This is a genomic window from Sphingomonas rhamnosi, assembly GCF_036663615.1.
Classification (GTDB): domain Bacteria; phylum Pseudomonadota; class Alphaproteobacteria; order Sphingomonadales; family Sphingomonadaceae; genus Sphingomonas.
Genome location: NZ_JAXOJJ010000001.1, coordinates 677,731 through 786,425, shown reverse-complemented (window position 1 = coordinate 786,425; position 108,695 = coordinate 677,731). Strand labels below are relative to the sequence as shown.

The following is a 108,695-nucleotide window of genomic DNA, read 5'->3' as shown; positions in this document are numbered from 1 at the left end:
CCCGGGCTTATCCCGGAATCCAGGGTTCCGGGAAAGGCGTATCGATCGAAAAGCGCCGCGGCAACGCCGCGTCGTCGGCCGGAGCGTCACTCCGCCGGCCGAACCTGTGCGTCCCTGCCGCAGCATGCGGCATGGACGCACTCGGTTACTGATTCATGCTGTCGAAGAAATCCTCGTTGGTCTTCGAATCCTTCATCTTGTCGAGCAGGAACTCCATCGAATCGATCGTGCCCATCTGCATGAGGATCCGGCGCAGCACCCACATCTTGCTGAGCTTGGCCTTGTCGACCAGCAGCTCTTCCTTGCGTGTGCCGGACTTGCCGACGTCGAGCGCCGGGAAGATGCGCTTGTCCGCGACCTTGCGGTCGAGCACGATTTCCGAGTTGCCCGTGCCCTTGAACTCCTCGAAGATCACCTCGTCCATGCGGCTGCCGGTGTCGATCAGCGCGGTGGCGATGATCGAGAGCGAACCGCCCTCCTCGATGTTGCGCGCGGCACCGAAGAAGCGCTTCGGCCGCTGCAGCGCGTTGGCATCGACGCCGCCGGTCAGGACCTTGCCCGACGACGGCACGACCGTGTTGTAGGCACGGCCCAGACGCGTGATCGAGTCGAGCAGGATCACGACGTCCTTCTTGTGCTCGACGAGCCGCTTGGCCTTCTCGATCACCATCTCGGCGACCTGAACATGGCGCTGCGCGGGTTCGTCGAAGGTCGAGCTGACCACCTCGCCCTTCACGCTGCGCTGCATGTCGGTGACTTCCTCGGGGCGCTCGTCGATCAGCAGGACGATCAGGAACACCTCGGGGTGATTGTCGGTGATCGCCTTGGCCATGTTCTGCAGCATCACCGTCTTGCCGACGCGCGGCGGCGCGACGATCAGCGTGCGCTGGCCCTTGCCCTGCGGGCTGACGATGTCGATGACGCGCGCCGACTTGTCCTTGATCGTCGGATCCGCGGGATCGAGCGTCAGCTTGCTCTCGGGATAGAGCGGCGTGAGGTTGTCGAAATTGACGCGGTGGCGAACGACGTCGGGGTCATCGAAATTGACGGCGGTAAGCTTCACGAGCGAGAAATAGCGTTCGCCGTCCTTCGGCCCACGGATTTCGCCCTCGACGGTGTCCCCGGTGCGCAGACCGAACTTCCGCACCTGGTTGGGCGAAATGTAGATGTCGTCGGGACCGGCGAGATAATTCGATTCCGGCGAACGCAGGAAGCCGAAGCCGTCGGGCAGCACTTCGATCGTGCCGAGGCCCATGATCTGGTCGCCATTCTCCGCCTGGACCTTGAGGATCGCGAACAGCAGATCCTGCTTGCGCAACGTCGAGGCGCTCTCGACCCCCAGTTCCTCGGCCAACTGAACCAGTTCGGCGGGCTTTTTCTTCTTCAGGTCTTTGAGATGCATGGGGATTTCCGGATAGCGATCAACGGGAGGCGTGTTCGGCGGAGCGCGCTTGAAAAGCGAAACTGGGCGAAACGAACTTAGCTAATGCCACGACCGGGCAGGACGCCAGGAGGCCGTGTCTACGATATGCGGTAGGTTTCGGGAGGGGGCAAGTCAAGCTGCCGCGTAGTGCCGCCGTCCCGATCGTCCTCCCGCGAACGCGGGAGTCCATGGTTCCGATCGCTCTTGCCTAAAAATCCTGGCCCCCGCGGCGGAACCGCTATCGAGCGATCAGAACGGCTTCACGATCGCCAGCACGACGATCAGCGTCACCGCGAGCGCCGGCACCTCGTTGAGCATCCGCAACTGCTTACCGGTCAACGTCGGCGTGCCACGAGCGAGCTTTTTCGCATAGCCGACCATCCAGCCGTGATACCCCGTCAGCAGGAATACGATCAGCAGCTTGACGTGCAGCCACCCGAGCCCCGGCGCCCCATCCGCCAGCCCCAGGTTCAGCGCCAGCGCGATCCCCAGCACCCAAACGACGATCATCGCCGGGGTCAGGATGATTGAGCGGATCTTGCCTTCACGCTCGACCCAGTTCGCCGCTTCCGCTGCATTGCCGGCCGCGAGCGCTTCCTGGTGATAGACCAGATACCGCGGCAGCATGAACAGCCCGGCCATCCAGAAGATCACGAAGATCAGATGCGCGGCCTTCACCCAATCATATGCCGCGCCGAGAAAACCGCTCATGTCGTGCTCCGTACGCGGGCGATCAGCTGCTCGACATGCGCGACCGGCGTGTCGGGCAGGATGCCGTGGCCAAGGTTGAAGATGTGTGGCCGATCCACGAACGCCGCAAGGATCCGGTCGATCGCGCTATCGAGATCGGCACCGCCGGCGATGAGCGCGAGCGGATCGAGATTGCCCTGCACCGGCATGGTCGCCGGCAGTTCGGCGTGCGCCCAGACCGGATCGACCGTCTCGTCGAGCCCGATCGCATCGACCCCGGTCTCGCGTGCATAGGCTGGCAGCTTGCCGCCCGCTCCCTTGGGGAAGCCAATCACGGGCACCCCGGGGCAGCGCGCATGCAGCGCCGCGACGATCCGCGCGGTCGGCGCGATCACCCAGCGTTCGAACTGCGCGGGGCTCAGGCTGCCCGACCAGCTGTCGAACAGCTGGACCGCATCCACGCCCGCCTCGATCTGCTTCACCAGATATTCGACGGTGCTGTCGGCGATCGCATCGATGATCGCCCCGAACCCTGCGGGATCCGAATAGGCGAAACGCCGCGTCTCGCCCTGATCCTTGCTGCCACGGCCCGCGACCATATAGGTCGCGACCGTCCAGGGAGACCCCGCAAAGCCCAGGAACGTCGTCTCGGGCGGCAAAGCCTCGGCAACGCGCGCAACGGTGCCGTAGACCGGCTCTAGCCGGGCGGGTTCGGCCCGCAACCGATCGAGCGCGTGATGGATCAGCGCGGGCTCAAGCCGCGGGCCTTCGCCGACACCGAAGCTCAGATCCTGCCCGAGCGCCCATGGCACCATCAGGATGTCGGAAAACAGGATCGACCCGTCGAACCCGAACCGGCGGATCGGCTGCAACGTCACCTCGGCAGCGGCTTCCGGGTCGGTCGCCAGCGCCAGGAAACCACCCTTTTCAGCCCGCAACGCGCGATACTCGGGCAGATACCGCCCGGCCTGACGCATCAGCCACAATGGCGGAACCGTCTGTCGCTCTCCCTGCAGCGTCGCGAGCAGCGGCTTAAATGGTGCCATATCGGTCAACGGACGTCCCCCCTTCTTCAATAAAGAAGATTCTAAAAAGGATTGTTGTAGTGGTTGGCAGGTGGATGTCGGGGCTTATGCGGTCATCCCCGAATTGCCAACAGCTTGACCGCAGCGGCACGGCGCATACGCGCTGATTCGAACGATACGTCCCCGTTATCCACAGGCTGTTGAGCAAACCATGCCCTGTGTGCGGGCCTGTGGATATCTAGGGCGTTATCCACCGCGGTCGGGTCGCTTGGCCCAGGCGGCGAGTTACGCTAGCCCTTCTCCTCATGTTATCCACAGAACCGCCCCGGCCCGGCCAATGATGCGTCTGCATCTCCACCTCCTGTCCGATTCCACCGGCGAGACGCTCGAGAACATCGCGAAGGCGGCGCTCGCGCAATATGACGATGTCGAAACCGTCCGGCATTTCTGGCCGATGGTCCGCACCGAAGCGCATCTCGAACGCATTCTGCAGGAAGTCGCGCAGAATCCCGGGCTCGTCGTCTTTACGCTGGTGAACCCCGCGACGCGCCGCATCCTCGAACAACGCTGCCTCGCGCTCGGCCTCCCAGCGGTTGCGCCGCTCGACCCGGTGAACGACGCGCTGTCGGGTCTCTTGGGTCAGCAGGCAAAGGCGAGGCCAGGTCGTCAACACGTCCTCGACGCCGCCTATTTCGCCCGCGTCGACGCCATCCAGTGGACGATTGCACACGACGACGGCATCGCCTCCGAGGAATGGGAGGAAGCCGATGTCGTGCTGGCCGGCGTCAGCCGCTCCTCGAAGACCCCGACATCGATCTATCTCGCCAACCGCGGCTACAAGGCGGCGAACATCCCGATCGTCGTAGAAAGTCCGCCGCCCAACAATCTGTATGGGCTGAAACATCCGCTTGTCGTCGGCCTCACCACCAGCGCCGACCGCCTCATCCAGGTCCGTCGCAACCGGTTGCTGTCGCTGCACCAGGCCCCCGACACCAGCTATGTCGAGGAGGAAGCGGTGAAGCACGAACTCGCCTTCGCGCGGCGGATGTTCGCGGACAATGGCTGGCCGGTCATCGACGTCACGCGCCGATCGATCGAAGAAACCGCGGCGGCGATCATCGCGCTGTGCAACGATCGCAAGGGCGTCGGGTCATGACGCTGATCCTGGCGTCGCAAAGCGCATCCCGGCGCGCGATGCTCGACGCCGCTGGCGTAGCGTTCGAGGCGACCTATGCCGGCGTCGACGAAGACGCCGCCAAGTCGGCACTCGACCATCTGTCGCCGCGCGATCTCGCCGACGCGCTGGCCGAGCTCAAGGCGCTCAAAGTCTCCGCGCGGATGCCGGGTCGTCTCGTCCTCGGCAGCGACTCGCTCGTCGCGCTGGAGGATGGCACCATCCTCGACAAGCCGGTCGACCGCGCCGACGCCGCCGACCATTTGCGTCGCATGTCCGGCGCGCGCCACGATCTGTGGAGCGCGGCGGTGATTGCCGAAAACGGCCAGCCCGTCTGGCGCCATGTCGAACGTGCCAAGGTGTTCGTTCGACCGCTGTCCGACGCATTTATCGAGACCTATCTGGATGCCGAATGGCCCGCGATCGCCAGCTGCGTCGGTTGCTACCGCGTCGAGGGGCCAGGCGTGCAGCTCTTTTCGAAGATCGAAGGCAGCCAGTTCACCGTGCTGGGCATGCCGTTGCTCAACGTCCTCGAGTATCTGCGGATACGCGGTGAGCTACCGTCATAATCCCCGTCGTCCCGGACTTGATCCGGGATCCTTCGCACGGCGTACCCTACGCGTCGTTGGATGTACGCAATTACCGATGTCGGACCAAGTCCGAGCATAACGGAGCTAGACCATGACAAAACCGTATGCCGAAGTGATCGGTGATCCGATTGCCCAGTCCAAGTCGCCGATCATCCACGGCTTCTGGCTCGATGCTCTCGGTCTCGATGCCGAATATCGCAGGGCACATGTGACCGCCGACGCCCTGCCTGCCTATTTCGAAAGCCGGAAGGCCGACCCCGCCTGGCAGGGGTGCAACATCACCATGCCGCACAAGCTGGCGGCGCTCGATCACGTCACCGACCCCGGGGATGTCCGCGGATCGATCGGCGCGATCAACACCGTGTTCCGCGGCGCTGATGGTGCAATGATCGGCACCAACACCGACGCCGCGGGATTTTGGGCGCCGATCGACGATCTCGATATCGCTGGGCAGCCGGTCACCGTCATCGGTGCAGGCGGCGCGGCGCGCGCGGTGCTGTTCGCGCTGTCGCGGATGGATGTCGGTCCGGTCACGATCCTCAATCGCAATCCGCTAAAAGGCGCCGCCCTGCTAGCGCTGTTCAAGCTCAAGGGTCAGGCGCTGCCGATCCATCCAGCCGCCCCGCCCTCGCGGTTGCTGGTCAACGCCAGCGTGCTCGGGATGGTCGGCCAGCCTCCGCTCGACATCGATCTGACCGCGCTCGACGATGACAGCCTGGTCTATGACGTGGTCTACACGCCGCTCGAGACCGGACTGCTCAAGGCGGCGCGGAAGCGCGGGCTCGAAACGGTGGACGGTCTCGAGATGCTGATCGCGCAAGCTGCTGTCGCGTTCGAGATATTGTTCCACGTGGAACCTCCGCGCGATGACGATGCCGCATTGCGCGCGTTGCTGACGGCATGATCCTAGGCCTCACCGGATCGATCGGCATGGGCAAGTCGGCGGTAGCAGCGATGTTTGCAGAGCTTGGCGTGCCGGTGTTTGATGCCGACGCGGCGGTGCACCGGTTACAAGGACCGGGTGGTAAGCTGGTCGCCGCGATTGAAGCCGCCTTTCCTGGCTCGACAGTCGATAGCGCGGTCGATCGTCCGCGGCTCGGGGCGATGGTGTTCGGCGACGATGCTGCGATCAAGCGGCTCGAAGCGATCGTCCACCCGGCGGTCGCCGCCGAACGTGCCGCCTTCCTGGCGCGCCACGGCGATGCGCTCGTAGTATTCGATATCCCGCTGCTGTTCGAAACCGGCGGCGACGCGGTCGTCGACATGATCGTCGTCGTATCCGCGCCTGCCGACGTCCAGCGCGCGCGGGTGCTCCTGCGGCCAGGCATGACGGTCGCCAAGTTCGAGGCGATCCTCGCCCGCCAGACCCCCGATGCCGTGAAGCGCGCGCGCGCGGATTTCGTCATCGCCACCGATACTGGCTTTGAGGAAACTCGCGCGCAGGTCCGCGCTGTGATCGCTTGCGTGCGGGGCAGCGAAGGAGGATAACCTCCTGATGCGTGAAATCGTCTTCGACACCGAAACCACCGGACTCAGCTTTCCGGGGGGCGACCGGATGGTCGAGATCGGCTGCGTCGAAATGGTCAACCGCGTCGAGACCGGGCGCACCTTCCACGCTTATTATCATCCCGAACGCGACATGCCGGTCGAGGCGTTCAACGTTCACGGGCTCAGCGAAGCGTTCCTGTCCGACAAGCCCCGCTTCGCCGATGCGGTGCACGAGCTGATCGACTTCATCGGCGACGCGCCGATGATCGCACACAATGCCAGCTTCGACTTCGCGTTCCTTAACGGCGAACTGCAACGCTGCAGCCATCCGATCGTGCACATGAGCCGGATGGTCGACACGCTGCAGATCGCGCGCAGCCGTCATCCCGGCGCCAAACATTCGCTCGACGCGCTCTGCTCGCGCTTCGGTATCGACCGCAGCCACCGCGTGCTTCATGGCGCCCTGCTCGACGCGCAGCTCCTCGCGCAGGTCTATGTCGAGTTGATGGGCGGGCGGCAAATCGGCCTCGGGCTGCTCACCGAGTCTCCTATGTCGCGCGGCGCACCGATCGTCGCGCAGGTGCCCCGGATCGCCCGACCGCCGCGGGTTTTCGCGGTCAGCGAAGGAGACCTTGCGGCGCATGCAGCGTTCATGAGCAGGATCAAGGATCCGTTATGGGGGGCCGCGGCGTCCGGATGACGCTGAGCGGGCGGAGCCAACAGGACCGTCCGGCATACAAGGAGACGAAAATGGATATCCGGATTTCTGGTCATCAGGTCGCCACTGGCGATGCGCTCAACAGCCATGTGCAGGACCGACTCCAGGGTATCGCCGACAAATATTTCTCGCGCGCCATCTCGGCGGAAGTCACCTTCGGTAAGGGGCCGCACGACGCGGGGTTCAAGTGCGACATCGTCGCGCACGTCATGAAGGGCCTGGTGCTCAAGGGGCATGCCGACGCCTATGACGCGCGCGCGGCTTTCGACGGCGCTGCGGCCAAGATCGAGACGCAGTTGCGCCGCTACATGCGTCGCCTCAAGGATCGCAATGCGGGCGAGGCGGTCGCGATCGCCGAGAGCAACGGCTATGACAATGCCGGCTACACGCTCTTCCAGGAAAGCGCGCCGGAAGAAGAGGTTGCGGACGCTCCGCTGATCATCGCCGAAACCCGCGTTGACATTCCCGTCGCCAGCGTATCCGATGCGGTGATGATGCTCGACCTGCGCAACACCACCGCGCTGCTGTTCGAAAACGCGGGCACCGGCGCGCATAACATGGTCTATCGTCGCGGCGACGGCACGATCGGCTGGGTCGAACCGCAACGCGCGGCATTGGCGCCCATAGCCTAGGCGCTCACGCCACTTAGGCTTTACGCCCCTGCGCGAGCCGCTAAGGCGCCACGCGGGGGCATTTTTCGGATCCATAGTACGACGATGAACGATTTCAGCGATATGCTGCGGAACGACGCCGTGCTCACGGGAGTCGTCGCCGCCACCAAAAAGGCTGTGCTGCAGCAGCTGGCGGCGGTCGCGGCAACCGCGATCGGCGGCGATGCCAAGGCCATCGCCGATCGTCTCATCGCGCGCGAGAAATTGGGGTCGACCGGGTTCGGTGGCGGTGTCGCGATCCCGCACGCGAAGATCGAGGGGCTCGCCCAGGTCACCGCGGTGTTTGCGCGGCTCGCTCAGCCGGTCGAGTTCCAAGCGGTCGACGAGATTCCGGTCGACCTCGTGTTCCTGCTCTTGTCGCCTACCGATGCGGGTGCCGTCCATCTGAAGGCGCTGGCACGCGTCTCCCGCCGGCTCCGCGACGCTGCGTTCCTTGCCAAGCTGCGCGGCACCGCATCGCGTGACACGCTCTATGCGCTGTTCGCCACGGACGACGCGCGTGATGCCGCCTGAGCCGTTGCGCACCGATACCGGCGCCGAAGCGCATTTCCGCGCGCTCGAATCGCTGTACGCGCAGGCGCCGATCAACCGGTTCTTCGAATCGTCGCTCGAAATCCCTGAAAGCGGTGTCGCGCGAATCCGCTTCACGATCGACGAGCGCCATTATCACGCCGGCGGAGCGGCGCATGGGACCAGCTATTTCAAGATGCTCGACGACGCCGCGTTCTACGCGGCGAACAGCCTCGTCACCGATCGTTTCCTGCTGACCACCGCGTTCAACCTGCTGCTCACCCGCCCCCTGAAGGCCGGTCCGGTGATCGCCGAGGGCCGCTGGATCAGCGGCAAGCGCCGCGTGTTCGTCGCCGACGCCCGCCTGATCGATTCGGACGGCGAGGAAGCGGCGCGCGGCACCGGCACGTTCATGCGTTCGCGGATCCCACTCGCGGGGCTGCCCGGATACCGGACGGCATGAGCGGGCGCCTGCCCGCCAATATGCTCGCTACCGCTTTGCTGCGGCGCGTGAACGATTCGGGGGGCTTCGGCATGGTGCTTGCCAAGGGCACGACGGACGGTTCGATACTCGTCATAGCGCTCGAGCGGGGTACTGCCCCCAAGCTGTTGGAACGCGGACTCGGGCCGGACGGGCGCACCGTCCTGATCGACTCGACTCCGGCAGACGACCCTGACGGCTATTGGCGCCGGCGTCGTGCGCGCGACCCGGATTTGTGGGTGATCGAGGTGGATATCGCAGACGCGGAACGGTTCGCCGCTGAAACGATCCTCGGCGATTGACTTGAACGCCCCCCGAAACGAGGGGGATTGCAGTGAAATGGCGTTGTGTCGGTGCGGGTGCGATCCGGGTCGATTACGCAGTCGGGGGGATGCCCGGACGATCGGCCTACGCCGATCGGGTCCGTGGTCCAACCGCATATGAACCTGAGTGAATGACGATACTGCAGCGGGCCGCGACGATCGCAGCCATGACTTTCTCGCTAGCCGGCCTGTTGGGAAACAGCGCACCGGGCAAAGCAACGGAACTCGACCGCGCAGCGATCACGACTCCCGTTCTTGCAAGTATCAACACCCTTTCCCCGGCAAATGTTCCGCAGATCGTGCCCGCCATGACCCCGGCTTTCGAGCCCGCTGTCGCCCCCGCACCGATCGCCACTGCCGAAACCGAAGCAGAAGAATTTGATTCGCTCGCCGAGGCCGTCGCCGCGCAGGACGCTGCGGCGTCGAGCGACGCGCTGCAGTGCCTGGCTGGCGCCGTCTATTTCGAATCGAAAGGCGAACCGCTCGCCGGCCAGCTCGCCGTCGCCGAAGTCATCATCAACCGCGCCAAGTCCGGCCGGTTCGCCACCGACGTTTGCGGCGTGGTCACGCAGCGTGGCCAGTTCAGCTTCGTACGCGGCGGTCGGATCCCGCCGATCAATGCCAACAAGGCCTATCGCACCGCGATCGCCGTCGCCAAGGTCGCGCTCGCCAGCGCATGGGACAGCCCCGCCCCCAAGGCATTGTTCTTCAACACACCGAACCGCTCACCCGGCGGCCGTCTGACCAAGATCGCCGCGATCGGTCACCACATCTTCTACCGCTGAGTTTCTCGCGCCGGCAAATACGCTCGCCGAACGGCCTTGCTCCGTTCGCGAATTGTTCTATTTCGGGCCGATGCTCGATCTGCCCCCCGACTCCTGCCGCGACTCACCAGAATCGCCTTTGTGCGCGCGTGACGTCGCGCGCGGCGTGGTCCGCATGTTGCTCCGCCATGATCTGACCGCGATGGCCGAGGTCCCGCTCGATGGCGGACGGCGGGCCGACCTGATGGCGCTCGACTCGCGCGGTCAGATCGTCATCGTCGAGATCAAGGTGTCGCGCGCCGACCTGCTCGGCGACGGCAAATGGCCCGATTATCTGCTGCACTGCGATCGCTATTACTGGGCGGTGCCCGCGGGGTTCGACACTGCGCCGCTCGACGGTGCCGCGTTTCTACCCGAACGCACCGGGATCATCGTTGCCGACCGCTACGACGCCGCGATCGTCCGCGAGGCGCATTCCGCCCCCCTCCCCGCGCATATTCGCAAACGCGGCACGTTGGCATTCGGCCGGCGCGCGGCGCGGCGGCTGATCGGGTTCACCGATCCCGACGCCGACGGGCTGGCGTTCTGATCCGCGCCGCGCGCAGGATTAGAATTTCGGTCCCGATACGGCCTTCTGCGTCCGCTTCGGCGCGTCGGCGAGCAGTTTGGTCACCACCGGGTTGCGGCCGTCCTGCTTGGCATAGGCGCGCGCCGACATGCCGGCGATGATGTCGGCCTGGTCCGGATCGGCGCCCTCGGCCAGCAACAGCCGGATCATGCCGATATCGCGGCGCTGAACCGCGCGGATCAGCGGAGTCTCGCCGGCGGAATTGCCCAGATTGGGGTTGGCCTTGGCCGCGGTGAGGATCGGGATCATCCCCGTCTGCCCCATCGTCACCGCCAACAGCAGCGGGGTGTTGCCCTTGCCGTCGCGCAGATTCGCGTCTGCGCCCTTCTGCAGCAGGAACCGCAGATAGGTCTCGTCGCCGCGCTTGATGACGATGTGCAGCGCGCCCTCGCCGGTCGTGATGTCGCGCGCGTTCACGATGCTGCTGCCCGGCCGGCCGAGCATTTCGAGCACGTCGTTGTTCTTGGCGTCGCGCACCGCGGACAGGAACTTATACCCTTGCGACTGCTGCTGCGCGATGGCGGGCCCGCCGGCGGTGAGAAGCAGGGCGGCGACGAGCAGGCGGGTTGGCGACATATGCGATGATCCTTGAAGCCGGGCTTTTGGCGACGCTTGCGCTTCTACGGCTAACGGATCAAGGCTGGCGAGATCATGAACATCCTTCGACACGTCCTGTTCGGCGCGCTTGCGCTGGCCGCCTGCAGCCCGGCGCCCGTGGCCCCTGCCCGCCCGCCTCTGGAGGGCGCCCGCATCGGTGGCCCGTTTACGCTGACTGACCAGACCGGCCGCACCGTCACCCAGCGCGATTTCGCCGGCAAATATCGGATCATGTATTTCGGCTACACCTTTTGCCCCGATGTCTGCCCGACCGACGTCCAGGCGATCGGCGCGGCGCTGAAGTCGCTCGAGGCGAGCGACCCGGCGATCGCGGCCGAGATCGTGCCGATCTTCGTCACGGTCGATCCGGTCCGCGACACCCCTGCGGTGCTGAAATCCTTCGTCTCGGCGTTCCACCCGCGGATGGTCGGCCTCACCGGCACGTCGCAGCAGATCGACGCAGTGAAGAAGGCCTATGCAATCTTTGCGGAAAAGGGCGCGGCGTCGCCGGGCGGCGGCTATCTCGTCAATCACAGCCGCCAGGCCTATCTGATGGACCCCGACGGCAAGCCGATCGCGCTGCTGCCGCAGGACCAGGGCCCGCAGGCGGTCGCCGACGAACTCAGGCGGTGGGTGCGGTGACGCGTTTCTGGGAAGATACACCGATCGAACGGCTCGATCGCGGCCAGTGGGAGGCTTTGTGCGACGGCTGCGGCAAATGCTGCATCCACAAGCTCGAGGACGAGGATACCGGCGAGCTCGTGCCGACCAATGTCGCCTGCCGCCTGCTCGACCGGCGCAGCGGGCAATGTTCGGACTATCGCCACCGCCACGCCTATGTCCCCGAATGCGTGCGACTGACCACCGGCAACGTCCACGGCATCGACTGGCTGCCGAGCACCTGCGCGTATCGCCTGCGCGCGGCCGGCGAGCCCCTCCCTGGCTGGCATTATCTCGTCTGCGGCGACCGCGAGGCGGTCCACCGCGCCAAACAATCGGTCCGCGGCTGGACCGTCAGCGAGGACGAGGCGGGGGAGCTCGAATACCACGTCACCGACCGCCAACTGTAATGGCGCGCACCGGCGCTGACGCTATGTTTGCTCATGCCGGACGTGTCTGAGGCCCTGCGATGATCGAAAACCTCGAAATCGTCCGCCACCCCCGCGCGCGCCGCGCACGGCTGTCGATCGACCCCGCCAGCGGCCGCGCCAAGCTCGTCCTCCCCAAACGCGCCGCGCTCAAACCCGCGCTGGCCTGGGTCGAGGAGAAGGCCGACTGGCTCGCCGAACAGCGTGCCCGCCTGCCGCAACCACGCCCCTTCGTTCCCGGCACCGTCGTCACCGTCGCCGACCAGCCGCTGACGATCGTCTGGGAGGACGGCCGCCGCCGTACCGTGCTGCACGATGGCGCTACGCTCTCGCTGTCCGGCCCGATCGAAACCGTCCCGCGCCGCGTCGAGGCGTGGATCAAGCGCCTCGCACTCGACATGCTGACACAGGAAACTGCCGAATTCGCCGCCAAGGCCGGGGTCACCGTCACCCGCGTCGCGATCGGCGACCCCAAGGGGCGCTGGGGCAGCTGCGCGTCGAGCGGTGCGATCCGTTACAGCTGGCGGCTGATCCTCGCGCCCGGCTGGGTCCGCCGCGCGACCGTCGCGCACGAAGTCGCACACCGCGTCCACATGAACCACGCCCCCGTGTTCCACGCGCTCGTCGCCGAACTGCTGGAAACAGACCCCCTTCCCGCCCGTGCGTGGCTCCGCACGCACGGTGCGGCGCTTCACTGGGTCGGGCGCTCGTCCGAATAGCGATCGCGCGGCACGTCGCGCTGTAGCGGCTGGCGCCCCGCGGGCACCTCGCGTCGCGGCGCGTCACGGCCGGTGACCCGGTCGATCCAGTCCTGGTTCAACTGTTGCGGCTGGGGCTGCGGCTGCACGGGCTGGTCGCTTTCGAGCCTGGACTGCTGCTCGTCGCCGGGCTCCTGGCGCGGCGCTGGCACTGCCGCAGGCCGTTCGATCGGGTTGCCGTCGCTGTCGACCATCTGACCGTCGACCGGAGTCTCGTCGGGCTGCCCGAAATAGCTCTCCTCGTCGGGTTCCAGCTGCCATTCGGGCAACGTCACCTGCGTGTCGAACTGCTCGATCGGCCGGCTTGCGGTGGCGGGCTTCATGAACGCCGCCCAGGCGCGTGCGGGTGCGGTACCGCCGTGCAGCCCTGCGACCGGCCGCGCGTCGTCGCGACCCATCCACACGCCCGTCGTGATCCCGCTCGAAAAGCCCAGGAACCAGCCGTCCTTCGACGCGGTGGTCGTCCCGGTCTTGCCCGCGACCGGTCGGCCGATCTGCGCCGCGCGACCTGTTCCGGTGTTGACCGCGGTTTGCAGCAGGTCGGTCATCTGGGCGGCGACATAGGGCGCGACCAGCACGTGGCTGCGATCGACCTCATGCGTGTAGATCGTCTGCCCGTTCGAACTGACGCGCGTGATTCCGTACGGGACCACCGCCACGCCCTTGCTCGCGACGCTGGCAAAGGCGCGCGTCATGTCGATCAGCCGCACCTCCGACGTGCCCAGCACCATCGACGGGTGCGTGTTAACCGGCGTCGTGATCCCGAACCGCCGCGCCATGTCGGCGACCGTCGCGAACCCGACTTCCTGGCCCAGCTTGGCGGCGACGGTGTTGAGCGAATAGGCAAAGGCGGTGCGCAGGCTGACCGCGCCGGAGTTGCGGCGCGAATCGTTGCGCGGGCTCCATCCGCCGATCGTCACCGGCTCGTCGGCGATCGAATCCTCGGGCTTGTGTCCGGCTTCCAGCGCGGCGAGATACACGAACAGCTTGAACGCGGACCCCGGCTGGCGGACCGCCTGCGTCGCGCGGTTGTAGATCGACGAGACGTAATCCTTGCCGCCGACCATCGCGCGCACGCCGCCATCGCGGTCGAGCGCGACCAGTGCGCCCTGCGCGCCGGCGGGGGCGTTCGCGCGGATCGCCGCATCGGCCTGGCGCTGCATCGACAGGTCGAGCGTCGTCCACACTTCCAGCGGCTCGCTGGTCTCGTCGATCAGCGTGTCGAGCTGCGGCAACGCCCAGTCGGTGAAATAGCGAACGCTGTTCTGCTTGGGCTCGGGGGCGAGCTTCAGCCCCTGGATGTCGACGTTCGCGGCCTGCTCGGGCGTGATCGCGCCGGTCTCTGCCATCGTCTTGACGACCACGCCGGCGCGGCCGACCGCGGCTTCGGCATCCGCGGTCGGCGAATAATTGGACGGGGCCTTCACCAGCCCGGCGATCACCGCTGCTTCGGCAAGGCTCAGATGGTCCGCGCCGTGCCCGAAGAACTTGCGGCTTGCCGCGTCGATCCCGTACGCTCCGCCGCCATAATAGACCTTGTTCAGGTACAGTTCGAGGATCTGGTCCTTGGTGAACTGACGCTCGATCGCCAACGCTAGGATCGCCTCCTGGAATTTGCGCGCGAACTTCTTCTGGTTGTTGAGGAACACGGTCCGCGCCAGCTGCTGCGTGATCGTCGAGCCGCCTTGGGTGAATCGACCGCGATCCCAGCGCACCTTGACCGAGCGCGCGACGCCGACCGGATCGATGCCAATATGCGAGCGGAACCGCCGATCCTCGACCGAGATCGTCGCGGCCCGCATCACCTGCGGGATTTCGCTATACGGCAGCCATTCGCCATAGCTCGGCCCGAGCGACACGATCACCGTACCGTCGGCAGCGTGGACGCGGATCATCTGGCCGTTGGGTGAGGATTTCAGGCTGTCGAAGCTCGGTAGCTGCGATTTCGCGATATAGACCGCGATCACCAGTCCGGCGAGCATGAGCACGCCGATACCGACGAGAAGCTGGATCAGGAGGACCAGTCGGCGGCGCCATCGGGGACGGGGAACGGGACGCGCACGAGCCATGAACGGCATCGAAATACGCGGTAACCGCGTAGCCTACAAGCGGAGATCAGCCGTCCTTGCGCGGCCGGAATTCGAGCGCGATCGCGTTGATGCAATAGCGTTGGCCGGACGGCGGCGGTCCGTCGGCAAAGACATGGCCGAGATGGCTGTCGCAGCGCGTGCAGCGGGTTTCGGTGCGCGTCATGCCGTGGCTGATATCGCTATGGTCGGTGACCGCCTCGGCTGCGGTCGGGCGGGCGAAGCTAGGCCAGCCCGTCCTGGACTCGAACTTGTCCGCGCTGTCGAACAGCGCGGCGCCGCACGCCGCGCAGCGGTAGAGCCCGTCTGCGCTAGTGTCGGTCAGCGCGCCTGCGAAGGCCGGTTCGGTGCCGGCTTCGCGAAGGACGTGATATTGTTCGGGGGTCAGGCGCTTGCGCCACTCGGTCTCAGACAGATCGATCCGGTCCATGGTCGGAACCTCGCGCCGCCGGCGGGGCACGTCAAGACGTCCTGACGCGCGTCGCGTCCGCCACGAGCCGGATTAGGGCCGGGTGCGCGAACGGCAGCAGCCAGCCGGCGCGAGGGCTCTCGACGACACGGCGGACCAGCCCCGCGACGCCGATCGGCCGCGCCAGCCGCTGGGCGAACTGCTGTTGCCAGCCGGCGGCACCGTCGGGGCCGTGGGCGACATACGCACGCACGGCAGACACGCCGCTCGCGAGCGCGATGCCCATGCCCTCGCCGGCGAGCGACGGGATTACGCCCGCCTGGTCGCCGAGCCGGAACAGCCCGGCTTCGCCGCTTCGCGCGCGCCATCCATAAGGGACGTTGGCGATGGCATCGATCGACGCATCCGCATCGATCCGCGCGACCCATTCACCGAGCGATGGCAGTTCCCGCCCCAGCGCCTCGAGCAACTGCCGCGGCGTTCCCGCCGCCTGGAGCCGTGAGCGGTGCACGGCGAGGCACAGGTTGGCCCTGCCATCCTCCTGCAGCGCCAGCCCGGCATAGCCGCGGTCGAACAGATGCAGGTCGATCTGCCCGGCAAGCGCGCGGGCCAGCGCCGGAGACGCGGTGATCCGCACGCGGATGCCCAGGGTCGGGTCGTCCCCGCGTGCCGCCTCGGGCCGCGCGCGCCCGCGGACGTCCTGTTTGCCGCTGGCAAGGAACAGCGCGTCGCCGGCGATCGCCGTGCCGTCCGCCGTCCGAACCTCGCGGCCGTCGATCTCGCGAACCGAGACCCCGCGCTCGACCGCTGCGCCACATCGCACCGCCTGCGCGAACAACAGCGTGTCGAGGTGGCGCCGTGACACGCCGATCGCCGGACGCGGCAGCGCGGCGTGCGCCTGGCGCGTACCGGCAAAGACCCGCACGTGGGTCAGGCGCGCCGGATTGAGCGTATCCGCGTCGAGTCCAAGCCCTGCCAGCGTGTCCAGCGTCCGCCAGCTCAGGAACCCGCCGCACAGCGCGTCGCCGGTCTCGCACGACCGTTCGAGCAGCAGATGCGGCCGCCCCGCGCGCGCCAGCCCGATCGCCGCCGCAGCGCCGGCCGGCCCACCGCCGACGATCAGCGCAGGCGTTCGACGCATAGCCGGAACGGAAAGGCGCGAAACACGCGCGCATCGGAAACGCCGGCTTCGGTCAGGATCGGTGGCCATTCGCCGGGGCGATAGCTTCGCGCGATCGACAGCGTCCCGTCATGCCGTACCATCGGATGCCAGCGCGCCAGGCGGGCGAGCAGCGGGAACCCGATATGCGCGAAGCGATGCCGGTGCAGGTCGTTGACGAACCAGCCGATCTCCGCCTGCGCCTCCATGAAGCGCAGGAACCCGATTAGCTGCGCGTGCGTCATGTGATGCGCGACCAGGCTGCTTATGATGACGTCCCAGGGCTCGTCCGCCAGATCGGCATAGTCGCCGGTGACATAGCGGATGTCGCCGCCCCGCGTGCGCGCGGCCTGTTCACTGCGGGGGTTCAGGTCGACCCCGGTCAGTTCGACCGCAAGCGATCGCTTCGCCGCCCAGCGCGCTATCCGCCGCAAGACGTCCCCGTCGCCGAACCCGACATCGAGGATCTTCAGACGGTTCGTGTGCGACGCCGCGCGCGCCAGGAAGGCGAGCGTCGGGTGGACCGCCAGCGTGACGACGTTCACCTTGGCCAGGTCCCCCACCACATCCGCATAGATGCCGGGATCCAAATCCTCGGCGTCCATCAGCTCGTCGGCCTGCGATCGGACGGCCAGAGTCACGGCGCGCTCCGAAATCCGAATCCTTCGGCGGCAAGCCCCGGTCCGAACGCCAGCGCCACCCCGCGCGCGACGCGCGGTCCCGTCAGCAGCCGTTCGAGCACGAACATCAACGTCGCCGACGACATATTGCCGTTCTCCGCCAGCACCGCCCGCGAGTCGGCCAGCGCGTCCGGCGCAAGATGGAGCGCATGCTCGACCGCGTCGAGGATCGATCGCCCACCGGCATGCACCGCCCACGCGTCGACGCTTTCGGGCGGGTGTCCGCCGCTCGCGATATCGCGAAACGCCGGATCGGCGATCGCCGCGGCAATCCGTCCAGGCACTTCGCCCGACAGATGCATCGCAAAGCCGCTGTCGGTAATGTCCCAGCGGATCAGGTGATCGCTGTCCGCCAGCGTCGCGGCGAACGGCCTTTCGAGCGCGAACCCGTTCGCGTCCCCCGTGACCAGCGCCGCTGCGGCGCCATCGCCGAACTGCAGCATCGCCAGCAACGGCTCGATTTCGCGAACAGCCTGCAGGTGCAGCGTCGACAATTCGACGGTCACCACCAGCACGCGCGCCTTGGGCTCCGACTTGACGATATGCCGCGCGGACCGCAGCGCCACGACCGCGGCGTAGCACCCCATGAACCCGATTAGGAGGCGTTCGACCGACGACGCCAGCCCGAGCCGCCGCGCGATGATCTGGTCGATTCCCGGCGCGACGAACCCGGTGCAACTCGCGACGACCAGATGGGTGATCCCCTCCAGCGCGATCCGGGCTCGCAACGCCTCGACCGCCGCGATCGCTAGCGTCGGGGCATGGTCGGCGTAGAGCGTCATCCGCGCCGCGGTGCCGGGCAGCGGCGCGACCGCATAAAACCCGCCATCGCCGACCGGCGATGCGCCCAGTTCGGTCGGAGGCAACACCGACCAGCGATGCGCGATCCCTGCGCGATCCGCCATCCGCCCGAACACGCGTGCAGCGCGCGCATCGACGCGGGTTCGTGCCCAGTCGACGAACGCCTGATGGATGTCGTGGCCGGGAACGGCAGTGCCGATGGCATTCAGGTAAGCGAGCACAGGAGCCTTTCGCCGGGATCAGTCGCTCTAACGCACGATCCCGGCAAACCGTACCGTGTCAGTCCTGATCGACCTGCGCCAGGTGATCATGGCCGACGCCGTATTTTGCCTCGATCAACGCCATGCCCAGTCCGACATAGGCGGCGATTGCATGGTCTCCGGCGTTGTCCAGCGTACAGCACGCCTCTTGCAGCAACGTATAGGTCCGCGATGCATCCATTGTGTCTCTCCGTGCAATAGCCCGTCTGGCGGCGAAATCGGTAGGTCGCTGCGCTGCAGTAGAAGCAGCGCGTTGATATTGGCCATAGTCTATCCGGGTCGTCTTTAAGCCCTAGGGCCAGTTTTGGGACGAATGAATTCAAATCCGATGAATATCATCGCCGAAATAGATCAATGTATTGCTGGAATTGCTGCGGATTGTCTTGCTCAATCGTGCGAACAGTTTCGTGTCTTTTCATGACGATGGTTTTCGCGGGCGGGGTGGCGGGGGAGCCCTGGCTGCGCGCCCGGCATACGTTTCGCTTGGTCTCCGCGCGCTGATATGCCTAATCTCGGGATCAAGCCGCGTCGATCCGGGTTGTCCTCAGGGCAATCGGATGATCAAGATGGGGCACTGGGGAGCCAGCAGTGACGAACGACACGGTGTTCGCGTTGATGAAAGAACTGACCACGAAGCTGTCGGCGGTCGCGGGAGAGTATGACGATCGTCTGGCCGAAATCGTCCGGCCCATCGAACAAGCCGAGGACAGCACACTCGGACCTGCCGAACTCAACGCGCGCGCGACCGCGTTACTCGCCGAACGCCGGCTGCGTCGCCAGCATCTGCCCCCCGAATTGTTTCACGAACCCGCCTGGGACATGCTGCTGGCGCTGTTCGTGGCGCGTGACGACGATATGCCGATGAACATCAAGGCGCTGGTCGCTATGGCCGACGCGCCGGTCACTACCTCCCAGCGTTGGATCGAGCATCTTTACAAGCTACGGCTGATCGATCGCGTGATCGATCCCACCGATCGCCGCCGCGTCGAAATCTCGCTCAGCGAAACCGGTTTGGATGCAGTCGCCAACTATTTGCGCGCGATCGCTCGCGCCGAATAGATGCGCCGGCGAGTTCTCGCCCGGTAAAACCGCGCTACTGCTGCTATGGGCATAGTTAAGCACGATAGGTATTACGCTAGAACCGAATTCGTGCGATACATCAAATGATGCTCGAAGATCCCGACCAACCCCTGATGGCGAACGGCACCGTGCCTGAACGTCGTTCTGGCAAGCGCCACGCGATTGTGCTGCTGATCGGGCGCGTCTGCCGCAATTCGCGCGAGTCGGTATGTCTGGTTCACGACATCTCGAAATTTGGCCTGATGGCGCGATTCACGGTCCCGCCGGTGGTCGGCGAGCATTTGCGGACCGAAGTCCGCGGCTTGCCGCTTGCGGGGGGCACGATCCGTTGGGTCAAGGGCTTGAAGGCCGGGTTCCAGTTCGACGAACCACAGGATGTCGATTCGGTCTTCACGGTAAAGCGTGCCGACGGGACCATCGCGCGCCCGCCGCGGTTCCCGATCTCGGCGCCTGTGCGCCTGCGATTCGGCGACGTGCCGTTCTCCGCGACGCTGATCGATATCTCCGCCGGTGGGGCGAAGCTGTCCAGCGACACGCCCGTCGAGCCCGGGCAGGCCGGACAGGTCATGCTCCCCGATACCGACACGTCGATCTATGGTGCGGTTTGCTGGACGCGCGACGATCGGTTCGGGTTTCGTTTCGCCGCGCCGCTGTCGCTGGCGACCCTGTCGCGCATCCTGGACTGCTGAACCCCCACCGCGCCATCTTGGCGCGCTGAACCGCCACGCGCCATCGTGGCACAAGGCTGTGCTACACCTCGTCGGTGGTCAGCTTGACCTTGTTGGGCAGCTTCTTGCCCTTGGTGCGGCGGGACGGCAGCTGAACGGGGTTCTTCTTCTTCCACTGCGCAAAGGTCATCGGACCATCGGGCGTGTCGATCATCGTATCGTCGATGGACATTGAAAACTTCCTCGTCGGACGGATCCGAACCCTGCCGCCGGCCAAGGCCGGAGACGGGGGAGAAATGGTGCGGCCGAGAAGACTCGAACTTCCACGGGCTTTCGCCCACAACGACCTCAACGTTGCGCGTCTACCAGTTCCGCCACGGCCGCACGTGATACAGGCCGGACTTGCACCCGGCAGCTGGTAGGCCGGTGCCACTAGCAAGGCTTTGCGAACGCTGCAACGGCTTTGCGCGCATTCCCAAACAAAGCTGCAGTCGGTACCGGGGGAAATGGCCAGCCTCCTCTCGCACACCACCCGGGCGGAGACGCGACGCGTGCTGACGCTCGCGTGGCCGGTCGCGCTCACCAGCCTCAACTGGACGATCCTCCACGTCACCGACGTCATCGTCGTCGGCCTGGTCGACGTGCATCAGGTCGCGGCACTGGGCGCCAGCCGATCGCTGACCTTCATCGCGATCGTCACCGGGCTCGCCTGGCTCTCCGGCGTGATCGTCCACACCGCGCGTGCCGACGGAGCAGGCGATCTGCCGCGCACCGGACAGGTGCTGCGCGAGGGGCTTGGGTTCGCGTTGCTGCTCGGGCTGGTCATGGCGGGGATCATGTTCGCCTTCGCGGCGCCGATGCTGGCAGCGATCGGCGTCGCGCCGAGCCTCGTCGCGCCCGCCGCGCGCGTGGTCCGAGTCATGGCGCTGACCTATCCACCGCAGCTCGTCATCGTCGCCGCCAGCTTCTTCCTCGAAGGGATCAGCAGGCCGCGGCGCGTGACGATCGTCAACCTGTCGATCCTGCCGATCAATGCGCTGCTCGCCTGGGCGATGTCGGGCGGGCATCTGGGGTTCCCGGCGATGGGCGCTGTCGGCGCGGCAACCGCGACCGTCATCGCCTCGTTGCTCGGCGCGTTCGGGATGGTGGCCGCCGCACTATCCTTACCGCGGGCGAAGGCGCGGGGAACGCGGCGAATCGACCGCGCGGCGTGGGTCGGTGTCCCGCGCGGGGTGATCGCGCTGGCGGTGTTCGGAATCGTTCCTGCGATTGCCTCGGGGCTCGAACTAGCGGGCTTCTCGATCCTGATCGCGCTCTCGACGCGGTTCGGCGACGGCGTCGCGCACGCGTTCCAGATCGTCTTTTCGGTGCACAACGTGACGTTCGCGGTGGCGCTTGGGCTGGGATCCGCAGCCGGCGTCCGCGTCGGCAACGCGGTGGGGGAGGGCGATCCGCTGGCCGGCATCTCGCGCGCGCTGATCGCTACGGCGCTGACGATGCTTGCGCTTGGCGTCTGCGCGCTCCTGCTGATCGTCGGGCGGGGGACCATCGTCGCGGCCTTCCCGGCCGCACCCGGCGTGCACGCCGTCGCGCTCGCGATGCTGCCGGTCTGGGCCCCGTTCATCCTGTTCGACGGCGCGCAGGTGGTGCTGGTCTATGCGCTACGCTCGCTTGGTGACCAGGTGGTCGCCGGGGTCAACAGCATCGCCGCTTATTTCGTCGTCACCGGCGGCGCGGGGTGGTGGATGGTCCATGCCGGTTTCGGACCGATGGCGCTGGTCTGGGCGTCGGGGGTGGGGATGCTGACCGCGGCGATCCTGCACGGCGCGCGCTTCTGGCAGGTTGCGCGGCGGCTTAGCCGTTCTCCCGCGAAGGCCGGAGTCCAAGAGCCCCAAGCGTAGCGTCCGTAACCCTGGACTCCGGCTTTCGCGGCAGAACGTGAGGTGAAGTTACCGCGCCGTATCGCCCGCGAAACTCAGCTCGAGCCGCTTCGAATTCGCCGGCACGTCCAGCTTTGCCGAGTTGAAATCGATCGCCCCGCCCGGCGGCAGCGTCCGCTGCTGCGGCGTGATCGTCCAGCTATAGACGATCCGTCCTTGCGCATCGCGCAGTTCGGCGCGGATGTCGGGAACACGCTGCCGTGAATCGGACGGATTGGTGACCTGCCCGCTCACCGCGAACAGCTCCGACCCGTTCTCCAGCTCGCGCCGCTCGATCGGATTGTCGCGCAGCCGCAGCGGAGTCTCGGCGGCACCGATCCCCAGCTTGGTGCCGATCCCCGGCGCGCCCAGATACAGGATCGCGACCACTGCGAGCAGCATCAGCACGCCCGCTGCGACCGCCGCGATCGTCCAGCGCTTGGCCATGTTGACGCGCGGCCGGCTCGGCGGCGCGCCGACGTCGAATCTGGCGACCGGTTCGACATAGCGCTCGGCGACGCGGTCGGGCGCTGGCGCTGGCGCTGGTGCCGGCACCGGCGGAACCAGGGGCGGCGCTGGGGTCGGTTCGGGCGCCGTTGCCAGGGGCGCCAGCGGCGCGAATGGGGCAGGGGTCTCCGCGATCGGCGCGGGCGCCGGCGCGACCAGTTCGAGCGGCGCCGCGTCCTGGAACCAGCTATGTTTGCAGTTCGCGCACCGTACGGTGCGGCCATCCGCGCCGATCGCGCTGTCGGGCACCAGATAGCGGGTGCTGCACTCGGGGCATTGCAGGATCATGGGTACGCTTCACCGCGCGGCCGCCGGACTTGGGCCTCATCACGGCGAATCTAAGCACGGCGCCGCAACCCGTGGCAACCCCTCGGGGTGCGCTTGAAGCGGCGCTCCGGCCATGCGAAAGCGGCACGGGGCATCGGTAGCAGAGCGGACGCGACCACACGCATGGCGAATATCGTCCAGTTCGAGAATATCGGCCTGCGCTACGGCACCGGGGCAGAGACGCTGACCGACGTCAGCTTCACGCTGCGCAGTGGGCATTTCTACTTCGTCACCGGCGCCAGCGGCGCGGGCAAGACCTCGCTACTCAAGCTCCTCTATCTCGCACAGCGCCCCAGCCGGGGCATCATCCGGCTGTTCGGCGAAGACGCGGTGCTGTTGCCGCGCGACCGGCTTCCCGGGTTTCGCCGGCGGATCGGCGTGGTGTTCCAGGATTTCCGCCTCGTCCCGCATCTGTCGGCATGGGACAATATCGCGCTGCCCTTGCGCGTCGCCGGCGTACCCGAAGGCGATGTCGAGCAACCGGTGCGCGAGATGCTCGCCTGGGTCGGGCTGTCCGAACGCGCGCATGCCCGCCCCGCGACGCTGTCGGGCGGCGAGCAGCAGCGCGTCGCGATCGCGCGTGCGGTGATCGGTCGCCCCGAAATCCTCGTCGCAGACGAACCCACCGGCAACGTCGATCCCGACATGGCGGAGCGGCTGCTGCACCTGTTCGATTCGCTCAACAAGCTCGGCACGACCGTGGTGGTCGCGACGCACGACTTCCACCTGCTCAACCGGATCCCCCACGCGCAGATGATGCGGCTCGATCGCGGGCGGCTGCTCGATCCGACCGGCGCGCTGCGCTATCCACCGCATCGGCCCGATTCATGAGCCGCCGTGCTACAGCCCCCCGTGCTTCCGATCGCCGCGTTCTCGACGAAGTCGGCGGCCTGCGCGCGATGACCTGGGTCATGGCGATCATGCTGTTCCTGACGATGCTCGCCGCGGCGCTGGGGCTCGGCACCGCGGGCGCCGCGCGGCTGCTCGATCGCCAGCTCGCCGGGCGGCTGACGGTGCAGATCGTCGACGGCGACCCGGTACGCCGCGATGCCGCCGCGGCGCGCGTTCTCACCGCGCTGCGCCGCCTGCCGCAGGTCGCACGCGCGACCCCGGTCGACCGCGCGGAACTGACCCGGCTGCTGCGACCCTGGCTCGGCAGCGACGGCGCCGACCCGCAACTTCCGGTGCCGGCGATGATCGACGTCGATCTCGCCGATCATGCCGCCGCCGACGCGCGGATTGCGCCCGCGGTCCGCGCGATCAGCCCCGCCGCGCGCGTCGACCGGCACGAAAGCTGGATGTCCCCGGTCAGTGGCTTCATGACGTCCCTCACCTGGCTGGCGCTGGCGCTGGTGCTGCTGATGGCGGGTGCGACCGCCGCGGTCGTCGTGCTCGCCGCGCGCGCCGGGCTTGAGGCGCACCGCCCGACGATCGAGGTGATGCACATGCTCGGCTCGACCGACCTGCAGGTCGCGCGACTGTTCCAGCGGCGCATCGCGCTCGACGCGATGGTTGGCGGCGTCGCGGGGGGCATCGCTGCATTGGGGGTGATCGCGATCATCGGCCTGCGCTTGCGGCTGCTCGGGTCCGAACTGCTGAGCGGGGCGATGCTGTCGGTCGTCGACTGGCTGCTGCTCGTGTGCCTGCCGATCGGCTTTGTCGTGCTCGCGACGGTCGCGGCGCGCGTGACGATCGTCGGCGCGCTCAGGCGGACGCTATGATCGTCCGCCTGTTCGGCCTCGTCGCACTCGCATGGACGCTCGGCTTTGCGGCGTTCATGCTGCTGCTGCCCCACCCGCTCGAAGACCGCACGACCGATGCGATCGTCGTGCCGACCGGCGGTGCTGGGCGGATCAACCGCGGGCTCGAACTGCTGCAGCGGCACCAGGCACGTCGGATGCTGGTCACCGGCGTTGCCCCGGGCGTCCGGCCGATCGACCTCGCGCGCGAATATCGCACCCCGCAGTCGGTGTTCGCCTGTTGCGTCGATCTCGGCGCCGATGCGGTCGACACGCGCTCGAACGCCGAGGAAACCGCCGCGTGGGTTCGCGTTCACAAGTATAGGACGGTCCGGCTCGTCACCTCCGACTGGCACGTCGCGCGCGCGAAGATGGAATTGGACGCCGCGCTCGACGGTGATGTCGTGGTGCTCGGCGATGGCGTGCGCGGCACCCCGCGGCTGGGCACCTTGGTCAATGAATACAACAAGCTGATCCTGCGACGGATCGCACTCTGGATCGGAATGGGAACATGATCGCCTGGCTGCGCACGGGCCTTTTCATGCTGGTGTTCTACACCATCTCGCTGCCGATCGTCGCCAGCGTGCCGATCTCGGCGTTGTTCGGCGACAAGGCGGTGATTCGCCACGCGACGGTGTGGACGCGCTTCCACCGCTGGGCGACGCGCGTCATCCTCGGCATCGAGATCCGGATCGAGGGTACGCGCCCGACCGAGCCCGCCTTCTACGCGTGCAAGCACCAGGCGATGTTCGAGACGCTCGAACTCCAGGCGCTGCTCGACGGGCCGGCGATGGTGCTGAAGCGCGAACTCGCCGACATTCCGCTATGGGGGTCGGCCGCGCGACGCTACGGCGCGATCGTCGTCGACCGCGAGGCATCGGCGGCCGCGATGCGCGGGATGATGCGCGAGGCGAGCGCGGCCAAGGCGACCGGCCGTTCGATCCTGATCTTCCCCGAAGGCACCCGCGTGCTGCCGGGCGAACAGCCGCCGCTGAAGCCCGGATTCGCCGGCCTTTATCGCGCGCTGAAAATGCCGACCGTGCCGATCGCCTGCGACAGCGGCGTGGTCTGGCCGAAGAACGGACCGAAAGGCCCGGGGGTCATCACCTTCCGCTTCGGCGAAGTGATCCCGCCAGGCCTGCCGCGCGAGGAAGCCGAGGCGCGCGTCCACGCCGCGATGAACGCGCTGGAGACCTCCGCCTAGACCTATTCGTGGGTCCGTCCGAAATCGGTCGCGTCGTCGTCCTGGCCCTGTTCGACGATACTGCGCCGCACCGCGCGGGTGCGGGTGAACAGGTCGAACAGCGCGTCGCCATCGCCCCAGCGGATCGCGCGCTGCAACTGGCTCAGATCCTCGGAGAAGCGCTGGAGCATTTCGAGCACCGCCTCGCGGTTGGTCAGGAACACGTCGCGCCACATCGTCGGGTCCGACGCCGCGATCCGCGTGAAGTCGCGGAAGCCGCCGGCGGAATATTTGATCACCTCGGACTGGGTCACTTCCTCCAGGTCGCTGGCGGTGCCGACGATCGTATAGGCGATCAGGTGCGGCAGGTGGCTGGTGATCGCCAGCACGCGGTCGTGATGCTCGGGCGCCATCGTCTCGACCTGCGCGCCCAGCCGCCGCCAGAATTCGGATACGCGTTCGACCGCGGCGGCGTCCGCACCCTCGGGCGGCGTCACGATGCACCAGCGATGGCGGAACAGCGTGGCGAACCCAGCCTCGGGGCCGCTGCGTTCGGTGCCGGCGACCGGGTGCGCGGGGATTATCGTCGCGCCCGGCAAGGCGGCGGACAGCGCGCGCGCGACCTCGGCCTTGCAGCTGCCGACGTCGCTGACGATCGCGTCGGAGGGCAGGTCGGCGGCGAACTCCGCCGCGACCGTGCCCATCGCGCCGACCGGCACGCACAGGATCACCAGATCGGCGTCGATCACGGCGGCGCCGGCGCTGTCGGCGACGTCGTGGCAGATCTGCAGGCCGTCCGCGGTCTCGCGCACGTTCGCATCCGAATCATAGCCGGTCACGCGCACCGTCGGCATCGCCTGCATCACGCCGCGCGCGATCGATGAGCCGATCAGGCCCAGGCCGATGATCGTGACGCGCGCGAAGGGCAGCATCAGCCTTCGACCAGCGCCCGCAACGCCGCGGTTACGCCGCGTGTCTCGTCCTCGGTGCCGATCGTGATACGCAGCGCGTTGGGCAGGCCTTGGCCCGGCAGCCAGCGGACGATGTACCCGGCGTCCATCAACCCGTGATACGCCGCGTCCGCGGTCAGCGTACCCTCGAACAGCACCAGCACGAAGTTCGCCTTGGAGGGCACGGCGCGCAGGCCAGCATTGCCCATCGACTCGATCTGTTCGACGAACCAGGCGCGCCACGTGTCGTTGTGCGCACGCGTCGCGTCAACGAAGGCGGTGTCGCCGATTGCCGCGACCGCCGCCGCCTGGCCGGCGGTCGTCACGTTGAACGGCGCGCGGATGCGGTGCATCGCGTCGATCACCGCGGGGCACGCATAGCCCCAGCCGATCCGCTCGGCGGCCAGGCCATGGATCTTCGAGAAAGTCCGCGTCACCAGCACGTTGGGCTCGGTCATCGCCAGCGCGAGTCCCGCATCGTCCTCTTCCGGCGACAGATATTCGGCATAAGCCTGGTCCAGCACCAGCAGCACGTCGCGCGGCAGCCCAGCGTGCAGCCGCGCGATTTCGCTACGCACCGTGAAGGTACCCGTCGGGTTGTTGGGGTTGGCGACGAACACCACGCGGGTCCGCTCGGTCACGGCCGCCAGGATCGCGTCGACATCGGTCGCATAGTCGCGGTCCGGCACCACCACCGGCTCGGCGCCGACGCGCCGCGTCGCGATCTCGTACACCGCAAAGCCATAGCGGACATGGATGATCTCGTCCCCCGGCCCCGCATAGGCACCCGCGACGAGGTGCAGGATCTCGTCCGATCCCGTGCCATAGATGATCCGCGCCGGATCGAGGTCGTACTTCGCCGCGATCGCCTCGCGCAGCCCCGCCGCGCTCGCATCGGGATAGCGTTCGAGCGTGCGGTCCGCGGCATCGAACGCCGCCTTGGCGGCGGCGCTGGTGCCGAGCGGGTTCTCGTTCGACGACAGCTTGATGACGGTGCGGCCATCGTCGGTCGTCGAGCGGCCGGGGGTGTAGGGCGCGATGCCCAGGATCCAGGGTTTGGGTGCGGGTACGGTCATGGCGGTGCTGTAGCGATGCGCCGCGCTATGAACCACCCCCATGCATGGTTATGAAGCGCCATGCTCGCGACCTCCACCCTTCAGGACCAGCGCTTCGGCCTTGCCCGCCACGTCACGCTGCCCGGGCCGCTCGCGCTCGACGGCGGTGCGCTGCTGTCGCCAGTCGATATTGCCTACGAAACCTATGGCACGCTCAACGCCGATGCCTCCAACGCGGTCTTGGTCTGCCACGCGCTGACCGGCGACCAGCATGTCGCCTCGGCGCATCCGCGCACCGGCAAGCCGGGCTGGTGGACGCGGATGGTCGGCCCCGGCTGTCCGATCGATCCCGAGCGCCATTTCATCGTCTGCGCCAACGTGTTGGGCAGTTGCATGGGCTCGTCGGGGCCCGCGACGATCAACCCCGCGACCGGCGAGCCCTGGGGCATGGCGTTTCCGGTCATCACGATCCGCGACATGGTCCGCGCGCAAGCGATGCTGCTCGATCATCTCGGCATCGGCGTGCTCGCCGCGGTGGTCGGGGGATCGATGGGCGGGATGCAGGCACTCAGCTGGCCCGCGACCTTCCCCGATCGCGTCCGCGCCACCGTCGTCATCGCCTCGACCGCGCGCCACACCGCACAGAATATCGCGTTCCACGAGGTCGGACGCCAGGCGGTGATGGCCGATCCCAATTGGCGCGGCGGCGACTATTACGACGCCGATCCCCCCGCCGCCGGCCTCGCGGTCGCGCGGATGGCGGCGCACATCACCTATCTGTCCGAGGCCGGACTCACCGAGAAGTTCGGGCGGCGACTGCAGGCGCGTGAAGCCAAGAGTTTCGGCTTCGACGCCGATTTCCAGGTCGAAAGCTATCTGCGCCACCAGGGGCTCGCCTTCACCGACCGGTTCGACGCCAACGCCTATCTCTACATCACCCGCGCGATGGATTATTTCGATCTGGCGGAGGAGCATGGCGGGCTGCTCGCCAATGCGTTTCGCGCGACCAGATCGCGTTTCTGCCTCGTCAGCTTCGACACCGACTGGCTCTATCCGACACCCGAATCGCGCAGCATCGTCCAGGCGCTCAATGCCGCCGGTGCTCCGGCCAGCTTCGTCGAGCTGTCGAGCCCCTACGGCCATGATGCGTTCCTGCTCGAATCGCCCGAACTCAACCGTGTCGTTGACGGGTTCTTGAGGGCAGGGGCATGATCGACCTGTCCGACGACAAGAGCCGGCTGCAGGTCGGGCGCGTGCATGGCTGGCTGGCGGGCAGCTATTGGTCGCCTGGCATCGAACGCTCGGTGGTCGAGCGCGCGATCGCCGGCTCGCACTGCCTCGGCGCCTATGACGGCGACGTACAGGTCGGTTTCGCACGCGCGATCACCGACCACGCGACCTTTGCCTGGATCGCCGATGTCTGGGTCGACGACGCCGTGCGAGGGCAGGGGCTAGGTCGCCGCATGGTCGGCTGGTTCGTCGACCACCCCGAATTCGCCGGCATTCGCCGGATCGGCCTGGTCACCGCCGACGCGCACGGCGTGTACGCTGCGTTGGGCTTCCACGCACCGCTGAGGCCGGACCGTTACATGGAACGGCTCGATCCCGCCGCCGCAGCGCTGCTCCGGGCCGCGTCATGAGCCTGCGCGCCGATCTCGCCGTGATCGCCGACCATGTCGCGCCCGGATCGCGCGTGCTCGATGTCGGATGCGGCGACGGCGCCCTCATGGCGGCGCTCCGCGACGCGCGCGACGTCGATGCGCGTGGGCTCGAAATCGACGCGGGCAACGTCGCCGCCGCGGTCGCGCGCGGGCTGTCGGTGATCCAGGGCGATGCGGACATCGACCTTGCCGGCTATCCCGACGCCAGCTTCGACTATGCGATCCTCAGCCAGACGCTGCAGACCGCGCGCGCACCCGACGTCGTTCTCGACGAATTGCTCCGCATCGGCCAGCGCGCGTTCGTCAGCTTCCCCAATTTCGCGCACTGGCGCGTGCGACTGTCGTTGCTCTGGGGTGGCCGCATGCCCGTCACCCGCCAGCTGCCCGAGCGCTGGTACGACACGCCCAACATCCATCACCTCACGATCGACGACTTCCGCGCATTCCTCAAGGATCGCGGCGTGACGGTGGAGGGCGCCTGGTTCCTGTCGGGTGACAAGCGCACCCGGTGGTCCGCGGCCAATCTGCTCGCCGAACACGCGATCTTCCTCCTGCGCCGTGCGTGACATTTTAAAACCACCCGAGTAATACTGATCAAGATCAATACGTTTATGGAACGCTAGCCACGATCACGGGTTTGAGCGCCATGACCAAGACCGCCCTCATCGTCGAAGACGAGATCTTCGTCGCCCTGGATCTCGAACGGATCCTGATCGACGCTGGCTATGCGGTTGCCGCGATCGCCGCGGATCGCGAGGGCGCGATCGCCGCCGCGCCGCAGTGTTCCTTTGCGTTCGTCGATATCAATCTGCGCGATGGAGCGACCGGTCCCGACATCGCGGAGCGGATCGCACGCGACCACAACGTGAAGGTGGTGTTCGTCACCGCCAACCCCAGCCAGATCGGCGAAGGCTCGCCAGCGCTCGGCTATATCCGCAAGCCGTTCAGCGAATCCGCGATTCTCGCCGCCGCCGCGCTGGCGTGCACGGGCGATTCCTGTGGTGCCAACGACGATGTCATCCGCCTCGCCGTCTGAAGTTTTGCGCTCCCGCCAGGGGAAGCGTTTCTAGGCCCGACTGAGCGCCCGCTCCGGGATCGTGATCGTCATCACCAGACCCTCGGGGCGCCAGTCGCGGGTTACGGCACCGCCCAGTTGCCGCACCGCGCTCATTTCGATCAGCTGGCTGCCGAACCCGCCACCCTCGGGTGCAACCACCACGGGTCCGCCGCGCTCGTGCCAGGTCAGGATGACCGATCCCGAATCCAGCGCGATCGCGACCTCTACCGATCCCGAATTGGTGTTGAGCGCACCGTATTTGGTCGCGTTCGTCGCGAGCTCGTGAAACAGCAGCGCGATCGGCGTCGCCGATCGATCGTCGACGCGCACATCGTCGCCGGTCACCGACAGGCGGATGCCGTCACCCTGCTGATAGGGCTCGAACAGTTCGCCGAGCAGCCCGTGCAGGCTGTCCTGCTGTGCCGCCGGTCGCGAATTGGCGCTGTGCGGCCGGACGAAATCATGCGCGCGGCCCAGCGCGGTGATGCGATGGCGCAGATCGCTGGCGATCGTCGCGAATTCGGGTTTGCCGCGCACCGCGAACGCGATCAGGCCCGAGATCACCGCGAAGATGTTCTTGATCCGGTGGCTCAGCTCCTGGCTGATGACCTCGCGCTCTTCATAGGCGAGCTTCTGTTCGTGGATGTCGGTACACGTCCCGAACCACCGTGCGATCGCCCCGCCCTCGTCATGCATCGGCAGCGCGCGCCCCAGCACCCAGCGATAGGTGCCGTCGAAATGCCGCAGCCGATATTCGATCGCATAGGGTTCGCCGGTCTCCAGCGACTGTCGCCACGCCGCCCACGCGCGATCCTGATCCTGGGGGTGGAACATGTCGTTCCAGCCTTCGCCATCGGTCGTGCCCGCGGGGGCGCCGGTGAATTCGTACCAGCGCGCGTTGAAATAATCGTGGAATCCGTCCGGCAGCGTCGACCACACCATTTGCGGCATGGTGTCGGCGAGCGTGCGAAATTTCCGGTCGCTCTCTTCCAGGACCCGACGCTGCTCGGCGTCCGCCTGGCTCTGCTCGCGGGCGACGCGACGGTCGTCGAGCCGCCCCATCGCCGCTTTGGCGAGGATCAGCAGCCCGCGGTGCTGCAACGGAGTCAGCGCGTTCCGCGGTTCCGCATCGATCACGCACAACGCACCCAGCGGCACGCCCTCGCTCGAGACCAGCGGTGCGCCGGCATAGAAGCGGATGAACGGCGCGCCGGTGACGAGCGGGTTGTCGGCGAACCGCGGGTCCTGAGTCGCGTCGGACACCTGCATCACGTCCGCGCCCAGCATCGCGTGCGCGCAGAACGACTGGCTGCGCGGCGTCGATTCGAGATCGGTCCCGGCGCGTGCGAGGAAGCGCTGATACTCCTCCTCGACCAGGCTGACGAGCGCGACCGGCGTCGCACATAGTTCCGCGGCGAACGCGACGATATCGTCGAGCTGACCGGACACGCGCGCGCCGGCGACGTCGTACGCAGCAATCACGCGCGTGCGGATCGCCTCGTCGGTCGTGGTGTCGCGGTCGGCGGTCACGTCGATCAGAACGGCACGTCGTCGTCGAGATCATCCGAAAAGCCGCCGCGCGAGGCCGGTGCACCACCACCGCCACCGCCACCGCCGCGGCTGCCACCACCGCCGCTGCTGCTACCATAGCCGCCGCCGCCCGACGCGCCGCCGCCGAAGTCGTTGCCGCCGCCACCGCCGGCCCAGTCGTCGCCGCCGCCGCGCGACCCACCGCCGCCGCCGCCGCCCTGGCCGCCGCCCGGACCGTCGAGCATCACCAGCACGCTGTTGAAGCCCTGCAGCACGATTTCGGTCGAATATTTATCCGCGCCCGACTGGTCCTGCCATTTGCGCGTCTGCAGCGCGCCTTCGATGTACACCTTGGACCCCTTGCGCAGATACTTCTCCGCGACGTTGGCAAGCCCCTCGTTGAAGATCGCGACCGAATGCCATTCGGTCTTTTCCTTGCGCTCGCCCGACATCTTGTCCTTCCAGGACTCCGACGTCGCGATGCGCAAATTGACGACCTTGCCGCCGTTCTGGAACGCCTTGCTCTCGGGGTCGCGCCCCAGATTGCCGACGATGATGACCTTGTTGACGCTGCCTGCCATGATGCCCCTCAGAGGCCGGCGAACACCGCCAGCCAATATGTGATTCCGGCCATGATGTAGGCCGCGCAGAACAAATAGCCAACCATGAACGCCGGCCATTTCCACCCGTTGGTCTCGCGGCGGGTGACCGCGATCGTCGAAATGCACTGCGGCGCGAACACGAACCACATCAGGAAGGCGAGTGCGGTCGGCAGGCTCCAGCGGCCGCGCAGGTTGTCGACCATCGCCTTTCCGCCCTGGTTGCTGTCGGGATCGTCAATCGCATAGACCGTCCCGATCGCCGCCACCGCGACCTCGCGCGCCGCCATTGCCGGGATCAGCGCGAGGACGATGTCGCGGTTGAACCCGATCGGCGCGAACGCCGGCGCGATGCCGTTGGCGATCCGCCCCGCCGCCGAATAATCGACCGGCGAGACCTTGCTGGCCCCAGGACCGGCGGGTGGCGGCTTGGGGAAGCTCAGCATCACCCACAGGATCACGGTCGAGATCAGGATGATCCCGCCGGCGCGCTTGAGAAAGATCTGCGCGCGGCTCCACAGCCCGATGGCGACGTCGCGCCACTGCGGCCATTGGTATTTGGGCATTTCCATCATGAAGCCCGACGACGCGCCCTTGGTCACGGTTCGCCGCAGGAACAGCGCGGCGACGAACGCCCCAACGATGCCCAGGACATACAGTCCGAGCATCACCAGGCCCTGCAGCCCGACGAACGGCAGTATTTGGGTGTTCGGAATGAACGCGCCGATGATCAGCGTGTAGACCGGCAACCGCGCCGAGCAGGTGATCAGCGGTGCGATCAGGATCGTGGTCAGCCTATCCTTCTCGTCGTCGATCGTCCGCGTCGCCATGATTCCCGGCACCGCGCAGGCAAAGCTCGACAGCAGCGGGATGAACGCGCGCCCCGACAGCCCGACGCTGGCCATCACCCGGTCCATCAGGAACGCCGCGCGGACCATGTAGCCGCTCGCCTCGAGCATCAGGATGAACAGGAACAGGATCAGGATCTGCGGCAGGAACACGACCACCGCACCGACCCCGGCGATCACCCCGTCGGCGATCAGCGACCGCAGCAGCGACGGCGCGAATTCGCTGGCGATCAGCGCCTGCAGCCAGACGAAGCCGCTGTCGATCAGGTCCATGAACGGCTGCGCCCAGCTGAACACCGCCTGGAACATCGTGAACATGATCAGCAGCAACAGGATCGGCCCCGCCACCGGATGCAACGCGACACCGTCGATCAGGTGCGTCCAGCGGCGCACCGTCGTCTCCGATACCGTCGCCGCGTTGGCGATCTCGCGCGCGCGGCGCTGCAGCGCGACGATATCGTCCTGAATCGCCCCCGTAGACGCGCGCAGCCGCATCGGTCCGCTGACGACGATCCCCGACAATTGCGCCCTTAGTTCGTCGAGCCCGCGCCGTCGCACCGCGACGGTCGGGATCACCGGCACGCCGAGCTCGCGCGCCAGCACCGCGGCGTCGAGCGTCAGCCCGTCGCGCTCGGCAAGATCGACCATGTTGAGCGCGACCACCACCGGCAACCCGAGCGCGATCAGCTGCAGCGCGAATCGCAAATGATTGTCGAGGTTGGAGGCATCGACCACCACGACCAGCGCGTCGGGCAGGCGTTCGCCGTCCTGCGTGCCGGTGACGACGTCGCGCGTCACGCGCTCGTCGGCGGAGGAGGGGTCCAGGCTGTACGCGCCGGGCAGGTCGACCAGCTCGACCGGCCGGCCATCGTCGAGCATCAGCCGTCCGGCTTTCCGCTCGACGGTGACTCCGGGATAATTGCCGACCTTCTGGCGGGCCCCGGTCAGCGCGTTGAACAGCGCGCTTTTGCCGGCATTGGGATTGCCGACCAATGCCACCAATGGTGCGGCGTTCATTCTATCGGGTGGCCCTTATTCGGCGGGGGCGTGCGCTGGCGAGACGTGGATCGCACCGGCGACGGCCCGGCGCAGCGCCACCGTCATCCGCCCGATCCGACATGCGATCGGCCCGCGGCCCAGGCCTGCGCGGTGCAGCACCTCGACATCGACACCCTCGTCGAAGCCGAGCTCGCGCAACCGTCGCGCCTCGGGGCCCGCCAGTTTGGCCCAATCGATCGCCGCCACTACCCCGTGCTGGCGATGCGGAAGCGTCTCGAGGCTGTGGCGGATGTCCATGATGCGACTGATTATCAGTAACGGGTGGAAAGGGAAAGCCCCGAGTGCGGTTTTGGCGCGCAGGATCGACATCCTGTCGCATTTGGTATCCACCACCCCGGCGAAGGCCGGGGCCCAATTGGGCGACAGAGGTAACGGTGGTAGCCCGTCATCACATTGACCTTCCCAATTGGGCCCCGGCCTCCGCCGGGGTGATGAATGGCGTGTGCTAGCCCATCCCGATCACCGAACCGGATACCGCAACCGTCCGACGAACCGCGACAGGCTCGGCCGATTCGTGGTGCGCGCGAGGACCCCCGTCTTGGCCTTTTCGAACGCCATGATCCCGTCGATCCGCCGGCTGAGGAACGCCCGCGTCTCGACCTGGCCCTCGCTGTCGTCGTCGAGCAACACGGTCATCGTCGCGCCGTAGACGCCGAGCAGGATCGTCCGCTTGGTGTAGTGATTATAGTCGGTCGCGACATCGCCCGCCGCGCGCCACATATGGTCGACGCTGCGCCAGCCGAGCTTCGCGCCGCGCGCGACATTCTGCGGCATCGCCAGGATCGCCAGCGCACGCCTGAGCGATTCGCGGTACGGCGCGACCGCATCGATCCGCGCCTCGACGAGCGCCGCGATCCGCGTGCGGATCTTCATCGTCGCCAGCGTCTCGGGGGGCAGCGCGACCGCCATCGTCGCATCGATCGCGGCGAACCAGGCATCGATCATGTCGACCGCGCCGCCCCGAAAGGCGAGCGCGGCGACGTCGCGGTCGATCCCCTCGGCATCGGCGGCCATGTCGCGCGCATCATCGCCCCAACCGTCGAACGCCGCATTGGCGGCGATGCCGGTCGCGAGTCGGTCGCGTATCTCGTCGAGCGTCAGGTCTTCGGTCATATCGTCTCCCGACCATTCAGATGGGCGCGAAGCCGGTCTGCGCAACGCCCCTAGTTATTCTTTCCGCCCGCGGGCGATGCGGCCTGACCCTTAGCGCCCTATCTTCCGCCCGTCAGGCACTAAGGAGCCCCCATGCCCAACCTCTTCGATCCGATCCAGCTCGGCGCGATCCACGCGCCCAACCGCATCCTCATGGCGCCGCTGACCCGCGGCCGCGCCGACAAGGCCGCGGTGCCGACCGACATGATGGTCGACTATTACACGCAGCGCGCCAGCGCCGGCCTGATCATCTCGGAAGCCACCGGGATCAGCCGCGAAGGCCTCGGCTGGCCGTTCGCGCCGGGTCTGTGGACCGACGAACAGGTCGCAGCATGGAAGCCCGTGACCGATTCGGTCCATGCCGCCGGCGGCCGGATCGTCGTCCAGCTGTGGCACATGGGTCGCCAGGTCCATTCGTCGGCGATCGGCGGCCAGCCGGTCTCGTCCTCCGCCACCGCGACCGCGGGCCAGGCGCATACCTATGAGGGCAAGAAGGACTTCGAGACCGCGCGCCCGCTCGACATCGACGAGATCCCGCGGCTGCTTGCCGATTACGAACTCGCGGCGAAGAACGCCAAGGCCGCCGGCTTCGACGGCGTCCAGGTGCACGGCGCGAACGGCTATCTGATCGACCAGTTCCTGCGCGACAACGCCAACTTCCGCGACGACCGCTATGGCGGGTCGATCGAGAACCGCATCCGCCTGATGCGCGAAGTGACCGAGCGCGTCGCGAGCGTCATCGGCGCCGACCGCACCTCGATCCGCCTGTCGCCCAACGGCGACTCGCAAGGGGTGGACGACAGCAACCCGGTTCCGCTGTTCACCGCTGCTGCCAAGGCGCTGTCGGAGATCGGCATCGGCTTCCTCGAACTGCGCGAGCCCGGCCCCGACGGCACCTTCGGTCGCACCGAGGTCCCCAAGATCAGCCCGCAGATCCGTGAGGTCTTTACCGGCCCGCTCGTGCTGAACTCGGACTACAAGACCGTCGAGGAGGCGCAGGCCGCGATCGATTCGGGTGTCGCGGACGCGATCTCGTTCGGCCGCACCTTCATCGCCAACCCCGATCTGCCCGAGCGCCTGCGCACCGACGCGCCGCTCGCGAAGGACGTTATGCAGACTTGGTACAGCCAGGGGCCCGAGGGCTATATCGACTATCCGGCGCTGGAAACCGCGACGGCCTAAACCCCAAACCAACCGTTCTCCCGCGAAAGCCGGGTCCAGGGGCCACGGACGCATCGTTCGCGACGTCTGGACCCCCGCCTGCGCGGGGGAACGGCGGGGCTGACGACGCATGCGCGACGTCTCGCGCGCCATGCCCGCATACCGTTCACTCCCGCCCTTTCTGCGCCAGCCAGATGGTGTGACGACCACAGTCCGCGTCTTCGACGATATGCGCGACGACGACAAAGCCCGCCGCCTCCAGCAGACCCCGATACTCCCTGGTATCCAGGCTGGCGTGGTAAAGCGGCTCGCCTTCCAGTTCGCCGATCGAATCGCCCTCGGCCGTCCCACTGGTGAACATCAGCGCCGCGCCCGGTGCGGCATGCGCCTGGAAGCGCGGGAACATGCTCCGTTGATCCCGGGGCGAGAGGTGAAACAGGCTGTCCCAGGCGATCAACCCGGCGAACCGCCGATGGAGATCGAGCTCCCGCATATCCGCGCACTGCACCGAAACGCCCGGCAAATTCCGTTCGAACAGCGCGACCATCGCCGGTGCGCCATCGATCCCCGTGACGTCGAAGCCCCGCCGGACCAACTCGCGCGCGATCGGAACGCCGCATCCGCAGCCGATGTCGAGGATCGCCGCCCCAGCGGGCAACAAGGTGCAGAAACAGTCGAGCCACCGACATTCCACCAGGCGATCGCTGCGCTGCCTGGCCCAAGCGGCACCGTGACGCTGATAGACGTCGAGCACCGAACCGTTGGGGCCGCCGACCATGTGCTTCTCCACGGCCAGCATAAATGGATTTCGAACGGGCCGCTACTGGCTCCTGTACGGGACGCCGCCGCTTTCGAAAGAATCGCTTCTGCGGCCCGCTATCGTGCGTGATCCACCATAACGAAGGCCGCTCTCGCCGCTGACGCGCGAATGTTTATCGCCGTGATGGCGCGTCCCCGGACAGCGTCGCATTTCTCCAAGGCGAGACGGAAGTCTTGGATCGCCTCCGGTTCCTCCGGCGCTCCTACGCGGGTACGAAGCATTGTTTTCAGCGCGGCCGGTGCTGCAGTGATCGCACACGCGAAAAGACGATTCGTCGGATTATCCAGGAACGCCTTCGGCATCGGTTTAGCGGTGCCGAGCGCGTCGATGCTGAAACCCCGTTCGGTCATGATCGATTCGGCAGCGGCGCCCATGACAACGTTGGGAAAAAGCATTTTGCCTGGCGAAGCGCACTTCCTTATGAGCACCATGAAGCGGTTCTGCACCCCAGTATTCGCACCAGCGCGCAACATCCGAGCGGCAAGATTCCAATCCTCGCGAACGACGCAGAGGCCGGTTTCGACGCTACGCCGTCGTTCCGCAGCCGTAGGATCAGGAACTGTGCCCACCTGTGCGGCGGCTGGTGCCGTCGTCATCGCCGCGAGGGCGCCTATTACCCATAGCTTCATGCCACCTCCGCTCGATGCATGTCATCCGCGGGTCATGGCATGCCAACATGTCAGAGATTGGACGTCACCCCTCCTACTCCGAAAACCGCTCCCTGAGCGCCAGCATCGCGAGCGCCGCCTGCGCCGCGCCGCCGCCCTTGTCGCCCTCGGTCGGCCGCGCCCGTGTCAACGCCTGCGCCTCGTTCTCGGTCGTCAGGATGCCGTTGCCGATGCACAGCCCTTCCATCGTCAGCATCATGATCCCGCGCGCGCTCTCGCCCGCGACGATTTCGAAATGATAGGTCTCGCCGCGGATCACGACGCCCAAGCCGACGAACGCGTCATAACCCCCGCTCTCTGCGGCCAAAGCGATCGCGCCCGGTACTTCAAGCGCGCCGGGCACCGTGATCGTCTCGTGCGTATGGCCCGCCGCCTCGATCGCGGCCTTCGCGCCTTGGACCAGCAGGTCGTTCAGATGGTCGTAGAAGCGCGCTTCGACGATCAGGATATGCGCCATCAGAGGTCCTCGATTCGACGCTCGCCGACGATCGACAGGCCGTAACCGTCGAGCGCCACCAGCGTGTGATGCGTGTTGGTGAGCAGGATCATGTCGTGCACGCCGAGCTCGGTCAGGATCATCGCGCCGACGCCGTAGTCGCGCAGCTCATCCATGTCGGCGATCGTCTCGCCGGCTCTGTGCCGCACCGCGGTGGCGAACACGTCGCTGCGCGGGGTGTTGATGACGACGATAACGCCTGCGCCCTCGTCCGCGATCATCTGCATCGACCGCGCCAGCAGCTGCGCGCGCGGACCGGTCTCGCCGAAGATGTCGGCGAACGCCGACAGCGCGTGCATCCGTACCAGCGTGGGCTTGTCGGGGTCGACCTTGCCCTTGACCAGCGCGACCTGCTCGGTGCCGGTCGCCTTGTTCCAGAAGGTCAGCGCGGTCCAGTCGCCGCCCCATCGGCTCGCGAACTTCGCCTCGCTACGCTTCTGGACCAGATGGTCGTGGCGGCGGCGATAGGCGATCAGGTCGCGGATCGTGCCGATCTTGACGTTGTGGAACTGCGCAAATTGCACGAGGTCGTCCATCCGCGCCATCGTGCCGTCCTCGTTCATGATCTCGCAGATCACGCCCGACGGGTTGAGCCCGGCAAGCCGCGACACGTCGACCGCCGCCTCGGTATGGCCGGCGCGCACCAGCACGCCGCCCTCGCGTGCCACCAGCGGGAAGACGTGGCCGGGCGTGACGATCTCATCGGTGCCCTTGCTCGCGTCGATCGCCACCGCGATCGTCCGCGCGCGGTCGGCCGCCGAGATGCCCGTCGTCACCCCGTCGCGCGCCTCGATCGATACGGTGAACGCGGTTTCGTGCCGCGTGCCGTTGTGTCGGCTCATCAGGTCGAGCCCGAGTTCGTCGACGCGCGGCTTGGTCAGCGCGAGGCAGATCAGCCCGCGGCCGTATTTGGCCATGAAGTTGATCGCATCGGGCGTCGCCATCTGCGCGGGGATGACCAGGTCGCCCTCATTCTCGCGATCCTCGTCGTCGACCAGGATGAACATCCGGCCGTTCTTGGCCTCGTCGATGATCTCTTCGGGCGACGACAGGAAGGCGTGGCGCAGACGCGCGAGTTCAGCCGGCTTTTGCACGATAATGCTCCATGCGTTGCAGGTAGCGCGCCAGCACGTCGATCTCGATATTGACCGATTGGCCCGCGACCAGCGCGCCGAGCGTGGTCGCGCCCTGCGTATGCGGAATGATGTTGACCGAAAAATGCGTCACGTTGCCAGCATCGGGGCCGTGGTCCTCCACCGCGTTGACGGTCAGCGACACGCCGTCGACGGTGATCGAGCCCTTGGGCGCCAGGAACGGTGCGAGTGCAGCGGGCACCTCGAACCCGATCCGCAGCGAATCGCCCTCGGGGCAGACGCCGATCACATTTGCGACGCCGTCGACATGCCCGGTGACGATATGCCCGCCGAGCTCGTCGCCCAGCTTCATCGCGCGTTCCAGGTTGAGCTTGCGACCCGCGGTCCATTGGTCGGTCGCGGTGCGGCGGATGGTCTCGCCCGACACGTCGACCGCGAACCAGTTGGGGCCCTTATCGACGACGGTCAGGCACACGCCCGAACAGGCGATCGACGCGCCCAGGTCGACGCCGGTCGTATCGTACGCGGTATCCACGACGATACGCGTGTCGCCGCGCGCTTCAACCCGCGCGATAGTGCCGATGTCGCTGACGATTCCGGTAAACATTAGTCGCTCCTCGCGCGCTCGTAGACTTCGAGTCGGTCGCTGCCAAGTTGCCGCGCATCCACCGCCGCCCAGCGCCCGTGCGCGGCGGACAGGTCGATGCCGATATCGCCCATCGCCGGCTTGCCCGCGCCGATCAGGATCGGCGCGCGGTACAGCAGCAGCCGGTCGACCAGGTCCGCGGCCAGGAACGCCGCCGCGGTCTGCGCGCCGCCCTCGACGAGCAGGTGGTCGACGCCGTCGAGCGTGGCGATGTCGGCGGGAGAGGGGATGACGGTCCAGCCGGCCAAACCTCCGTCACCCCAGCCTTCGCTGGGGTGACGAGGGGCGGCGGGCTGGGCGGCGGAGACGCCACGCGACGACAGCATCACACGTCGCGGCGCCCGGGCTTCCAACCCCGCCAACCGCACATCCAGCCGCGGCGCATCCGCCTCGTACGTGCCCCGACCGACCAGGATCGCTGCATGCCGGCTGCGCTCGAGATGAGCATGCGCCCGCGCTTCGGGACCCGTGATCCACCGGCTTTCCCCCGAGGCCATCGCGATGCACCCGTCGAGCGACGTCGCCAGCTTCAGCGTTACCTGCGGCCGCGCGTACCGCCGCCGCGTGAGGAACCCCGCCAGCGACCGCCGCGCATCCGCCGCCCGCAGACCTGTCGACACCGCGATCCCCGCCGCCGCCAGTCGCGCGAACCCCGCCCCCGCAGTCCGCGGATCGGGATCGCGCAGCGCCGCCACGACTCGCGCGACTCCCGCCGCGATCAGCAAATCCGAACACGCCGGCCCGCGCGTGGAGACATGCGCGCAAGGCTCCAGCGTCGTGAACACCGTGGCGCCGCGCGCCTCCGCGCCAGCCTCAGCGAGTGCGACCGCCTCGGCATGCGGACGCCCGCCCGCCTGCGTCCAGCCACGCCCGACGACGCGACCGTCCCGGACGATCACGCACCCGACATTGGGATTGGGCGCGCTGGCGCCGCGTGTCCTTTCGGACAGCGCGAGCGCAACGCCCATCCATCCTGTATCGACGTCGCTCAGAGCCCCATCGCCGTCATCTTGTCGTCCATGCGCTTCCACGCGGCACGATCGGCGTCTTCGCGCGCCTTCTGCGCGGCGAGCGCCTTGGCCTTGATCGGCGCGTCGATCTTCTGCTGCGCGATGATCTCGGCGTCGGTGCGATCGGCGGACCATTGTTCGACATAGACGATGTTGCGCTTGTACTCGGGCTCCGCCCCCGAATCCCGGGCGAACGCATAGACCAGGAAGCTGGTGACGCCGAGCGCCGCGATCAGGAACCACAGTTCGTGCGGCTGCCGCTGGCTCAGAAAGAGCCGCAGGTCCCGATAGGCCGCAATGGGCGAAAACCGACTGAAAAATCCCATGACCGGCAAGATAGGCACGCGGGGCGGAACAGACCAGCCCCGCGCACCCGGGGTTCAGCGCTCCAGAACGAACCGCAACGTCATCGTCCGCCAGGCCTCGACCGGAACGCCATCGCGTGTGCCGGGCGTGAACCGCCATTTGCCGAGCGCACGTTCCATCGTCGCGCGATAGAAGGCGTCGTTGGTCGCGCTGACGCGTTCGACCTGCTTCACGCGGCCATCGGCGCCGATCAGCACGCGGACGATGACTCGGCCCTCCTGTCCGGCGCGACGTTCGCCGGCGGGATAAGCCGGCTGGAAGTCGGCGGCATAGCGCGGGTCGATCCCTGGCTGGACGAGAACCGGCGCGGGTTTCGGCGGATCGAACGGCAGGGCGACGAGTCCCGTGCCCGTGCCGACCGACCCGTCGATCGTCGGCGCCACATAGGGCGTCGGATCCACGGTGACGCCTTGGTCGATCGTGGGAACGGCGATCAGCGGGGTCGGTGCGCGCAATCGTGGCGCCGGACTTGGCTCGGGAAGCGCTTGGGGTTCGAGAGGCGCCGGCTTGGGCAGATCGACCGCGTAGGTCACGAGCGGCGGATCGCCTTTGATCAGGGCGGGGACCATCCCGGGCGCCGCATAGAACAGCGCCCCGATCACCAGTCCGTTGACGCCCATCGCCACCGCGAAGCTTCCGGGGTTGAATCGCCCCGTCCGTTTGTCTGCGTACATGCTCGCGCTCCTTCGCATCTCCTCGAGGATGGCGGCGCAACGATGATACCGCCGACGGTGATGTTACGCCGATGTCAAGGGTGTGCAAGCGGGAAGTATCGAGCGATTGGAAGGCGTTGCGCTACCGCGCCAGCAACCGCGCGAGCGCCCGCTCGCGCCCGATCAACGGCAACAGCGCCGCCATCTCCGGACCATGATCCAGCCCGGTCAGCGCGCGGCGCAGCGGCAGGAACAGGGCCTTGCCCTTGCGCCCGGTCGCCTCCTTCAGCCCCCTGGTCAACGCATGCCAGGGGTCGCCCGCCCAGTCGATCGCGCTGGCGACGGCGGCGGCTTCGTCCAAATACGTCGCGTCCAGCTCGGGATCGACCGGCACCGGCCCCTCGATCACCCGCCACCAGTCCGCCGCATCCGCCAGCACGGTCAGGTTCGGCCGCACCGCCGCCCACTCCGCCTCGCCCATTCCCGCGGGCAGACGCGTGGCGACGCTGGGGAAAGCCAGTCCGTGCAGGATTCGCGCGTTCAACTGCGCCAGCTCGGTCTCGTCGAACCGCGCCGGCGCGCGCCCGAACCGCGCGAAGTCGAACCCCGCGATCAGCGGCGCGGCGTCGGCGATCGGCTCCACCGGATCGCTCGTCCCGATCCGCGCCAGCAGCGCGCGCACCGCCTGCGGCTCGATCCCCACTTCGCGGAAGTGATCGACGCCCAGCGACCCCAGCCGCTTCGACAATTTGCCTTCCGCGCCGGTCAGCAGCGCCTCGTGCGCGAACTGCGGGGCGGCCGCGCCCAGCGCATCGAACATCTGCAGCTGGAGCGCGGTGTTCGACACATGATCCTCGCCGCGCACGACATGGCTGACGTGCATCTCGGCATCGTCGATCGCCGATGGCAGCATGTACAGCCACGACCCATCCGCGCGGCGCACCACCGGATCGCTCATCGTCCGCGCCTCGAAATGCTGCGGTCCGCGGATCAGGTCGTCCCACGCGATCGGCGCCTCATGATCGAGCTTGAACCGCCAATGCGGCCGCACGCCGTCCGCCTCCAGCCGCGCGCGGTCGGCGTCCGACAACGCCAACGCCGCACGGTCGTAGATCGGCGGCAGGCCACGCCCAAGTTGGATCTTGCGCTTTAGGTCGAGCTCCTGTGCGGTCTCGTACGCCGGATACACCCGCCCCGCGGCCACCAGGTCCGCAAATCGCGCCTCGTACAGATCGCCGCGCGCCGACTGCCGTTCCTCGCCATCCGGCGTCATCCCCAGCCAGGCGAGATCGGCGCGGATCGCGTCGACGAACCGCTCCTCGCTGCGCTCCGCATCGGTATCGTCGATCCGCAGGACGAACTGCCCGCCATGTTTGCGCGCGAACATCCAGTTGTGGAGCGCGGTGCGGATGTTGCCGACGTGCAGCCGGCCGGTGGGGGAGGGCGCGAAACGGGTGAGGATGGTCATCCCCGTGCTTTAGGTCGCACGCGCGACAGCGGCAAACCTCTTCCACCCGCCCGAGTCGCGGACTAAGGCCGGCGCGTTAGCGGGAGCGCACCAATGAAACTGATGACCGGCAATTCGAACCTGCCTTTGGCGCAGGAGATCGCCGCCTATCTCGAAACCCCGCTGACCGACGTCAGCGTGCGGCGTTTCGCCGACGAAGAGGTGTTCGTCGAGATCAACGAGAACGTCCGCGGCGAGGACGTCTTCGTGATCCAGTCGACCGGCTACCCCGCCAACGACAACCTCATGGAATTGCTGATCATGATCGACGCGCTGCGCCGCGCTTCGGCCCGGCGGATCACCGCGGTGATCCCCTATATGGGCTATGCCCGGCAGGACCGGAAACCGGGTCCGCGCACGCCGATCTCGGCCAAGCTCGTCGCCAACCTGATCACCGTCGCCGGCGCCAACCGCGTGCTCTCGGTCGATCTCCACGCCGGGCAGATCCAGGGCTTTTTCGATATCCCGACCGACAATCTCTACGCCGCACCGGTGATGTCGGCGGACATCCAAGCGCGGTTCAAGGGCCGCAATCTGATGGTCGTCTCGCCCGACGTCGGCGGCGTGGTCCGCGCGCGGCAATTGGCCAAGCGACTCGACAACGCCCCGCTCGCCATCGTCGACAAGCGCCGCGAACGCGCCGGCGAATCCGAGGTGATGAACATCATCGGCGATGTCGAGGGCCGCTTCTGCATCCTGATCGACGACATCGTCGATTCGGCGGGTACGCTCGCCAACGCCGCCGCCGCGCTAAAGGAAGCCGGCGCGGAGGACGTCGTCGCCTATGTCACGCACGGCGTGCTGTCGGGCGGCGCGGTCGCGCGAGTCGAGGGGTCGGCGCTGCGCGAGCTCGTCATCACCGATTCGATCGGCAACCACGACATCATCAAGGGCGCCCACGGCAAGATCCGCCATCTGCAGATCGCGCCGCTGCTAGGCGAGGCGATCAAGCGGATCGCGGACGAGACAAGCGTTTCCAGTCTGTTTGACTGACCAATCGTCATGCCGGACTTGTTCCGGCATCCACCGTGCCGCAAACTCCCAGGGGACGAATACGCGGAACCGTGGACCCCGGAACACGTCCGGGGTGACGATGCCGCAACGCCGCCGGCCGGGTTCGGCGTGACGCCGCCCCGCCGTCCGATCTTGCGCTTGCGCAGCGTTACCGCTGCGAAAGCGCTACGATATGATCGAACACCGCCGGGTGCAGCGGTTTCGCGAACGCACAGCCATATTTGAATTTGTCGCGCCAGGCGACCACCGCCTCCAGCGCCGCGAGCCCCGGTAGTGTCAGCCACACCACCGTTCCCGGCCACAGCGTAAAGCTCGTCTCGGCGCGGAACCCCGACAGCGACAGGTCGGTCACTTCGATCTCGAACCGCGTCTGCCCGCGATCGCGCAGATGCGCGCGCATCTTGACCGATTTGCGGAGCGCCTGACGCAGCTCTTCGCCGCTCGGGTCTTCGGACGAATCAAAGGCGGGCTGGGTCATAACCGGCAACATGCCGCAAAAGGGTTACTTCTTTACAAACGCCCGCTGTGCCGGTGCGCGGATACGCCCCCGCGCGCGACGCTTCAGTTCGGCCTTCAAATCCTCGGGCTTGGGCGCGACCAGGAATCCGAAGCTAACGCTGCCTTCCTTGGTCTCGACGACATGATGCAGCCGGTGCGCCTGCACGATCCGCTTCATGTACGGTGACTTGGGCAGGTACCGCGTCGGGATCCGCTGGTGCACGATGACGTCGTGAAACCCGAAATAGATCGCGCCATAGGCCGCGATTCCCGCGCCGATCCAGATGAACCCCGGCCACCAGCCCAATTGCGCGCCGCCTAGCAGAAGCACGATCGACGGCACCGCGAAAATCGCGGCGTACAGGTCGTTCAGTTCCCACTTGCCGTGTCGCGCACGGTGGTGGCTCTCATGCAGGAACCAGCCGAACCCGTGCATCACCCAACGATGCGCGGCGTAAGCGAACGCTTCCATGCCGATCACGGTCGCTAGGAAGAGGAGGAGGCCGTTCCAGAACGTCATGGCCGTCATATAGGGGCGATGACGCGCGCGGCAAAGCCGATCACCGACGGCTCCGCGGCACACAGCGAAAATGGCCTTGTTGCGAACGCGAACCATTCGCAAAACCCTTAAGGGTGGATTTGAACGGTCGCCTGTGCTTTACGCGCCTCAATTCCCGATTTTCCAAATGCGTGGAGCCCTCCCGATGAACATCCATGAATATCAGGCCAAGGACTTGTTGGCCAAGTTCGGCGTGCCCGTGCCCGCGGGCTTCGCCGCACTGACCGTCGAGGAGGCCGTCGAGGCGTCCAAGAAGCTCCCCGGGCCGCTCTATGTGGTCAAGGCGCAGATCCACGCCGGCGGCCGCGGCAAGGGCAAGTTCGTCGAGCTGGGTCCCGATGCCAAGGGCGGCGTCCGCCTCGCCAAGACCGAGGACGAGGTCCGCGCCGCCGCGACCGACATGCTCGGCAACACGCTGGTGACGATCCAGACCGGCGACGCCGGCAAGCAGGTCAACCGCCTGTACGTCACCGACGGCGTCGACATCGCCAAGGAATTCTACCTGGCGCTGCTCGTCAACCGCGCCACCGGCCGCGTGTCGATGGTCGCGTCGACCGAGGGTGGCATGGACATCGAGGCCGTCGCGCACGACACGCCCGAGAGGATCCACAGCATCGATATCGACCAGGCGACCGGCTTCATGCCGCACCACGGCCGCGCCGTCGCTGCCGCGCTCGAACTGACCGGCGACCTCGCCAAGCAGGCCGCGAACACCGCGTCGAAGCTGTACGACGCGTTCATGGGCACCGATGCCGAGCAGATCGAGATCAACCCGCTCGCGGTCACCGATGACGGCAAGCTGATGGTGCTTGACGCGAAGGTCGCGTTCGACGGCAACGCGCTGTTCCGCCACAAGGACCTGCTCGAACTGCGCGACGAGACCGAGGAAGATCCCGCCGAGCTCGAAGCCTCGAAGTACGACCTCGCCTATATCAAGCTCGACGGCGACATCGGCTGCATGGTCAACGGCGCCGGCCTGGCGATGGCGACGATGGACATCATCAAGCTCAACGGCATGTTCCCGGCCAACTTCCTCGACGTCGGCGGCGGCGCCAACAAGGAGAAGGTCACCGCAGCGTTTAAGATCATCCTGAGCGATCCCGCGGTGAAGGGCATCCTGGTCAACATCTTCGGCGGCATCATGCGCTGCGACATCATCGCCGAGGGCATCGTCGCCGCGGCGAAGGAAGTAAACCTGTCGGTGCCGCTGGTCGTGCGTCTGGAAGGCACCAACGTCGAGAAGGGCAAGGAAATCCTCGCCAACTCGGGCCTCGCGATCGTTCCCGCCAACGACCTGGGCGACGCCGCGAAGAAGATCGTCGCGGAGGTCCAGAAAGCGGCGTAAAGGGAACGCATGACCGAGACTGTCGAGAACCTGATTCTTGAACATCTGAAGCGCTTCCAGGCTACCTTGGAGCGCATGGAACGTCGGATGGACGAGATGACCGCGCGGTTGACCGGCCTTGAGGGGGCAGGCGTCTCGATCATGCAACACCTGACGCATCAGGCAGGGACAAGTGCCGCGCAGCAGATTGCGGTAGACAACATCAGTCGCCGGCTCGACCGGATCGAGCATCGACTCGAACTAAGCGAGTAGCGGATCGTGCGAAAAGGGGCTCGGACGGAAACGTCCGGGCCCTTTTTCGTTGTTGGCTTGGAGCCTGCGAGTCCGGCCGCGCGGTGACGCTACGGCAAGGCCGCAAAACCGTACCGCACTTGCGAAAACGACGCAAAACGGCCATCTGACAGGCCGATGCCGCAAGGCAAAAGTGATTCACCTTGGAAGGGTCTGCAATGAAGGTGCTGGTGCCGGTCAAGCGTGTGCTTGACTACAACGTGAAGCCCCGCGTGAAAGCGGACGGGACGGGCGTCGATCTGGCGAACGTCAAGATGAGCATGAACCCGTTCGACGAGATCGCGGTCGAAGAGGCGATTCGCCTCAAGGACAAGGGCGTGACGGAAATCGTCGTCGTCTCGATCGGCGAGCAGAAATCGCAAGAAACGCTGCGCACCGCGCTCGCGATGGGCGCGGACCGCGCGATCCTGGTGGTCAGCGAGACCAAGGTCGAGCCGCTCGGCGTCGCCAAGATCCTTGCGAAGATCGTCGAGGAGGAAAAGCCCGATCTCGTCCTGCTCGGCAAGCAGGCGATCGACGACGACAACAACCAGACCGGGCAGATGCTCGCTGGCCTGCTCGGCTGGGGCCAGGGCACGTTCGCCTCCAAGGTCGAGATCGCCGACGGTTCGGTCCACGTCACGCGCGAAGTCGATGGCGGCGCCGAGACCGACACGCTCAAGCTCCCCGCGATCATCACCACCGACCTTCGCCTCAATGAGCCGCGCTACGCCTCGCTGCCCAACATCATGAAGGCCAAGTCGAAGCCGATGGCGAACAAGACGCCCGCCGATTTCGGCGTCGACGTCACCCCGCGGCTGACCACGCTCAAGGTCGTCGAGCCCGCCAAGCGCTCGGCGGGCATCAAGGTCGCCAGCGTCGACGAACTCGTCGGCAAACTGCAGGCTATGGGAGTTGCCAAGTGAAGACGCTCGTCTGGGTCGAACATGACGGCACCACCGTCAAGGATGCCACGCTCTCCGCGGTGACCGCGGCGTCGCAGTTGGGCGAGGTCCATCTGCTGGTGGCAGGGCAGGGCGTCGTCGCCGTCGCGACCGCGGCTGCGGGTATCGCCGGTGTCGGCAAGGTCCACGTCGCCGACGACGCCGCCTATGCGCATGCGCTCGCCGAGAATGTCGCGCCGCTGGTCGTCGCGTTGATGGACCATCACGACGCGTTCGTCGCGCCGTCGACCTCCAACGGCAAGAACATCGCGCCGCGCGTCGCTGCCCTGCTCGACGTCATGCAGATCAGCGACATTCTGTCGGTCGAGAGCGACGACACCTTCACCCGCCCGATCTATGCGGGCAACGCGATCGCCACCGTGCAGTCGTCGGATGCGAAGAAGGTCATCACCGTCCGCGGCACCGCATTCGACAAGGCCGCCGCAACTGGCGGTTCGGGCGAGATCGAGGCCGTCGCCAGCACCGGCGACCAGGGCCTGTCGACCTTCGCCGGCTCGGAAATCGCGGCGAACACGCGTCCCGAACTGACCAGCGCCAAGGTCATCGTCTCGGGCGGCCGCGCGCTCGCCTCGAGCGAGCAGTTCCACGCGCTGATCGATCCGCTCGCCGACAAGCTCGGCGCCGGCGTCGGCGCGAGCCGTGCGGCGGTGGACGCAGGCTATGCCCCCAACGACTATCAGGTCGGCCAGACCGGCAAGATCGTCGCTCCCGAAGTCTATGTCGCGATCGGCATTTCCGGCGCGATCCAGCATCTCGCCGGCATGAAGGACTCCAAGGTCATCGTCGCGATCAACAAGGACGAGGACGCACCGATTTTCCAGGTCGCGGACATCGGCCTGGTCGGCGACCTGTTTAAGGTCGTGCCCGAGTTGACGGCGAAGCTGTAGGCAAAGCCGCTGCGCAGGGCGAAGCCCTAGCGCAACAGCAAGCCCGGCCGGCGGCGCTCCAGCGCCGTCCGACGAAGACGCGGAATTCACTTCCGCGTCGCGCGCCAAGCAAAAGGGCGGCCCGACCAATGTCGTGCCGCCCTTCTTCGTTTGCAGAACCTTTACTATCCCACCCCGTCACCCCGGACCCGTTCCGGGGTCCACCGTCCCGCGAGACAAACGTAACGAGTTTGCGACACGGCGGATGCCGGAACAAGTCCGGCATGACGGACGTCTTAACCCTCTCCCTACGCCGTCACCGCCTCGGCTTTCGGATTGACCTTCGACGTCGCCATCGCGGTCAGCTTGTCGTCGGTGGCATATTCCTCGTCGAGCGTTTCCTTGAGGATCGCCGCGATCTCGGTCCGCTCCAGCTGGTTCGCCCACGCGATCATCGTGCCGTAACGGGCGATCTCGTAATGCTCGACCGCCTGTGCCGACGCGATCAGCCCGGCATCGAGTACCGCCTTGTCGGCGATCTCGCCCGCGACTTCGTTGGCTTCCTTGATGATCCCGTCGATGGCGGGGCAGGTCACCGCCTTCGCCTTCTCGCCAAGCAGTTCGAACACGCGCTCCAGCCGCGCGATCTGCCCTTCGGTCTCGCGCAGATGCGTCTCGAACGCCTTTTTCAGCGCCGGCGCGGTTGCCTTCTCCGCCATCTTGGGCAGCGCCTTGGCGATCTGGTTCTCGGCATAATAGACGTCCTGCAGCTGGTGCAGGAACAGGTCGTCGAACGTCGTGATGTCTTTGGAAAACAGGCCCATGATGGTTCCTCGCATAGCCACGCGAAGCCAATCGCTTCGGCTGTGAAACAACGTCTAGTGCGCGCGAAGTTTCCCGGTCGCCTCGTTGGCCAGCCGCTGGTCCAGCTTTGTCCGCGCCGCCGCGGCATAGCGCGCGCACCCGGTGCGATCGATCAAGGCCGCGCCGCCGCCGAGCCGCGCATACAAGTCGCTCGCCGCGGGGTGCGGCGTGATCACGACGTCGCAGCGCAGGCGCCCGACCTTGGCTATCGTGCTCCGCAACCGCGCCACATAGGCCGCATGGTCGGCGAACCGGTATCCGTCCCCGGAGATCGCGCTCAGGCTGTCCGCATAGACGATCGTCCGGCACGCGCCGCGGTCGCACGACCGCCACGTCCACGACGTCCCGCCCGGCGAATGCCCCGGCGTTGCGAGCGCAGTCAGCCTGATCGGCCCCAGCACCACGGTCTCGCCGTCGCGGACGATCCGCCCTACGCGCGCGCCGGCGAACTCGGCGATGCCGTTGCCCTGCGGATCGTCCGCCGCCGGCACGCCGCTTTCGAGTGCCCGCCGCGCTGCCGCCCTCGCCACCAGCGTCGCCCCGGTCGCGCGCTGCATCCCGCGGAAACCACCGGCGTGATCGCCATGCTCGTGGCTCGACAGCATCAGTTTCACGTCCGACGGTCGCAGTCCCAGTCGCCGGATGTTGGCGACGATCGACGGCACCGCCTCGGCGGTCGCGGCGTCGATCAGCACATGGCCGCTGGGCCCGGTCACCAGCAGCACGACGATCCCGCAGGTGCCTACGTCATAGACGTTGGCGAAGATCCGCACCGGTGGCGCGGGGTCGCTCCACCCATCCTTGCCCTGGCACTGGCGCTGATGCGCGGCGAAGCGTGCCGGGTGCGCCGCGGTCGGCACATCGGCAGCGACCGGGTGTGTGGAGAGCAGACCGATCGCCATGATTCCTACACGTAAGAAGCGCGCCACCTCGTCCTCCAATTCGTCATCCCGGACTTGATCCGGGATCCAGGGTATCGGGCAGCACCGTTCGTGGCTCTGGATCCCGGGTCAAGCCCGGGATGACGAGCGGGGTGGGCGAACGCTTGCCCTCCGCCCGCCGCCAACCCAAATACCGGCGATGTATGGCGTTCAGGCTCCCCGCGACCGGATCGCATCCGCGACCGCCGCGATCCTGCTCTGCGCGATCATCGGTTATGCGCTGATTCTGGGTCTCGGCGTGACGATGCCCGGCGTCGTGCCCGACGCGCTCAAACTCTTCGCGGTCGGCCCCAAGCCACCCCCGCCGCCGCCCGAACGCGTTATTCCCCGTCCCGCCAAGAGCCATCGCCCCGAAGGCGCGGCGTCGCCCGCCAATTTGCGCGCCAAGGCGACCGAGATCGTCGCGCCGAAACCGATCGTACCCCCGATCGTCCCGCCGCAGGTCATCGTCGCCCTCAAATCCGGCGTCGGTGCCGCGGCGAACACCGGCGCCGCGCCCGTGCCCGGTCCCGGCACCGGTGCCGGTGGAGTCGGCAACGGCACAGGCAGCGGCGGCGCGGGTGATGGCGACGGCGACGGCGGCGACGAAACCCCGCCGCGGTTGATCAAGAGCCGCTTCAGCCGCGGCGATTTCCGCGAGGCCGAGGCGCTGGTCGGCGAGAACAACGTCGTCGGCCGGTTGGGCGTGCGCTACACCGTCGGCACCGACGGCCGTGTCAGCCAATGCCGGATAACGCGCTCCAGCGGCAAGCCCGCGCTAGACGGCATCACCTGCCGCCTGATCGAGAAGCGCTATCGCTACCGCCCCTCGCTCGACGCGGCCGGGCGGCCGGTGGTGTCGACGGTGTTCCACAACCAGGACTGGTTCGAGACCGACGACGGTGGCGGATACGGCGATGAGAACGAATAGTCACCCACCGCGCTAGCTTCCCCCGGCGGAGGCCGGGGCCCAGTTGGGGGACAGTGGTACTGAAGGTCACCCGTCGTCGCAGAGGCCTTCCCACCTGGGCCCCGGCCTTCGCCGGGGCGGGTACGGGCACATTCCGAAACCGCTGTCCTACACATGCAATGCTGTGCCACCTTCGCAGACGTGACGAACACCGATCCCCGCAATATGTTCTGCCGCGCGGCAACAGCCCGCGCGCGTGACCTTTACGACCTTTCGCGGACCGCAACGCCATGATCGCCGTGCTCCTGCTTCTCGCCGCCGACCCCAGCGTCGCCACCCGCGTCGACCGTATCCTCACGCGCACGCCGGTCATCGACGGCCACAACGACCTCGCCTGGGAAATCCGCGAGCGGCATGCGGCCAACCCCGAATCCGTACCCCTCGCGCGCGACACCGCGGCACTCCCCTATCCGCTCCAGACCGACATCCCGCGCCTCCGCAAAGGCCGGGTCGGCGGTCAGTTCTGGTCGGTGTGGATTCCAACGGACCTGACCGGCCCTCGCGCGGTCGAGACGACGCTCGAACAGATCGACATCGTTCGCCGCTTCGTCGCCGCGCACCCGGGCGCGTTCGAACTGGCCAGCAGCGCAGCCGACATCCGCCGCATCGAGAAAGCGGGCCGGATCGCGTCGCTGATCGGCGTCGAGGGCGGGCACCAGATCGACGGCCGCCTGTCGGTCCTGCGGCAATATCGCGCGCTCGGCGTCGCCTATATGACGCTGACCCACGGCAAGAGCCTGGCCTGGGCCGATTCGTCGACCGATGCCCCGCGCGCAAACGGGCTCACCGATTTCGGGCGGCAGGTCGTCGCCGAGATGAACCGCATCGGCATGGTCGTCGACGTCAGCCATGTCTCCGACGCGACGATGCGCGCCGCACTCGCGGCCACCAAGGCGCCGGTGATCGCCTCGCATTCCAGCGCCCGCGCGCTCGCCGACGCACCACGCAACATCCCCGACGATCTGCTCGTAGCAATCGGCGCGAACGGTGGCGTCATCATGGTCAATTGCTACCCCGCCTTCCTCTCCGCCGACTGGCGCGCATGGGACCAGGCGCGCACCGCCTATGCCGCGTCGGTCGGCGTCCCCGCCGACGCCTATCGCGCCAAGGCCGCCGGACCGCTGATCGCCTGGGACGCCGTACACCGCGAACCGCGCGTGACCGCCGCGACGGTCGCCGACCATGTCGACTATGTCGCGCGCGTGGCGGGCCATGATCATGTCGGGCTCGGCGGCGACTATGACGGCATCCAGGGCACCAGCCCTGCCGACATGACCGGGGTCGACGGTTATCCGACTTTGTTCGCCGAACTCGCCCGCCGCGGCTGGAGCGACACCGATCTCGCCAAACTCTCCGGCGGCAACATCCTGCGTGTCATGGAGCGCGTCGAGGCGGTCGCGAAGAGCACGGCCTCCGTGCCACCGGGCGACGCGACCGACATCGCCGCGCGCTAACCCAGTCAGGTCACCTGTTCCGCCACGAGACGGCCCTCGGGCAACGGCCGGCACAGATCCGCGGCGGGTATCGCAGGGTCCAGCCACGCCGCCCAGTCGTCGCGCCCCAGCACGACCATCTGGCGGTCGTGATAGGGCGCTATATCAGGGCCGGGCGGGCACGTCAGCATCGTGAACGCCTCGCCCACCCCCGGGTCGGCGCGCCACAGCCCGGCGATGCAGAACCAGCGGTGATCGGTCAGCCGGAACGCCCAGCGCGTCTTGCGCTTCGGCTTGGGTCCGCCCGGCGGCGTCTCGGGCGTCGTGAATTCGTAGAAGGCGTCGACCGGGACCAGGCACCGGCCATGCCGGAATTCGCGCCCGTCGGAGCGGAAATTGTACACCGGCTTGCCGTGCGCGCCGGGCCAGCTCCACCGCCGCGTCACCAGCTCGGCGGCGTCGGCGGCCCCGTCCACCCCGCGGATGATCACTGTCGAATCGGTGATCCGGAACCCGTCGAGCGGCGCCATGTTGGGCAGCCCTTCGGGAAAATGCAGCGGGATCCGCGTCTGCGACCAGTCCTCGCGCAACTCGCCGAGGGCGATACGCCGGGCGGCCTCGTTGCACATCAGCCCAGCGCCTCGGCGATCAGCTTGCGCGAATTGGCGATCCCGTACAGCGCGATGAAGCTGCCCATCCGCGGCCCCTGTTCGGATCCGAGCAGCGTCTCGTACAGCGCCTTGAACCAGTCGCGCAGGGTGTGGAACCCGCCGGTCTTGCCGATCTCGTAGACGATGTTCTGGATGTCCTCCGCGCTCGCATCGGCGGGAAGTGCGGCGAGTTCGGCATCGAGCCGCTCCAGCGCCGCGATCTCGACACCCTCCGGCGCGCGCCGCTTCAACGTCGGCGCGACGAAATCGCGACCATAGGCCAGCGCGTGATCGATCAGCTTGTCGAGCTCGGGATATCGCTCCGCCGACGCGTCCACGACATAGTTGGAGAGATACCCCCAGACCTGCGCCTTGCTCGCATCGCCCATCACGCCGACCAGGTTGAGCAGCAGCCCGAACGTCACCGGCAGCTCGCCCGTCGGCAGCGTGCCGTCGTGGATGTGATGCACCGGATTGCCGAGCTTCTGCTTCAGGTCCTGCCCGGCATAATTGCCGCGGAACTGCCAATATTCGTCCACCGCACGCGGGATCACGCCCATGTGCAGCGACTTCGCCTTCTTCGGTTCGCGGTAGGCGTAGAAGGCCAGCGACTCCTGCGGCCCATAGGTCAGCCACTGGTCGAGGCTGAGCCCGTTGCCCTTCGACTTCGAGATCTTCTCGCCATTCTCGTCGAGGAACATCTCGTAGTTGAACCCCTCGGGCGGCCGCCCGCCGAGCACCCGCGCGATCTTCGACGACTGCGTCACCGAATCGATCAGATCCTTGCCCGCCATCTCGTAATCGACGCCGAGCGCGACCCAGCGCATCGCCCAGTCGACCTTCCACTGCAGCTTGGCCTTACCGCCGAGCACCGACTGCTCGATCCGCTGGCCCTCATCCTCGAACGCGATCAAACCCGCTTCGGCATCGATGACCTCGATCGGCACCTGCAGCACGATCCCGCTAGTCGGTGAGATCGGCAACACCGGCGAATAGGTCGCACGCCGCTCGGCGCGCAACGTCGGCAGCATCACGTCCTGGATACCCTGGAAGTGCCGCAGCACGCCCTTCAGCGCCTCGTCGAACCGGCCGCTGGTGTAATAGTCGGTCGACGACGCGAACTCATACTCGAAGCCGTAACGGTCGAGGAACTCGCGCAGCGTCGCATTGTTGTGCGCGGCGAAGCTGTCATGGCACCCGAACGGATCGGGCACCTGCGTCAGCGGCTTGCCGAGATGCTCCGCCAGCATTGCGCCGTTCGGCACATTGTCCGGCACTTTCCGCAACCCGTCCATATCGTCCGAAAACGCGATCAGCCGCGTCGGTGTGTCCGACAACGCATGATACGCGTTGCGCACCATCGTTGTGCGCAGCACCTCGTTGAACGTGCCGATATGCGGGAGCCCGGACGGCCCGTAGCCGGTCTCGAACAGGATCGGCGCACCGCCGGGTTTGCCCGCCGGATAGCGCTTCAGCAGTTTTCGCGCTTCCTCGTACGGCCAGGCTTTGGACTCGAGGGCGGCGGTGCGGAGATCGTCGGTCATGGCCGAAGCGACTAGCGCCTCGGCCGATATCCGTCACCCTGCTATCAGCGGCAGCGATCCTTCGCGGTGATCGACCGGTCGATCGCACGCCCGCCGAGCGCACCCGCCGCACCGCCGGCCACCGTGCCGAGCAGCCCGCCGCCCAGCGCATTGCCTGCCAAGGCGCCACCGACGCCGCCTGCAACCAGGCCCGTCGTCCCGCTCGAATGGCGGCAGCGCTTGGCACGATAGCGCTGGTTCTTGCCGCGATACTCCTTGCGCGCCTCGGCCTTGCTCGCCGGCACGACAACGGCGGCCGGAATTGCCAGCGACAAGGCGCTGAGCGCCATCAGAACGTTACGCATGCAGTATCTCCCTGGTGTTTGATCTCTGGCGCAACGCGTGCGGGCGGCGGCGGTTGCATGGCGAGCGGCGTCGCGATGGGTAAGCAGACCTCACACCCTTCATCATGCCGGACTTGTTCCGGCATCCATCGTGCGGCAAATTCTACGGCCAGTTGGCTTCGCGGCGCCATGGACCCCGGAACAAGTCCGGGGTGACGGAGTGTTTGGGTCGGGCGAACGGCAACCCCCTGTTGCCCTTTCGTTCCCCACACGCGATATCTGCCTCATGCCACTCCCCTATCCAGCCCTGCACGCCAGCCACGCCGGCATCTGGATAGCCACCGGCGACGAAACCCGCGCGGTTGGGCGGGGCGAAGCGATCCGGATCGCCGCCGACACCCCCGTGATCCTGCTCAACGCCCCCCTGATCGGCCAGCGTCTCGGCTATGCCGAGCTGACCGGGCTCGACCTGCTCGAACTCTACGCCTTTCTCCGCCCCGGCCAGTTCGCGGTGCCGACGCCGAAAGGGCTCGCACGCGTCGCGAACCTGCCGATGCCCGCCGACGATGCGCAGATCGCGCCGTTCCTGCTCCGTGCGGCGGATGCGCTGCTCGACATCACCGACGGCGACTGGCCAGAGCGCGAGGGCGCCTGGACCGCGGCGCAATCGCTGTTCCGGCTGCGCTGGCCCTGGGCCCCGGTCGTTGCCGATCGCCTCAAGAAGCCCGCGGTCAACGAACGCTGGCTGTTCAGCCGCCTGCCCGAATGGGAAGAGCACGCGCCGCGGCCGGCGCCGCGCACCGTCACGATCGAACCCGGCGATGCCGAGGCGCGGCTCGTCGACCTGACCGGCCACGGCGCCGAGGAACGCCCGGGCCAGCGCGCCTATGCCGGCGCCGCCACCGCCGCCTTCGCACCGCGCGCTGTCCGCGACACGCCCAACCTCGTCCTCGCCGAGGCTGGTACCGGGATCGGCAAGACGCTCGGCTATCTCGCCCCCGCCTCGCTCTGGGCGGAAAAGGCGGGCGGCGCGGTGTGGATCTCGACCTATACCAAGACGCTGCAACGCCAGCTCGGCCAGGAAACCGCGCGGCTCTATCCCGACGCGGCGACGCGCAAGGCCAAGGTCGTGACCCGGAAAGGTCGCGAGAACTACCTCTGCCTGCTCAACCTCGAGGATGCGCTGCAGGGCGGGTTCGCCGGTCGCGCGGCGATCCTCGCGCACCTGGTCGCGCGCTGGGCGGCGTATAGCGCCGACGGCGACATGGTCGGCGGCGATCTGCCCGGCTGGCTGCCGACCCTGTTCCGCCGCAACGGATCGACCGCGCTGACCGACCGCCGCGGCGAGTGCGTCTATGCCGGCTGCCCGCATTACAAGAAATGCTTCATCGAGCGCGCCGCGCGCGCCTCGTCCGAAGCCGACATCGTCATCGCCAACCATGCGCTGGTGATGGTCAACGCCGCACGCGGGCGCGAACTTGCGACGCGGCCGACGCGCTACGTGTTCGACGAGGGCCACCACATCTTCGACGCCGCCGATTCGATGTTCGCGACCGCGCTGACCGGCGCCGAGACGATCGAACTGCGCCGCTGGATCCTCGGCCCCGAATCGGGCGGTCGCGGCCGCCGTCGCGGGCTCGCCGCACGGCTGTCCGACGTTGCAAGCTATGACGAAGGCGGCGCGCGCGCGATCGCCGAGGCGGTCGCCGCCGCGGGCGCGCTCGCCAGCGACGGCTGGCTGCAGCGCGTGGGCGAGGGGGCGCCGTTCGGTCCGGTCGAAACGCTGCTCGCCGCCGTCCGCGGCCTCACCTACGCGCGCGCCGAACAGCCCGGCGATGCGGGCTACGGCCTTGAGACCGAACTGGCCGAACCCGACGCGACTTTGATCGAAGCGGCCGCGCCCGCCGCCGCCGCGCTCGACGCGCTGGTCCGCCCGCTGGTGACGCTCGGCCGGCGGCTGGAGGCGGTGCTCGCGGAAGCCCCCGACTGGCTCGACGGCCCCGCCCGCGCGCGCGTCGAGGGCGCGATCGCCTCGATCGGCTGGCGCGCGGAGACGGTGGCGGCTTGGCTGTCGCTGCTAGCGCGCATCGGCGGCCCGGCGGATCCCGACTTCGTCGACTGGCTCGCGGTCGACCGGATCGAGGGCCGCGAATTCGACATCGGGCTTCACCGCCATTGGCTCGATCCGACGCGCCCGTTCGCCGAAATCGTCCTCAAGCCCGCCCACGGTGCGCTCGTCACCTCCGCGACGCTGACCGGCGGCGGGGACTGGGAGGTCGCCGAAGCCCGCACCGGCGCGCCGCATCTCGCCCGCCCCGCCGCGCGGTTCCAGGCGGTCAGTCCGTTCGATTACGCCAAGCAGGCCGAGGTGCTGATCGTCACCGACGTCAAGCGCGGCGACGTTGCCGCGCTCGCCAACGCCTATGCGCGCCTGATCGTCGCCAGCCGCGGCGGTACGCTCGGGCTGTTCACCGCGATCCGGCGGCTGCGCGGCGTCCACGGCCGCATCGCCGACCGGCTGGCGCGCGAGGGCCTCCCGCTCCACGCGCAGCATGTCGACCCGATCGATACCGGTACCTTGGTCGACATCTTCCGCGACGATCCCGGCGCCAGCCTGCTCGGTACCGATGCGCTGCGCGACGGCGTCGACGTGCCCGGCCACTCGCTGCGCCTCGTCGTCATGGAGGGCGTGCCATGGCCCAAGCCCTCGGTCCTTCACGGTGCGCGGCGGCTGGCCGGCGGCGGTTCGGCCTATGACGACCGCATCGTCCGCGCGCGGCTGGCGCAGGCGTTCGGCCGTCTGATTCGCCGCGCCGACGATTCGGGCGCGTTCGTGATGCTGTCCGCGGCGATGCCGTCGCGTTTGCTCACCGCCTTCCCGCCGGGCGTGACGATCACACGAGTCACGCTCGACGAAGCGGTGACCCGAGTCGCGGCACGGCTTTCCTCCGGCGTCCGCCTGGGGCATGGATTGCACGAACCCGCCTGAGGACGCCCATGAAGACGCTGACGCTGCTGCGCCACGCCAAGTCCGGCTGGGACGATCCGGTCGCGCGCGACTATGACCGCCCGCTCAACGCCAAGGGTAGGCGCGCCGCGGCGATGGTCGGGCGCCACATCCGATCGCTCGGGCTCGATTTCGACCATGTCGTCGCCTCGCCCGCGGTGCGGGTCAGCGAAACGCTCGACGAGATCGTCGCCGGCTCCGGCCGCACGCTCGCGCCGGTTTGGGATCGGCGGGTCTACCTCGCCTCGGCGGGGACGTTGCTCGATGTCGTCCATGATCTGCCTGCCGACATCGAACGTGCCTTGCTCGTCGGCCACAATCCGGGGCTCGAGGATCTGGTGCTGATGCTCGTCCCCGACGCGCTCGATTCGCTCCGCGACGCGGTCGAGGAAAAATACCCGACCGCCAGCCTCGCCGAACTGCGGTTCGATACCGACACCTGGAGCGATGTCGCCGCGGGCGCCGCCACGCTAGTCCGCTTCATCCGCCCCCGCGATCTCGACCCGGATCTCGGCCCCGACGTCGACTGATCTTCCGTCATGCCGGGCTCGTCCCGGCATCCAGAGTACCACCCGCTACGGTCTGCAACCCTGGATTCCGGGACAAGCCCGGGATGACGGTCAGTCCGTGCCGCCCATCTTCGCCTTCAACCCGGCAAACGCGTTCACCGGCTGGAAATCCTCTTCCGCCACCACGCCCGCCGCCGTCAGCGCCGCCGCAGCACCTGGCCCGCGTGGGAACGGATCGAGCGCGAGCGCCAGCGTCTCCGCCGCCGCTTCGCCCAGATCGATCGCGCCGCTCTCGATCGGCATCGTGTCGAGCACGTCCTCCGACAGCTCGATCTCCTCGACGTCGCTCGCCAGTTCCTCGACGAAGCGCAACGACACCGGCTCGTCGATCGTCACCGACAACGGCGCGTCGGTGACCGAACAGGCCTGCACCACGTCGCCCGAGACGCGGCCATGCGCCAGCACGCTGCCCGCGTCGCGGCGGATCGCCAGCGTCGCCTCCAGCCGGCCGACCGACACCAGCCCGAAGCGCTTCGCGACCGCTTCGCGCTCGCCCGCATCCGCGGTGATCGTCACGCTGCGCTCGCGTTCGCCGATCGTGTCGAGCCGTTCGCGGCGGCTGAATTCGGGGGTCACGGCAACTCTCCTGCGAGCAAATGGGTGATCGGCGTCGCGGCGAGCGCCGCATGAAAGTTCATCAGGGTGAGCCGCACATGGCCAAGCGCGTCAGGCGTCGGCACGACGCCCCGGTACAGGTTGCGGATCATCGCGCCGTCGATGTCGCCTGCGGCCAGTCCGTCGCGATACGCGCCGAGGCGCCCGCCCAGCATCCCCATCATCCGGCCGATATGCTTGCCGACCACGATGTCGCCGATCCCGAATTCGCGCAGCTGCCCGTCCATGTCGTCGACGAATCGCTCGGCGAGTCGCGCGGCAGGCTCGCCGCCCGCCGGCTCGGCTTCCAGCCGCAGCATCACCAGTGCCAGGATCGTCGCGATCATATCGAACCGGCCGTCGACCGTGTCCGGCACGCCGCCTTCCAGATACCAATGTTCCGCGCGCGCGTGCATCACCACCGCGTTGTACAGCGGCAGCGCCTCGTCGCGCTTCTCTCCCAGCAATCGGCCGAACCACCCCAAAGCAACACGCCTTTCCGCGCCGCGGCTTGTCTGCCCGCGCATCCTCGCATATCGAGGCGATCGGCCGTCGATGCAATCGCGCACGCGCGCCTGTTCCGCGTACCCCGCCCTGGGAGTTGTTTATGAGCGTGTTTTCCGCCCGTACGGGTCTTGCCGCCGTGGCGTTGCTCGCGGCGGTCGCTACCGGCGGCTGTGCCCAGCTGCGCTCGCACCAGGGCTATGTCGTCGACGTCGACCTCGTCAATTCGGTCCAGCCCGGTGTCGACAACCGCCAGTCGGTGCTGGCGACTCTTGGCAAGCCGACGATCACCGGCCAATTCGACCAGGGCGACTGGTATTATCTCGCGCGCGACAGCCGCAACTACGCCTTCCGCAATCCGCGCCCCAACGCGCAGATCACGCTGCAGATCAGCTTCGACGCGCGGGGCACCGTGACTGCCATCCGGCGCAGCGGGATGGAACAGGTCGCGTCGATCAGCCCGTACGGCAAGACCACGCCGACGCTCGGTCGCCAGCGCGGCTTCTTCCAGGACCTGTTCGGCAACATCGGCACGGTTGGTGCGGCCGGCGCCGGCGGTGGCCAGGGCGCCGGTGGCAATCGCGATCGTCCCTGATCGGCGCGTTTAGAATGCGCGGTACGGAGAAGGTTTGGTCGCGCCACACTACGCAGTGGCGCGACCGGGCCTCGACCGGCACCGATCCCGAAAGGGGATAAAGGGATCGGTACTGCAACGTGCAACGCGCGTTTTGGTTCTCGGCCCGTCACACGCTCTGGCAGATAATGTCGCACGCGCTGACAGGTAAAAGCGCGCGAAACATCCGAATCGAACCTGACTTGCGCCAAAATGGAGCATCCGCCCGGTAACTTTCGCGCCGGGGGGCAAAAATGGGCGAGTCGGTCTGGGTCATCGATGCGATCGCGCGCGAGACGATGCTGTTCGCCGCGGTCGGTCTGCTGGTCGGCGGTATCGACGATCTTCTGGTCGATCTGGTCTATCTCGTCGCGCGGTTGCGACAGGGCAAACGCGCGCGGGCGACCGTCGCCGCGTTGCCGCCACCACAACGGCCGGGACGAATCGCCGTCTTCGTCGCGGCGTGGGACGAGGTCGCGGTGATCGGCGACATGCTGGCGACCGCGCTCGAGCGGTTCGACCATCACGACTATCGCATCTATGTCGGCGTCTATCCCAATGATCGCGGCACGATCAGGGCCGCCGCCGCGGTCGCCGAGCGCGATTCGCGGATCCGCTTGGTGGTTGGTCCACGCGACGGCCCGACGACCAAGGCAGACTGCCTCAACACGCTGTGGCGCGCGCTGCAACGCGACGATGCCCGCAGCCGGACCGCGACCAAGGCGATCGTGCTCCACGATGCCGAGGATGTCGTCCACGCCGACGAACTGCGCGTCTTCGACACGCTGATCGAGCACTATGACGTCGTCCAGCTGCCCGTACTGCCCCTCGTCAAGCGCGGCGCGCAGCTCGTGTCGGGGCATTACGCCGACGAATTCGCCGAAGCCCATGCCAAGCAATTGGTGGTTCGCGCGGCGCTGGGCGCGGGCATGCCGCTAGCCGGAACCGGGTGCGCGATCGCGCCCGATATCCTCGCGCTGATCGCCGCCGAGCGCGGCGGCGACCCGTTCGATGCGACCAGCCTGACCGAGGATTACGAACTCGGGTTGCGGATGGCCGAATGCGGCGCGCGCGCGACGCTCGCGCGGCTCGACGATGTCCGCGGCGCGATCGTCGCGGTTCGCGCCTTTTTTCCCCACCGGATCGAGTCCGCGGTGCGTCAGAAGGCGCGCTGGATGACCGGGATCGCGCTCGCCGGCTGGGACCGGACCGGCTGGTCGCGTCCGCTCGCGCTTGCCGACCACTGGATGCGGATGCGCGACCGGCGCGCGCCGCTGGCCGTCGTCGTGCTCGCGACGGCCTATTGCGCGCTGATCGCCTGGGCCTTTGCTGGGGGGCTCCACTGGTATGACGGTTCACGCCCGGCCGGCGGCGGTTGGCCGGGCATCTGGCTGTTGATCGCGAACACGCTGCTGCTCGGCTGGCGCTTGATGACGCGGATGATCTTCACCGCGCGCAGTTACGGCATGCGTGAGGCCTGCTGGTCGTTGCCGCGTTTCGTCGTCGGCAATTTCGTGGCGCTCAACGCGGCGCCGCGCGCGATGCTGCGCTATATCCGCATGCTCCGCGGCGGTGCGCCGGTGTGGGACAAGACCCGCCACGAGTTTCCCGACCTGGGGGCGGCGTTGCCGTGAAGGGCGGCCGACCGCTTCGCTTCCTATTGCTGACATTGGGCAGTTGGGTAGCGATCCGGACGGTGGCCTTATTGCCGACGGCAAACCCGCTTCCCGACGCGAAGACCACATGGGTAGCGCCCGCGGCGGCCCCACTCCGGCCGCGTCCGCCACCGACCCGCCCGGCGCCAGGCATCAGGGTAGAGGCAGCGATCGATCGCGTGCTGTCGCGACCGATGGTGCGCAGCGTAGCGGTGACGGCCCCGCATCCCGCCTCGTCGGTCCCGGCAGCGACAGTGACAGCCCCAGAACCCGCTATCGGGGCAGCGCAAGCGACGCTGCCGCCGCCGCTCGTCCCGACGCCGCGCGCAACCGGGCGCAACCGGCTTGCGGGCAGCGCTTGGCTGCTCGCGCGCGGCGGCCCCGCTGGATCGCTCGATGGCGGCCAGCTCGGCGCGTCGCAGGCCGGTGTGCGGTTCACCTATGCGCTCGGTGCGGCCCGGCGCGTCGCGCTCGCCGCGCGCGTCTCGGCGCCGATGAAGGGGCGCGGGCGCGAGGCAGCCTTCGGTCTCGACTGGCAGCCGACCCGGCTTCCCGTCCGGATCATCGCCGAACAGCGCGTGTCGCTCGATGGCGGGCGCGGCGGCCCGACGATCGGCGTCGTCGGCGGCTATGGCCCAGCCGACATCGCTACCGGCGTTCGATTGGAAGCCTATGGTCAGGCCGGCGCCATCGCGCGCGACGGCGTGGAGACCTTCATCGACACCGCCGCGCGAGTCACGCATCCCGTCGCGCACATCGCGGGCAAGCGGCTCGATCTGGGGCTCGGCGCCTGGGGCAGCGCGCAACGCGGCGCGAAGCGTTTCGACATCGGCCCCACGCTCGGTGTCGCGGTGCCGGTGGCGGGCACCGCGATCCGGTTCAACCTCGACTGGCGCCAGCGGATCGGTGGCACTGCGCGACCGGGATCGGGTCTGGCGCTGTCGATCGGCAGCGACTTCTAGCCGCGGCGGCATCAGCGGCTATAACGGCGGCGTGGATCTTTACCTCCCCATCGCCAATCTGTCGGTCAACGCGCTCGTGATCATCCTGCTGGGGGGCGGGGTCGGGCTGCTGTCGGGGATGTTCGGGGTCGGCGGCGGGTTCCTCACGACGCCGTTGCTGATCGTCTACGGCATCCCGCCGACTGTCGCCGCCGCCTCGGCCGCCAGCCAGGTGACGGGCGCCAGCGTGTCGGGCGTGTTCGCGCATTTCCGGCGCGGCGGCGTCGACACAAAAATGGGCGGGGTGCTGGTCGCAGGCGGCGTCATCGGTGCGTTCTTCGGCGCCTGGCTGTTCCGCCTGCTGCAGGCGAGCGGGCAGATCGATACGGTGATCGCGATCGTCTATGTGCTGATGCTCGGGTCGATCGGCGGGCTGATGGCGCGCGAATCGCTCGGCACGATCGGGTTGCAACGCCGCGGCCTGCCGCCACGCGCGAAGAAGCGCCGCCATCACCCGCTGGTCGCCGCACTACCGCTCCGGACACGCTTCTATGCGTCCGGTCTGTATATCTCGCCGCTCGCGCCGTTGCTGCTGGGCTTCGGCACCGGCATCCTGACGATGCTGCTCGGCATCGGCGGCGGCTTCATCCTCGTTCCGGCGATGATCTATCTGCTCGGCATGGCGACCAGCGTCGTCGTCGGTACCTCGCTGTTCCAGACTTTGTTCGTCACCGCGGTCGCGACGATGGTGCATGCGACGACGACCAAGGCGGTCGATATCGTGCTCGCGGCGCTGCTGCTGCTCGGCTCGGTGATCGGTGCGCAGGTCGGCGCGCGGCTCGCGACCAAGGTAAAGCCCGAATATCTCCGCCTGGCGCTTGCCGTCATCGTTCTGCTCGTCGGACTGCGCATCCTGCTGGGGCTCGTCTGGCGGCCCGAGGAGATCTTCTCGGTGACGCTGTCGTGAAACGCCTGCTGTTTCTCGCGCCGCTGCTGATGGCGCAGGCCAAGCCCGTGCTCGTCCCCGACGTTAGCCAGCGCAACATCGAGATCGCCTACAGCTTCACCGGTGCCGAGCTTCTGCTGTTCGGCGCGATTCTTTATCCCGGCGGGCGCGTTCCCGGCGCCAGTCGGCCGACCGATATCGTCGTCGTCGTGAAGGGGCCGACCCAGTCGGTGCTGATCCGCGAGAAGGAAAAGGTCGCCGGGATCTGGATCAATGCCGCACGGCTGCGCTATCGCTCGGCGCCCAGCTTCTACGCGATCGCTTCGTCGCGACCGATCGAGCGGATCGTCGATGATCGTACCCGCGCGATCTACGAACTCGGGCTCGACAGCCTTCAGCTATCGCCGGCGTCGAGCGCGCCTGCCGACATGCAGGACCGGTTTCAGCGCGGGCTGGTCGATCTCAAGCGCCGCGCCGGGCTCTATTACGCGGCCCCCGGTTCGGTCGAGATCACCGATGGTGTCCTCTACCGTGCCCGAGTCACGATTCCGGCGCGCGTCCCGGTCGGCCGATTCACCGCCGAGACCTTCCTGATTCGCGACGGCCGCGTGCTGGCGGCGGCGGTGCGCGATATCGATATCCGCAAATCGGGGTTCGAACGCTTCGTCGCGCGCGCGGCCGATCGCTCTGCCGTGGTCTACGGGCTGACCGCGGTCGCGCTCTCGATCCTGCTAGGGTGGGCGGCAGGCTGGATCGCCCGACGCGCATAACACGATCTTTACGCCTGATCGTTCATAGGGTTGGCCAGTATGACCAAGGGCGTAGCCACGATGACGCAGATGTTCGGAGCCGAGACATTTCAGCATGCGGTGGCGACGGGCGGTACGGCGGCGCCGTCGGGGGGCAGCCAAACCGTGGCGATCGGCTATGTCTTCGCGATCGCCGGGGCCAGCAGCCGGGTATTGCTCGACCGCGCGTCGATCGAGACTCTGATCGACGATCCCGATCCGGTGGTTGCGTCGGCGGGGTCGGTCGGCAGCCAGATCAAGATGCGCGTGGGTTCGACCTGGCTGGTCGCCAATGTCCGCTCGCTCAAGCTCGACGATTCGGCGGGGACGCGCGTCGTCGCCGAGATCGACTTTCTCGGCGAGGGCGATGAGGAGCGCCTGACCGGCAAGCTCTACCGCTTTCGCCGCGGCGTCACCCGCTATCCGATGCCGGGGTGCGAGGTGTTTCCGATCACCACGTCCGACCTCAAGCAGATCTACGCCGCCGAAGACCGCGCGAACATCGAGATCGGCACGGTCTATCCAACCACGGACATCCGGGCGGCGCTCTACGTCGATGCGATGCTCGGCAAGCATTTCGCGCTGGTCGGGTCGACCGGTACCGGCAAGTCGACCGGCGCTGCGCTCATCCTCCACCGGATCTGCGAACTGGCGCCGCAGGGCCATATCGTGATGATCGACCCGCACGGCGAATATGGCGCGGCGTTCAAGCGCAACGGCGCGATCTACGACGTCACGAACCTGCAGATGCCCTATTGGCTGATGAACTTCGAGGAGCATTGCGAGGTCTTCCTGACCAGCAGCGGCGCCGATCGCCAGTTCGACGCCGATATCCTCGCCAAGTGCCTTTTGATGGCCAAGGCCAAGAGCCGGCTCGGCCAGGAGATCGCCAAGCTCACCGTCGACGCGCCGATTCCCTATCTGCTAAGCGACCTGACCAACATCATCGGCCTCGAGATGGGCAAGATGGACCGCGCCGGCGACACCGCGCCCTATCTGCGGCTCAAGACCAAGATCGACGAGATCAAGTCCGATCCGCGCTACGGCTTCATGTTTTCGGGGATGCTGGTCGCCGATACGATGGCGACGTTCCTGCAGCGCATCTTCCGCATGCCCGGCGACGGCAAGCCGATCTCGATCATCGACGTGTCGGGCGTGCCGTCTGACATCACCGCCGTGGTGGTGGCGGTGCTGGCGCGGATGACGTTCGACTATGCGATCTGGTCGCGCAACGAAGAGCAGCGCCCGATCCTGCTCGTCTGCGAGGAAGCGCACCGCTACATCCCCGCGGGGCAGGAGGCGACCAACTCGGTCGGCCGCATTCTCGGCCGGATCGCCAAGGAAGGCCGCAAATACGGCGTCTCACTGGGCCTGATTACCCAGCGCCCGTCCGATCTCGCCGAGGGCGTGCTGTCGCAGTGCGGCACGATCATCGCGATGCGGCTCAACAACGATCGCGACCAGGCGTTCGTCCGCGCCGCGATGCCCGAGGGCGCGCGCGGCTTCCTCGATTCGATCCCCGCGCTGCGCAACCGTGAATGCATCATCTGCGGCGAAGGCGTGACCATTCCGGTGCGCGTCGCGTTCGACGGCCTCGAAGACGCCAAGTGCCCGGCATCCGGCGACCCGCTGTTCTCCAAACTCTGGCGCGACGTCGGCGGCGAAGATCAGATCATCGGCCGCACCATCCAGCGCTGGCGCGCGCAGGGGAAATAGAAGCCCGTCCCCTATCCTCCGTCACCCCGGACTTGTTCCGGGGTCCACCGTGCCGCGCACTCGATGGCTTGGGGCGTGCGGCGCCGTGGATGCCGGAACAAGTCCGGCATGACGGACGGGGTTTGGTTCAGCCCCGATCCAACCGCCGCCCCAACCGCACGAAGAAGGTGATCAGGAACGGCACCAGCACTATCGACAACACGACCTTGGTGAGCATCTGCCCCTCCATCAGCGCCAGGATGGGGCGTTCGCCGAGGAACGAGATGGTGATGAACAACACGGTGTCGATGATCTGCGAGATCACGCTGGCGATCATCCCGCGCAGCCATACCAGCCTGCCTTCGCCTCGCGACAGTTTCGCGAAGATCAGCACGTTGAGCGATTGCGAGATCCCGTAGCTGATCAGCCCGGCGATCATCATCCGCGCGCCCTGGCCGACCACGATCGGGAAGGCGTCGATCGCGGGCGGGTACATGCCGGGATCGTGCGGCAGCGCTAGCACCAGCTGGATCAGCACCGCGGACACCACCAGCGGGATGAACCCCAGCCGCACCAGCGACGTCGCGATCTTCTGCCCATGCAGCTCGGCGACCGCGCTGCTCAGCACCACGAGCAGGAGGAACGCGAAGATCCCGGCTTCGACCGCCAGCGGCCCCAGCGCCACCTGCTTCACGCCCAGCACGCCTGCGATGCAGACCATCCCGCCGTACAGAACCGAAAAAACGAACAGGGAACGCGAAATCGCAGGCGGTGTATGATCCATCGCGGCGACGCTACCGCGTTTCGGGCCGGCGTCAAATGACTAGCGAGCCCCGCGCGTGCGTGTCATGTCGGATCGTCGCGCCCGGGGGGCTGCGTCGGGACATTTTGGAAGAGCGCAAGCGCACGCATGAACAGACTTCTCATCGGCCTTTGCGGTATCGCCGTGATCCTGGGTATCGCCATCCTGCTCTCGACCGACCGCCGCGCGATCCGGCTGCGCGTCGTCGGCGCGGCATTCGCCCTCCAGGCCGGGATCGCGGTGCTGGTGCTCTATTCCAGCTTCGGCAAGGTCGTGCTCGGCGCGATGTCGGGCGGCGTCGCCAATCTGCTCGGCTATTCGCAAAAAGGCACCGAATTCCTGTTCGGCAAGATGGCGACCCCCGAGATCGGCGGACAGAGCTTCGCGATCGCCGCGTTGCCCGTCATCATCTTCTTCGCCAGCCTCGTCTCGATCCTCTATTATCTCGGCGTCATGCAGCTGATCGTGCGCTGGGTCGGCGGGGCGATCGAAAAGGTGATTGGCGTCTCGAAGGTCGAATCGCTGTGCGCGGCGGCGAACATCTTCGTCGGGCAGAGCGAATCCCCACTCGTCATCCGCCCCTATCTCGCCGGCCTGACGCCCGCGCAATTGTTCACCGTGATGACCAGCGGCATGGCCGGCGTCGCCGGCACCATCCTCGCGGCGTACGCGTCGATGGGAATCCGCATCGATTATCTGCTCGCGGCCAGCTTCATGGCGGCGCCGGGCGGCATCCTGATGGCCAAGATCATCATGCCCGATCGCGTCACCCCGCCCGAGGGCGAACTGGCGCTCGGCGATATCCCGGGCGAATCCACCGCAGGCGAGCCGCTGCCCGAAGCGACGCATGACGAGGAAAAGCCCGCCAATCTGATCATGGCGGCCGCCCAAGGCGCGCAGACCGGGGTTCGCCTCGCGGTTGCGGTCGGCGCGATGGTGCTCGCTTTCGTCGCATTGGTCGCGCTCGCCAACGGTCTGCTCGGCGGACTCGGCAACGTCATCGGACTGCCCGGGCTCAGCTTCCAGGGTCTGCTCGGCTATGTCTTCGCGCCGATCATGTTCCTGCTCAACGTGCCGTGGAACGAGGCGCAGGTCGCCGGTGGCCTGTTCGGGCAGAAGATCGTCCTCAACGAATTCGTCGCGTACATCTCGCTCGGCACGCAACAGGGCCTCAGCCCGCGCACCATCGCGGTGATCACCTTCTCGCTGTGCGGCTTCGCCAATTTCTCGTCGATTGCGATCCAGATGGCGGTGACCGGCAGCCTCGCCCCCAACCAGCGCCCGATGATCGCAAAGCTCGGCCTGCGTGCACTGGCGGCAGGCAGCCTCGCGAACCTGATGTCCGCGGCACTCGCCGGCTTGCTGATTTCCTAGTTCTCGCGCGAAAGCGGCAGCCCAGGAGCAACGGGCGACACCGCCCGTAACCCTGGACTCCCGCCCGCGTGGGGGAACAGCTTAGGGCATCATCACCGTATCGATGACATGGATCATGCCGTTCGACTGACGTACGTTGGCGATGGTGATCCGCCCCTTGTCGCCCTTGCCGTCCATGATCGCCCAGCCGCTGCCGGCCTTCATGAAGCTGAGCGTACCACCCTGGACGGTCGTGTAGGTCGCGGTGCCGCCATTGGCCTTGGCCTTCGCGGCGATGTCCGCTGCGCTAACCGCGCCGGGGACGACGTGATAGGTCAGGATGCTGGTCAGCTGCGCCTTGTTCTCGGGCTTCACGAGCGTGTCGACGGTGCCCGCGGGCAGCTTGGCGAACGCGGCGTTGGTGGGTGCGAACACCGTGAACGGACCCGGGCCCGACAGCGTCTCGACCAGCCCCGCGGCCTTGACCGCGGCGACCAGCGTGGTGTGATCCTTCGAAGCGACCACGTTCTCGACGATCGTCTTGGTCGCGTACATCGCGGCGCCGCCCACACGCGGGTTGGTTTGGGCAATCGCAGAACCACCGGCGACGAGCGCGGTCGCGACGATGGCGGTACGGACGATGGAATGCATGGCTCTCTCCTAGCGCATCCTGGTTCGGATGCCGCCGGAGATACGGGCGCGCTGGGCGGATTAACGCAAAGTGTCAGATCGCGGCCAACACCCCCGACCACGCGGTAATCTCATCCGAGAACCGCGTCTCGATCGTCAGCCCGGTCGCCACGCCGGTCTCCAGATCGACCTCGACGCTTCCGGTCCATTCCACCGTCGCGTTCCCCGACAGAGTCACCATGCCATCCGCGCTTGCCTCGGCACGGATTCGGCCGCCCTTGTTGAACACCGTCGTCGGCGTATCGAACGCGATCCGTCCCGTCAGGCACGCGGCATAGGTCGACGCCCCCATCGCGCTCCCGCAACTGTCGGTCAGCCCGACGCCGCGCTCGAACGTCCGCACGAACAGGTTCGCGCCCCGCAACTCGACGAAGCTGACATTGGCACGGTTCGGCAACCAGGCGGGGGCGGATTCGCACACCGTGCCGATGCGCACCAGTTCCGCCTCGTCGACCGTCTCGACGAACGCGACGAGATGCGGGTTCGGCATGGCCACCGCGGTGAACGCGCGCTCGCTCGATAGTCCGGCGATCGGCAAATCGATGTTCTCCGACCGCGCGAGCGCCATCGGCCAGGCGGTAATGTCGCGCGACGCAGGGCCGGCGGTCTCGCGCACGGTGAAGACGCCGGGCGCTAGATCGGGGTCATGCACGACGACGGCGTCGCTGGTCTTCAGCCGCACCCGCGCCTGCTCCAGCCCCAGCGCGGCAAACCCGGCGCGCGCGACGCAGCGCAGCCCGTTGAGGCACGTCTCCGATTCGCTGCCATCCGAATTGAACATCCGCATGCCGAAATCATGCGTGTCGTCGCCCGTGGTGAGCAGCAACAGGCCGTCGCCGCCCACGGGGCCCGCCCGATCGGCCAGCGCCCGCGCGACCACGGCCCAGTCCGCATCGCCGAGCGCCAGCGCACGCGCATCGATCAGGGGAAAGTCGTTGCCCGAACCGTGGCATTTGGTGATGTCGAACCGCATGGCAGCGATCTAGGCCGCACCTACCGCCGCGGCAATGCCGTCTCACCGCAGGCCGTAATGGTCCGCAAGGCGATCGAGCGCGAAGGTCAGCACCAACCGCCCCGCACGCGCCGGCCAGCCGAGCGCCTTCTCGGCCATGGGAACGCCTTCGCCGGCGCACACCACCCGCCACAGGATGTCTGAAAGCCCGGGCCCTGCGGCGGCCACCGCGGCATCGAACCGACGCTTTGCCGCGATCTGCGCGGTGGTCGGATCGAGCCCTTCGCCCGCACCGCCGTCGACGCGCGCAGCCCAGCGCATCGTTACGCAGGGCGCCAGCAATGCGCGCTCATAGTCCGCCCGCAGCCGCTCGCCCGCCTCGAACTGCCGCGCGTCGATCAACGCGCGCGACCGCAGCCACCCGAGCGGCGATTCCGCCAGATTGACGGTGACGGTGCGGCCACGCCCCACCCCCGCATCGATCGATCGTTCCACGAGTTCGCGCATATCGTCCTCCTTCGAGTCGCGACCGTCTTGCCATATCGTCCGCTTTGTAGGACAGGGGCGAACCTATCTGGTTTGGAGAAGGTCATGATCACTGCGATCCGCGAAGTCCGCCGTGCCAAGGGCATGACGCTCGACGACGTCGGCCGTGCCTGCGTACCGCCGACCACCGCGCAGACGATCGGCCGGCTCGAGACGGGGACGCGCACCGTCTCGGTCGGCTGGCTCAACCGCATCGCCGACGCGCTCGGGGTAACCGCGGCAGACCTCGTCAAGCTGCCCGGCCGTGCCGATCTGCCCGTCGCCGCGCTGCTCGACGCGAATGGAGCGCACGCGCCGCGCCGCGCCACCGTCGCCGCGCCGCCGCAACCGGCGCCCGGACAGGTCGCCGTCACCGTAACCGGCGGTATCGGCGACTATCGGACCGGCGACGAGATCTGGTGCGAGATGCTGGAACCCGACGCATTCGCCGGGGCGATGAACCGCGACGTGCTGGTGCCGCACGCCGCGGGGCGGTTCGTGTTCGGCCGGCTGATCGGGCTCGATGACAAGAGTGCGACGGTCGCACCGCTCGAGCGCGGTGCTGGGCCCCAGACGGTCGCGAACCCGGCCTGGATCGCCCGCGCGGTGCGTCTGCTTCGCGTGCTGTGAGGGTGTTCGATGTCCTTACCGCACATCGCACGCTCTAGTTGACGACGCCCCCTGCGGACCGTTTAATGTTTATCCAGCAGCGTGCCTGCGCTGGTCATCCGGTACACACTGCGGGTCTGATCGGCGCCGGCCGCAGTTTCGCCGTCGAACGCGCGCCAGGCTGCAGCGGTGTTGCATACGCGCGTCGCCATGAATGAGCCCGTTGGCGTCAACGAACGACAGATCTTCTTTTCCTTTGCGGGCTTCTCATCCGGTTTGGCGACGTCCTGCGCGCTGGCACAAGCAATCCCCGGACTTATGATCAACGCGATTGCCATCACCATCTTCATCATGCGGCTCCCTGTTCCTCGACACGATACCGGACTTGTGCTTGAGAACAATAGGTTGCGACGGATAACGACACATCTTGAGCGGCGATGGCGTGCTCGCACACAGGCAGATGCCGATCCAAAAACGCGATACTCCAGTTCCCGAATCGATACGCTCAACTGGCCCCGACATCGTTCGCGCTTTGACGCGATAGACTAATCGCGGATGAGAAGCCGAGTGACGGTTTTTCGCACCCGTTGGGCCATTGCTGCCCGCCGCGGGTGGCTAAACAAAGGAATGGTGGGCGATGACCCTACCACACTGATACTCGTAAAATGGCATGGTCGCTTCTAATAATGCCCCCGAGAATGCCCCCAAGTGATCGACGGGCAACGCCGAGGCTAAGCGCCAAACTAGGGTCCTTCCTCGCCCGGATAGAACGCATGCGGATCAAACACCGGCCGCGGCCCGGCGCGCATTGACCGCGGAGCCGGCGGCGCGCGCTGCGGATCGATTGGGACCGAGGGCAGGGTAGGAAGCCCGCCACCAAAGCGGATCCGGATGTAGGCCCCTGCGTGCACCAGTCCTTGGAACACCGCGGCGACCTCGTCGCCCTGCATCCGCGTCCCGATCAGCGGCGCTCGCTCGGCGCTGACATAGCCCATCTGGACCCCGCGTTCAGACCAGACCGCGATGGCGTTGTTGTCGTGCTCGTTCTTCGGCTCGCAGCGCAGCTCGACCGGATCGCCAGGCGCACAGAGCGTGATCTCCATGCGCCGTTTCGACTGGCTCTTGTCGGGGTTCGGGAAGTCGATCCCGACTATCGAAGTGGTGAGTTCGTTCCTGCATCCACTTCGCCGCGAAGTCGGCCTGCGACGCACCGTTCAGCCGGTGGGCGAGCCGATCGGCGCGGTCGGCATCTGTCGGCGCTGGCCACCCCGCATGACCCGAAGCCACAGCGGCCACATCGCGGCGCTCTTCCCCAACGTGCACCGCGCGCACGTCTGTGGTGAGGTCGAAGGAGCAATTCTATGCTGATGGACCATCTCGAGCAGAACTGCGCGACGGGTGTCTGGTAGGCGCGCACGGAGCCGAGGCTTGCCAACGCCAGTCGCGGTCCGTCGGCGCCGGCAGATACCGGAACATGCCAGGCGCGCGCGCCGATCGTCGTGCAGGGCAACTCCGCGTTCCCGGTCTCTATGTTCCCCACAACTCACGAGACCCGCTTCTGCGGTGACTGAGAAGGTCAGGCGCATCCGGGGCCGGACGGTGACGGCGGCGAGCGCGTCTTACCGTTCCCAAGCGCGCCGACGAGGATCGCGGCATGACGATTGACGGTCAGGCGCGCCGCGGTTGAAGAATCAACCGGGGATACCCCAGTTGGCCTCATCGTCAGCGGCCTTCGCCGTCCGGACCAGATGCTCGACGTAGTTCTTGAAGATCGGAACGGTGAAGGTGACCAGCGTCGGTTCCCCGTTGGGCTCCTTGAACGTCAGCACAACGAAGCGCCCGCCGTCCTCGTCGAGAACCAAGCCAGCCTCCATCGCGCCGGTGCCGCTAGGTGTGATTACGGTCGCTGCCACAGGGAAACCTCGTTGATCAATCTCCGGGCCCCATTAGCGGCAGGTACGTGTTTGGCTAGCGGCCACCACGCGATGTCAAAGCCGCCCGATCAGCTCGGTTGGGCTTCGCTCTCAGCTTCGCCGGGACCGTCTTCGGTCGGCGACATCGCGCGGGTGTATGCGGCGGATTCGTCGGCAATGCCCGCATCAAGAGAGGCGTCGGCGGCGGCGCCTTCCAACGTGGCCTTCATAAACGCGACCTGTTCGGCTTCCACGCCCGAGCCGGACGGCTGGTTGGCCAGATCGGCGAAGGTCTCAGGCTCAGGCTTGGTGTGTAGTTCGTCGGACACAGATTTCTCTCCCGTCACAAGTTCTTCGTCGCTCGCATCAACGCACTGGCATTCGGTTCGGAGCCGTCCTCCGACGCATGGAGTGCATTATGACCGATCGCAGCAAGGACCGCCTGATCCGCATCCCCGAGGTGCGCCACCGCACCGGCCTGTCGACCGCGACAATCTACCCGAAGATGGAAGAGGGCACCTTCCCGAAGCAGCGCAAGCTGAGCGTGCACGTCGTTGCGTGGTACGAGACCGATGTCGACGCCTGGGTGGCCGGCGGCGCTGGCGATGATTGATTTGGAATGGGCAAGTAGCCGCTGGGCGAGCGCACGGTAATGTTCGCTTCCCACCATAATGCGACGGTCAGGCAGCGATCGCCCAGATGACTTCTAGGAGCCCGGGATGACGATACGAGTTCGGTTCAAGTCCGATCACCGCTCTGAGATTGACGCGCTATTCGAGTGCGCGGGCGTCGTTCCGTTAGACCACGAGCTGCTGACGGACGGTGTTATCGCGTACCGGTTCGGCAAGGATCAAACTGCGACTCTCGCCAAAGCGAAGGTGCTTGAAAAAATACCATTGCAGTATTGGGCGGGCTACGGCGTCATGGGAGAGAGTCACCCCACGAACGTGCGGACGCCATAAGCACCTTTGCAGTCGTAGTAGACCTGATCGCCGAACGGGGTCTCGATCCGCCTGTTTCCGCTTTCTGATTCGGTACCCCAATCGACCCCTACATGTGTCGCTCTTGGACGATATGGACTGATAGCGGACGAGAAGCCGGAATGGCGCTTTTCGGCGCCTTTTGCGGACTTTTGCCGCCCTTTGCGGATGGCGGGATAGAGGGAATGGTGGGCGATGACGGGCTCGAACCGCCGACATTCTCGGTGTAAACGAGACGCTCTACCAACTGAGCTAATCGCCCTCTCTCAGCATGCTCTTAGCGCCGATTTCGTCGGCGGCAAGCCGGCTATCCCAGTTCGACCCGCCGGATCGCCGCCATATAGCCGTGCATCGCCTCGCTCGCCCGGTGCGACAGCGCCATATAGGCACGGCGGCGGTCGAATGGGTCGGGGCGGCGTTCGAACCAGCCGGCGTCGGACAGCCGGCCGATCCAGCGCAGCGCCGTCGTCGGCGCGACCGCGGCGGCGATGCACAGGCTCGATACCGACACCTGCGCCCCTTCCAGTTCGGCCGCATAGAGATCGAGGAGCATGTCCCAGCCGGGATCCTCGAAATAGCCCGAGCCGAAGAACTGGTCGCGCATCCGCCGCGCGCGGATCGTGCGGCGGACTTCGCCGGCGGTCGGCGGCGCCACGGCGGGCGGGGCACCGTAGCGGGTGGTGCGGTCGCCGACGATCGGCGGCTGGGCGTCGCGGTCGCGGTCGTGGTCGTTGCGGGTCAGGCGGGCGAGCGCATCGGCGATCCGCGCCACCTCCGCATTCAGGCGTTCGAACCGCGCGCTGTCGCTCTCGCGGCTGATATCGGACACGCCGGCCGGCGCGCGGGCGCGTTCGACCGCGATCGTCAGCGCGGCTGCGCACTCGGCGACGTCGGGATCGACCAGCAACGCGCTCGATCCGCCGAGCGTGATCGCGGCGACCAGGTCGATCTGGTCGGGTGTCATCGCCACGACCAGAGTCGCGCCGCAGTCTTCGGCCCAGTCGACGATCGTCGGCAGATGTGCGCGCAGCGTCGTGGCTTCGACCCCCGCAGCCTCGATCGCGACGACCCGCGGGGGCGCGAACGGTGCGCGTGGCGCGTCCCATCCGCATCGCGGCTCCGGGCGTGCGTTGATCACGTGGATCGCGACCGCCAGCCGGTCCGCGGCGTCGGGCGCGGCGATCAGGGCGATCGCCAGAACGCCCCCGCCAAGCATGTCGCCGTTCGTCTGACCGCCGATATTCACCCGATGCCCCCGCACCAGACTAGCGGTACAGTTGCAGCGACTTACACCCGAACTGGGTCGGTTTTCGTCCGATTCCGTCTAGCTCAGTCGAGCGACTTGATGATGTCCTCGACCATCTTCTTGGCGTCGGCGAGCAGCATCATCGTGTTGTCCATGTAGAACACGTCGTTGTCGACGCCGGCATAGCCGACCCCACCCATGCTGCGCTTGATGAACAGCACGGTCTTCGCCTTCTCGACGTCGAGCACGGGCATGCCATAGATCGGCGAGGTCTTGTCGGTCTTGGCGGCGGGGTTGGTGACGTCGTTGGCGCCGATCACGAACGCGACGTCGGTCTGCGCGAACTCGCCGTTGATGTCCTCGAGCTCGAACACCTCGTCATAGGGTACGTTCGCCTCGGCAAGCAGCACGTTCATGTGCCCCGGCATGCGGCCGGCGACCGGGTGGATCGCGTATTTCACGCGGACGCCATGCGCCTTCAGCTTGTCGCCCATCTCGCGCAGCGCGTGCTGCGCCTGCGCCACCGCCATGCCGTAGCCGGGGACGATGATGACCTGTTCGGCCTGGCTCATCAGGAACGCGGCGTCCTCCGCCGAGCCGCGCTTCCACGGGCGCTGTTCCTTGGCCTCGCCGCCGCTCGCATCCGCCACCGCGCCGAAGCCGCCGGCGATCACGCTGATGAAGCTGCGGTTCATCGCGCGGCACATGATGTAGCTGAGGATCGCGCCCGAGCTGCCGACCAGCGCGCCGGTGATGATCATCGCGCTGTTGTGGAGCGTGAACCCCATCGCCGCCGCCGCCCAGCCCGAATAGGAATTGAGCATCGACACGACGACGGGCATGTCGGCGCCGCCGATCGGCACGATCAGCAGGAAGCCGATCACGAAGCTCAGCACCGTGATCGTCCAGAATATCCAGGGGCTCTGGTCGGTCACGAAAAACGCGACCAGCCCGACGATCGCGGCCAGCACGGTCAGGTTGATGACATGCCGGCCGGGCAGCAGGATCGGCTTGCCGCCCATGTTGCCGTTGAGCTTCAGGAATGCGATCACCGAGCCCGAGAAGGTGATCGCGCCGATCGCGACGCCGAGCCCCAGCTCGATCCGGCTGACCGGGCGGATGATCGCCACCGGATCGCCGAGCAGCGGGATCATCAGGTCGGCGATTCCAAACGCTTCGGGGTTCAGATAGGCGGCGACACCGACCAGCACCGCGGCAAGGCCGACCAGGCTGTGGAACGCCGCGACGAGCTGCGGCATGTCGGTCATCGCGATCTTCCGCGCGGTGGTGAGCCCGATCGCGGCACCGATCCCGATTGCGACGACGATCTCCCAGATGCCGACGTTCAGATGCGTGACCAGAGTCGTCACGACCGCGATCGTCATCCCCACCATGCCGAAACGGTTGCCGCGCTGGCTCGTCGCCGGGCTCGACAGCCCGCGCAGCGCGAGGATAAAGCACACCCCCGCGACGAGATAGGCGAGCGCCACCCAGGGATTGACTGCGGTCGTGTGGTCCATCGTAATCCCGCCTCAAAATTCGTCATGCCAGCGCAGGCTGGCATCTCCCGTTGCTCTCGCGGGACAGCGCCGCGCGAGACCCCAGCCTGCGCTGGGGTGACGGATCGTTACTTCGGAACGGCCGCCGGCCGCTCCTTCTTCTTATACATCGCCAGCATCCGCGCGGTGACCGCGAAGCCGCCGAAGATGTTGACGCTCGCGAGCACCACCGCGAGCAGCCCGAGATATTTGGCGACCGCACTCCCCGCCGCGGCGCTCGCAATCAGCGCACCGACGATGATCACGCTCGAGATCGCGTTGGTCACCGCCATCAACGGCGTGTGCAGCGCCGGCGTCACCGACCAGACGACATAATAGCCGACGAAACACGCCATGACGAAGATCGACAGGATCGCGATGAAGTCCATCTCAGGCCCCTTGGTGCGCGCGAATGTTGAGAAAGTTGAGGCGCTGACGATGTTTCAACATTGAGTCCCCTTCGCCCTGACCGCGACGTCCGCACGAGAGCAGAAGAGCGGCGTGTAGGACAGCGGTATCGCGCATCGCGCTCACGCGGCGGCGCGACGGGGCTGGGGCACCGCGCGCCCCATTTCCTCCGCGCCTTCGATCCAGCAGAGGATCGCGTCGTAGATATTGTCGAGCGCTTCCTGCGGGGTGTCGCCGTCCGATCGGCACCCCGGCAGCTCCGGTGCGACGGCGCTGAAGCCGCCGCCGTCCGTCGCGGACAGTGGCACGATATCCACCTCGTAATCATGCGGATTCATGTCGAACTCCCTCGTACCGCATCCACGAACCGGACCAGCTCGCGGATGTAGATCGGCTTGATCGGCCGGTGCGCGGGGATGGTCAGGATCTCGGCCATGCCGTGATGTTTCACTTTGTAATGTGAGCCTTTGCGCGGTGGCGAGCAAGCGATCCCCGCGCTGAGGCAGACCGAAACCACGTCCTCGATCCGCCAGTCGCGCGGGTTGGTGCGCATCCGGTCCAACAGCTTGTCGGCCTGGACCATCCGGCGTCACGCGCTCAGCAACCGCACGTTCACGACCTTGCCGCCTTGGGTCAGCCGGATCGCGTCGCCGATCTCCGCGTCGAGTACCGGCTTGCCCGCCTCCTTGTCCCAGAACGCGCTGAGGAAGTTGAACAGGTTGCGGCTGAACAGCGCGCTGGTGTCCGCCGCCAACCGGCTCGGCACGTTGCGGTGGCCGACGATCTTGACGCCGTTCACCACCACGACCTCACCCGCGACCGCGCCCTCGACGTTACCGCCCTGTTCGACCGCGAGGTCGACGATGACGCTGCCCGGCCGCATGCTCGCGACCTGCGCCGCCGAAATGAGACGCGGGGCAGGGCGGCCGGGGATCAGCGCCGTCGTGATCACGATATCCTGCTTGGCGATATGCGCGGTCACCAGCTCGGCCTGTGCCTTCTGATATTCGGGGCTCATCTCGCCGGCATAGCCGCCCGAGCCTTCGCCCTCGATCCCGGCGACGTTCTCAACGAAGATCGGTTTCGCGCCGAGCGACTGGATCTGCTCCTTGGTCGCGCTGCGCACATCGGTCGCCGAGACCTGCGCGCCCAGCCGCCGCGCGGTCGCGATCGCCTGAAGCCCGGCAACGCCGACACCCATCACGAACGCCTTGGCGGCGCTCACCGTACCCGCCGCGGTCATCATCATCGGGAAGGCGCGGCCATATTCCGCCGCCGCGTCGAGCACCGCCTTGTAGCCCGCCAGGTTCGACTGCGACGACAGGATATCCATGCTCTGCGCGCGGGTGATCCGCGGCGTGAACTCCATCGCCAGCGCCTCGTACCCCGCGGCGGCATAGGCATCGACGCGCGCGCGCTCCCCGAACGGGTTGAGGCTGGCGACGATCCACGCCCCCGGCGCAACGCCCGACAGGCTATCGGGCGCGGGACCCTGCACGCCGAGCACGATATCCGCACCCGCCAGCGTTGCCGCCCGGTCCCCCACCGACGCGCCGGCGTCCGTATAGGCCGCATCCGCGATCGAGGCGGTATCGCCCGCGCTGCTTTCGACCGCGATCGTCGCACCCAGCGCGATGAACTTTTTCACGGTTTCGGGCGTGGCCGCGACGCGCTGTTCGCCGTCCGCATGCTCTTTCAGGACGGCGATCTTCATCAGTGCGCGATCAGCCAGATGACCAGTGCGGCGACGATCGCCACGGCGACGCTGCCCCATTTCATCATCGTGGTGACCTTGCCGTAGGTCGCCACATGCGCGTTCATGTTCCCGTCGCCGGCCATCGCCTCATCCCTTATCGTTCGGTTATCCCTATCCTGCCCCCCCGGCATCCTCAAGTCCATCACCGCGCCGGTCCATCACCGAGCAAGTCTCTCACTGGCAGGCTTAAGTCGCCCTTTACCCCCGCGCGCTAATCATGGCCCGATACGGGACGGGAATCGCCATGACGCGCAACGGGCAGCGCCTATTATTGCTGATCGACGACGAGCCCGCGCAGCGGCGGCTGGTGGCGGCGCTGGCCGCGCGCAACGGCTGGCGCGCGATCTTCGCCGCCGATGGCGAGATGGCGATCGCGACTCTCGGCACGCAGGACGGGATGCAGCTCGACGCGATCGTGTTCGATCACTGGGCGCCCACTGCCGACGCGGGCGGGGTCATTGCCGCGCTGCGCGAACGGCGTCCCGCGCTGCCGATCCTGATGCTGACCGCCAACGGGTCGGTCGCACACGCGGTTGCGGCGATGCGTGCGGGCGCGACCGACTTTCTGGTCAAGCCGCTCGCGCCCGAACGCTTCCTCGCCGCGCTCGACGCGGCGGTGGCGGGCACCGCGGCGGGCGAGCTGCGGCCGCTGACCGAGAAGATTCCGGCGTTGCTCGCGTTCGACGAGATCGTCGGGTCGTCGCCCGATTTCCGCGCCGCGCTGGCGATCGCGGCCAAGGCGGCACGCGCGCGCGTCGCGGTTCTGCTGGAGGGCGAAAGCGGGGTCGGCAAGGAGGTGATCGCCGAGGCGATCCACGCCGCATCCCCCCGCGCGAAGCGGCCGATCGTCACCGTCAATTGCGGCGCGATCCCCGCCAACCTCGTCGAATCCGAGCTGTTCGGGCACGAAAAGGGCGCCTTCACCGGTGCGTTCGAACGCAAGATCGGCCGGTTCCTCGACGCCGACGGCGGGACGCTGTTCCTGGACGAGATCGGCGAGATGCCGCTAGAGGCGCAGGTGAAGCTGCTGCGCGTGCTGCAGACCGGCGACGTGCAGGCGATCGGCGCGCGGCATCCGCGTCAGGTCGATGTCCGCGTGATCGCGGCGACCAACCGGCCGCTGCTCGACGAGGTCGAGGCGGGGCGGTTCCGCGAGGATCTCTATTACCGGCTGAACGTCGTCCAGGTCGCAATCCCGCCGTTACGCGAACGCACCGGCGACATCCCGGCGCTGGCGCGGCACCTGCTGGCGCGGATCGCGCAGCAACCCGGACTTCGGCCGCTCGGCATCACCGACGACGCGCTCGCGCTGCTCGTGCAATATGACTGGCCCGGCAATGTCCGCCAGCTCCAGAACGCGCTCTTCCGCGCCGCGGTGCTGTGCGAGGGCGCCGCGCTGACCAAGGCCGATTTCCCGCAGATCGCCGCGCTCGGCAACCGCCAGCGCGGCCCCGCGGCGGCGGCGGCGGGCGGCGGCGGCGTCACCCTGTTCCGCGCCGACGGAAACCTGCGCGCGCTGGAGGAGATCGAGGCCGACGTCATCCGCCTCGCGATAGGCCACTACCGCGGCCGCATGACCGAGGTCGCGCGGCGGCTGGGGATCGGGCGGTCGACGCTGTACCGCAAGCTCGGCGAACTGGGCATCGACAACGCGGCGTGAATGCGCCTGATGTTGGTGTAGAGGCGACGACATCTCACCCGTCGTCCTGGACACTAGAGCCAAGCGGGGCCGTTCGAGACCCTGGATCTGACCTCCGTCAGGATGACGAAAACTGGTGGTTAGCGGACTAAGGCCATCGGCAACCGCTCGGCACACAAGCTCCACTCGTGATCAGCCAGCGGCCATAGATTACACCTGCAGAGAACAGGCATATTGCTCCGGCGAACGCTATAGCGCCCCAAATCCACCTGCGGCGCTTCGTTGTCGGTTTCGAGTCCATACAGCTACCATCGGGTACCGCGCCAATGTCCGCAACTGGGCGTTAGCCGACATGACCACCTCAATCAGGGGCGTCAGACCGACAAGATTTGGACACTCTCACCAGAGCTGCGCCCTCCGCTGTCCCGCTATTTTCCGCTGTCCTACACGGGCCGGTAGTGCAATCGTCTGCTCAAGTCTTTGAAGCCGTCGATACCCAAGGCCATCCGAACGCGGAATCACATGCGCGCGTGACTTTTGTGACCTTTCGGCCGCCCGTGCCGCTACCACAACACCCCCTTGACCGGCGTCAGCGGCTCGGGCGCGGGGTCGCCGATCGCCTGGAGCAGGTCGATCTCGATCGTCCGGCACATCGCGGTCAGCGGCACGTCGTGGATCGTGTCCGCGAACGGATCGACCAGATCGTCGCCGATCTGCAGCACCGCCAGGAACATCAGCCCCGCGATCGTCGAGCCGACCGGGGTCGCGAAGCCCAGCGTCTCGACCAGCCCGATCGGCAGCAGGATGCAGAACAGGCGCGTGAACACGCTCGGGAAGAACCGGTACTGGTTGGGCAGCGGCGTGTTCTTGATCCGCTCCATGCCGCCCTGCGCATTGGCGATGTCGACCAGCACGCGTTCGAACTGCGTCTGCTGGATGGTGTCGATCCAGCCGTTGCGGCGGCAGATGTCGATACGGCGTCCGGTGCCGTCGAGCAGGCCGTTGGCGATGTTGGTGCGGGCCAGCGCGAACGATGCCTCGTCCTCCGACAGGAAGCGCAGCACCTCGGGCGGCGCGGGCTGACGCCGCAATTGGCAGCGTAGCGCGTTCACATAAGCGATCTGACGCAGCACGATCGTCCGTTTCATGTCGTGCCCCTCGGGTTCGGGCAGCATGTTGCGCGTCATCCGCGCCAGGCTGCGCGACGCGTTGATCATCAGCCCCCACAGCCCGCGGCTCTCCCACCAGCGCTGATAGGCCGAATTGTCGCGGAACCCCAGGAACAGCGCCAGCGCGGTGCCGAACAGCGTCAGCGGCAGCGACGGCGCGTGGAACGGCAGGACGTAATAGGTGACGGTGACGACCACGTCCCAGACGAACAGCCCGAGCAGCGGACGCCAGACCTCGCTGAGGATCTGGCTGAGACGCGGCGTGGCGGTGACGATCAAAAGGGCGGCTCCAGTTTCATGAAAAATCTGTCATGCCCGACGCGGCACTATGCTGCAACGCGGCGGAGACAGTCAGGTTGCGGAGAGCGCTTGATCGCGCAGGCCGCGCCAGACCTTCAGCGCCTGCACGGTCTCGGCGACGTCGTGGACGCGCAGCATCTGCACGCCCGCATCGGCGCCGCGCAGCGCCAACGCGATCGACCCGCCGAGCCGCTGGTCCGCGGGTGCCTCGTTCGACAGCGCACCGATCAGCCGCTTGCGGCTAGCGCCGAGCAGGATCGGGCAGCCGAGTCCGTGGAAGATCGCGAGACCGTTCAGCAGCGCGAGGTTCTCGGCGAGCGTCTTGCCGAAGCCGATGCCCGGATCAACGATGATCCGCGTGGGGTCGACGCCGCCTGCAACCACCGCGGCGATGCGCGCCTCGAGCCAGTTGAACACCTCGGTCAGCACGTTGCCATAGCCGCCGCTACCATGCCCGCCGGCCTTGGGGTCGGGCGAGTGCATCAGGATGACCGGGCAGCCGCTCCGCGCGACGACGCCCAGCGCGCGGTCGTCCCACAACAGCGCCGACACGTCGTTGACGATATGCGCACCCGCGGCGAGAGTCGCCTCCATCACCGCGGCTTTGCGCGTGTCGACCGAGACCAGCGCACCACTGGCGACGAGCCGTTCGGTGACGGGCAGCACGCGCGCGATCTCGTCGCCTTCCCACACCGCGGCGGCACCGGGGCGGGTCGATTCGCCGCCGAGATCGATCAGGGTCGCACCCGCCGCCGCCATGTCGACGCCGGCGGCCGCAGCGTCGGCGCCGTGCTTGCCGCCGTCGGAAAAGCTGTCGGGCGTGACGTTGAGGATCGCGGCCACCACCGGCTGGTCGAACCGCAGCGTCCGGCTGCCGAGCGTGAGGGGGGGGCGCGGCGCGATGATCGCCGCGTGGAGCCGCGCCGCGCGCTCGCCGAGCGCGATCGCCTCGGCAAGCGGCAGGGTACGGCGGGTGCGGCCCTCGATCACCTCATAGGCGGCGAACCACGTCATCCCGCCCGCAAGCCGCGCGACGCTGCCGTCGGGGTGAGTCGCCGGCGTGTCGACGAACTGGACGGGGCGGAGGTGGAGGCTGGTCATATCGTGTCCTGCTCCCCTCCCTGATAGGGAGGGGCCGGGGGGGGCGGCTCGAGACGGAACGGCGCGCCCGCCCAGAACCGACCCACCCCCTACCCCCTCCCTTTCAGGGAGGGGAAGACTCAGATCGTCGTCGCCAGCAGATAGGTCTGCCGAAGCGTATCGATCGGCTTCAGCCCCTCGGGCGTCTCGTGGTGCCAGAAGCTCCACCCGTTGCACGCCGGCGCGTTCTGCAGCGTCGAACCCAGTTTGTGGATCGACCCGATCGTCCCGCAATCGCTCAGCAACGAGCCGTCCGCGCGCACCGCTGCGCGCCACCGCCGCTTTGCGTCGGTCAGCACCGATCCGGGCGCCAGATAGCCATTCTCGACCAGCACGCCGAACGCCACCTTGGGCTGTGCGCGCGGGCTCATCATCGTCGACAGCGCCGATTCGTCGAGCGGCAGCGCGGCTTCGATCCGCTCCAGTGCCGCCTCGATATAATCGCCCTCGCGCTCGATCCCGATCCAGTGCCGCCTCAGCCGCTTGGCCACCGCGCCGGTCGTGCCGGTGCCGAAGAACGGGTCGAGCACGACGTCGCCGGGCTGCGTGCAGGCGAGCAGGATGCGGTACAGCAGCGCCTCGGGCTTCTGCGTGGGGTGCACCTTGGTGCCGTTCTTCTTGAGCCGTTCGGGACCGCCGCAGATCGGGAATTCCCAGTCGGAGCGCATCTGCAGCTCGTCGTTGAGCGTCTTCATCGACCGGTAGTTGAAGGTGTATTTCGCCTTCTCGCCCTTCGACGCCCAGATCAGCGTCTCGTGCGCGTTGGTGAAGCGCGTGCCGCGGAAGTTCGGCATCGGGTTGGCTTTGCGCCAGACGATGTCGTTGAGGATCCAGTAGCCGAGATCCTGCACCGCGGCGCCGACGCGGAAAATGTTGTGGTAGCTGCCGATCACCCAGATCGTGCCGTCGTCCTTGAGGATGCGGTACGCCTCCTTGAGCCAGGCGCGGGTGAAGCGGTCGTACGCGGCGAAGGTGTCGAACTTGTCCCAGTCGTCGGTGACCGCGTCGACATGGGTGCCATCGGGGCGGAACAGGTCGCCGCCGAGCTGGAGATTATAGGGGGGGTCCGCAAAGATCATGTCGACGGACTTCGCGGGGAGCGCCTTCATAGCCGCGATGCAATCGCCGCGCAGGATCTGATTCAGCGGCAGTGTCGCGGGGGCTGCCGAGGCGACCTGCGGCCGCGCGATTTCGATCACACCCATTCGTCTGCCCCCAAAGTCGTGCGCATACCGTCGGAATCGGACGACTCCGTCAAGCAGGTTTTGGTTAAGCCTTTGCTACGTCGCGCCGTCGCCCGGTTCGGTCGACCGCCGTTTCCGCCAGATATTGAGTCGCCGCGCGCATGCCGGCTCAAGCGGTAGCGGTGTTGCGCGAAAGACTCAGCTCGAGACTTGCGTAGGCGGCGGCGACCGGCGCGAAGCTGCGGCGGTGGAGCGGCGTCGGTCCGTGCTCGCGAAGTGCCTTCAGATGGTGCGGGCAGCCATAGCCTTTGTTCGAATGCCAGTTGTACATCGGATGCGTCTGCGCATGCGCGAGCATGATCGTGTCGCGGGTGTGCTTGGCAACGATCGACGCGGCCGCGATCGACCGCGACTTGGCATCGCCGCCGACCAGCGCGGTCGCGGCATGGCCCCAGCGCGGCAGGCGGTTGCCGTCGACAAGGACGTGTGCGGGGGCCTGGGCGAGCGCGTCGACCGCGAGCGTCATGGCCTTCATCGTCGCCCAATAGATGTTGAGCGTGTCGATCTCGTCCGCCTCGACGATGCCGATGCCCACGACGGCGCAATCCATCAGCCGCACGTACAGCTGTTCGCGGGTCGTGGCGGTCAGTTTCTTCGAATCGTCGATCCCGCGTGGCACGCCTCTTGACGGCAGGATCACGGCGGCGGCGACCACCGGTCCGGCGAGGGGGCCGCGGCCCGCTTCATCGACGCCGGCGACGGGCGCGGCGCAGAGGTTCTCGTGTTTCAGTCCTGGCATCGGTTGAACGGTATCTTTCCCAGCGCGTGTCCCATCGGCCCATGCCCTGCGCCCAGAGCCGGTGCGGCCGCAAGCGCCGCGCGGACGAACGCGATGGCCCGGCCGATCGCATCGGCGAGTGGCAGCCCGGCGGCAAGCCCGACGGCGATGCCGCTCGCGAGCGTGCAGCCGGTGCCGTGGCTGTGCTGCGTGTCGATGCGTGGATTGGCCCAACGGGTCTCGCCGTCGGCGGCGATCAGCCGGTCCTCGACGACCGCGCCGTCGCCGTGCCCGCCCTTGACGAGAAGAGCAGGACCCAACGCACGAACCGCAGCCTCGCCGCCAAGTGCCGCAAGTTCGGGAAGGTTGGGGGTGACGAGCGTCGCGAGCCGCATCAGGCGGTTGAAGGCCGCGATCGTGCCGGCGTCGGCGAGGACAGCGCCGGTGGTGGCGACCATCACGGGATCGAATACGATGGGCACTCTCCCCTCCCTGGAAGGGAGGGGGCGGGGGTGGGTTGGATTGGGGCAATCGAGATGTTCCGCGGGCTCTCCACCCACCCCCAGCCCCTCCCTTCCAGGGAGGGGAGCAAATTGCTCAAGATAACCCGCCACCGCGTTCGCCGTCTCGGCCGACCCGATCATGCCAATTTTCACTGCATCGACGCCGATGTCCGACACGACTGAATTAATCTGCGCCAGCACCATCGCGGTCGGGATCCGGTGCACCGCCTGCACGCCTGTCGTGTTCTGCGCGGTGATGGCGGTCACCGCGGTCATCGCATGGCCGCCGAGCATCGTGATCGTCTTGATGTCGGCCTGGATGCCGGCGCCGCCGCCGGAGTCCGATCCGGCGATGACGAGGATGCGGGGGATGGGCATGGCGTAGCTCTAGCCCAGCCCTACACCCGCCGTCACCCCGGACTTGGTCCGGGGTCCACCGAGCCGCGAATCAAAGCTGTGAGACGATGGGGCACAGTGGATGCCGGACCAAGTCCGGCATGACGAAGCTATTGGTTTGCGAGTGGCTCTTACGCCGCGCGCGCCTTGACGATCTTGCCCGGCTCGCGGGGTGGCTCGCCTTTGGGCAGCGCGTCGATCAGGTCCATGCCGTCGGTGACCTGACCCCAAACGGTATACTGCTTGTCGAGGAAGCGCGCGTCGTCGAACACGATGAAGAACTGCGAGTTCGCGGTGTCAGGCTGGTTGGTGCGCGCCATCGAGCACACGCCGCGGACATGCGGCTCGGCGGAGAATTCGGCCTTGAGGTTGGGCTTGTCGCTGCCGCTCATGCCGGTGCCGGTGGGATCGCCGCCCTGCGCCATGAAGCCCGGGATCACGCGGTGGAACACGACGCCGTCGTAGAAGCCATCATTCGCCAGCTCGACGATCCGCGCAACGTGGTTGGGCGCGAGATCGGGGCGCAGCTTGATCGTCACGTCGCCGCTGTCGAGCGTCAGCGTGAGCGTTTCGGGGGTGTCGGCCATTCGTCTTCTCCTGAATTGGTGCCCGGCAGATAGGGAGCCGTTGCCCGACTGGCAAATGCGTGCCGGGCGGGTTAGGGCCCATGACGACAGCATTCCGCAGCACAGAAGGGAGCCAGCCATGAGCGAGATCGAGCTTCCCGAGGCGGAAACCGAAACCCAGCTCGATGAAGACGACCGGCTGAAGCCCGAATTCGTCCGCGCCGTGCTCGACGCGGTCGAGGCGGGCGACACCGAGGGCGCGCGCTCGTTGGTCGAGCCGCTGCACCCGGCCGACATCGCCGATCTGTTCGAGCTGACGCCGCGTGAGGATCGCGCGGGCCTCGCCCATGCGGTCAGCGACCTGCTCGACGGCGACGTGTTCGCCGAGATGAACGATTATGTCCGCGAGGATCTGATCGACGCGCTGACCCCGACGGAGGTCGCCGATCTCGCGTCGGAGCTCGATACCGACGACGCGGTCGCGATCATCGAGGACATGGACGAGGACGAGCAGCGCGCGGTGCTGCGCGCGCTCGACCCCGACGATCGCGCCGCGATCGAGGAGGCGCTGAGCTATCCCGAGGAATCCGCCGGCCGCCTGATGCAGCGCGAGCTGATCGCGGTGCCCGAACATTGGACCGTCGGCGACGCGATCGATTATCTGCGCGGGCATGAGGAGCTGACCACCGATTTCTGGGAAATCTTCGTCGTCGATCCCGCGCACAAGCCGATCGGCAGCTGTCAGCTGTCGTGGATGCTGCGCACCCCGCGCGGGATCGCGATGGCCGATGTCATGAAGCGTGAGCAGACTCTGATCCCGGTCGATATGGATCAGGAAGAGGTCGCGCTGCGCTTTCAGAAATACGCGCTGATCTCGGCCGCGGTGGTCGACAATGGCGGCCGGCTGGTCGGCATGATCACGGTCGACGACATCGTCCACATCATCTCCGAAGAGGCGGGCGAGGATACGCTGCGCCTGGCCGGTGCCGGCGACGGCGACATCAACGAACCGATCCGGCTGACGGTGCGGACACGGATGACCTGGCTGGTCGTCAATCTGGGTACCGCGATGATCGCGTCGTCGATCGTCGGGCTGTTCCAGGGCACGATCGCGACCTTCGCGCTGCTCGCGGTGCTGATGCCGATCGTGTCGGGCATGGGCGGCAATGCCGGGACGCAGACGCTGGCGGTGGTGGTGCGCGCGATCGCGACCAACCAGCTGACCAGTTCGAACACGCGTTGGATGGTCTTACGCGAACTGCGCATCGCCACCGCGAACGGCGTCATGCTGGGGACGCTGATCGGCCTCGGCACCTTCGTGATCTTCGACAATCGCGACCTGTCGATCGTGATCGCCGCGGCGATGGTGATCAACAATGTGACCGCCGGACTCGGCGGCGTGCTGGTGCCGGTGACGCTGGACCGTTTCAATGTCGATCCGGCGGTGTCGTCGGCGGTGTTCGTGACGACGCTGACCGACACGATGGGGTTCTTCTCGTTCCTGGGATTGGCCGCCGCGTGGGGCCTGCACGGTTGATCGCGCGCCGTTAAAGGCCATTTTCCAATCGCATGGCATTACACCTGACCCCCCTCCATCTGACGAAGGTCGCGTTTGGCGCGGAGAGCGTCGAGCATCTGGCCGAACGGCTGCGGCTGCGCGGCGAGGAGGGGCCGGCGTTCCTCACCACGCGCTACCTGCCCAAGCGGCACGAAGAGATCGTCGGGCAAGGATCGATGTTCTGGATCCTCAAGCACCAACTGGTGGCGCGATCGGCGATCCTGGGGTTCGGCGAGGCCGAAGGCGGCCGCGTCGCGATCCATATCGATCCGGTGCTGGTGCTGGTCCAGGCACGCCCCAAGCGTGCACACCAGGGCTGGCGCTATCTGGAGGGCGCGGATGCGCCGGTCGATCTGGGCGGCGATGCCAGCGGGCTCGACGTCATGCCCGCGGCTTTGGTGTGCAAGCTGGCGGAGCTGGCGTTGATCTGAGCCCAGTCGTAAATGCCGTCACCCCAGCGCAGGCCGGGGTCTCGTGCGGCGAGCGCGCGCTTTCGAAACGGGAGACCCCAGCCTTCGCTGGGGCGACGAACGGGGCTAACGACCGCAGCTTACCGGACCACCCGCGGGCGCCTTCACCAGGCATTGCGCCGGGCCCGTCACCGTCACCATGCCGAGCCCGGTGTTGGTCACCTGCGCGCTGCCGCTCGCCATGGCTTTCGTCTCACCCACGCCGTCGAGCACCACCGTCAGGTCGCGCACCGCCAGCGTCGACGCGTCGATCACGCCCGGCCCGCTGGTGGTCAGCCGCGCGCGCGCGGCGCGGCCGCCCACGGTCATCTGGCCGGTGCCCAATACCGTCGCGTTCAGTTGATCGGTATCCGCCTTGGCCAGCGACAGGCTGCCAGCGCCGCTGACCGACAGGTCGACGCGCATCGCCTTCATCCCGCTGATCGTCAGCCGACCGCCCGCGACGACGACGGCGGACACCAGATTGGGGGTCGACAGCGTGACAACGATCGGGCCCTTGGCCGCGCCCGCTTGTTCGCCCCAGCCATTGGTCCCCTGCGCGACCACCAGAGTCGATCCCGTCACGCGGACCTGGACTTCATCGGTGGCGTGCACGTCGCCGGTGATGGTCGCGCCCGGCGAGCGTCCGGTCTGGACCCGGACCTCGAACGGACCGTCGATGCGGATGCGTTCGAAGCTGCCCACCGAGACGGTCCGGGTCGCGGCTGGCGCGGCCGCGGGGACGAAGAGCAGCGCGAGCAGGAGACATCTCATGACCCGAGCCTCGCGCGTCCGCGCTGACGATGCAAGTCGGGGCGCAAGTCGGAGCGCCAAGTCAGCTCGCGCAGCGGACCGTGCCGGACCCCATCTTCGACACCGTGCAGCGCGCATTCGGACCGAGGTCGACGTCCCCGGATCCCATCATGTCGACCGTTGCGGCGCCGTTGACGACCGCGCGGACGCCGCCCGACCCGGCGATCTCGATGCGCGCCGACTGCGCCTGCAGCGCGCGGCCGTCGATATCGCCCGATCCGGCGATCTCGACCGTCAGCGCTTTCGCGGCGCCGGCGGCGGTGGCATTGCCCGATCCGGCGATCGAGAATTTGGCCTCGTCGACCTGGAGCGCGGCCAAGCGCAGGTTCCCCGATCCCGCGATCCCGCCGTCGAATTTGCTGCCCTCGACGCGATCGACCGCGAGCGTCCCCGATCCGGCGACATTGGCTTCGGTCAATCGCGGAAGGGTCACGAACACCTTGACCTTGCTGCCCTTGCCCCAGTTCATCCCCGTCCGGTTCTTGCGGCCGACATTCAGCGTCGATCCGTCCAGGTCGATGCGGAGCTTGTCGAGGTCCTCGGACGGCCCCTCGGCGCGAACCGAGAAGCCGGGGCCGACGCGGACGTCGATATCGTCCGACCCGCGCAGGTCGATGCCGGTGAAATCGGCGACCTGGAATGTTCGCATCGAACCGCTGCCCTGCGCGGCCACGCCCGGCCCCTCGGCCTCTCCGCTTGAACTGAAGGAACAGGCGGCGAGCGGGATGATCAGGCCGAGCGTAAGCAGCTTCATGGCAATCTCCTGTGTGTTGCCTGCACAATACACCGGTTTGGATCGTAGGTACAATAAAAAAAGGGCGGCCCCGCGGGACCGCCCTTTTATATCCTGAACCGGATGCTCCCGTTATGCGGGCACCTTGTCCTTGTTGTAGATCGCGGCCGCGGCGCGGAGAATCTCGAGGATCTTCTCCTGCGCCTTGGGCTCGTCGATCTCTTCCATCGCGGCGAGTTCGCGCGCGAGGCGGCTGGTCGCGCCTTCGAAGATCTGGCGCTCGGAATAGCTCTGCTCGGGCTGGTCGTCGGCGCGGAACAGGTCGCGGACCACCTCGGCGATCGACACCAGGTCGCCCGAATTGATCTTCGCCTCATATTCCTGCGCACGGCGCGACCACATGGTGCGCTTGACCTTGGGCTTGCCCTTCAGCGTGTCCATCGCCTCGCGCATGGTCTTGTCCGACGACAACTTGCGCATGCCGACGCTCTCGGCCTTGTTGGTCGGCACACGGAGAGTCATGCGCTCCTTCTCGAACCGCAGCACATAGAGTTCCAGCGTCATGCCGGCGATTTCCGAGCGTTGCAGCTCGATCACACGGCCGACGCCGTGCTTTGGGTAAACGACATAATCACCGACGTCGAAGGACAGTGCCTTGGCAGCCATAGGGGGCCTTTCCGGGTCATGCCTCCACAAGGATACAGCTGCGAAGAACTCGCTGCTCGGCTATCCGGGAGGGGGTAGGGTTCGAACACACTCCAGCGGGCACGATCCATCGCGCCCGTCACGGACCCATTTAACAGCTTTACACCAAAAATACCAGCCGATCGTGGCAGCGCGGTTGCCCCAAGTCGGAACGGAAACCGCGCTTAGTCGCCGGCGCCCGGCTCGGGCGAGAAATACTTGTCGAACTTACCCTCGACGCCCTTCATCGCGTCGGCATCGGGCGGCGTCTGGTTCGCGTTGCGCGTGACGTTGGGCCATTGCGCCGAGAAGGTAGTATTGAGCTCGAGCCACTGTTCGAGCCCGCTCTCGGTATCCGGCAGGATCGCTTCCGCCGGGCATTCGGGTTCGCACACGCCGCAGTCGATGCACTCACTGGGGTTGATGACGAGCATGTTCTCGCCTTCGTAGAAGCAGTCCACGGGGCACACTTCCACGCAGTCCATGTACTTGCAGCGGATGCAGGCATCGGTGACGACGTAGGTCATTCTGGGCTCCCTTGGCCGGACTCCGGCACGAACAGCGGTCGACTATGCGCGGTTCCGCATGACGTCAATGTTATCCGGGCAATCCTATCCCGCATGGATGGTGTCAGAGGTCGTCGGCTGCGCCCGCTATCAGATCCTGGTAACACGCCTGCGCTTCGGGGGGCGGGCCGCGACGGACCGGCAGCGCCTCGATGCGGATCACGCGGACGCGGTCGTTGGCGGCAAAGGTCAGCACGTTGCCGATCCGGACCGGGCAATGCGCGCGGTCGATCGCGCGGCCGTCGATCCGCAACCGGCCCTTCTCGGCGATCGCCTGCGCCGCGCTGCGCGTCTTGGCAAGGCGTACGAACCACAGGAAGCGGTCGATCCGCATCCCGTCAACCATGCCGGACCCGGGATGCGAGCGCGGCGAACGCGCCCGACATCGCGGTGTCGGGCGATGGCGGCGGCGCCGCCTTGGCGGGCGGGCGGCCGCGCCACACCCAGCGCGGAGTGTCACCGGGAATGGCGCGGAAGCCGAGTTCGCTCATCAGCCGTTCGAGCGACGCCGCGTCGAGCCCGATCGAGGTGGCGAGCGCCGGGTTGGGGGCGAACGGCGTGCGGCCGTCTCGTGCGTCGTGCGCGGCGCGGGCGACGCGCTCGACCAGATCGACCCGTACCGCCTGATGCGCGAGCGGACGAAACCCGCTCTCAAGCCCGGCGCTTGCCCGCGGCAGTACCGTTGCGCCGTCCGGGGTGACCGCAGGAGTCGTTCCGCGGGTCGCGAGCAACGCGCGGCGCCAGCGTGCCGCCTCGGGCTTGAACAGTCGTGCATCGAACACGTCCAGCGCGCCGATCGTGACGCCCATCGTCCGCAGCCGCTTGCGCTCGTCGGGAAGCAGCGCGTCGAGCGCGGCGCGCAGCGGAAGCCGCGGCGTCGTCCCCGCCGCCGCCTCGATCGCCGCCGCCACCACGCGCAGTGCGGGCGTCGCCTGCGGATCGCGCGCGACCTCGGCAAGGCGGACCAGCGCGCCGACGCGCCGCCCGAGCATCGTCGCCAGCCACGCGCCAAGTCGCACCTGCACGCGCTCGCGCATCGTTCGATCGAGGCAATCGAGATCGCGGTCGAGCACCAGCTTCGGCCGCGCGAGCGACCCGCCGACCCCAAGCGTCGCGACGCGGTGCCCCGCCCAGACGATCCCCGTCTCGGCCAGCGTGATGTCCGTATCGGCCGCCTCGACCAGCGCCTGACCGCGCCGCGCCCGTTCGCCCGTCAGCCGTTTTTCCGCGGCGGCGAGCAGGAGCCGCTTGTCGCTCGCGCGCGCATCGGCGGCGACGGTGAAGCGGAACCCGTCGAGGCGACCGATCGCATGGTCCTCGACCATCACCTCGCCTTCCGCGCCGATCACCACAGGTAACGAAGACGCGTCGGCGCCGATCTGGCGCATCAGCGCCGTCGTGCGTTTGTCGACGAAGCGCTGCGTGAGACTCGCGTGGAGCGCATCGGATAGCCGTTCCTCCAGCGCGGCGGTGCGCCCCGCCCAATGCGCGGGGTCGGCGAGCCAGTCGCTGCGCTGCGCGATATACGCCCAGCTGCGCGCGGCGGCGATCCGCCCGGCGATCACCTCGACATCGCCCGCGACGGTATCGAGCCGCGCGATCTCGTCGGCGAACCACTGGTGCGGGATATGGCCGCGTGCCTCGCTCAGATGCCCGAACAGCCGTGAGACGAACCGCGCATGCGGATCGAGCCCTGTCTTGCGGAAATCGGGAACCCCGCACGCGGCCCACAGCCGCGCGACCATCTTCGGATGCCGCGTCCGCTCGCGCACCCAGCCTTCCTCGGCGAGCCGCTTGAGTATGCCAAGATCGAGTGCCTGCGGCGCGGCGCGCAGGACGCCGGAGGGCGGGCGCGCTTCGAGGCTGGCGATCAGCGCGTCGACGCTGGAGAAGTCGGGTTCACCCTGCCGCCAGTAGAGATTCTCAAGCCGCGGGAAACGGTGCTCCTCGATCGCCAGCACTTCCTCGGGAAGGAACGCGCCGGGACCGTCCTCCGACAGCGCGCCGAACGTGCCGTCGCGCTGGTGCCGCCCGGCGCGGCCCGCGATCTGCGCCATTTCGGCGACGGTAAGCCGCCGCTGGCGCTTGCCGTCGAACTTGTCGAGGCTGGCGAACGCGACATGCGCGACGTCCATGTTGAGCCCCATCCCGATCGCATCGGTGGCGACCAGATAGTCGACCTCGCCCGCCTGGAACATCGCGACCTGTGCGTTGCGCGTGCGCGGCGAGAGCGCGCCCATCACCACCGCTGCGCCACCGCGAAGCCTGCGCAACATCTCGGCGACGGCGTAGACTTCCTCGGCGCTGAACGCGACGATCGCGGAGCGCTTGGGCAACCGGCTGATCTTCCGCGCCCCGGCATAGCTCAACGTCGAGAAGCGCGGGCGGTTGACGATCTCGGCGGTCGGCACGAGCGACTTGATCATCGGCCGCAGCGCTTCGGAGCCGAGGATCATCGTCTCCTCGCGCCCGCGCGCGCGCAACAGCCGATCGGTGAAGACATGCCCGCGCTCGGGATCGGCGCCGAGCTGCGCTTCGTCGATCCCGACGAACGCGACGTCGCGGTCGGGCATAGACTCTGCCGTGCACAGCAACCAGCGCGCGTCCGGCGGCGTGATCTTCTCTTCGCCGGTGATCAGCGCAACGCGGTTGGCGCCCTTGATCGCAACGACGCGGTCGTAGACTTCGCGCGCCAGCAGTCTCAGCGGAAAGCCGATCATCCCGCTCGAATGCGCGCACATCCGCTCGATCGCGAGATGCGTCTTGCCCGTATTGGTCGGCCCCAGCACCGCCGTGATCACCCCGGACGCATCGTCGTTCATGCCTGCAACATCGGGGGTTGCGGGCAGGCTTGCAATGACTTGGCGCAAGAGCCGGGCATATCGTGTTCGGCTGCTCCCCCCGCCGACGCCATACGACTCGACGGCGCAATGACGTTCGATCACACGCACATTCCGGGTGTAAATCACCCCTATTTCGTTGGTTCCTCGAGCGTCGGCAGGCCGCCCGTACTACGCCACGGACTGCCGCAAAGGAGTGCTTCGAGCGACCCGGTTAATTTGACTTTAGCATCTCGTATCCACAACCCCCGCGCGGACAGCCGAGCAACTGGCGTCCCTTGCGAAAGTGCCTGCGTGTTTGTTCGTGATGATCAAGGACTGGAGCTTGCTGGCGGGACCAACGCCCGGGCATTCGGCCGTGCGATCCTAGCGTACCAGGCGCCGACCCGGCTCGAAACGCTGCGCGATACGCTGTCACATATCGATTGGGTCCCCGATCTCGGGTCGCGCGTCGGATCGCGCGAATGGTGGCGGGGATTGGCGACCTGCGCTGCGTTGTGCGCCGCAACCTGGATGCTGTCGCCTGGCGTCCGCCCGCTGATCGGTGCCGTACCCGCGCCGCTGGCGGGCGCCGAATGGGATGAATCACGCGCGCAGGCGATCTCGCCGCTCGCGCTCGGCGCCGCCACCGGCCGCCATATGGCGGCGAACGACCTGGTCGCGCCGTTGGCCGAGGCGCCCGAACGCCCGACCGTCGAACTGTCCGCGACGCTCGGCGAAGGCGACGCGCTCGATCGCGCGCTGATCCGCGCCGGTGTCGGGCGAAGCGACGCGGAGGCCGCCGCCGCGCTGGTCTCGCAGGCGGTCAACCCCGACGACATCAAGGCCGGCACCCGGATCGCGCTGACGCTCGGCCGCCGCGCGGATCGCACCGTCGCGCGGCCGCTCGAGACGCTCGATTTCCGCGCGCGGTTCGATCTCGGCCTGTCGCTGACGCGTGCGGCGACCGGCCTGGCGATGACGCGCAAGCCGATCGCGGTCGATACCACGCCGCTGCGGATTCAGGGGCTGGTCGGCTCGAGCCTGTATCGCTCGGCGCGCGCCGCGGGTGTCCCGGCGAAGATCATCGAGGCGTATATCAAGGCGATGGCGACGCGACTGTCGATCGGCCGCGACGTCACCGCAGCGGACCGTTTCGACCTCGTCGTCGCACGCGAACGCGCCGCGACCGGCGAAACGCGGATCGGCGATCTGCTGTTCGCCGGGCTCGACCAGGGGCGGCGCACGCTACAGCTGGTACGCTTCGGTGCGGACCCGTCCAACGCGGACTCGGCGATCGGCGGCTGGTTCGACGCGAACGGCCAGACCGAGCGCCGCGCGGTCTCGGGCATGCCCGTCGCGGGGCGGATCACCTCGAGCTTCGGTTTGCGCATGCATCCGCTGCTGGGCTTCACCCGGATGCACAAGGGGCTCGACATCGGCGCGCCCTATGGAGCGCCGATCCACGCGATGACCGACGGGGTCGTCGCGTTCGCCGGGCGTACCGGCGGCTACGGCAATTTCGTCAAACTGGTGCATGGCGGGGGCATGGCGAGCGGCTATGGCCATATGAGCCGCATCGCGGTGCCGGCGGGCACCCGCGTGCGGCAGGGCCAGCTGATCGGCTATGTCGGCTCGACGGGCATGTCGACAGGCCCCCATTTGCACTGGGAGGTCTGGCGCAACGGCGCCGCGATCAATCCCCGCGCGGTATCGTTCACCAGCGTCGCGGCGCTGTCCGGGGAACAGCTACGCGCGTTCAAGGCCAAGGTCGCGCGGTTGCTGGCGGTGCGGGTCGGGGCCTAGACCCCCGAGGCGATCGTCTTGATCAGCCAGTCGTGGAACAGCTTTACCGGCTTTTGCTGCAACGCCCGCGGGCGGCACACGAACCAATAGCTGTACGGGCTCTCCACCTCGATATCGAACAGCCGTACCAGCCGCGGGTCGTTGGCATCCTCGAAATGGCTTGCATGCATGAACGCGATGCCCAGCCCTTGCGCCGCCGCCTCGAGCATCAGCGCGCCCGAATCGAAATGATCGATCGCCAGCGGATCGATATCCTCGAGCCCCGCCGCCGTGCGCCAAGCGGTGAAGGTGTCGGGCATGTCGCGGTGCAGCAGCGCGGTCAGTTCGGACAATTGCGCGGGGCGGATCACCGGATCGGCGCGGTCGAGCAGCGAGCGCGCGCCGATCACATACACCGAATTGCGATCGAGCCGCTTCGCGTAGAGCGTCGGGTCGATCTCGCGCTGCAACGCGATCACCGCGTCGAGCCCGTCGCCCAGCCGCGACACGCCGTGCCCCGCGGTGTCGATGTCGAGATGCAATTCGGGATGCGAGATGCGCAGCTCGCCCAGCCGCGGAAACAGGCGTTGCGACGCGAACAGCGGCAGGATGCCGAGCCGCAACCGCAGCACTTCGGTACCGCTGGTCATCGATTCGACCGCGTCCGACAGGCTGTCGAGCACCGGCGCGATCTGCGCGAGTAGCCGCTCGCCATCGCCGTTGAGCACCATCGCCTGGTGGCGACGTGCGAACAGCGGCTTGCCGATAAAGCGTTCCAGGCTTTGCACGCGGCGGCTGAGCGCCGGTGCGGACAGTGCGAGATCTTCGGCGGCCGCCTTGATCGACCCGAGCCTGGCGACCTGCACAAAGGCCTCGATGGCTCCCAATGGAGGCAGTCTGCGCATGGTCACCTCCCCCGGAGTCGTTATGTGCAATCGTACCGACGATTGCGTGAACTGCAATCGTAGTGATTCCTTTCGCACTTGCAACATGAACCGCCGTCGGCGAAAACGATCTCGCCTTTCAGGCATCCTCTCCTAAAAACTTTCATGGGCTGGCCTTTCGGGGCTGGCCCTTTTTTTGTCGTTTCAAGTCCTAACCGGCCGGGAACCGGGCTCCTATCTCACGCGCTACCAAGCCGAAGGGATCATCATGGCCGACAGCGAAACCCCCACCCGGAAGATCCAGGTGGCGAATTCCCGTGCCGAGGACAGCGGCCGCGGGCTGGCGCATCTGCCGCGCGCGCTGATGGCGGCGCTGCAGATCGCCGAGGGCGACGTGATCGAGATCGTCGGCAAGCAGAACACGCCCGCGCGCGCCGTCGGGCCGTATCCCGAGGACGAGGGGCTCGACATCGTTCGCATCGATGGCTTGCAGCGCGCGAACGCCGGCGTCGGGTCGGGCGATTTCGTCGAAGTCCGGAAAGCCGAATCGAAGCCCGCGACGCGGGTCGTCTTTGCGCCGGCGCAGCAGAATCTGCGGTTGCAGGGATCGACCAACGCGCTGAAGCGCACCTTTCTCGGCCGGCCGCTCTGCCAGGGCGACATCGTCGCGACCGCGGGGCACCAGCGCGTCGGCAACATGCCGCCAAACGTCCAGCAGTTCATGAACGCACCGGCCTATGCGTTGCAGGAAATTCGCCTCGCGGTGATCGCGGCGAGCCCCAAGGGCGTCGTGCATATTGACGAGAATACCGAGATCGAGCTGCGGCCCGAATATGAGGAACCGTCCGACGCGCGCCGGGCCGACGTCACCTATGACGATATCGGCGGCATGGCGCAGACCATCGACCAGTTGCGCGAGATGGTCGAGCTACCGCTGCGCTACCCCGAGCTGTTCCAGCGCCTCGGCGTCGATCCGCCCAAGGGCGTGTTGCTGCACGGCCCGCCCGGAACCGGCAAGACGCGGCTTGCGCGCGCGGTCGCCAACGAATCGGACGCCCAGTTCTTCCTGATCAACGGGCCGGAGATCATGGGCTCGGCGTACGGCGAGTCCGAGGGCAAGCTGCGCCAGGTGTTCGAGGAAGCCGCCAAGGCCGCGCCGTCGATCGTCTTCATCGACGAGATCGACTCGATCGCGCCGAAGCGCGGGCAGGTGTCGGGCGAGGCGGAGAAGCGGCTCGTCGCGCAGCTGTTGACGCTGATGGACGGGCTCGAATCGCGCGCCAACCTCGTGGTGATTGCGGCCACGAACCGTCCGGAAGCGATCGACGAGGCGCTCCGGCGTCCTGGCCGGTTCGACCGCGAGATCGTCGTCGGCGTCCCCGACGAACGCGGGCGCCGCGAGATCATCGGCATCCACACCCGCGGCATGCCGCTCGGCGACCGGGTCGATCTCGATGAACTCGCGCGCACCACCTACGGCTTTGTCGGCGCCGACCTTGCCGCGCTGACCCGCGAGGCGGCGATCGAGGCGGTACGGCGGATCATGCCGAAACTGAACCTCGAGGAACGCACCATCCCGCCCGAGGTGCTCGACGAACTGTCGGTGACGCGCGAGGATTTTCTGGGTGCGTTGAAGCGCGTCCAGCCCTCGGCAATGCGCGAAGTGATGGTGCAGGCGCCGACGGTGCGCTGGGCGGATGTCGGCGGTCTCGACGACGCGCAGATGCGGCTGAAGGAGGGCGTCGAGCTTCCGCTCAAGAACCCCGACGCGTTCCGGCGCCTCGGCATCCGGCCGGCCAAGGGCTTCTTGCTCTACGGCCCGCCGGGCACCGGCAAGACGCTGCTCGCCAAGGCGGTCGCGCGCGAAGCGGAGGCGAACTTCATCGCCACCAAGTCGAGCGACTTGCTGAGCAAATGGTATGGCGAGAGCGAGCAGCAGATCGCCCGGCTGTTCAGCCGCGCACGCCAGGTCGCACCGTGCGTGATCTTCATCGACGAACTCGATTCGCTGGTGCCCGCGCGGGGCTCGGGGGCGGGGGAGCCGCAGGTGACCGAGCGGGTGGTCAACACGATCCTCGCCGAGATGGACGGGCTGGAGGAATTGCAGTCGGTCGTCGTGATCGGTGCGACCAACCGCCCGAACCTGATCGACCCGGCGTTGCTGCGGCCGGGCCGGTTCGATGAGCTCGTCTATGTCGGTGTGCCGGACAAGGCAGGGCGCCGCCGTATCCTGGGCATCCAAACGCAAAAGATGCCGCTAGCTGAGGACGTCGATCTGGACGTTATCGCGGGCCGCACCGATCGGTTCAGCGGCGCCGATCTGGAGGACGTCGTTCGCCGGGCCGGGCTCGTTGCGCTGCGTCGCGCGATCGAATCGACGCAGGTGACGATGGCCGACTTCGAAAAGGCGCTCACCGAATCGCGCGCCAGCGTGACGCCGGAAACCGAGCGCGAATACGAACAGATGGCGGCGCGTTTGAAACAGGACGCAACCGCGATCCAGCCGATCGGCTTTGCGTTTCCGAAACGCGACGACTGACTGGCGTCATGCTGGACGTGTTCTGTCTCCGGAACACGTCCAGGACGGACTATCGCGCCCAGTGGTAGCTGCGCGTCACCTGGGTCACCGACACGGTGTACCAGTCATACCAGCGTGCACGCCCCGCCTCGCGGATCGCGCTGTGCTCGGCGTGCCCGCGCCATGCGATCGCCGCGGCCTCGTTCGCCCAATAGCTGACCGTGATCCCGATCCCGTCTGGCCCGCGTGCGCTGTCGACCCCGCGATAGCCGGGTTGCGCGGCGGCGAGCCGGTCCATCGCCTCCGCGGCTGCGGCATAGCCCGCGGCGTCCGCATCGGTGCGATGCGAGACGAAGATGACCGCGATCTGCCCGTTTCGGTCGTTCTGCATGCGCCCGCTTTTAGGCTCTGGCGGTTGCGTCGCAAGACGGGCGAGTGGGAACGCGTTACGCCGATGCAACCGCGGAGCTTGAAACGCGTTCGGAAATCGTGCGACGGAAGGGGCAAAGCTTCGCCAGCGTGCGAGCCCCTGAGATTAAGGAACGTGATGCCCAGTTCGACCACCGCCGCCCGACGTGCGCGCACCCGTCCCGCCGGCGTACCGTCCCCGTGGCAGATGTTCTTCCAGGGCTTTCTGAAACATCCGGTAATGGTCGGTTCGATCGTGCCGTCGTCGGACAAGCTGATTCGGAAAATGCTCGACCGGGTCGACTGGGCGAACTGCAAGCTGTTCGTCGAATATGGCCCGGGCGTCGGCACCTTCTGCCGCCCGATCCTCGATCGGATGGCGCCCGACGCCAAGCTGATCGTGATCGACACCAATCCCGATTTCATCCGCTATCTGCGCCATACGATCACCGACCCGCGTTTCTTCGCGGTACTCGGCTCGGCCGCAGACGTGCAGACGATCGTGACCGACCATGGCTTCGAGTCGGCCGATTACGTGCTGTCGGGCCTGCCTTTCTCGACGTTGCCCCCCGGCGTCGGCCCGGCGATCGCCGACGCCACGCACGCGGTGTTGCGTCCGGGCGGCGCGTTCCTGGTCTATCAGTTCAGCCCCAAGGTGAAGGATTTCCTCACCCCGCATTTCACCACGATCGACCACGACATGGAGTGGTGGAACGTGCCGCCGGCGCAGCTATACTGGGCGTGGAAGTCCTAGCGAAGGCGCAGGCTGCGCCTGCGAGCGAAGCGCATCGCTGCGCCCCACCTCTTACTCGTCAATCCCGAAATTCAATCCCCGCGACACATTCGGGTCGACCACAGCGACCAGGAAATACGCCCCGAACTGCTTCACCCGCTGTAGCCACCCGGTCTGCGCGCGGTAGGACTCCGCAGTGATCTCCGTCGACTTCGCCACCTCGCCATCGACATAGCCGCGCACATGCTCGGCAAACGCCGGGTCTTCGATCCGCAGCATCAGTTCCAGGTTGATGAACAGGCTGCGCATGTCGAAATTAGCCGAGCCGATATGGACCGCGTCATCGATCACATAGAGTTTGGTGTGCAGCTTGGTCGGCTGATATTCGAACACCCGCACGCCCTTGCGCAGCAACCCGGCATAGGTGAAGCGCGCCGCGGCGATCGTCGCAGTGTTGTCGGATTTGCTGGCGGTGACGATCCGCACCGCGGCGCGCCGCTTGCCCGCGCGGTCGAGCCGCCGCAGTAGCGCGGGGCTTGGCGTGAAATAGCCGGCGATGACGTCGATCCGGCTGCCCCCGCGCATGTCGTCCCGCACCGCGCGCGCCCAGGGTGACAGTTTGCGCGTCGGCCCACCGATCAGCCAGCGCGTCGTCCCCTGGCTCTCGCTCCACCGGGCCAGCGCCGCGTTGAGCCGGCGCAGCCGCCCCCTGCCATCGTGAATCCAGTCCTTGAGCGCATCGAAATAGCCCGCCATCCGTCCAGCCGCCGGCCCCTCGACCAGCAACCCCAGGTCGCGCCACGCTTGCTCGGCAACCGTGCCGAAATAATCGTCCTCGACGTTGAACCCGCCGATGATGATCCGGCATTCGTCGGCAAGTGCCAGCTTCTGGTGGTTGCGCAGCAGATAGCGGCGTCCGAAGCTGGCCGAGAAGCGGCAGACCCCCACGCCGGCTGCCTCGACCGGATCAAAGAAGCCGTCATCCGAGTCGTCGCTGCCGAACCCGTCGACGATCAGCGACACCGTGACGCCGCGCTCGGCGGCGGCGATCAGCGCCGCATTCACGCGCCGCCCCGATTCGTCGTCGGCGTAGATGTAATAGAGGATGCGCAGCGTACGCTCGGCGCCGTCGATCAGCGCGAGCAGCGCGTCGAGCCGCCGTGGGCCGGTGTCGAGCAGCGTCAGCGTGTTGCCATCGACGGTGAAGCTGGGTTGCGGCGCAGGCGTTTCCATGACGGCGCGTGATGGCCAGCACGCGCCGTCATGGCAAGTATGCGCATTTCTTGACTTGGCGCCGGCTGCAGCGTAGGCGACCCGTTCCCAATTATCGTTGTTGCGAGGAAGCGGCATGGCGCGCGTTACCGTCGAGGATTGCGTCGACAAGATCCCCAACCGGTTCGACCTGGTGCTGTTCGCAGCCCAGCGTGCGCGCCAGATCTCGGGCGGCGCCGAACTGACGCTCGAGCGCGACCGCGACAAGAACCCGGTCGTTGCGCTGCGCGAGATCGCCGACCAGAACGTCAAGCCTGCGCATCTCAAGGAGCAGGTGATCCAGGGTCTGCAAAAGGTCCGCGTCGACGACGACGACGAGGTCGATGCCGTCGGCAGCCTGTCCGCTTCGGCCGAGGCGCTCCGCCTGACCGCCGCCGCCCCGCCGCGGAACCAGAATCTGGGTGCCGATTACGAGGGGTGAGCATGAGCCAGCGATCTAACGCATAGCGTTAGATCGCGATCAGGCGAATGCCGGCCGGCGGGCAGAGCCCGACCGACGACGCGGCTTCGCCGCGGCGCTGAGATATGAACAAGCCCGTGGGTGACCCTCACGGGCTTTTTCGTGTCTGTTTCCCTGCCCGTTCGTACTGAGCGTAGTCGAAGCACAAGACCCGAACGCAGCCCTTCTACTTCGCTGAGGGCGAACGGGGATTAGACGTCCCAATCCGTCATGCCGGACGCGTTCCGGCATCCACCGTGCCGCATACTCTCAGGCCTCTTGGTACGCTGCACGGTGGACCCCGGACCAAGTCCGGGGTGACGAAGGGTTATTCCTCGTCGTCGTCGGCGACGGCTTCCCGCGAAGAACGTCCCTTGAACCCCTGCGCGACCACGAACCACTCGACCGATCCCTTGCGGCTCGCCGGCGGCTTCGCATGCTTCACGCTGTTGAAATTCCGCTTCATCTCGGCCACCAGCTGCGAATCCGCGCCCCCGGCAAACACTTTGGCCACGAACGCGCCGCCCGGCACGAGCACGTCGCACGCGAAATCGAGCGCGGTTTCGACCAGCGCCATCGTGCGCAGCGCATCGGTCTGCGGATGTCCCACCGTGTTCGCCGCCATATCCGACAGCACCAGATCCGGCGCGCCACCCAGCGCCTCGATCAGCTTCCCCGGCGCGGCATCGTCGAGGAAATCCATCTCCAGGATCGTCACCCCGTCGATCGGGTCGACCGGCAACAGGTCGATGCCCACCACGGTCGCACTGGGCAGCCGACGCCGCAACACCTGCGCCCAGCCGCCTGGCGCCAGCCCCAGATCGACGACGCGCTTCTTCCCGCGCAGGAACGCGAACCGCTCGTCGAGTTCGCTCAGCTTGTACGCCGCACGACTGCGAAAGCCGTCGGCCTTGGCGCGCTTGACGTACGGGTCGTTCAGTTGCCGCTCGAGCCAGCGCGTCGATTGCGGCGTGCGTTTCCGCGCGGTCAGCACGCGGGTATGCCCGCCGGAGCCCCCGCGACTCATGGCTTCTGCGCCCCCATCAGGCGGCGCAAGATGCCCTCGCGGATGCCGCGGTCGGCAATGCCGATGCGTTCGGCTGGCCACAAATCCATGATCGTCTCCAATATCGCGCAGCCCGCGACCACCAGGTCGGCGCGCTCGTTGCCGATGCACGGCAGTTTCGCCCGCTCCTCGATCGCCATGTGCGACAGGTCGGCGCTGATCTTCCGCATCGCGCTCGCGGGCACGATCAGCCCGTCGACCACCGCGCGGTCGTAATGGCTGAGCCCCAGATGCACGCTGCCGAGGGTCGTTACCGTGCCGCTGGTACCGAGCAGCCGCGGCCGATCGACGTCGCGCGGCAATCGGGCGGCGAAGTCGGCGAAGCTGCGTCCGACGATGTCGCGCATCCGCGCATAGGCATCGCGCCGCCCCTGTTCGCCGCTGCCGCCGCCGGCATGTTCGGTCAGCGACACCACGCCCCACGGCGCAGAATGCCAGTCGAGCACAGTCGGCAGGGTCGTCGACGTATCGATCAGCACCAGTTCGGTCGATCCGCCTCCGATGTCGAAGATCAGCGCAGGGTCGTCGCCCGGCTCGATCAGCGCGTGGCAGCCGAGCACCGCCAGCCGCGCTTCCTCTTCGGCCGAAATGATGTCGAGATGGATCCCGGTCTCTTCCAGCGCGCGCGCGATGAATGCTTCGCCGTTGGTCGCGCGCCGGCACGCCTCGGTCGCGACCGAGCGCGCCAGCGTGACGTTGCGGCGCTTCAGCTTGTCCGAGCAGACGCGCAGCGCGGCGATGGTACGCTCGATCGCCGCATCGCTCAGGCGCCCGGTCGCGGCGAGACCCTCGCCCAATCGGACGATCCGCGAAAACGCGTCGATCACCGCAAACCCGCCGTTCATCGGCCGTGCGATCAGCAATCTGCAATTGTTGGTACCCAGGTCCAGCGCGGCAAAGGCCTGCGCATCGGACCAACGGCCACGAGAGGGCCGGGTCGCCGCCGGACGGGCAGGAGTGTCCTGCCGGTACGGCATTCGGGCGGAACCATCCCCCATCGCCGCAAAACTCGCTATATATCTGCCGTCGCGGGACGATACCCGCTCGGTGCTTGCCTACAACGTAGCGCAGCACCGGCCCGAGAACAAGGTAAGCACCGCGCACGGTGCGCAAGGCGTTGACAGGACCGGAGCCGCCGCCTAGATCGCCGACCGCTGATGCCCCGTCGTCTAATGGTAAGACTGCGGTTTCTGATACCGCCTATTGAGGTTCGAATCCTCACGGGGCATCCAGCCTTCTCTCGCTCACGCGATTGAGAATCCACCACCTTAGATCGGATCGTGGCTCGCTCTTGACGGCCCCATTGGAACGCTCTGCGTGGGTTTGGTTAGCACGGCGCTAACCCTCAATTCGCGGAACGATCGCGGCGTCCGGCGGCTTGTGTCTCGTGTCTTTGCAAACGAACGCGAGAGGAATGACGATGAGCACCAATTTGGTATCCGCCGTATTCGATACCCATGCCGAAGCCGAACGCGCGGTGTCCGATCTCCGCAGCGCTGGGGTTCGCGACAGCGCCATTTCGATCGTTGCTCAGCATGATGGCAAGAACACCACCACCGATGGCAGCGGTGCCGACACGCAGGAGTTCGTCGGCAAGGTCGCCGCGGGTGCCGGGATCGGCACGCTGCTCGGCATCGCCGCGCTCGCGATCCCCGGCGTCGGCCCGCTGGTCGCGGCGGGTGCCATCGCGTCGGCGGCTATTCCCGCGGCGGCGGTTACCGGCGCAGCGCTGGGCGGCGCAGTCGGCGGCCTCGAGAAGGTGATGACCGACCACGGCGTCAGCCGCGTCGACGCGAGCTATTACGAGGGCCGCATCAACGAAGGCGGCGTCTTCGTCTCGGTCGACACCGGCGCGTCCAGCGTCAGCCCCGAAACGGCGTCGGACGTGCTGTATCGCTCGGGCGGACACAGCGCGACGCGGACCAAGGTTGCGATGGCATAACCGCCGCAGATTTCCGGAACCGATCGAACGAGGGGCGCTCCATAATCGGGGCGCCCTTTTTTCGTACCGCCGACCGTCGGTGGCGTTCAGGCCGGCTTTGCCAGCATCTTCTCTGCGCTGGTCTTCACGAACTCGCCGATCGGCCCCGCCATCATCGCCAGCATCATCGGGATCTTGACGATTCCGCCGACGCTCGTCTCGCCGATATCGAGATCGGCGGTGATCGTCTGACCCATCGCTTTGATCGCCAGCGCCAACCGATCCTCGCCCAGCCATCGCGGTACCACCGTCCCGCCGCCGGGGATGTGCGCCGCGAGTTTTGGTAGGCCCGCCTCGATCCGCCGCCGCGCCTCCTGCGCGCCGAGGTCATGGGGGATATCGAAGGTCATGTCGGCCATATCGGATGCTCGTCGGGGGGAGAGGCCGCAGCGGGTAGCGTCCGCGCCCTTTGGTCGCAAGCGCGTGGGCTCAGGGGGCGGGCTTCAGCTCGGCCAGCAGGGTGGGGATCAGTTCCGACACGGTAGGGTGGATCGGCACTGCCCAGCGCAGCGTGTCGAGCGGCTGGCCGGCGTGCATCATGTCGAGGATGCCGTGGATCGCCTCGTCGCCGCCGGTCCCCAGGATCGCGGCGCCGAGGATACGGCGAGTCTGCGCATCCGCGACGATCTTCATCAGCCCGGTCGTCTCGCCCTTCTCGACCGCGCGCGAGACGCGCGTCATCGGGCGGCTGGCGACAAGCAGCGGCCGGCCGGCCTCGCGCGCCTGCGTCTCGGTCATGCCGACGCGGCCGAGCGGCGGATCGGTGTAGAGCGCATAGCCGGGCAGCCGCTGGCTGAGCCGGCGGTCGCACAGGTCGAGCAGGTCGGCGGCGACGATTTCATAGTCGTTCCACGCGGTGTGCGTGAACGCGCCGCGGCCGTTGCAGTCGCCCAGTGCCCAGATACCCTGGACATTGGTCGCGAGCCGGTCGTTGACGGTGATATAGCCGTGCGCGTCGACCGCGACGCCAGCGGCGTCGAGCCCGAGATCGTCGGTGTTCGGGGTTCGGCCAACCGCGAGCAGCACGTGGCTGCCCACTACCTGCGGCTCGCCGTCGCTGCAGTCGACGCCGACCGCGATGCCGCCGGGATCGGGGGCGAAGGCGATGCAGGTCGCGCCGGTGCGCACCGTGATGCCCTCGGCCTCCAGCATCGCGCGGATCGCGTCGCTGATCTCGGGGTCTTCGCGTGCGATCAGTCGCGGGCCCTTTTCGACGATGGTGACTTGCGATCCGAACCGGCGGAACATCTGCGCGAATTCCAGGCCGATATAGCTGCCACCGACGATGACGAGATGCTCGGGCAGGACGTCCAGTGTCAGCAGGTCGGCGTTGGTTAGCGTGCGGACGTCATCGCTGCCCGGCATCGGCGGCCGGGCGGCGCGGCCACCGACGTTCAGGAAGATGCGCGGCGCGGTCAGTTCCTCGTCGCCGACCGCGATCGTCGTCGGGCTGGTGAGGCGGGCATGGCCGCGGATCAGCGTCAGTCCCGCCATGCCGGCCAGCCACGTTTCGTTGTTCTCGCGCGATGTCGCGGAAATCCGTTGCGCGCGCGCGATCACCGCGGGGAAATCGACCGTCACCGTGCCGGTGCCGACGCCGTACTCGGCGGCGCGGCGGGCGAGGTGCGCGGCATAGGCGCTCGCCACCATCGCCTTGGTCGGGGTGCAGCCGGTGTTGACGCAGGTACCGCCGATCTGCGCACGCTCGATCAGTGCGACGGTCATCCCCGCGCCGGTCAGCCGACCCGCCAGCGCCGGGCCCGCCTGGCCTGCGCCGATGACGATCGCGTCGAACCGCCTCACAATGCGGTGACGATCAGCGCGGCACCGAGGATCGCGACGATATCCTCGATCAGCGCCGCGGGCCGATCGCGTCCGAACGCCTGGGCAAGCCGCGCGCGCGCCGCGGCACCGCCATAGGTGCCGAG

General features: G+C 67.3%; 125 protein-coding genes and 3 tRNA genes (1 of these 128 running past the window's edge). 54 read left to right on the top strand and 74 right to left on the bottom strand.

The features are described 5' to 3' along the window. Positions 1-145: 145 nt before the first annotated feature. The 3 genes from rho to hemE form a co-directional block, all read right to left on the bottom strand. Entirely contained in the window at positions 146-1,402 is a 1,257-nt protein-coding gene (gene rho, locus U1701_RS03925; RefSeq protein ID WP_332781209.1) for a transcription termination factor Rho, read from the bottom strand. A gap of 270 nt (positions 1,403-1,672) precedes the next feature. After that, positions 1,673-2,134 (bottom strand): CopD family protein, encoded by a 462-nt coding sequence (locus U1701_RS03920; protein WP_332781208.1) that lies wholly within the window; start codon positions 2,132-2,134, stop codon positions 1,673-1,675. Beyond that, positions 2,131-3,159: a uroporphyrinogen decarboxylase gene (gene hemE, locus U1701_RS03915; RefSeq protein ID WP_332781444.1), complete on the bottom strand. Its 1,029-nt coding sequence runs from the start codon at positions 3,157-3,159 to the stop codon at positions 2,131-2,133. Before hemE ends, U1701_RS03920 begins: the two co-directional genes overlap by 4 nt. A gap of 316 nt (positions 3,160-3,475) precedes the next feature. Here hemE and U1701_RS03910 point away from each other — a divergent pair, with 316 nt between their 5' ends. The 11 genes from U1701_RS03910 to U1701_RS03860 all read left to right on the top strand — a co-directional run bounded on the left by U1701_RS03910 (position 3,476) and on the right by U1701_RS03860 (position 10,446). Beyond that, positions 3,476-4,294: a pyruvate, water dikinase regulatory protein gene (locus U1701_RS03910; RefSeq protein ID WP_332781207.1), complete on the top strand. Its 819-nt coding sequence runs from the start codon at positions 3,476-3,478 to the stop codon at positions 4,292-4,294. Beyond that, a complete protein-coding gene (locus tag U1701_RS03905; protein WP_332781206.1) occupies positions 4,291-4,881 on the top strand; it encodes a Maf family protein in 591 nt (196 codons plus the stop codon). Before U1701_RS03910 ends, U1701_RS03905 begins: the two co-directional genes overlap by 4 nt. Positions 4,882-4,993: 112 nt before the next feature. Next, positions 4,994-5,806 carry a shikimate dehydrogenase family protein gene (locus U1701_RS03900; RefSeq protein ID WP_332781205.1) on the top strand — a complete coding sequence of 271 codons (813 nt, stop codon included), beginning with the start codon at positions 4,994-4,996 and terminating at the stop codon, positions 5,804-5,806. Further along, a complete protein-coding gene (gene coaE / locus U1701_RS03895) occupies positions 5,803-6,390 on the top strand; it encodes a dephospho-CoA kinase (protein ID WP_332781204.1) in 588 nt (195 codons plus the stop codon). Before U1701_RS03900 ends, coaE begins: the two co-directional genes overlap by 4 nt. Before the next feature lie 7 nt (positions 6,391-6,397). Beyond that, positions 6,398-7,090 carry a DNA polymerase III subunit epsilon gene (gene dnaQ / locus U1701_RS03890; protein ID WP_332781203.1) on the top strand — a complete coding sequence of 231 codons (693 nt, stop codon included), beginning with the start codon at positions 6,398-6,400 and terminating at the stop codon, positions 7,088-7,090. Positions 7,091-7,140: 50 nt separating this feature from the next. After that, on the top strand, positions 7,141-7,740 hold the full coding sequence (gene hpf / locus U1701_RS03885) for a ribosome hibernation-promoting factor, HPF/YfiA family (protein ID WP_332781202.1): 600 nt from the start codon (positions 7,141-7,143) through the stop codon (positions 7,738-7,740). Positions 7,741-7,824: 84 nt separating this feature from the next. Then, positions 7,825-8,292 carry a PTS sugar transporter subunit IIA gene (locus U1701_RS03880; RefSeq protein ID WP_332781201.1) on the top strand — a complete coding sequence of 156 codons (468 nt, stop codon included), beginning with the start codon at positions 7,825-7,827 and terminating at the stop codon, positions 8,290-8,292. Continuing rightward, a complete protein-coding gene (locus U1701_RS03875) occupies positions 8,282-8,752 on the top strand; it encodes a PaaI family thioesterase (RefSeq protein WP_332781443.1) in 471 nt (156 codons plus the stop codon). Before U1701_RS03880 ends, U1701_RS03875 begins: the two co-directional genes overlap by 11 nt. After that, the gene (locus U1701_RS03870) at positions 8,749-9,072 is read left to right on the top strand and encodes a DUF1491 family protein (protein WP_332781200.1); all 324 of its coding nucleotides are present in this window, start codon (positions 8,749-8,751) and stop codon (positions 9,070-9,072) included. Before U1701_RS03875 ends, U1701_RS03870 begins: the two co-directional genes overlap by 4 nt. Positions 9,073-9,401: 329 nt before the next feature. Beyond that, entirely contained in the window at positions 9,402-9,878 is a 477-nt protein-coding gene (locus U1701_RS03865; RefSeq protein ID WP_332781199.1) for a cell wall hydrolase, read from the top strand. Between the two features lie 70 nt (positions 9,879-9,948). Beyond that, complete coding sequence (locus U1701_RS03860) at positions 9,949-10,446, top strand: MmcB family DNA repair protein (RefSeq protein WP_332781198.1); 498 nt, start codon at positions 9,949-9,951, stop codon at positions 10,444-10,446. An 18-nt stretch (positions 10,447-10,464) separates the two neighbouring features. Here U1701_RS03860 and U1701_RS03855 read toward each other — a convergent pair whose 3' ends face one another. Next, complete coding sequence (locus U1701_RS03855) at positions 10,465-11,061, bottom strand: ankyrin repeat domain-containing protein (protein WP_332781197.1); 597 nt, start codon at positions 11,059-11,061, stop codon at positions 10,465-10,467. A gap of 75 nt (positions 11,062-11,136) precedes the next feature. Between U1701_RS03855 and U1701_RS03850 the strand changes: the two genes are divergently transcribed. From U1701_RS03850 to U1701_RS03840, 3 genes are read left to right on the top strand one after another with little or no spacing between them, the layout of a single operon-like run. Then, on the top strand, positions 11,137-11,724 hold the full coding sequence (locus U1701_RS03850) for an SCO family protein (protein WP_332781196.1): 588 nt from the start codon (positions 11,137-11,139) through the stop codon (positions 11,722-11,724). Beyond that, on the top strand, positions 11,712-12,152 hold the full coding sequence (locus U1701_RS03845; RefSeq protein WP_332781195.1) for a YcgN family cysteine cluster protein: 441 nt from the start codon (positions 11,712-11,714) through the stop codon (positions 12,150-12,152). The genes U1701_RS03850 and U1701_RS03845 overlap by 13 nt, the downstream gene beginning before the upstream one ends. 59 nt (positions 12,153-12,211) lie before the next feature. Next, the gene (locus U1701_RS03840; protein WP_332781194.1) at positions 12,212-12,889 is read left to right on the top strand and encodes a M48 family metallopeptidase; all 678 of its coding nucleotides are present in this window, start codon (positions 12,212-12,214) and stop codon (positions 12,887-12,889) included. Here the strand turns inward: U1701_RS03840 and U1701_RS03835 are convergent. Genes U1701_RS03835 through U1701_RS03810 form a run of 6 tightly spaced genes read right to left on the bottom strand, consistent with a single transcriptional unit; the run spans position 12,862 to position 18,505 of the window. Next, a complete protein-coding gene (locus tag U1701_RS03835) occupies positions 12,862-14,997 on the bottom strand; it encodes a transglycosylase domain-containing protein (RefSeq protein WP_332781193.1) in 2,136 nt (711 codons plus the stop codon). The two genes, U1701_RS03840 and U1701_RS03835, sit on opposite strands and share 28 nt — an antisense overlap. A 46-nt stretch (positions 14,998-15,043) precedes the next feature. After that, on the bottom strand, positions 15,044-15,445 hold the full coding sequence (gene msrB / locus U1701_RS03830) for a peptide-methionine (R)-S-oxide reductase MsrB (protein WP_332781192.1): 402 nt from the start codon (positions 15,443-15,445) through the stop codon (positions 15,044-15,046). Positions 15,446-15,476: 31 nt separating this feature from the next. Beyond that, a complete protein-coding gene (locus U1701_RS03825) occupies positions 15,477-16,565 on the bottom strand; it encodes an NAD(P)/FAD-dependent oxidoreductase (RefSeq protein WP_332781191.1) in 1,089 nt (362 codons plus the stop codon). After that, the gene (locus tag U1701_RS03820; protein ID WP_332781190.1) at positions 16,544-17,224 is read right to left on the bottom strand and encodes a methyltransferase domain-containing protein; all 681 of its coding nucleotides are present in this window, start codon (positions 17,222-17,224) and stop codon (positions 16,544-16,546) included. Before U1701_RS03820 ends, U1701_RS03825 begins: the two co-directional genes overlap by 22 nt. After that, on the bottom strand, positions 17,221-18,285 hold the full coding sequence (locus tag U1701_RS03815) for a type III polyketide synthase (RefSeq protein ID WP_332781189.1): 1,065 nt from the start codon (positions 18,283-18,285) through the stop codon (positions 17,221-17,223). The genes U1701_RS03820 and U1701_RS03815 overlap by 4 nt, the downstream gene beginning before the upstream one ends. Before the next feature lie 58 nt (positions 18,286-18,343). Then, complete coding sequence (locus tag U1701_RS03810; protein ID WP_332781188.1) at positions 18,344-18,505, bottom strand: hypothetical protein; 162 nt, start codon at positions 18,503-18,505, stop codon at positions 18,344-18,346. A 407-nt stretch (positions 18,506-18,912) separates the two neighbouring features. Here U1701_RS03810 and U1701_RS03805 point away from each other — a divergent pair, with 407 nt between their 5' ends. Beyond that, on the top strand, positions 18,913-19,383 hold the full coding sequence (locus tag U1701_RS03805) for a winged helix DNA-binding protein (RefSeq protein WP_332781187.1): 471 nt from the start codon (positions 18,913-18,915) through the stop codon (positions 19,381-19,383). Between the two features lie 107 nt (positions 19,384-19,490). Next, positions 19,491-20,093 carry a PilZ domain-containing protein gene (locus U1701_RS03800; protein ID WP_332781186.1) on the top strand — a complete coding sequence of 201 codons (603 nt, stop codon included), beginning with the start codon at positions 19,491-19,493 and terminating at the stop codon, positions 20,091-20,093. A 61-nt stretch (positions 20,094-20,154) separates the two neighbouring features. Here U1701_RS03800 and U1701_RS03795 read toward each other — a convergent pair whose 3' ends face one another. Together U1701_RS03795 and U1701_RS03790 are read right to left on the bottom strand one after the other, a co-directional pair. Further along, positions 20,155-20,304 (bottom strand): hypothetical protein, encoded by a 150-nt coding sequence (locus U1701_RS03795; protein WP_332781185.1) that lies wholly within the window; start codon positions 20,302-20,304, stop codon positions 20,155-20,157. A 65-nt stretch (positions 20,305-20,369) separates the two neighbouring features. Next, positions 20,370-20,456: transfer RNA gene (locus tag U1701_RS03790), tRNA-Leu, on the bottom strand. 122 nt (positions 20,457-20,578) lie between these two features. Between U1701_RS03790 and U1701_RS03785 the strand changes: the two genes are divergently transcribed. Beyond that, on the top strand, positions 20,579-21,973 hold the full coding sequence (locus tag U1701_RS03785) for an MATE family efflux transporter (RefSeq protein ID WP_332781184.1): 1,395 nt from the start codon (positions 20,579-20,581) through the stop codon (positions 21,971-21,973). A 48-nt stretch (positions 21,974-22,021) separates the two neighbouring features. Here the strand turns inward: U1701_RS03785 and U1701_RS03780 are convergent, their stop codons facing one another. Then, positions 22,022-22,786: an MJ0042-type zinc finger domain-containing protein gene (locus tag U1701_RS03780; RefSeq protein WP_332781183.1), complete on the bottom strand. Its 765-nt coding sequence runs from the start codon at positions 22,784-22,786 to the stop codon at positions 22,022-22,024. Between the two features lie 162 nt (positions 22,787-22,948). On the opposite strand from U1701_RS03780, the gene ftsE reads away from it, so the two are divergent. From ftsE to U1701_RS03760, 4 genes are read left to right on the top strand one after another with little or no spacing between them, the layout of a single operon-like run. Then, positions 22,949-23,656, top strand: coding sequence for a cell division ATP-binding protein FtsE (ftsE, locus tag U1701_RS03775; RefSeq protein ID WP_332781182.1), 708 nt, complete (start codon positions 22,949-22,951; stop codon positions 23,654-23,656). Continuing rightward, a complete protein-coding gene (locus U1701_RS03770) occupies positions 23,653-24,546 on the top strand; it encodes a cell division protein FtsX (RefSeq protein WP_332781181.1) in 894 nt (297 codons plus the stop codon). Before ftsE ends, U1701_RS03770 begins: the two co-directional genes overlap by 4 nt. Beyond that, positions 24,543-25,079 carry a YdcF family protein gene (locus U1701_RS03765; RefSeq protein WP_332781180.1) on the top strand — a complete coding sequence of 179 codons (537 nt, stop codon included), beginning with the start codon at positions 24,543-24,545 and terminating at the stop codon, positions 25,077-25,079. The genes U1701_RS03770 and U1701_RS03765 overlap by 4 nt, the downstream gene beginning before the upstream one ends. Continuing rightward, on the top strand, positions 25,076-25,768 hold the full coding sequence (locus tag U1701_RS03760) for a lysophospholipid acyltransferase family protein (protein ID WP_332781179.1): 693 nt from the start codon (positions 25,076-25,078) through the stop codon (positions 25,766-25,768). Before U1701_RS03765 ends, U1701_RS03760 begins: the two co-directional genes overlap by 4 nt. A 2-nt stretch (positions 25,769-25,770) precedes the next feature. Here U1701_RS03760 and U1701_RS03755 read toward each other — a convergent pair whose 3' ends face one another. Next, positions 25,771-26,679, bottom strand: coding sequence for a prephenate/arogenate dehydrogenase family protein (locus U1701_RS03755; RefSeq protein ID WP_332781178.1), 909 nt, complete (start codon positions 26,677-26,679; stop codon positions 25,771-25,773). Then, positions 26,679-27,773, bottom strand: a complete 1,095-nt coding sequence (gene hisC / locus U1701_RS03750; RefSeq protein ID WP_332781177.1) for a histidinol-phosphate transaminase — start codon at positions 27,771-27,773, stop codon at positions 26,679-26,681. The genes U1701_RS03755 and hisC overlap by 1 nt, the downstream gene beginning before the upstream one ends. Positions 27,774-27,833: 60 nt before the next feature. Between hisC and metX the strand changes: the two genes are divergently transcribed. From metX to U1701_RS03730, 4 genes are all read left to right on the top strand, one after another. Further along, positions 27,834-28,964, top strand: a complete 1,131-nt coding sequence (gene metX, locus U1701_RS03745; RefSeq protein WP_332781176.1) for a homoserine O-acetyltransferase MetX — start codon at positions 27,834-27,836, stop codon at positions 28,962-28,964. After that, a complete protein-coding gene (locus U1701_RS03740; RefSeq protein ID WP_332781175.1) occupies positions 28,961-29,392 on the top strand; it encodes a GNAT family N-acetyltransferase in 432 nt (143 codons plus the stop codon). Before metX ends, U1701_RS03740 begins: the two co-directional genes overlap by 4 nt. Next, on the top strand, positions 29,389-29,979 hold the full coding sequence (gene metW, locus U1701_RS03735) for a methionine biosynthesis protein MetW (protein WP_332781174.1): 591 nt from the start codon (positions 29,389-29,391) through the stop codon (positions 29,977-29,979). Before U1701_RS03740 ends, metW begins: the two co-directional genes overlap by 4 nt. A gap of 80 nt (positions 29,980-30,059) precedes the next feature. Then, entirely contained in the window at positions 30,060-30,449 is a 390-nt protein-coding gene (locus U1701_RS03730) for a response regulator (RefSeq protein WP_332781173.1), read from the top strand. A 30-nt stretch (positions 30,450-30,479) separates the two neighbouring features. Here the strand turns inward: U1701_RS03730 and U1701_RS03725 are convergent, their stop codons facing one another. The 5 genes from U1701_RS03725 to U1701_RS03705 form a co-directional block, all read right to left on the bottom strand. Then, entirely contained in the window at positions 30,480-32,000 is a 1,521-nt protein-coding gene (locus tag U1701_RS03725) for a sensor histidine kinase (protein ID WP_443025987.1), read from the bottom strand. A 5-nt stretch (positions 32,001-32,005) separates the two neighbouring features. Next, positions 32,006-32,581, bottom strand: a complete 576-nt coding sequence (gene ssb, locus U1701_RS03720) for a single-stranded DNA-binding protein (protein WP_332781172.1) — start codon at positions 32,579-32,581, stop codon at positions 32,006-32,008. 8 nt (positions 32,582-32,589) lie between these two features. Then, the gene (gene feoB / locus U1701_RS03715) at positions 32,590-34,464 is read right to left on the bottom strand and encodes a ferrous iron transporter B (protein WP_332781171.1); all 1,875 of its coding nucleotides are present in this window, start codon (positions 34,462-34,464) and stop codon (positions 32,590-32,592) included. A 15-nt stretch (positions 34,465-34,479) separates the two neighbouring features. Next, positions 34,480-34,743 carry a FeoA family protein gene (locus tag U1701_RS03710; RefSeq protein ID WP_332781170.1) on the bottom strand — a complete coding sequence of 88 codons (264 nt, stop codon included), beginning with the start codon at positions 34,741-34,743 and terminating at the stop codon, positions 34,480-34,482. A gap of 222 nt (positions 34,744-34,965) precedes the next feature. Next, on the bottom strand, positions 34,966-35,619 hold the full coding sequence (locus tag U1701_RS03705; protein WP_332781169.1) for a COQ9 family protein: 654 nt from the start codon (positions 35,617-35,619) through the stop codon (positions 34,966-34,968). A 132-nt stretch (positions 35,620-35,751) separates the two neighbouring features. Between U1701_RS03705 and U1701_RS03700 the strand changes: the two genes are divergently transcribed. Continuing rightward, a complete protein-coding gene (locus U1701_RS03700; protein WP_332781168.1) occupies positions 35,752-36,840 on the top strand; it encodes an alkene reductase in 1,089 nt (362 codons plus the stop codon). A 145-nt stretch (positions 36,841-36,985) separates the two neighbouring features. On the opposite strand, the gene U1701_RS03695 is transcribed toward U1701_RS03700, so the two are convergent. The 9 genes from U1701_RS03695 to U1701_RS03655 form a co-directional block, all read right to left on the bottom strand. Then, a complete protein-coding gene (locus U1701_RS03695; protein WP_332781167.1) occupies positions 36,986-37,618 on the bottom strand; it encodes a methyltransferase domain-containing protein in 633 nt (210 codons plus the stop codon). Between the two features lie 77 nt (positions 37,619-37,695). Then, complete coding sequence (locus tag U1701_RS03690; RefSeq protein WP_332781166.1) at positions 37,696-38,268, bottom strand: hypothetical protein; 573 nt, start codon at positions 38,266-38,268, stop codon at positions 37,696-37,698. 73 nt (positions 38,269-38,341) lie between these two features. Beyond that, on the bottom strand, positions 38,342-38,764 hold the full coding sequence (gene ribH, locus U1701_RS03685; protein ID WP_332781165.1) for a 6,7-dimethyl-8-ribityllumazine synthase: 423 nt from the start codon (positions 38,762-38,764) through the stop codon (positions 38,342-38,344). Continuing rightward, complete coding sequence (ribB, locus tag U1701_RS03680; protein ID WP_332781164.1) at positions 38,764-39,897, bottom strand: 3,4-dihydroxy-2-butanone-4-phosphate synthase; 1,134 nt, start codon at positions 39,895-39,897, stop codon at positions 38,764-38,766. The genes ribH and ribB overlap by 1 nt, the downstream gene beginning before the upstream one ends. After that, the gene (locus U1701_RS03675; protein ID WP_332781163.1) at positions 39,881-40,504 is read right to left on the bottom strand and encodes a riboflavin synthase; all 624 of its coding nucleotides are present in this window, start codon (positions 40,502-40,504) and stop codon (positions 39,881-39,883) included. The genes ribB and U1701_RS03675 overlap by 17 nt, the downstream gene beginning before the upstream one ends. Further along, positions 40,504-41,511 (bottom strand): bifunctional diaminohydroxyphosphoribosylaminopyrimidine deaminase/5-amino-6-(5-phosphoribosylamino)uracil reductase RibD, encoded by a 1,008-nt coding sequence (gene ribD, locus U1701_RS03670; RefSeq protein ID WP_332781162.1) that lies wholly within the window; start codon positions 41,509-41,511, stop codon positions 40,504-40,506. The genes U1701_RS03675 and ribD overlap by 1 nt, the downstream gene beginning before the upstream one ends. A 20-nt stretch (positions 41,512-41,531) precedes the next feature. Next, on the bottom strand, positions 41,532-41,879 hold the full coding sequence (locus U1701_RS03665; RefSeq protein ID WP_332781161.1) for a hypothetical protein: 348 nt from the start codon (positions 41,877-41,879) through the stop codon (positions 41,532-41,534). Between the two features lie 54 nt (positions 41,880-41,933). Continuing rightward, positions 41,934-42,593, bottom strand: a complete 660-nt coding sequence (locus U1701_RS03660) for an energy transducer TonB (RefSeq protein WP_332781160.1) — start codon at positions 42,591-42,593, stop codon at positions 41,934-41,936. 121 nt (positions 42,594-42,714) lie between these two features. Then, entirely contained in the window at positions 42,715-44,040 is a 1,326-nt protein-coding gene (locus U1701_RS03655) for a glutamate--tRNA ligase (RefSeq protein WP_332781159.1), read from the bottom strand. Positions 44,041-44,133: 93 nt separating this feature from the next. Between U1701_RS03655 and U1701_RS03650 the strand changes: the two genes are divergently transcribed. Further along, entirely contained in the window at positions 44,134-45,072 is a 939-nt protein-coding gene (locus U1701_RS03650; protein WP_332781158.1) for a ribose-phosphate pyrophosphokinase, read from the top strand. Positions 45,073-45,241: 169 nt separating this feature from the next. On the opposite strand, the gene U1701_RS03645 is transcribed toward U1701_RS03650, so the two are convergent. Both U1701_RS03645 and U1701_RS03640 read right to left on the bottom strand, forming a co-directional pair. Next, positions 45,242-45,571, bottom strand: coding sequence for a pilus assembly protein PilZ (locus U1701_RS03645; RefSeq protein WP_332781157.1), 330 nt, complete (start codon positions 45,569-45,571; stop codon positions 45,242-45,244). Between the two features lie 24 nt (positions 45,572-45,595). Further along, positions 45,596-46,111 (bottom strand): sterol desaturase family protein, encoded by a 516-nt coding sequence (locus U1701_RS03640; protein WP_332781441.1) that lies wholly within the window; start codon positions 46,109-46,111, stop codon positions 45,596-45,598. 184 nt (positions 46,112-46,295) lie between these two features. Between U1701_RS03640 and sucC the strand changes: the two genes are divergently transcribed. The 4 genes from sucC to U1701_RS03620 all read left to right on the top strand — a co-directional run bounded on the left by sucC (position 46,296) and on the right by U1701_RS03620 (position 49,617). Further along, positions 46,296-47,495 carry an ADP-forming succinate--CoA ligase subunit beta gene (gene sucC / locus U1701_RS03635; protein ID WP_332781156.1) on the top strand — a complete coding sequence of 400 codons (1,200 nt, stop codon included), beginning with the start codon at positions 46,296-46,298 and terminating at the stop codon, positions 47,493-47,495. Between the two features lie 9 nt (positions 47,496-47,504). Then, the gene (locus U1701_RS03630) at positions 47,505-47,747 is read left to right on the top strand and encodes a hypothetical protein (RefSeq protein ID WP_332781155.1); all 243 of its coding nucleotides are present in this window, start codon (positions 47,505-47,507) and stop codon (positions 47,745-47,747) included. 197 nt (positions 47,748-47,944) lie between these two features. After that, complete coding sequence (locus tag U1701_RS03625) at positions 47,945-48,691, top strand: electron transfer flavoprotein subunit beta/FixA family protein (RefSeq protein ID WP_332781154.1); 747 nt, start codon at positions 47,945-47,947, stop codon at positions 48,689-48,691. After that, positions 48,688-49,617, top strand: coding sequence for an electron transfer flavoprotein subunit alpha/FixB family protein (locus tag U1701_RS03620; protein WP_332781153.1), 930 nt, complete (start codon positions 48,688-48,690; stop codon positions 49,615-49,617). Before U1701_RS03625 ends, U1701_RS03620 begins: the two co-directional genes overlap by 4 nt. Before the next feature lie 287 nt (positions 49,618-49,904). Here U1701_RS03620 and U1701_RS03615 read toward each other — a convergent pair whose 3' ends face one another. Both U1701_RS03615 and bla read right to left on the bottom strand, forming a co-directional pair. Continuing rightward, the gene (locus U1701_RS03615; RefSeq protein WP_332781152.1) at positions 49,905-50,420 is read right to left on the bottom strand and encodes a YciE/YciF ferroxidase family protein; all 516 of its coding nucleotides are present in this window, start codon (positions 50,418-50,420) and stop codon (positions 49,905-49,907) included. A gap of 54 nt (positions 50,421-50,474) precedes the next feature. Continuing rightward, positions 50,475-51,362, bottom strand: coding sequence for a subclass B3 metallo-beta-lactamase (bla, locus tag U1701_RS03610; RefSeq protein ID WP_332781151.1), 888 nt, complete (start codon positions 51,360-51,362; stop codon positions 50,475-50,477). A 178-nt stretch (positions 51,363-51,540) separates the two neighbouring features. On the opposite strand from bla, the gene U1701_RS03605 reads away from it, so the two are divergent. Both U1701_RS03605 and U1701_RS03600 read left to right on the top strand, forming a co-directional pair. Beyond that, positions 51,541-52,311: an energy transducer TonB gene (locus U1701_RS03605; RefSeq protein ID WP_332781150.1), complete on the top strand. Its 771-nt coding sequence runs from the start codon at positions 51,541-51,543 to the stop codon at positions 52,309-52,311. Positions 52,312-52,580: 269 nt separating this feature from the next. Beyond that, entirely contained in the window at positions 52,581-53,804 is a 1,224-nt protein-coding gene (locus tag U1701_RS03600; RefSeq protein ID WP_332781149.1) for a dipeptidase, read from the top strand. Positions 53,805-53,809: 5 nt separating this feature from the next. Here the strand turns inward: U1701_RS03600 and U1701_RS03595 are convergent, their stop codons facing one another. The 3 genes from U1701_RS03595 to U1701_RS03585 are packed head-to-tail and all read right to left on the bottom strand — an operon-like array spanning position 53,810 to position 56,321. Further along, complete coding sequence (locus tag U1701_RS03595; RefSeq protein WP_332781148.1) at positions 53,810-54,412, bottom strand: SOS response-associated peptidase family protein; 603 nt, start codon at positions 54,410-54,412, stop codon at positions 53,810-53,812. Further along, positions 54,412-55,977 carry a lysine--tRNA ligase gene (locus tag U1701_RS03590; protein ID WP_332781147.1) on the bottom strand — a complete coding sequence of 522 codons (1,566 nt, stop codon included), beginning with the start codon at positions 55,975-55,977 and terminating at the stop codon, positions 54,412-54,414. The genes U1701_RS03595 and U1701_RS03590 overlap by 1 nt, the downstream gene beginning before the upstream one ends. Positions 55,978-56,021: 44 nt before the next feature. Beyond that, entirely contained in the window at positions 56,022-56,321 is a 300-nt protein-coding gene (locus tag U1701_RS03585) for a hypothetical protein (RefSeq protein WP_332781146.1), read from the bottom strand. A 265-nt stretch (positions 56,322-56,586) separates the two neighbouring features. Here U1701_RS03585 and U1701_RS03580 point away from each other — a divergent pair, with 265 nt between their 5' ends. After that, the gene (locus U1701_RS03580; protein WP_332781145.1) at positions 56,587-59,289 is read left to right on the top strand and encodes an ATP-dependent DNA helicase; all 2,703 of its coding nucleotides are present in this window, start codon (positions 56,587-56,589) and stop codon (positions 59,287-59,289) included. Positions 59,290-59,297: 8 nt separating this feature from the next. Continuing rightward, positions 59,298-59,837: a SixA phosphatase family protein gene (locus U1701_RS03575; RefSeq protein ID WP_332781144.1), complete on the top strand. Its 540-nt coding sequence runs from the start codon at positions 59,298-59,300 to the stop codon at positions 59,835-59,837. Between the two features lie 90 nt (positions 59,838-59,927). Here U1701_RS03575 and U1701_RS03570 read toward each other — a convergent pair whose 3' ends face one another. Further along, positions 59,928-60,452: a YceD family protein gene (locus U1701_RS03570; RefSeq protein ID WP_332781143.1), complete on the bottom strand. Its 525-nt coding sequence runs from the start codon at positions 60,450-60,452 to the stop codon at positions 59,928-59,930. Continuing rightward, positions 60,449-60,997 (bottom strand): ubiquinol-cytochrome C chaperone family protein, encoded by a 549-nt coding sequence (locus U1701_RS03565; protein ID WP_443025984.1) that lies wholly within the window; start codon positions 60,995-60,997, stop codon positions 60,449-60,451. The genes U1701_RS03570 and U1701_RS03565 overlap by 4 nt, the downstream gene beginning before the upstream one ends. Positions 60,998-61,077: 80 nt before the next feature. On the opposite strand from U1701_RS03565, the gene U1701_RS03560 reads away from it, so the two are divergent. The 6 genes from U1701_RS03560 (at position 61,078) to U1701_RS03535 (ending at position 67,633) form a co-directional block, all read left to right on the top strand. After that, positions 61,078-61,569, top strand: coding sequence for an outer membrane protein assembly factor BamE (locus tag U1701_RS03560; RefSeq protein ID WP_332781142.1), 492 nt, complete (start codon positions 61,078-61,080; stop codon positions 61,567-61,569). Between the two features lie 272 nt (positions 61,570-61,841). Continuing rightward, on the top strand, positions 61,842-63,221 hold the full coding sequence (locus tag U1701_RS03555; protein ID WP_332781141.1) for a glycosyl transferase family protein: 1,380 nt from the start codon (positions 61,842-61,844) through the stop codon (positions 63,219-63,221). A gap of 275 nt (positions 63,222-63,496) precedes the next feature. Further along, positions 63,497-64,204 carry a hypothetical protein gene (locus U1701_RS03550; RefSeq protein WP_332781140.1) on the top strand — a complete coding sequence of 236 codons (708 nt, stop codon included), beginning with the start codon at positions 63,497-63,499 and terminating at the stop codon, positions 64,202-64,204. 31 nt (positions 64,205-64,235) lie between these two features. After that, positions 64,236-65,150: a sulfite exporter TauE/SafE family protein gene (locus U1701_RS03545; protein ID WP_332781139.1), complete on the top strand. Its 915-nt coding sequence runs from the start codon at positions 64,236-64,238 to the stop codon at positions 65,148-65,150. 29 nt (positions 65,151-65,179) lie between these two features. Continuing rightward, positions 65,180-65,899, top strand: coding sequence for a TIGR02186 family protein (locus tag U1701_RS03540; RefSeq protein ID WP_332781439.1), 720 nt, complete (start codon positions 65,180-65,182; stop codon positions 65,897-65,899). Positions 65,900-65,959: 60 nt separating this feature from the next. After that, entirely contained in the window at positions 65,960-67,633 is a 1,674-nt protein-coding gene (locus U1701_RS03535) for an ATP-binding protein (protein WP_332781438.1), read from the top strand. A gap of 127 nt (positions 67,634-67,760) precedes the next feature. On the opposite strand, the gene U1701_RS03530 is transcribed toward U1701_RS03535, so the two are convergent. Next, positions 67,761-68,396 (bottom strand): queuosine precursor transporter, encoded by a 636-nt coding sequence (locus tag U1701_RS03530; RefSeq protein ID WP_332781138.1) that lies wholly within the window; start codon positions 68,394-68,396, stop codon positions 67,761-67,763. Positions 68,397-68,522: 126 nt separating this feature from the next. Between U1701_RS03530 and U1701_RS03525 the strand changes: the two genes are divergently transcribed. Beyond that, positions 68,523-69,788, top strand: a complete 1,266-nt coding sequence (locus U1701_RS03525) for a NupC/NupG family nucleoside CNT transporter (RefSeq protein ID WP_332781137.1) — start codon at positions 68,523-68,525, stop codon at positions 69,786-69,788. A gap of 81 nt (positions 69,789-69,869) precedes the next feature. On the opposite strand, the gene U1701_RS03520 is transcribed toward U1701_RS03525, so the two are convergent. From U1701_RS03520 to U1701_RS03510, 3 genes are all read right to left on the bottom strand, one after another. Beyond that, a complete protein-coding gene (locus U1701_RS03520) occupies positions 69,870-70,418 on the bottom strand; it encodes a fasciclin domain-containing protein (RefSeq protein ID WP_332781136.1) in 549 nt (182 codons plus the stop codon). Between the two features lie 73 nt (positions 70,419-70,491). Beyond that, positions 70,492-71,430: a diaminopimelate epimerase gene (gene dapF, locus U1701_RS03515; RefSeq protein ID WP_332781135.1), complete on the bottom strand. Its 939-nt coding sequence runs from the start codon at positions 71,428-71,430 to the stop codon at positions 70,492-70,494. Between the two features lie 42 nt (positions 71,431-71,472). Further along, positions 71,473-71,916 (bottom strand): DUF6456 domain-containing protein, encoded by a 444-nt coding sequence (locus tag U1701_RS03510; protein WP_332781134.1) that lies wholly within the window; start codon positions 71,914-71,916, stop codon positions 71,473-71,475. 84 nt (positions 71,917-72,000) lie between these two features. On the opposite strand from U1701_RS03510, the gene U1701_RS03505 reads away from it, so the two are divergent. Further along, complete coding sequence (locus U1701_RS03505; protein ID WP_332781133.1) at positions 72,001-72,564, top strand: helix-turn-helix domain-containing protein; 564 nt, start codon at positions 72,001-72,003, stop codon at positions 72,562-72,564. A 62-nt stretch (positions 72,565-72,626) separates the two neighbouring features. On the opposite strand, the gene U1701_RS03500 is transcribed toward U1701_RS03505, so the two are convergent. Both U1701_RS03500 and U1701_RS03495 read right to left on the bottom strand, forming a co-directional pair. Beyond that, entirely contained in the window at positions 72,627-72,893 is a 267-nt protein-coding gene (locus tag U1701_RS03500; RefSeq protein WP_332781132.1) for a hypothetical protein, read from the bottom strand. 393 nt (positions 72,894-73,286) lie between these two features. Beyond that, positions 73,287-73,646, bottom strand: a complete 360-nt coding sequence (locus tag U1701_RS03495) for an HIRAN domain-containing protein (RefSeq protein WP_332781131.1) — start codon at positions 73,644-73,646, stop codon at positions 73,287-73,289. Here U1701_RS03495 and U1701_RS03490 point away from each other — a divergent pair. Continuing rightward, on the top strand, positions 73,645-73,911 hold the full coding sequence (locus tag U1701_RS03490; RefSeq protein WP_332781130.1) for a hypothetical protein: 267 nt from the start codon (positions 73,645-73,647) through the stop codon (positions 73,909-73,911). The two genes, U1701_RS03495 and U1701_RS03490, sit on opposite strands and share 2 nt — an antisense overlap. Before the next feature lie 323 nt (positions 73,912-74,234). Here U1701_RS03490 and U1701_RS03485 read toward each other — a convergent pair whose 3' ends face one another. Further along, positions 74,235-74,456: a hypothetical protein gene (locus U1701_RS03485; protein ID WP_332781129.1), complete on the bottom strand. Its 222-nt coding sequence runs from the start codon at positions 74,454-74,456 to the stop codon at positions 74,235-74,237. Positions 74,457-74,545: 89 nt separating this feature from the next. Beyond that, positions 74,546-74,785 (bottom strand): hypothetical protein, encoded by a 240-nt coding sequence (locus tag U1701_RS03480; protein ID WP_332781128.1) that lies wholly within the window; start codon positions 74,783-74,785, stop codon positions 74,546-74,548. An 89-nt stretch (positions 74,786-74,874) separates the two neighbouring features. Between U1701_RS03480 and U1701_RS03475 the strand changes: the two genes are divergently transcribed. Continuing rightward, complete coding sequence (locus tag U1701_RS03475) at positions 74,875-75,069, top strand: helix-turn-helix transcriptional regulator (protein ID WP_332781127.1); 195 nt, start codon at positions 74,875-74,877, stop codon at positions 75,067-75,069. A gap of 553 nt (positions 75,070-75,622) precedes the next feature. On the opposite strand, the gene U1701_RS03470 is transcribed toward U1701_RS03475, so the two are convergent. The 8 genes from U1701_RS03470 to U1701_RS03435 form a co-directional block, all read right to left on the bottom strand. Then, positions 75,623-75,698: transfer RNA gene (locus U1701_RS03470), tRNA-Val, on the bottom strand. Positions 75,699-75,743: 45 nt separating this feature from the next. Then, positions 75,744-76,697 (bottom strand): hypothetical protein, encoded by a 954-nt coding sequence (locus U1701_RS03465; protein WP_332781126.1) that lies wholly within the window; start codon positions 76,695-76,697, stop codon positions 75,744-75,746. Between the two features lie 68 nt (positions 76,698-76,765). Then, positions 76,766-78,202 (bottom strand): NAD(P)(+) transhydrogenase (Re/Si-specific) subunit beta, encoded by a 1,437-nt coding sequence (locus U1701_RS03460; protein WP_332781125.1) that lies wholly within the window; start codon positions 78,200-78,202, stop codon positions 76,766-76,768. Positions 78,203-78,309: 107 nt separating this feature from the next. Continuing rightward, positions 78,310-78,609, bottom strand: a complete 300-nt coding sequence (locus U1701_RS03455; RefSeq protein ID WP_332781124.1) for an NAD(P) transhydrogenase subunit alpha part 2 — start codon at positions 78,607-78,609, stop codon at positions 78,310-78,312. 141 nt (positions 78,610-78,750) lie between these two features. After that, the gene (locus U1701_RS03450; protein ID WP_332781123.1) at positions 78,751-78,966 is read right to left on the bottom strand and encodes a type II toxin-antitoxin system HicB family antitoxin; all 216 of its coding nucleotides are present in this window, start codon (positions 78,964-78,966) and stop codon (positions 78,751-78,753) included. Beyond that, positions 78,963-79,211, bottom strand: a complete 249-nt coding sequence (locus U1701_RS03445; RefSeq protein WP_332781122.1) for a type II toxin-antitoxin system HicA family toxin — start codon at positions 79,209-79,211, stop codon at positions 78,963-78,965. The genes U1701_RS03450 and U1701_RS03445 overlap by 4 nt, the downstream gene beginning before the upstream one ends. 6 nt (positions 79,212-79,217) lie before the next feature. After that, the gene (locus U1701_RS03440) at positions 79,218-80,342 is read right to left on the bottom strand and encodes an NAD(P) transhydrogenase subunit alpha (RefSeq protein WP_332781121.1); all 1,125 of its coding nucleotides are present in this window, start codon (positions 80,340-80,342) and stop codon (positions 79,218-79,220) included. Continuing rightward, a complete protein-coding gene (locus tag U1701_RS03435) occupies positions 80,342-80,467 on the bottom strand; it encodes an aa3-type cytochrome c oxidase subunit IV (protein ID WP_332781120.1) in 126 nt (41 codons plus the stop codon). The genes U1701_RS03440 and U1701_RS03435 overlap by 1 nt, the downstream gene beginning before the upstream one ends. A 161-nt stretch (positions 80,468-80,628) precedes the next feature. Between U1701_RS03435 and U1701_RS03430 the strand changes: the two genes are divergently transcribed. Continuing rightward, a complete protein-coding gene (locus U1701_RS03430) occupies positions 80,629-82,044 on the top strand; it encodes a sigma-54-dependent transcriptional regulator (RefSeq protein ID WP_332781119.1) in 1,416 nt (471 codons plus the stop codon). A gap of 542 nt (positions 82,045-82,586) precedes the next feature. Here the strand turns inward: U1701_RS03430 and U1701_RS03425 are convergent. From U1701_RS03425 to U1701_RS03400, 6 genes are all read right to left on the bottom strand, one after another. Further along, positions 82,587-83,471, bottom strand: coding sequence for a bestrophin family protein (locus U1701_RS03425; protein ID WP_332781118.1), 885 nt, complete (start codon positions 83,469-83,471; stop codon positions 82,587-82,589). A gap of 72 nt (positions 83,472-83,543) precedes the next feature. After that, complete coding sequence (folP, locus tag U1701_RS03420) at positions 83,544-84,593, bottom strand: dihydropteroate synthase (protein ID WP_332781117.1); 1,050 nt, start codon at positions 84,591-84,593, stop codon at positions 83,544-83,546. A gap of 119 nt (positions 84,594-84,712) precedes the next feature. Continuing rightward, on the bottom strand, positions 84,713-85,837 hold the full coding sequence (locus U1701_RS03415) for a site-specific DNA-methyltransferase (RefSeq protein ID WP_332781116.1): 1,125 nt from the start codon (positions 85,835-85,837) through the stop codon (positions 84,713-84,715). Between the two features lie 148 nt (positions 85,838-85,985). After that, entirely contained in the window at positions 85,986-86,615 is a 630-nt protein-coding gene (rnhB, locus tag U1701_RS03410; protein ID WP_332781115.1) for a ribonuclease HII, read from the bottom strand. Then, positions 86,603-87,475, bottom strand: a complete 873-nt coding sequence (gene thiD / locus U1701_RS03405) for a bifunctional hydroxymethylpyrimidine kinase/phosphomethylpyrimidine kinase (protein ID WP_332781114.1) — start codon at positions 87,473-87,475, stop codon at positions 86,603-86,605. Before thiD ends, rnhB begins: the two co-directional genes overlap by 13 nt. Positions 87,476-87,624: 149 nt before the next feature. Further along, positions 87,625-88,080 (bottom strand): peptidylprolyl isomerase, encoded by a 456-nt coding sequence (locus U1701_RS03400; RefSeq protein ID WP_332781113.1) that lies wholly within the window; start codon positions 88,078-88,080, stop codon positions 87,625-87,627. A 118-nt stretch (positions 88,081-88,198) separates the two neighbouring features. On the opposite strand from U1701_RS03400, the gene mgtE reads away from it, so the two are divergent. Both mgtE and U1701_RS03390 read left to right on the top strand, forming a co-directional pair. Beyond that, positions 88,199-89,596 carry a magnesium transporter gene (mgtE, locus tag U1701_RS03395; RefSeq protein WP_332781112.1) on the top strand — a complete coding sequence of 466 codons (1,398 nt, stop codon included), beginning with the start codon at positions 88,199-88,201 and terminating at the stop codon, positions 89,594-89,596. A gap of 32 nt (positions 89,597-89,628) precedes the next feature. Beyond that, complete coding sequence (locus tag U1701_RS03390; protein WP_332781111.1) at positions 89,629-90,048, top strand: DUF1489 family protein; 420 nt, start codon at positions 89,629-89,631, stop codon at positions 90,046-90,048. A gap of 105 nt (positions 90,049-90,153) precedes the next feature. On the opposite strand, the gene U1701_RS03385 is transcribed toward U1701_RS03390, so the two are convergent. The 6 genes from U1701_RS03385 to U1701_RS03360 all read right to left on the bottom strand — a co-directional run bounded on the left by U1701_RS03385 (position 90,154) and on the right by U1701_RS03360 (position 95,684). Further along, entirely contained in the window at positions 90,154-90,840 is a 687-nt protein-coding gene (locus U1701_RS03385) for a GIN domain-containing protein (RefSeq protein WP_332781110.1), read from the bottom strand. 61 nt (positions 90,841-90,901) lie between these two features. After that, positions 90,902-91,633, bottom strand: coding sequence for a head GIN domain-containing protein (locus U1701_RS03380; RefSeq protein WP_332781109.1), 732 nt, complete (start codon positions 91,631-91,633; stop codon positions 90,902-90,904). 111 nt (positions 91,634-91,744) lie between these two features. After that, positions 91,745-92,278 carry a CarD family transcriptional regulator gene (locus tag U1701_RS03375; protein ID WP_147083475.1) on the bottom strand — a complete coding sequence of 178 codons (534 nt, stop codon included), beginning with the start codon at positions 92,276-92,278 and terminating at the stop codon, positions 91,745-91,747. A gap of 203 nt (positions 92,279-92,481) precedes the next feature. Beyond that, complete coding sequence (gene fdxA, locus U1701_RS03370; RefSeq protein WP_147083476.1) at positions 92,482-92,823, bottom strand: ferredoxin FdxA; 342 nt, start codon at positions 92,821-92,823, stop codon at positions 92,482-92,484. A gap of 103 nt (positions 92,824-92,926) precedes the next feature. Next, a complete protein-coding gene (locus U1701_RS03365) occupies positions 92,927-93,208 on the bottom strand; it encodes an RNA-binding S4 domain-containing protein (RefSeq protein WP_332781108.1) in 282 nt (93 codons plus the stop codon). Then, positions 93,201-95,684, bottom strand: coding sequence for a helicase-related protein (locus U1701_RS03360; RefSeq protein ID WP_332781107.1), 2,484 nt, complete (start codon positions 95,682-95,684; stop codon positions 93,201-93,203). Before U1701_RS03360 ends, U1701_RS03365 begins: the two co-directional genes overlap by 8 nt. A 312-nt stretch (positions 95,685-95,996) precedes the next feature. Here U1701_RS03360 and U1701_RS03355 point away from each other — a divergent pair, with 312 nt between their 5' ends. Then, entirely contained in the window at positions 95,997-97,487 is a 1,491-nt protein-coding gene (locus U1701_RS03355) for a peptidoglycan DD-metalloendopeptidase family protein (RefSeq protein WP_332781106.1), read from the top strand. Here U1701_RS03355 and U1701_RS03350 read toward each other — a convergent pair. Beyond that, positions 97,484-98,371 (bottom strand): LysR substrate-binding domain-containing protein, encoded by an 888-nt coding sequence (locus tag U1701_RS03350; RefSeq protein WP_332781105.1) that lies wholly within the window; start codon positions 98,369-98,371, stop codon positions 97,484-97,486. The two genes, U1701_RS03355 and U1701_RS03350, sit on opposite strands and share 4 nt — an antisense overlap. A 247-nt stretch (positions 98,372-98,618) precedes the next feature. Between U1701_RS03350 and U1701_RS03345 the strand changes: the two genes are divergently transcribed. Then, positions 98,619-100,889: a CDC48 family AAA ATPase gene (locus tag U1701_RS03345; protein ID WP_332781104.1), complete on the top strand. Its 2,271-nt coding sequence runs from the start codon at positions 98,619-98,621 to the stop codon at positions 100,887-100,889. 49 nt (positions 100,890-100,938) lie between these two features. On the opposite strand, the gene U1701_RS03340 is transcribed toward U1701_RS03345, so the two are convergent. After that, the gene (locus U1701_RS03340; RefSeq protein WP_332781103.1) at positions 100,939-101,259 is read right to left on the bottom strand and encodes an antibiotic biosynthesis monooxygenase family protein; all 321 of its coding nucleotides are present in this window, start codon (positions 101,257-101,259) and stop codon (positions 100,939-100,941) included. Positions 101,260-101,415: 156 nt separating this feature from the next. Between U1701_RS03340 and U1701_RS03335 the strand changes: the two genes are divergently transcribed. Further along, a complete protein-coding gene (locus U1701_RS03335) occupies positions 101,416-102,030 on the top strand; it encodes a class I SAM-dependent methyltransferase (protein ID WP_332781102.1) in 615 nt (204 codons plus the stop codon). 51 nt (positions 102,031-102,081) lie between these two features. Here the strand turns inward: U1701_RS03335 and U1701_RS03330 are convergent, their stop codons facing one another. Next, complete coding sequence (locus U1701_RS03330; protein WP_332781101.1) at positions 102,082-103,242, bottom strand: phospholipase D-like domain-containing protein; 1,161 nt, start codon at positions 103,240-103,242, stop codon at positions 102,082-102,084. 115 nt (positions 103,243-103,357) lie between these two features. Between U1701_RS03330 and rpoZ the strand changes: the two genes are divergently transcribed. Next, positions 103,358-103,702: a DNA-directed RNA polymerase subunit omega gene (rpoZ, locus tag U1701_RS03325; protein WP_147083484.1), complete on the top strand. Its 345-nt coding sequence runs from the start codon at positions 103,358-103,360 to the stop codon at positions 103,700-103,702. Positions 103,703-104,048: 346 nt separating this feature from the next. Here rpoZ and U1701_RS03320 read toward each other — a convergent pair whose 3' ends face one another. Further along, positions 104,049-104,747, bottom strand: coding sequence for an RlmE family RNA methyltransferase (locus U1701_RS03320; RefSeq protein ID WP_332781100.1), 699 nt, complete (start codon positions 104,745-104,747; stop codon positions 104,049-104,051). Continuing rightward, a complete protein-coding gene (locus U1701_RS03315) occupies positions 104,744-105,763 on the bottom strand; it encodes a Ppx/GppA phosphatase family protein (protein ID WP_332781099.1) in 1,020 nt (339 codons plus the stop codon). Before U1701_RS03315 ends, U1701_RS03320 begins: the two co-directional genes overlap by 4 nt. A 181-nt stretch (positions 105,764-105,944) precedes the next feature. Between U1701_RS03315 and U1701_RS03310 the strand changes: the two genes are divergently transcribed. Further along, positions 105,945-106,018, top strand: a tRNA-Gln gene (locus U1701_RS03310). A gap of 188 nt (positions 106,019-106,206) precedes the next feature. Then, positions 106,207-106,728 carry a hypothetical protein gene (locus U1701_RS03305; RefSeq protein ID WP_332781098.1) on the top strand — a complete coding sequence of 174 codons (522 nt, stop codon included), beginning with the start codon at positions 106,207-106,209 and terminating at the stop codon, positions 106,726-106,728. Between the two features lie 86 nt (positions 106,729-106,814). Here U1701_RS03305 and U1701_RS03300 read toward each other — a convergent pair whose 3' ends face one another. The 3 genes from U1701_RS03300 to U1701_RS03290 all read right to left on the bottom strand — a co-directional run. Continuing rightward, positions 106,815-107,117: a hypothetical protein gene (locus U1701_RS03300; RefSeq protein ID WP_332781097.1), complete on the bottom strand. Its 303-nt coding sequence runs from the start codon at positions 107,115-107,117 to the stop codon at positions 106,815-106,817. Positions 107,118-107,196: 79 nt separating this feature from the next. Next, positions 107,197-108,570: an FAD-containing oxidoreductase gene (locus U1701_RS03295; protein ID WP_332781096.1), complete on the bottom strand. Its 1,374-nt coding sequence runs from the start codon at positions 108,568-108,570 to the stop codon at positions 107,197-107,199. Beyond that, positions 108,567-108,695 carry the end of a DUF4126 domain-containing protein gene (locus tag U1701_RS03290; RefSeq protein ID WP_332781095.1) on the bottom strand. Its footprint extends 327 nt past the window's final position, so 129 of the gene's 456 nt are visible here — the last part of the coding sequence; the start codon falls outside the window, past its right edge; its stop codon occupies positions 108,567-108,569. Before U1701_RS03290 ends, U1701_RS03295 begins: the two co-directional genes overlap by 4 nt.

Coding starts and splice junctions, on each gene's coding strand:
- U1701_RS03520 (WP_332781136.1), bottom strand. CDS start 70,418: ATGCATTCCATCGTCCGTACCGCCATCGTCGCGACCGCGCTCGTCGCC.
- U1701_RS03705 (WP_332781169.1), bottom strand. CDS start 35,619: ATGACCGAAGACCTGACGCTCGACGAGATACGCGACCGACTCGCGACC.
- U1701_RS03850 (WP_332781196.1), top strand. CDS start 11,137: ATGAACATCCTTCGACACGTCCTGTTCGGCGCGCTTGCGCTGGCCGCC.
- U1701_RS03600 (WP_332781149.1), top strand. CDS start 52,581: ATGATCGCCGTGCTCCTGCTTCTCGCCGCCGACCCCAGCGTCGCCACC.
- U1701_RS03385 (WP_332781110.1), bottom strand. CDS start 90,840: ATGAGATGTCTCCTGCTCGCGCTGCTCTTCGTCCCCGCGGCCGCGCCA.
- U1701_RS03875 (WP_332781443.1), top strand. CDS start 8,282: ATGCCGCCTGAGCCGTTGCGCACCGATACCGGCGCCGAAGCGCATTTC.
- U1701_RS03415 (WP_332781116.1), bottom strand. CDS start 85,837: ATGGGTGTGATCGAAATCGCGCGGCCGCAGGTCGCCTCGGCAGCCCCC.
- sucC (WP_332781156.1), top strand. CDS start 46,296: ATGAACATCCATGAATATCAGGCCAAGGACTTGTTGGCCAAGTTCGGC.
- U1701_RS03495 (WP_332781131.1), bottom strand. CDS start 73,646: ATGGAGATCACGCTCTGTGCGCCTGGCGATCCGGTCGAGCTGCGCTGC.
- U1701_RS03580 (WP_332781145.1), top strand. CDS start 56,587: ATGCCACTCCCCTATCCAGCCCTGCACGCCAGCCACGCCGGCATCTGG.
- U1701_RS03755 (WP_332781178.1), bottom strand. CDS start 26,679: ATGCTGCCCTTCGCGCGCGTCACGATCATCGGCCTGGGCCTGATCGGC.
- U1701_RS03365 (WP_332781108.1), bottom strand. CDS start 93,208: ATGGTTGACGGGATGCGGATCGACCGCTTCCTGTGGTTCGTACGCCTT.
- U1701_RS03350 (WP_332781105.1), bottom strand. CDS start 98,371: ATGCGCAGACTGCCTCCATTGGGAGCCATCGAGGCCTTTGTGCAGGTC.
- U1701_RS03535 (WP_332781438.1), top strand. CDS start 65,960: ATGACGCAGATGTTCGGAGCCGAGACATTTCAGCATGCGGTGGCGACG.
- ribH (WP_332781165.1), bottom strand. CDS start 38,764: ATGGCGCATATCCTGATCGTCGAAGCGCGCTTCTACGACCATCTGAAC.
- dnaQ (WP_332781203.1), top strand. CDS start 6,398: ATGCGTGAAATCGTCTTCGACACCGAAACCACCGGACTCAGCTTTCCG.
- U1701_RS03690 (WP_332781166.1), bottom strand. CDS start 38,268: ATGAAGCTATGGGTAATAGGCGCCCTCGCGGCGATGACGACGGCACCA.
- U1701_RS03375 (WP_147083475.1), bottom strand. CDS start 92,278: ATGGCTGCCAAGGCACTGTCCTTCGACGTCGGTGATTATGTCGTTTAC.
- U1701_RS03675 (WP_332781163.1), bottom strand. CDS start 40,504: ATGTTTACCGGAATCGTCAGCGACATCGGCACTATCGCGCGGGTTGAA.
- U1701_RS03585 (WP_332781146.1), bottom strand. CDS start 56,321: ATGCGTAACGTTCTGATGGCGCTCAGCGCCTTGTCGCTGGCAATTCCG.
- U1701_RS03560 (WP_332781142.1), top strand. CDS start 61,078: ATGAGCGTGTTTTCCGCCCGTACGGGTCTTGCCGCCGTGGCGTTGCTC.
- U1701_RS03810 (WP_332781188.1), bottom strand. CDS start 18,505: ATGGATGCATCGCGGACCTATACGTTGCTGCAAGAGGCGTGCTGTACG.
- U1701_RS03770 (WP_332781181.1), top strand. CDS start 23,653: ATGAGCCGCCGTGCTACAGCCCCCCGTGCTTCCGATCGCCGCGTTCTC.
- U1701_RS03505 (WP_332781133.1), top strand. CDS start 72,001: ATGATCACTGCGATCCGCGAAGTCCGCCGTGCCAAGGGCATGACGCTC.
- U1701_RS03665 (WP_332781161.1), bottom strand. CDS start 41,879: ATGGGATTTTTCAGTCGGTTTTCGCCCATTGCGGCCTATCGGGACCTG.
- U1701_RS03660 (WP_332781160.1), bottom strand. CDS start 42,593: ATGTACGCAGACAAACGGACGGGGCGATTCAACCCCGGAAGCTTCGCG.
- metX (WP_332781176.1), top strand. CDS start 27,834: ATGCTCGCGACCTCCACCCTTCAGGACCAGCGCTTCGGCCTTGCCCGC.
- U1701_RS03835 (WP_332781193.1), bottom strand. CDS start 14,997: ATGGCTCGTGCGCGTCCCGTTCCCCGTCCCCGATGGCGCCGCCGACTG.
- U1701_RS03590 (WP_332781147.1), bottom strand. CDS start 55,977: ATGACCGACGATCTCCGCACCGCCGCCCTCGAGTCCAAAGCCTGGCCG.
- U1701_RS03510 (WP_332781134.1), bottom strand. CDS start 71,916: ATGCGCGAACTCGTGGAACGATCGATCGATGCGGGGGTGGGGCGTGGC.
- U1701_RS03780 (WP_332781183.1), bottom strand. CDS start 22,786: ATGATCCTGCAATGCCCCGAGTGCAGCACCCGCTATCTGGTGCCCGAC.
- U1701_RS03490 (WP_332781130.1), top strand. CDS start 73,645: ATGCGCCGTTTCGACTGGCTCTTGTCGGGGTTCGGGAAGTCGATCCCG.
- U1701_RS03440 (WP_332781121.1), bottom strand. CDS start 80,342: ATGAAGATCGCCGTCCTGAAAGAGCATGCGGACGGCGAACAGCGCGTC.
- metW (WP_332781174.1), top strand. CDS start 29,389: ATGAGCCTGCGCGCCGATCTCGCCGTGATCGCCGACCATGTCGCGCCC.
- U1701_RS03905 (WP_332781206.1), top strand. CDS start 4,291: ATGACGCTGATCCTGGCGTCGCAAAGCGCATCCCGGCGCGCGATGCTC.
- U1701_RS03435 (WP_332781120.1), bottom strand. CDS start 80,467: ATGGCCGGCGACGGGAACATGAACGCGCATGTGGCGACCTACGGCAAG.
- U1701_RS03455 (WP_332781124.1), bottom strand. CDS start 78,609: ATGGACTTCATCGCGATCCTGTCGATCTTCGTCATGGCGTGTTTCGTC.
- bla (WP_332781151.1), bottom strand. CDS start 51,362: ATGGCGATCGGTCTGCTCTCCACACACCCGGTCGCTGCCGATGTGCCG.
- U1701_RS03615 (WP_332781152.1), bottom strand. CDS start 50,420: ATGGGCCTGTTTTCCAAAGACATCACGACGTTCGACGACCTGTTCCTG.
- U1701_RS03565 (WP_443025984.1), bottom strand. CDS start 60,997: ATGCGCGGGCAGACAAGCCGCGGCGCGGAAAGGCGTGTTGCTTTGGGG.
- U1701_RS03320 (WP_332781100.1), bottom strand. CDS start 104,747: ATGAGTCGCGGGGGCTCCGGCGGGCATACCCGCGTGCTGACCGCGCGG.
- U1701_RS03900 (WP_332781205.1), top strand. CDS start 4,994: ATGACAAAACCGTATGCCGAAGTGATCGGTGATCCGATTGCCCAGTCC.
- U1701_RS03335 (WP_332781102.1), top strand. CDS start 101,416: ATGCCCAGTTCGACCACCGCCGCCCGACGTGCGCGCACCCGTCCCGCC.
- rnhB (WP_332781115.1), bottom strand. CDS start 86,615: ATGCCAGGACTGAAACACGAGAACCTCTGCGCCGCGCCCGTCGCCGGC.
- U1701_RS03595 (WP_332781148.1), bottom strand. CDS start 54,412: ATGTGCAACGAGGCCGCCCGGCGTATCGCCCTCGGCGAGTTGCGCGAG.
- dapF (WP_332781135.1), bottom strand. CDS start 71,430: ATGCGGTTCGACATCACCAAATGCCACGGTTCGGGCAACGACTTTCCC.
- U1701_RS03450 (WP_332781123.1), bottom strand. CDS start 78,966: ATGAATCCGCATGATTACGAGGTGGATATCGTGCCACTGTCCGCGACG.
- U1701_RS03840 (WP_332781194.1), top strand. CDS start 12,212: ATGATCGAAAACCTCGAAATCGTCCGCCACCCCCGCGCGCGCCGCGCA.
- feoB (WP_332781171.1), bottom strand. CDS start 34,464: ATGAACGCCGCACCATTGGTGGCATTGGTCGGCAATCCCAATGCCGGC.
- U1701_RS03300 (WP_332781097.1), bottom strand. CDS start 107,117: ATGACCTTCGATATCCCCCATGACCTCGGCGCGCAGGAGGCGCGGCGG.
- U1701_RS03650 (WP_332781158.1), top strand. CDS start 44,134: ATGAAACTGATGACCGGCAATTCGAACCTGCCTTTGGCGCAGGAGATC.
- U1701_RS03795 (WP_332781185.1), bottom strand. CDS start 20,304: ATGTCCATCGACGATACGATGATCGACACGCCCGATGGTCCGATGACC.
- rpoZ (WP_147083484.1), top strand. CDS start 103,358: ATGGCGCGCGTTACCGTCGAGGATTGCGTCGACAAGATCCCCAACCGG.
- U1701_RS03765 (WP_332781180.1), top strand. CDS start 24,543: ATGATCGTCCGCCTGTTCGGCCTCGTCGCACTCGCATGGACGCTCGGC.
- U1701_RS03500 (WP_332781132.1), bottom strand. CDS start 72,893: ATGAAGATGGTGATGGCAATCGCGTTGATCATAAGTCCGGGGATTGCT.
- U1701_RS03390 (WP_332781111.1), top strand. CDS start 89,629: ATGGCATTACACCTGACCCCCCTCCATCTGACGAAGGTCGCGTTTGGC.
- U1701_RS03730 (WP_332781173.1), top strand. CDS start 30,060: ATGACCAAGACCGCCCTCATCGTCGAAGACGAGATCTTCGTCGCCCTG.
- U1701_RS03645 (WP_332781157.1), bottom strand. CDS start 45,571: ATGACCCAGCCCGCCTTTGATTCGTCCGAAGACCCGAGCGGCGAAGAG.
- hisC (WP_332781177.1), bottom strand. CDS start 27,773: ATGACCGTACCCGCACCCAAACCCTGGATCCTGGGCATCGCGCCCTAC.
- U1701_RS03695 (WP_332781167.1), bottom strand. CDS start 37,618: ATGCTGGCCGTGGAGAAGCACATGGTCGGCGGCCCCAACGGTTCGGTG.
- hpf (WP_332781202.1), top strand. CDS start 7,141: ATGGATATCCGGATTTCTGGTCATCAGGTCGCCACTGGCGATGCGCTC.
- U1701_RS03710 (WP_332781170.1), bottom strand. CDS start 34,743: ATGGACATCCGCCACAGCCTCGAGACGCTTCCGCATCGCCAGCACGGG.
- mgtE (WP_332781112.1), top strand. CDS start 88,199: ATGAGCGAGATCGAGCTTCCCGAGGCGGAAACCGAAACCCAGCTCGAT.
- U1701_RS03460 (WP_332781125.1), bottom strand. CDS start 78,202: ATGGACCACACGACCGCAGTCAATCCCTGGGTGGCGCTCGCCTATCTC.
- U1701_RS03400 (WP_332781113.1), bottom strand. CDS start 88,080: ATGGCCGACACCCCCGAAACGCTCACGCTGACGCTCGACAGCGGCGAC.
- U1701_RS03800 (WP_332781186.1), top strand. CDS start 19,491: ATGCTCGAAGATCCCGACCAACCCCTGATGGCGAACGGCACCGTGCCT.
- ribD (WP_332781162.1), bottom strand. CDS start 41,511: ATGGGCGTTGCGCTCGCGCTGTCCGAAAGGACACGCGGCGCCAGCGCG.
- U1701_RS03540 (WP_332781439.1), top strand. CDS start 65,180: ATGGCGCAGGCCAAGCCCGTGCTCGTCCCCGACGTTAGCCAGCGCAAC.
- ssb (WP_332781172.1), bottom strand. CDS start 32,581: ATGGCAGGCAGCGTCAACAAGGTCATCATCGTCGGCAATCTGGGGCGC.
- U1701_RS03315 (WP_332781099.1), bottom strand. CDS start 105,763: ATGCCGTACCGGCAGGACACTCCTGCCCGTCCGGCGGCGACCCGGCCC.
- coaE (WP_332781204.1), top strand. CDS start 5,803: ATGATCCTAGGCCTCACCGGATCGATCGGCATGGGCAAGTCGGCGGTA.
- U1701_RS03760 (WP_332781179.1), top strand. CDS start 25,076: ATGATCGCCTGGCTGCGCACGGGCCTTTTCATGCTGGTGTTCTACACC.
- U1701_RS03360 (WP_332781107.1), bottom strand. CDS start 95,684: ATGAACGACGATGCGTCCGGGGTGATCACGGCGGTGCTGGGGCCGACC.
- thiD (WP_332781114.1), bottom strand. CDS start 87,475: ATGCCCATCCCCCGCATCCTCGTCATCGCCGGATCGGACTCCGGCGGC.
- U1701_RS03525 (WP_332781137.1), top strand. CDS start 68,523: ATGAACAGACTTCTCATCGGCCTTTGCGGTATCGCCGTGATCCTGGGT.
- U1701_RS03910 (WP_332781207.1), top strand. CDS start 3,476: ATGATGCGTCTGCATCTCCACCTCCTGTCCGATTCCACCGGCGAGACG.
- U1701_RS03640 (WP_332781441.1), bottom strand. CDS start 46,111: ATGACGTTCTGGAACGGCCTCCTCCTCTTCCTAGCGACCGTGATCGGC.
- U1701_RS03430 (WP_332781119.1), top strand. CDS start 80,629: ATGACGCGCAACGGGCAGCGCCTATTATTGCTGATCGACGACGAGCCC.
- U1701_RS03605 (WP_332781150.1), top strand. CDS start 51,541: ATGTATGGCGTTCAGGCTCCCCGCGACCGGATCGCATCCGCGACCGCC.
- hemE (WP_332781444.1), bottom strand. CDS start 3,159: ATGGCACCATTTAAGCCGCTGCTCGCGACGCTGCAGGGAGAGCGACAG.
- U1701_RS03880 (WP_332781201.1), top strand. CDS start 7,825: ATGAACGATTTCAGCGATATGCTGCGGAACGACGCCGTGCTCACGGGA.
- U1701_RS03920 (WP_332781208.1), bottom strand. CDS start 2,134: ATGAGCGGTTTTCTCGGCGCGGCATATGATTGGGTGAAGGCCGCGCAT.
- U1701_RS03625 (WP_332781154.1), top strand. CDS start 47,945: ATGAAGGTGCTGGTGCCGGTCAAGCGTGTGCTTGACTACAACGTGAAG.
- U1701_RS03380 (WP_332781109.1), bottom strand. CDS start 91,633: ATGAAGCTGCTTACGCTCGGCCTGATCATCCCGCTCGCCGCCTGTTCC.
- U1701_RS03555 (WP_332781141.1), top strand. CDS start 61,842: ATGGGCGAGTCGGTCTGGGTCATCGATGCGATCGCGCGCGAGACGATG.
- U1701_RS03785 (WP_332781184.1), top strand. CDS start 20,579: ATGGCCAGCCTCCTCTCGCACACCACCCGGGCGGAGACGCGACGCGTG.
- U1701_RS03860 (WP_332781198.1), top strand. CDS start 9,949: ATGCTCGATCTGCCCCCCGACTCCTGCCGCGACTCACCAGAATCGCCT.
- U1701_RS03655 (WP_332781159.1), bottom strand. CDS start 44,040: ATGACCATCCTCACCCGTTTCGCGCCCTCCCCCACCGGCCGGCTGCAC.
- U1701_RS03475 (WP_332781127.1), top strand. CDS start 74,875: ATGACCGATCGCAGCAAGGACCGCCTGATCCGCATCCCCGAGGTGCGC.
- folP (WP_332781117.1), bottom strand. CDS start 84,593: ATGACCAGCCTCCACCTCCGCCCCGTCCAGTTCGTCGACACGCCGGCG.
- rho (WP_332781209.1), bottom strand. CDS start 1,402: ATGCATCTCAAAGACCTGAAGAAGAAAAAGCCCGCCGAACTGGTTCAG.
- U1701_RS03870 (WP_332781200.1), top strand. CDS start 8,749: ATGAGCGGGCGCCTGCCCGCCAATATGCTCGCTACCGCTTTGCTGCGG.
- msrB (WP_332781192.1), bottom strand. CDS start 15,445: ATGGACCGGATCGATCTGTCTGAGACCGAGTGGCGCAAGCGCCTGACC.
- U1701_RS03445 (WP_332781122.1), bottom strand. CDS start 79,211: ATGGTCCAGGCCGACAAGCTGTTGGACCGGATGCGCACCAACCCGCGC.
- U1701_RS03865 (WP_332781199.1), top strand. CDS start 9,402: ATGACCCCGGCTTTCGAGCCCGCTGTCGCCCCCGCACCGATCGCCACT.
- U1701_RS03575 (WP_332781144.1), top strand. CDS start 59,298: ATGAAGACGCTGACGCTGCTGCGCCACGCCAAGTCCGGCTGGGACGAT.
- U1701_RS03740 (WP_332781175.1), top strand. CDS start 28,961: ATGATCGACCTGTCCGACGACAAGAGCCGGCTGCAGGTCGGGCGCGTG.
- fdxA (WP_147083476.1), bottom strand. CDS start 92,823: ATGACCTACGTCGTCACCGATGCCTGCATCCGCTGCAAGTACATGGAC.
- U1701_RS03700 (WP_332781168.1), top strand. CDS start 35,752: ATGCCCAACCTCTTCGATCCGATCCAGCTCGGCGCGATCCACGCGCCC.
- U1701_RS03305 (WP_332781098.1), top strand. CDS start 106,207: ATGAGCACCAATTTGGTATCCGCCGTATTCGATACCCATGCCGAAGCC.
- U1701_RS03825 (WP_332781191.1), bottom strand. CDS start 16,565: ATGCGTCGAACGCCTGCGCTGATCGTCGGCGGTGGGCCGGCCGGCGCT.
- U1701_RS03330 (WP_332781101.1), bottom strand. CDS start 103,242: ATGGAAACGCCTGCGCCGCAACCCAGCTTCACCGTCGATGGCAACACG.
- U1701_RS03530 (WP_332781138.1), bottom strand. CDS start 68,396: ATGGATCATACACCGCCTGCGATTTCGCGTTCCCTGTTCGTTTTTTCG.
- U1701_RS03630 (WP_332781155.1), top strand. CDS start 47,505: ATGACCGAGACTGTCGAGAACCTGATTCTTGAACATCTGAAGCGCTTC.
- ftsE (WP_332781182.1), top strand. CDS start 22,949: ATGGCGAATATCGTCCAGTTCGAGAATATCGGCCTGCGCTACGGCACC.
- U1701_RS03345 (WP_332781104.1), top strand. CDS start 98,619: ATGGCCGACAGCGAAACCCCCACCCGGAAGATCCAGGTGGCGAATTCC.
- U1701_RS03340 (WP_332781103.1), bottom strand. CDS start 101,259: ATGCAGAACGACCGAAACGGGCAGATCGCGGTCATCTTCGTCTCGCAT.
- U1701_RS03855 (WP_332781197.1), bottom strand. CDS start 11,061: ATGTCGCCAACCCGCCTGCTCGTCGCCGCCCTGCTTCTCACCGCCGGC.